Below are 115,343 nucleotides of genomic sequence, written 5' to 3' on the forward strand. Positions count from 1 at the left end.
GCTTTATCACGTTCAAATACTGATGCGGGCTCCGCATTCGCGCTCATGCCTACCGCCTGGCCATTAATCAATACGGCATTACGACCCAAGGCATCTTTCACCGGCTTACCAGAAGGCGCCATACCTGCATCCACAAGTATGTTGATCAGACTCTGCTCACCAAAATCTTTTGGAAGTGCAGATGAGGGTAAGCCATCGAGGCGAAGTTGTTCCAAATCACTGGCGGATAAATCTGCAATATCCCCTGAGAAGAGCGCCCGAGAAATACGCTCAGCTGCAGCCAACCCCTCTTCACCATGTACCAGACGGGTTACTTCTCGAGCCAAAATACTCTGAGCCTCGGGCTTACCTGCTCGCTCACCATCAGCCTGTTCAATGGCTTCAATTTCATCGACACTCAAAAAGGTGAAGTAACGCAGGAATTTATAGACATCCGCATCGGCGGTATTCAGCCAGAATTGGTAAAAGGCATAGGGGCTAGTACGTTTGGGGTCAAGCCAGATAGTACCGCTTTCCGTTTTACCAAACTTGGTACCATCCGCCTTGGTCACTAATGGCAAGGTCAAACCATAAACTTTACCGCGGTGCTGGCGACGGGTCAGATCAACACCGCCTGTAATATTACCCCACTGGTCGGAACCGCCGATCTGCAAAGTGCAACTATTGCGTTTGTACAGTTCGGAAAAATCCATGGACTGCAGCAACATATAGGAAAATTCAGTAAAGGAGATACCTTCTCCCTCTCTCTGAATGCGCTGCTTAACCGACTCTTTATTCACCATATTATTGACTGAGAAATGTTTTCCCACGTCACGTAGAAAGTCGAGCACGTTCAACTCACGTGTCCAGTCCAGATTATTCGCTACCAGTGCGCTGTTTTCACCACAGTCAAAATCGATAAACTGAGAAACTTGGTTCTTCAACTTCTCAACCCAGCCGGCAACCACATCCGGGGTATTTAGACTGCGCTCTTGGGCTTTAAAAGACGGATCCCCGATTAAACCGGTAGCACCGCCTACCAAAGCAATCGGTTGATGACCTGCCGCCTGAAACCTCTTCAAAGTCAACAACGGTACTAGACTGCCTATATGAAGGGAGTCTGCGGTGGGATCAAAGCCACAATAAAGGGTTCGGCTCTCAGACAAATGCTGCGTAAGTTCGCCGTCACCAGTCGCCTGATTGATTAATCCGCGACGGTCCAAGTCTTCAAGCAGTGTCATGTCGACCCCAGCCATGCTTTCCCCTCATATTTAGGCTTGAAAATAGCGCCACCGGGCGGCGGCAAAATGCGCTGCAACATTACCGAACTTTTTGGCAAATACAAGCGGGCCTTATAGCCCCACTGAAATGATGAAATAAGTGCTGAGGAACTAATTCATGGAGATATGGGTCAATTACCCAGTGAACCCAGGCGGCTTTTTTGCTATAAAGTCTCTTCAATGCCTGTTTTTTAAACACTCATTACTCCAAGCGCAGATAACAACCACAGCCGGCGCCGCCCGTTAATACCATGCAGAATCATCGCAAACCGACATCCCGTGTCCGTATAGGCGCCTTGCCCAAACATTTTCCCCGCGTACATGCACTCACGGCTAGTGCCGCGGCCTGTGTACTGGTGTTGGCAGTTTTTATTCCAACGCCGGAAGTGGAAGCCAAGCGTATGCCGCTTCCCGTCAATTTATCTTCAACTGAAGAGAGCGTGACCGATCAGCAACCCGTGCATGTTGAAAAAGTTACTCCCGAGCAAGGTATTGCATTAGCAACAGCAGCTGTGGCTAAAGTACAGTCATTAAGCTTGACCGTACGTAATGGTGACACTCTATCCGATCTGTTTAAGCGCGCCAAAGTAAGCGCCGGGGAGATGTATCAGCTACTGGGTAGTGGCAAAGAAGCGAAAAAATTAGCGCGACTTAATCCTGGCGAAGAATTGACCTTTACAGTCAATCCGGATGGAAAATTGCAGGGTTTAGCGCTGCAAAAAGACCAACTCCGTCAGGTCAGATTTACCCGCGACGCGGAAAGCAGGTTCCAACACGATTTAGTCCAGCGTGAACCCGACAGCCATCCCGCTTACCGCCAGGGACAAATTGATAGCTCATTATTTGTTGCCGGTAGTGATGCCGGTTTGAGCGATAGCCTGATCATGGAAATGGCCGATGTCTTCAGCTCGGATATCGATTTCGCACTGGATATTCGCAAAGGCGACAGTTTCAGTGTGATGTTTGAAGAAAAATTCCTCGACGGAGAGAAAATCGGCAATGGTCCTATTCTCGCCGTCAGCTTTACCAATCAGGGAAATACTTACAGCGCAGTTCGCTATGTCGATAGTAGTGGCGATGCCAATTACTTCACACCTGAAGGTAAAAGCATGCGCAAGGCGTTTATTCGCACGCCATTGGATATAGTGCGTATCAGCTCACACTTTAATCCTCGCCGTCTACATCCAGTGTTCAAGTCGCGTCGTCCTCACAACGGTACCGATTATGCTGCTCCGCGCGGCACTCCAGTTTACTCAACGGGCGACGGCCGAGTCATTGCATCCGGCTACAGTAAGCCCAATGGCAACTATGTATTTATTCAGCATGGCGAACGCTACGTTACCCGCTATTTACACCTAACAAAGCGCAAAGTGAAGAGAGGCCAGCGAGTAAAACAGCGCCAGGTTATTGGCACTGTCGGCTCTACTGGCTATGCCACCGGCCCTCATTTGCACTATGAATTCCTGGTAGACGGCAGACACCGCAACCCGGCCACAATCGTGCGTAAACTGCCCAAGGCCAAGTCTGTGCCCTCAGCGGAAATGACGCGCTTTAAAAACCAAACCCAACCTCTGCTGGCTAAGCTGGAAAATTATCAGGGCCCCGCCCTGGCAAAACTCGAAGACGACAACTAAACAAGCACTATTTTTATGTCCGATCTTTTTATCGGCCTGATGTCCGGTACCAGCGTCGATGCTATCGACGCGGTACTGGTCGACTTTGGCGGCGAAGAGAAAATCAAGCCGCGCATCCTGGCAGCTCTAAGCCACCCTATCCACCCTTCATTGCGCAGTGCCATCCTCGCTCTATGCTCTCCAGGTCCCTCAGAATTAGACCGTGCGGGACAGCTGGATCGACAGCTCGGCCAAGTATTTGCCGAGGCTACGAATACCCTATTAGCTCGTGCCGGTATAGAACCGAGGGATGTCACCGCAGTCGGCAGCCACGGACAAACTGTCAGGCACCGGCCACCCGGCACCGTTAGCTCCCCCTTTACCCTACAGTTGGGCGACCCCAACACCATTGCGGCACTGACGGGTATCAGCACTATCGCAGATTTTCGTCGACGCGATATGGCCCTGGGAGGCCAAGGAGCACCATTGATGCCCGCCTTCCACCGCGCCGCATTCAAAACCGAAGGCAACCGTGCCGTTGTTAATATTGGCGGCATGGCCAATATCACCGAGCTGAAAGCCGATGGCAGCATTTGTGGTTACGATACTGGCCCCGGCAATGCCCTGCTGGATTACTGGGTAGGTCTACACAAAAAACAGCCTTTCGATCGGGACGGCGGCTGGGCAGCCAGCGGACGCGTAAGTCCCGAGTTGCTCAATCGTTTAATGTCAGCCCCCTACTTTTCCGCTGAGCCTCCCAAGAGCACTGGGCGTGAAACTTTCAATGCCAACTGGCTAGAACAGGCCCTGGCTGGGCTAGAGCTAGCTCCCGCAGACGTACAGGCAACTCTATCGGAAGTTACCGCTGCAAGTATTGCTGAAGCCGTGCATTCATTCGCTGATGGTGGAGAGTTGCTAATATGCGGTGGCGGGGCCAGGAATAAAGATTTGTTATCCAGGTTGCAGAGGCGATTGCCCACTTGGTCGATTGCCGATACCGGCACCTATGGTATTGATGCCGATTGGCTTGAGGCAGTGGGCTTTGCCTGGCTGGCAAGGCAGACATTACTCGGTCTGCCCGGTAATTGCCCCGGTGTGACCGGAGCAAAAAAAGAAGCCGTGCTAGGGGCTATCTATCCCCCTTAAGCGGCTAGCTGACGAGCGGCTCAGATTGAGAAAGATGAGCCGCATCCACAGGTCGAAGAGGCATTGGGGTTTTGCACCACAAAGCGGGAACCAGCCAGTCCCTCCTCGTAGTCCACATTGGCACCCACTAAATAGGGGTAGCTCATCGCATCAACCAGCACCTGGATACCATCCTTTTCGATAATGGCATCGTCTTCGGCAACCAGTTCATCGAAGGTAAAACCGTACTGGAATCCAGAGCAGCCGCCACCGGTTACAAAGACCCTGAGCTTTAATTCCGGGTTGCCCTCCTCTTCCAACAGGCTCTTGACCTTAGCCACCGCTTTATCGGTGACCACTAGTGGTGCAGGAGAAAAGGATACAGCTTCTGACATAAGTCTCTCTCAACTCATCGGGACGTTCGCAGCTCGTATAAAAACCATACTGAGCACAGCCTCGGGGGCGTCATCTTGCTTAAACCCAGCAAATCAGTCAAGTATTTGGCACAACAGACCCCAGCATCAGTGAGATTTGGGGCAGTAATTTAAGGTTTAGTTTATGAGGCTTCTATCACCGTCTCGTCTTCGGAATACCCAATCATAGGGGGCTCACCCGCAGAACTGAGGTCGGCATTGGAAACCAAGGCGCCATTGACCTGGGCACCTTTCATCATCTCAATCAACTTGTAGTGTACATTGCCCTCAACCATCGCTTTGGACGCCAATTCCAAATGACGGGCAGCGAATACATCTCCACTCACATTACCATTGATGACCACCTGGGGCACACGGATTTCTCCCTCTATAACGCCACCCTCGACAATCTGTAAGCGGGCATCGCTGTCGCTATGAGCGGAAACATTGCCCTTTACTTTGCCCTCGATTACCAGGTTACCGCGAAAGTGTATATCGCCGGTGACTTCCGTCTGGCGCGCGATCAGAGTGGTATGGTTACTACCAGTGCTGGCCATAGTTACGTGCTTCTCTTTTTTTCTTAACATAATCCCTAAAACCTCATGCCTTTGGCATCAATGCTAGCTTTTCTGTACCAACCAGCCGTAGCGCTGTTCAATATTGAAACCCGTGCGCCCACTGGATTTGAGCGACAGCTCCACACCCTCTGGAATAAATCCTTCCGGTAGGCTCAACTCACCCTCAATGTTCTGAAAATATTTAAAACGCAGCGGTATAGACTCTGTATCCACCTGCTCCGATAAGTCTTTGAGGGCGTAGCGCATTGGCTCACCATCTTGACGACCCACAACTGTAAAAGTGGCAGCCCCTTTGATTACATTGCGGCGCGCTGCCGACTGCTGCACTTGCAGCTTGTACTGATAGCTGCGCGCATCAGCAGTCTGGGAGAGAATAAAACGTCCAATTGAAACCCCTTCCCCTCCTTCTGCTGGCGCCATGACCCCTCGATAAAAAGAGATTTCCTGCTTCAGCTCGGCAATCTGACTCTCTTTCTGTACCAACTCAGTTCGCACCGCTTCACTGGCCTGCTCACCGATTACCAAAGACTGCTCGGCGGTAGCTGCACGCAGGCGCAACGCTTCATTCTCGCTATTAAGCGCCTCGAGTTTCTCCAGCACCCGGGTGTACTCCAGAGTCTTTTCATCGAGGTTTTTACGTAGATGGTATTGGCCCGCAAAATAAGAGCCAGCAGCGGTGACCAAAACCAACAAGGTGACTCCACCTACGGCAATCACGCCGGAGAAGGGGCGATGAGGCACCACTTTCATACGGTACTGCTTGCTGCCTTTCACTTTGAGCTCCATAAAATTCGCTGGGGCCAAACCGGAATTGCCGGTTGTCGTAATTGTTTGATTTTAAGGCAGCAGCGCAGGGCTCTCCAAGCCCAACGCCTCAGTTAAGCCAAACATAATGTTCATATTTTGGACCGCCTGAGCCGAGGCGCCCTTGGCAAGATTGTCGATCACCGACATTACCACCAGGGTATCCCGATCCTGGGGCTGCATCACGGAAATCCTGCACATATTTGTTCCGCGCACACTACGGGTTTGAGGGTGACTTCCAGCCGGCAATACATCCACAAAGGGCTCATCTTTGTAGCGCTGCTCAAATAGCATCTGCAATTCACTTGCCGACAGGCTCGCTGAGGAGCTGGTTTTAGCAAAAAGTGTGGCGTGGATGCCCCTGACCATAGGAAGTAGGTGCGGCACAAATGTCACCTTTACTGGGTTGGCACCGAGTGGTTGTATATTCCGCAGCCCCTGCTCAATCTCTGGTAAATGGCGATGGCCCGCAGCGGAGTAGGCACGGAAGTTATCGCTATTTTCCGCCAGAATTAGATCGGTCTTGGCCTGACGCCCGGCACCACTAGCACCACTGGCCGCACTGGCAATCAGTTCTGATGGTTCCACTACCCCCGCTTCCACTAGAGGGATCCAACCCAACTGAATCGCAGTGGGATAGCAACCGGGACAAGCCACCAGTTGCGCAGCTGCAATATCGGCGCGGTTGACTTCGGGTAACCCGTAAACCGCCTCCTTGGCCAAGGCCGGAGCTGCGTGCTGCTGACCGTACCAGGCTTCCCAGGAGGGAATGTCCTTGAGACGAAAATCAGCGGATAGGTCGACCACCCGCACGCCGCGTTCAATCAGCGCCGGCACCTGCGCTTGTGCAACTCCATGGGGAGTCGCAAAAAATACAAGATCACAGCTAGCCAGCTGCTCAACATTCGGTTCACAAAAAGCCAGGTCATAATGACCACGCAGACTGGGAAATAATTCAGCGACAGGTGTGCCCTTCAGGGATCGTGAGGTGATTGCGGTTACCTTTACCTGAGGATGTGTCGCCAAAATCCGCAGCAGTTCCACTCCCGTGTAGCCGGTGCCTCCGACAATTGCTACCTTAATCACCTTGCAAAACTCTCCCGATAAATTCGTCAATTGAGACGATAATCATAAAATCAGCCAAGCACTCTAACACAAGCCCCGGACCTTGAAGGATGTGCGGTGTCACAGCGCCCCAGGATTTCACTTAAAAGCACCCTGAGCCGTTACTTACCAAAGACAAACGGCCTGGAACAGATCCGCCTGCAACTCTCTGCCCGGGAAGCCCTGGCGCCACTGCTTGGCATGGCTTTGATTACCGGAGCACTCGCCGGTGGAGTCACAGTGTTATTCCGTTTTGCTATGGAGTGGCCGACAACTTTTTTTCTTTCAGTCCCCCAAAATTATGAGTCGTTGCCCCCACAGTGGCGGTTTGCCCTACCGATAATCGGCTCTCTACTCATCGGGGTTATTTACCTGGCGCTCAGTCCCAAGCGCTACGACGTCGGTGTAGTGCATGTGCTCGACCGTCTCTATAACCACCAGGGCAATATGCCGATATCCAACGCAATACTGCAATTTTTCGCCGGTGCCATCGCCCTAATTAGCGGGCATTCGGTCGGGCGAGAAGGCCCAGCTGTACATCTGGGTGCCGCCAGCGGTAGCTGGTTAGCCCGTACACTGCGACTACCCAATAATTCTGCGCGCAACCTGCTCGGTTGTGGTGTTGCCGCCGCGATTGCCGCTTCTTTCAACACCCCCCTGGCCGGTGTGGTATTCGCTATGGAAGTGGTAATGCTGGAATATTCCGTGGCCGGTTTTTTACCGGTTATGTTGGCGGCGGTAACTGGGAGCGCAATCACCCAGCTCACTTTTGGGCGCGAACCAGACTTTAATGTGCCGGCAATCCATCTCAACTCCCTGGCCGAACTGCCAATTTTATTTTTGTGTGCACTGGCTATCGGCTTTCTGGCTGCACTTTTCATACTGGCCCACCGCAAACTCACCAAGCAGAATAATCGATCTCCACTATTGCGTTTTTTAGTGGTCGGACTGGTGACAGGCACCATCGGAATCTGGGTCCCAGAAATTCTCGGTGGGGGCTACGACACATTGCAAATGGCCATGCTGGGAGAGTTGGGCGTAAACACTTTGGTGGTTATTGTTGCGGCCAAGCTGGTTGCCACCGCTCTGGGGTCCGGGTTGGGTATTCCCGGAGGCGTAATTGGACCCAGCCTGATCCTCGGTGCCTGTCTCGGTGGCATCGCCGGCGGCCTTGCCAATATGTGGCTGGGTGAGCACACCGCGAGCCCTGGCTTTTACGCCATGGTGGGTATGGCAGCAATGATGGCTGCCATGCTCAACGCACCCCTCGCCGCCCTACTCGCTATTCTCGAATTGACCTACAACCCCAATGTGCTGTTCCCCGGCATGATGATGATCGTGGTGGCCACCTTGATCAGTCGACAATTTTTCGGCACCCAGGGAATTTACCTGGAGACACTGCGTGCATTAGACAAGGCCGGTACCCCAACCTGGCGTCAGCAGATGCTCAGTGGTGTGGGTGTTGCAAGTCAAATGGATCGGCGTTTTATTGTTGCCCAACAGGAAATTACTGTAGAGCAGGCACAGAGTTACATCGCACAACACCCCCAATGGATATTGATCGACCTATCTAATGAAAAACCGCCTGAACTCTTACGCGCCGCTGACTTGGCTACATTCCTCCAGGGCAGTGGAGAGGAGGGAAGTGAAGAGTCTCTTGTTGAACACGAACAAAAAATCGGGGAAAAAGCAGCAACCATTGATTTGTTAAAAATTCCCGGTGAGCGCAAACAAATGGCGGAATTAAATTGGCGGGCAACTATGTTGGAGGCCCAGCAGGAACTGAAAAAAACCGGTGCCGACGCTCTCTACATCAGCCGCCATCAGAGCGGTTCTCTGGACAATCGCATCGCGGGCATTATTCTGCCGCTACAGATCGATAACTTTTACCGGAAATAATCGTTTCCGTTTTTATTTTTGAGGGGATATTCCATGTTGTGGATCAAGGCTTTTCACATTATTGCCATGGTATGTTGGTTTGCCGCGCTGTTTTATTTACCGCGTCTTTTCGTCTACCACGTAGATGCTACCGACGCCCTTAGCCGCGATCGTTTCTGCATCATGGAACGGCGACTGTATCGGGGGATCGCCATTCCAGCCATGCTCGCCACCGTCGGCCTGGGTATTTGGCTGTACAGCTTGAATCCCAGCTACTACACCTCAGCCGGCTGGATGCACGCGAAACTCACCTTCGTTGTATTGCTCCTGGCCTATCATCATATGTGTGGCGCCTACGTTCGTAAGTTCGCCCAGGGCACCAATACCCGCAGCGGGCGTTACTTCCGTATCTTTAATGAGGTTCCAACAGTGGCTCTATTCGCCATTGTAATTTTGGCCGTCGTGAAGCCATTTTAATTTGGCGCAAAATCATTCTTTATGTGGGGCTTACAGGAACTAAAATTAGGCGCACAGCAATTGGCAGTCATGTAGATCTTTTATGGATACACCGCAGCCCATTATTTTGACCGTCACCCACCACGACCCCAGTGGCAGCGCAGGAATAGGCGCAGATACAGAAACGGCCGTCAGTTTGGGCTGCCATGCAGCCTCCGTCGTCTCCGCCATCAGCGTCTGCAATACCGGGGAACTGCTCGGCGTAGCGCCAGTGGATGACAGCCTTTTAATTGAACAGGCCCGCACGGTCCTTGAAGATATGCCGATAGCGGCTATCAAGGTTGGCTATCTCGGTTCGGTGGAAAATGTGCGGGCATTGCACAGCGTGCTGCGCGACTACCCGGACGTTCCAGTCATTATCGACCCAGATGCCACCCTGGCCGATAAAGAGAGTGTACTGGCCCCGCCTCTTTGGGAGGCCATGACCTCTCTGTTATTGCCATATGCCACCATGGTCTGCCCCAACCGCCGTGAGGCGCGCGCCATGGCAGTAGAGGCCGACACCCATGATGCTATGGCCCAGGAATTGTTGGAAAGCGGTTGTCGCTACCTGCTACTCACCGGAGTACCGCATGAGCAACAACTGCAGAATCGCCTCTACGATGAACGCGGCCTGATCCGTGAATTCCACTGGGAGCGGTTGCCACCTGCAGCCTATGGGGTCTGCGGCACCCTCGCCACTGCCATCGCCTGTCATATCGCCCACGGCCTGACCATCACCGAGACAGTGAGCCGCAGCCAGCAATATGCTTGGAGCGCCATCCGCGACAGCCGTCGTCTGGGGATGGGACGGCCGATTCCCAACCGCTTATTCTGGTGTGAACGCTAGGGCACTTCCCTCCTCATTGCACAATAGGATCCGCACCGACATTAAGGTCGGTGCGACTTACCAGCCAGCCTCCCCTACTGCGCCCTGACTCTTCACGCATTGTCCTTAGAGCCTCACACCCTGATAATGGCCGCTGATTCTTGGCCTTTTTCGTAATTTCTGAATGAATTCTATGAGTAAATCCGAGCAGCTCTTTGCTGAAGCCCAGCAATTCATCCCCGGCGGCGTTAACTCACCGGTGCGCGCTTTCCGCGCTGTGGGCGGCACCCCTCTGTTTATCCGTCGCGCCGAAGGCGCCTACCTCTTCGATGCGGACGATAAGCGTTATATCGACTATGTACAGTCCTGGGGCCCGATGGTGTTGGGTCATGCACACCCGGAAGTGATTGAAGCGGTTGTGGAGCAGGCCCAGTCAGGCCTCAGCTTCGGTGCCCCCACCGAGCTGGAAACCGAGCTTGCCGAAGAGCTCTGCCGCCTGTGGCCCAATATGGACCTGGTGCGCTTCGTAAACTCCGGTACCGAAGCCACCATGAGCGCTATCCGCCTCGCTCGCGGCTTCACCGGGCGCGATAAAATTGTGAAGTTTGAGGGCTGCTACCACGGCCATTCCGACTCACTACTGGTCAAAGCCGGCTCCGGAGCCCTAACCATGGGCGTGCCCTCCTCTCCCGGTGTTCCTGCCGCCCTGGCCGACCACACGATTACCCTGAGCTATAACGATGCTGACGGCGTGCGCGCCTGCTTCGATGAAATTGGCGACCAAATTGCCTGTATTATCGTGGAACCCGTTGCCGGCAATATGAACTGTATTCCTCCAGTCCCCGGTTTCCTCGAGACATTGCGCGAAGTCTGCGACCAGCACGGTGCCCTGCTGATTCTCGACGAAGTAATGACGGGCTTCCGTGTAAGCCTTACCGGAGCCCAGGGCCACTTCGGTATCGAGGCGGACCTGACCACCCTAGGTAAGGTTATCGGCGGAGGCATGCCGGTAGGCGCCTTCGGTGGAAAACGCGAAATTATGGAGCAAATCGCCCCCCTGGGACCGGTTTATCAGGCCGGCACTTTATCCGGCAATCCCGTGGCCATGGTTGCGGGCCTAGAAACTTTACGTTTAGTGGAGGAAGCCGGCTTCTATGAGCCTTTAGTAGCCAGAACAGATCGTCTGGTAGAAGGTATCTTGGCCGCAGGTAAAAAGGCCGGTATTCCCATCACCGCCAATAAAGCCGGCAGTATGTTCGGATTCTTCTTTACCGAAGACCCCCAAGTCACCAATTACCAGCAGGTAATGGCCTGTAATAACGAGCGCTTTAATCAATTCTTCCACGGAATGCTTGAGGAAGGCGTATACCTGGCACCCGCTTCCTATGAGGCCGGGTTTATGTCCGCCGCCCATAGCGACGAGGATATCGAAGAGACTATCGCTGCCGCAGAACGCGTCTTCGCCCGGCTCGACTAGCCCTTCTCTCTCAGGCATCCATCGCAGGGTGGGTGCCTGTACGCTCTCCCAGTATCACAACGGCCCCCAAGCACTGTAGATCAACGCTTTGTCGCAGAAACGTTGTTCTTTTGTTATTAGTGATCAAAAATGTATACAAAATGAAAAAGGTATACATTTTGAGAAGCTTGCTTTCCGATACTAGCCTGTCCACGATCAGCGCTGGCTTTATCGCCGTGCTAGTCGCCGTAACTAGCTCCGCAGCCATTGTGTTTGAAGCAGCCCGTACAGCCGGCGCAGACGAAGCGATGATTGCTTCCTGGATCGGCGCTTTGGGGTTGGGGATGGGGCTCTCAGGTATCATCTTCTCCTGGTATTATCGCGCACCGATTGTTACCGCATGGTCGACTCCCGGCGCAGCATTACTAGCAACCAGTCTCAGCGGTATCCCAATTGCCGAGGCCATCGGTGCATTTTTTTTCAGCGCTATGCTGACCCTTGTAGTAGGCCTCTCCGGAGCCTTCGAACGAGTAGCCAGGCTAGTACCCGGCCCAATTGCCGGCGCCATGCTGGCGGGCATATTGCTCCAGTTCGGCCTCGCTACTTTCACCTCATTGCAATCCCAGCCTGTACTAGTGGGTGCCATGTTGTTGGCCTATTTCATCGGGCGGCGCTGGATACCCCGTTACGCCATTATTTTGGTACTCGCTTGTGGGGTGGCTGTCTGCTGGAAACTGCAATTGTTCGCACCTGACCAGATTCACTGGCAGGCTGCGAAGCCCATTTGGGTTACACCGGAATTCAAACTCTCAACTCTAATCAGCGTCGGCATCCCGTTGTTTATCGTCACAATGACTTCTCAATATCTCCCAGGGGCTGCAACCCTGGCTGCCAGTGGTTACCAACGAGTACCAGTTTCTCCACTGATCAGCGGAACAGGATTAACCAACCTGCTTCTCACTCCTTTCGGCGGCTTCACCCTGACCCTGGCGTCGATTACCGGGGCAATTTGTACCGGACCCGAAGCACACCCCAACCCAGACAAACGCTATACGGCCGGGATTGCCGCGGGCTTCTTCTATCTTCTGGTAGGATTATCCGGCGCCACCGTAGTGGCATTATTCAGTAATTTCCCCAAGGCACTCATAGCCGGCCTGGCTGGCCTGGCGCTGCTTGGGACGCTAGGCAACTGCCTAGCGAGTGCTACCGCAGATACAGAAAACCGTGAGGCGGCGCTAATCACCTTTCTTGTCAGCGCTTCAGGCATCAGCTTCTTGGGCATAGGCGCTGCTTTTTGGGGCCTGGTCGGCGGACTGGGCTGTTATTGGTTTTTCAAACAGGATAATAAATAAAGGGCCAATGAACCTTTACGAGAAAATCAAAGCCGATTTACAGCAGGGACGTTTTCCCGCAGGCCAAGCATTGAAGCAGGCTGAATTGGCCGAGTTCTACGAGGTCAGTCGTATTCCCATAAGGGACGCCTTGCAGCGGTTGAAAAATGAAGGCTGGCTATCGCCCCACGGCAAGCGGGGTGTCGCTGTACCCGAGTTCGATCCGTTGGAAGTAGAAGATCTGTACCTGATGCGTATGCGTCTGGAACCTCTAATACAGACCCTTGCACAAAAAAAACTCACCGGGGAAATTCTCGGTCGGGCACGAGACATTCTCGATACCATGGAGGGGAACCCCAACCTCTCAGCCGAGCAGATCGGCAGTCTTAACTGGCAATTTCACGCCACTATCTACCTCGCCGCAGAGCGCCCCACCCTTTTCGCTACTGTGGAGCAGCTGCACAGACAATGTGAGCGCTATATTGGTTACCAATCTCGCAGCCTGGACTACCAAAACACCAGCCAGAAAGAGCATTACGCAATTCTCGAGGCCCTACAACAAAAGAAGGAACAGGAAGCGGCAGCCCTGCTAGCCACGCATATCGAAACCGCCGGCAAGCAATTGGTGTCCTTTCTTCACACCACGCCAAACAGCCTCTAAAGCAAGTTGAGGGAAATCACCGGTGGCGGCAATTTGATATGATGGCCGCCAATTGCGGTCGCGGGATTGCTGCGGCCTTATCGATAGCCGGAGTAATTCCCTATGAGTCAAAATCTCGGCCGCGGAGCCTACCCCAACACCCGCTTGCGCCGCCTGCGCGCGCAGGATTTTTCCCGTCGACTGGTGAGGGAGAATCAGCTCAGCTGCGACGACCTGATCCTGCCCCTGTTTGTCATCGAGGGGCGCAGCGAAACTCAGAGGGTGGCTTCGATGCCCGGTGTCGAGCGCCTCAGTGTGGACCTGTTGGCCAATAAGGCCAAGTCTCTGCAACAGCTCGGTATTCCCGCCGTCGCGCTGTTTCCCGTAGTGGACCCCTCGGTAAAATCCGACTGCGCCAGCGCTGCCCACGATGCCAATGGCCTGGCCCAACGTGCCGTTCGGGAATTGAAGAATGCCGTGCCGGAGTTAGGGGTTATTACCGATGTGGCCCTGGACCCGTTCACCAGCCACGGTCAGGATGGCTTGATGGATCACAGCGGCTATATCGTCAATGATGAGACGGTTGAGGTACTGGTACAGCAGGCCCTCTCCCATGCCGCAGCCGGCGCAGATATGGTGGCGCCGTCAGACATGATGGACGGCCGTATCGGCGCTATTCGTACAGCACTTGAAGGCGCCGGGCACAGCAATACCCTGATCATGTCCTATGCTGCCAAATACGCCTCCGCCTACTACGGCCCCTTCCGCGATGCTGTCGGCTCCGCCAGTAACCTCAAGGGGGGCAGCAAAGCCAGTTACCAGATGGACCCCGCCAATTCCGATGAAGCCTTACACGAGTGCGCCCTAGACCTGCAAGAGGGTGCGGATATGGTGATGGTGAAGCCCGGTATGCCCTATTTGGATATCGTGCGCCGGGTGAAAGAAGAGCTGCGAGTACCCACTTTTGCCTACCAGGTAAGCGGCGAGTACGCCATGCATTGCGCCGCGTTTGAAAATGGCTGGCTGCAGCGCGAGGCGGTGATTCTCGAATCCCTATTGGCGTTTAAGCGCGCCGGCGCAGACGGAATCCTCACCTATTTTGCCGAGGAGGCCGCACAGCTACTGCAGGGCTGAACCCTTGTAAATTTTGCGCGGCCTGCGCCGCGCCACCGGTTCAGGGCCATTGGTCTTCCAGCGCGGGGCCCACCGGCTGGGCCTCCTCAACGGGGACACCTCGGTAGTCCACCTCTGTGGACTGTCCGCGAGGGAGCTCCAAAGGCTCCAGACTGGAATCCCCACCCAATGTCTCCGCATCATCACGGCGCAACTGCTCTCGCATTTGATGGCGGCGCTCACTTTCATATTGGCGCCGCTCTGTATCACTGCCCCAACCCGGTGTCATCTGTTCCCTTGGAGCCGCCTCGGAGCGCTCATTGCCAAACAGGTTGCGGAACCAGCGCCAGCGGTCGCGCCCGCGACACTCAGGCGCAGGCTGCAAGTGAGTTTCGTAGGAGAAGGGAATCTCATAGCCGCCCCGACAGTAATCCGGGTCCATAAACTGCCCGCGCGCATTCACCTCTTTGAACTCAACACCCCGCGGTGCCTCAACAGGACCGTGCTGATGGGGCAACTTGCGCATGATTTCAGTCCAGATCGGCAGAGCTCCGGTAGAACCGGTTAGGCGGGTGCGTACGTTGTCATCGCGCCCGAGCCACACCACGGCGGTAACCTCAGGGGAAAACCCTGCAAACCAGCTGTCGCGGTTATTGTTGGTAGTACCCGTCTTACCGGCAAAGGGCACACTACTGGGCAGACGCTTGGCCGACCTGCGCCCGGTGCCTTCGCGCATCGCCTGCTCCAGCCCCCAGCGCAACAAGTAGGCGGGCACCGGATCAACACCGCGATTAGTGCGCGGGCGGAAGTGCTGTACCCGCCCTCCCTGTGCATCGGATACAGCCATCAAGGTGCGCGGTTGCACCGTCTCGCCATTATTGGCGATGGTCTGATACATGCCAGCTACCTCAAATGGCGTCATCTCCACTGCGCCTAACAGCATTGCAGGCACATGCGGCAGACTGGTATCTACACCCAGGCGTCGAATTGTCTGACGCACATTCTGCAGTCCCAGATCGAGCCCCAGATGGGCAGTAGCCAGATTGTAAGACTTGGCCAAGGCGACATATAGAGGTACCTGACCGTGGGCGAGCTTATCGAAGTTCTGCGGCATCCATACATCGTCATCGGCTTCCTCAATTCGCACTGGCGCATCGTCGATCAAGGTTGCCAGGTTGTACTCTTCGGGACGCTCCAAGGCAGTTAAGAAGACTGCCGGTTTGATCAGAGAACCCACCTGGCGGCGCGCCTCCAGGGCTCGATTGAAGCCGGGATAATCCGGATCGCGGTCTCCCACCATGGCCAACACATTACCCGTGTTGTTATCTAGCAATACCGTGGCAGCCTGAAGAGTATTCGCCTTAATTTTGCGATCTTTCTCCAATTTCTGTACGCCTTGACTGATGGACTCTTCCGCGAGTTTCTGCACCGACGGCGCAAGGGTTGTATAAACCCGCAAACCGGTGGTGCGCAGCTCCTCGTAGGAGTAATAAGGACGCAGCTCTGAGAGCAGGCGCTCGGTAAAGGCCGGGTAGGGATTCTGTGCGGTTACACCGCCTTTCACCACACCCAGTGGTTTGGCGGAGTAGTGCTCGAACTCTGCCTGGGTAATCAGGCCCTGCTCGCGCATCAGTTCCAGAACGGTGTTGCGACGCTTCAATGCGCGCTGGGGATGGCGCCAAGGGTTGTAGTAGGAGGCACCCTTGGCCAGCCCCACTAGCAGGGCGACCTGATGGGGCTCTAGAGTATCCAGCGGCTGTTGGAAATAGAACTCCGATGCCAGGCCAAAGCCATAAATACCTCTGGCTCCCTGCTGGCCCAACCACACCTCATTGATGTACTCCTGCAGGATATAACCCTTGTCGTAGTGAATCTCCATCAATACCGCCATCAAGGCTTCATTGATCTTGCGCTGCAGGCTCGGCTTATGGTCGAAAAAGATATTCTTAACCAGCTGCTGAGTAATGGTTGAGCCGCCCTGCACCAGGCGCCCTGCCTTGATATTCGCCACCATTGCGCGGGCAATACCTCGCGGAGAGATGCCGAAGTGGTTGAGGAAGTCTTGGTCTTCCACCGCTATCAGGGTATTCGCCACCAACGGCGGGATATCCTTGAAACGCACCGGGTTGCGATCGTCTCCGCCCCCCAGCAATGAACCGATATTAGCGGCATCCAGGCGGAACTCGGCGATGCGCTGCCCATCTTCATCGCGCAGGTTGTCAATTTCATCGTTACGCAGGCGGAAAGTAACCATAGCCGCCGGCTCACGGCCATCGGCATGAATAAAGTCCCGGCGCCAGACCCGGTAATTCATCCCCTCGTGTGTCCAGGCGCCAGGTTCCGTCAGAGTCTTTTGTTTGCGGTAGTTGAGGGCGGCAAACTCGCTTTCCAGCTCATCCGGGTGCATTGCCATGCCTTCCCGCAGTACCAGAGGGCGCGCAAAAACCCGCGCCGGCAACTGGTACTGGCGGCTATCGAGACGCTCCCGCAGCTGTACGTCGAGGTATGCCATATAGCCGGCAAGGGCCATTGCCCCCACCAGGGCCAGCAGGAATAAGAACTTTAACCAGCGGTAGCGTCTTTTCGGTTTTGACGCTTTACTGCGCCGGCGTTTCGTCGAGGCCATATAAGAGTTTTCCAGCTGCCATCTCGGTACATCTCTAGACAGTGGGGATCTTCAGGAGTCTCATCACTATCACAGGCAGGACACCAGTAGGTGGCAGCTCCGCTGGTATCTTGCCGTAGACGCCTGAACCGGCGCCTTGGGGAACATCCGTGAACCGCCAGAATCCGGGCTGAGTATCCCGGAAGTCATACCACAAGCACACAAAGTACCTGTTCGAGGATTGACCGCAATTGCCTCCTATAAGTTCATATTGAGGCTTATGACGCCTTTATAAACGCTGACCGCTTTAAGTCAAACCAACCACCTTGCACTTGCCATAATCACAGCCATAATGCGGCGGAAATCTATACAAATCGCCCGAAAAGGATGGATATGCAGCAATATGATCTCTACGGCATCGGCGCCGCCCTCTTGGACACGGAAATTGAGGTATCCGACAAGGATCTTGCGGAGCTCGGTGTTGAAAAGGGGATTATGACCCTAGTCGACGATGCCCGCCAGAAACAGCTGGTAGACGACCTTCGAGACCACATGATCACCGCCAAACGCGCCTGTGGTGGTTCTGGTGCCAATACAGTAATCGCCGCCAGCTATTTTGGCCTGAACACTTTCTATTCCTGCAAAGTTGCCGCCGACGATAACGGAGATTTCTATCGCAGCAACCTCAGCGCCGCTGGCGTTGACTATCCAACCACTTTGCAGCAAGCAGATGGCGGCACTACCGGTAAGTGCCTGGTAATGATTACCCCTGATGCCGAGCGCAGTATGAATACATACCTGGGTATCAGCGAGCAACTCTCAGTAGCCGAACTAGATAGCGAAGCCCTGAAAGCCTCCAAGTGGGCCTATATCGAAGGTTATCTGGTCTCCTCCGAAACTGGGCGCCGCGCCGCTATCACTCTGCGTGAACAGGCCCAGCAAGCAGGTGTGAAAACCGCGCTGAGCCTTTCAGACCCGGCAATGGTGCAATTCTTTGGCGAGGGCTTGCGAGAAATGATTGGCGGCGGCGTAGATATGCTGTTCTGCAATCGCGATGAGGCCCTGGGCTTCACCGGCACCGACTCACTGGATGCCGCGGCAGAAGCAATGAGCGATTACTGCCGCAGCTTTGCCATCACTCTGGGCGCCGATGGTGCGCTACTGTGGGATGGCACCAAGCAATACCGAGTTGCCAGTCCGCAGGTGCGCGCAATAGACACCAACGGTGCCGGCGATATGTTCGCAGGCGCATTTCTGTATGCACTCAACCGGGAGATGGGCTTTGCCGAGGCCGGCGAACTCGCCTGCCGCGCCGCCGCCCAGGTGGTCAGCCAATACGGTCCACGACTACAAGCAGAGCAACATCCAGAATTATTGGCAGCGGTTATCTGAAGTCAGCGGTAGAGATTGGGAGCGGCCTTTACCGGCCGCTCAGCTATAAACCCTTAGGGCTCACCAATATCGGGCAATCCCGAAGCGGCAGCAATACCGAAGCCCTGGGCGTAATCCACCCCCATACGACAGAGTTTATCCATCAGTTCGGGGCTCTCGACATACTCGGCGATAGTGCTGATCCCCATACGCTTTGCCAGGTGATCAATGGTACTGACCATCGCGCTGTCGATCTCATCCTCAAGCATATTGCGTACAAAGCTCCCGTCGATTTTGAGGAAGTCCACCGGTAACTGGCGCAGGTAAGCCAGCGAAGAAACTCCGCGGCCAAAGTCGTCCAGGGCAAAACTACAACCCGCAGCGCGCAGCTTGTGGATAAAAATCAGAGCCCTTTCAAGGTTGTTGATGGCACTGGTCTCGGTAATCTCAAACTGTACCCTTGAAGGCGTTACCCCCTCCTCACTCATTGATGCGAGTACAAAGTCTGCAAACGTATCATCGCCCAGGCTGATACCGGAAATATTGATGGCATAGCTGGCCGTAGCAATACCGATCAGTTGCTCCTGGGCCATATAACGGAACACGCGCTGAATAACCCAACGATCTACCTCCTCAATTAGGCCATAGCGCTCCGCCGCGGGTAGGAACAAGCCCGGCGAGATCACCCCTCCATCCCGCCCGCGCATGCGTACCAGAATTTCATAGTGATGAATCTGGCGCTCCCCTTTCAGGGAGACCACCGGCTGCCGATAGAGGATCAAGCGATCCTCTCGCAGGGCAGCGTGAATTTCTGCAACCCAGGTGGACTCACGACGCTTTTCCAACGCCTTACGCGAATCTCCAAACAACTTTATCCGGTTGCGCCCCTGATCCCTGGCTGAGCAGCAGGCATCATTGGCGGTTGCCAACAGTTGGCTGGCACTGGGGGTGAATCGGTCCACACCCACCACCCCAATTGATATCGCTACACGGCTATCATTACCCTGCCAGTGGAAGCTGAATTCCTGAACAGATTCGCGCAGACGCGCAACCACCCGCCCGCCCTCTTCGAGCGTACAATCCCGTAGCAAAATAGCGAACTCATCACTGCCCACACGCGCGAACAAATCGGCCCCAGATAAACCCTTCTGTAGCAATGCAACCAGTTGCACCAACAACTGGTCACCGGCGACAAAGCCCAGCGTGTCGTTGATTACTTTGAATTGATAGACATCCAAGTAAAGGAGTACATGATGCTGACGCTTATCGACGCACTGCGATAGGAGCTTTTGCAACTCGCTCTCGAAATACTGTCGATTGGGTAAGCGGGTTAACGCATCGTGGCTGGTCTGCCAGCTTAGGCGAGTAGACACTCGTCGGGCAGCAGAGGTATCCCGTAAAACCAACACATAATTTTTTAATGTGCCGGCATCCCACAAAGCCATCACCTGCACAGAGACTTCCAGCGGTGGACGGTTTTCCCCGAGTCGCCAAATAAAGGCGCGGACCTCCCGCACGCTGGGTACTTCGTGAGAAGGGGAATCTGGTATCAGCGCAGGCAATAGGGTGCCCTGACTATCGCGAAGCCGCAGGCCCTCATTGACAGGCTGACCAGGCAGGAGTCCAACCAGGTCACCACTCATCTCACTGACCAACGGATTGGCATATTGCACAATACCGCGGGGATCGGTGACGATCACTCCATCGGCAATCTCCCCCAGCGCCGCCTCAGCGGCCTGTAGGCTGATCTGCTCACAGGGTTTGAGTTGAGCCTCCAGCTCCCCCAACAAACCGAGGTATTCGGCGGATTGAGTGTCAAATAAGGCCACAGCCACACTCCCAGTGGAAATAGAAATATCCCTGGAAAAGGGTGGCTGGCGCAGCCCTTGTAGGCATCTCACCGCAAGAAATGGCTAAAAATAGCCTTATCATCGCCCAAAATCGCCGATTGTATTCAATTATCCAGCCTCCAGCCGGCTCACTTCAGTAGATCCCTAAATTGCACATTCAAAGATTTGCGCGCAAGAATTTTTTCAGTTTCTCATCTTCGAATACCCGCTGCATAGTCGCACTCAGCAGGCCATTTACCCGGCTTTCCACCTCTTCGCGGCTGGGCTTAATCAGATTGCGGTCTTTGCCAGAGGAACTGTAAGTTCCAAAATAGGTGGCATGGCCCACTTTAACCTCCAAGTGAATCTCAGCAGAGGTATCAACCTGGGTGGTGTAAACCTGACTGGGGCTGTTATACGTCAGCTTCACCAACTTCGCCGTCACCTGCACCTCAGGTGCCGAGTCGGTGATACGGAATGACCAATTGGCAAAACCCTGGCTCAACCCTGCGGCGATAGCACTACCTGCATCGTTGGCAATACTCACCTGAGATGTGTCTGCATAGACCCCGCCAAGAGAACCGAGCCCCCCACCGGATAGTTCATTAACACCGCGAACATTGAGGCTATAGCCCGAACCAATGGATTCGGGAGCCACCTGAACCTGCGGATACAATTGGATTTGCAATGGGCTGTGAGCACACCCAGCCACGACCAGAGCCCCCACCAATAACAATAACTTCTTCATTTTTCTTACCTTTACTTCAACAGGATTTTTTTATCCAGCACCGCCATGATGATGGTGGTGCTCTTTTTCAAGTCCGTCTCGCCCCATGATCGGAACCACGACCTCCAAACTGCTTCCGTCGTCAAAAAGCAGACGTAGTGGCAGTGTATCTCCAGCCTGAAGGCGCACCCCGTGAATCATCAAGTGGATACCACCTGGCATCATCTGTAGTTTCTCTCCAGCAGCAATCGACAGTTTCTCCAGTGGACGCATACGGTTGACGCCCCGCTCACGCTCAGTGGTATGCAAATTGACAGCCCCGTCCTCCCCTCCGGGCAACTCCACCGCCGTCAACTGCAGCGGTTGTTTGCCGGTGTTGTGCAGGGAGAGGTACGCCGCGCTCATAGGTGCTCCCGGCGGAGTCTCTCTGGCATAGCCCTCAATCATAAGGGACTGGGTGAGGGCCAAAGCCCCCAAGGTGTACAAAAGGCTGCTGGAAAGCAGAATCCACACAAATACATTTGGCTTTTTCACTGGACCCCTCCACTGGGTTTAATAAGAAGTAAACGCGCGGGGCTGCCAATCTTTATATCCCCCCGCACCCGATAACCGGGCACCGCTTCACGCAGCTGCTGGTAAACCCAGCGACCTTCCGCGTCATTGCCGGTGACAATTATGACGCGTAGTTGTTCTCTGCGAATACGCTGGGCCACTTGGCGCAGCTGTGTGACCAAATTTTCCGATCTCGCCCGCAGCCCAGCCGCAGGCAGGCCAATAGCCTCTCCCTGTGGTAGATCCAGCTGTGCGCGGCCGCGCTCATGGACTAGCTGTGTACGCACCTCAGCCACCAAAGGATTCCCCGGAGCCAGCATTTCTGCGCGCTGTAGTAGGCCGCCCACTTCGGTAAAAGCACGCCTGCGCAGCGCTTCCCGGGCACGCTCAACGTAGGTGACCACAATTGTTTGAATTCCGGTCTGAGCCTTACGATTTCCAGGGTCCAACTTCTGCACGTTTAGGTAGTAGTCATAGGCACTGGCGCCGGCAGGCTTGGTAAGATGGCCTTTGCGTAACGCCTGTTCAGCACGCTTTAAGAAGTAAGCCACATTGTTACGCCGCACCTTATTAACGGATGGTTTGGCTTTCTGCGGAGGTGGACTGGGCGCCGGGGGAGGCGGTTGTTGCGAAGCACAGGCACCAAGTAACGCCGCCATCAAGAGGCAGATAGCAAAGCTGTGAAGGCGTTCAAGTGACGGCAAAGCAATTCTCCGCTGTTGTTTTTTTGTACCACTAGCATCGCTATACTGCTGACGCGACTGAACCCCCGTCCGGCGCAGCAGTCAGAACCATGCGCCCGACTATAATGAATTTTTTCATCTATGGCTGTGATGACCAAAAGTTTCAGAAATAATTTCCTCGCACTGCTGGCAATATTGCTATGCCTATCCACAACCAACGCTTTTGCGCAGGCGGAAAGTAACCCTTTTGCGTCTTCTATCGGCCAGCAGCAAAATACCTTCCTGCCAGTGGACGAAGCCTACCGGCAGGACCTGCTGCTGAGTGGCAACCAGCTCAGTGCGCTGTTTGAAATAGCTCCAGAATACTATCTCTATCGCGACAAACTTGCCCTTTACCTTGTAGAAAACGGACAAAAGACCGCAGTTCCACTGAATCTCCCCAGCGGTGAAGTTATCTGGGATGAGTATTTCGAGAAGGAAACCGAGGTCTATCGCGGCCAGCTGGAATTCCCCATTCCCCTCAACGACAGCGCCAATAACTTACAATTAGAACTGCACTATCAGGGCTGCGCCGATGCGGGGCTCTGCTACCCGCCAGAGGTACGCCACTATCGCGTGGATATTGGCTCGGGAAGCATCCAGCCTATTGAGGGAGGCCCGCAAAATTCTTCTCCCCAAAGTACAGGTGGCAGCTCCTCACCTCAGGGGAGTAACGCTAGCGCCATCACGCTCCCCTTTGCACTGCTTTTCGCCTTTGCCGGCGGCCTGCTACTCAATCTAATGCCCTGTGTTTTTCCAGTGCTTTCAATTAAGCTGCTGGCAGTTAGCCAGACAGCACAGAATGCTAATCAACGTCACCATCACGGCTGGGCCTACTCCACCGGCGTTGTACTCAGCTTTGTCGCCATTGCCGCCACCATGCTGGCATTGCGCGCCGGCGGTGAGGCGATAGGTTGGGGGTTCCAGCTACAGTCTCCCTGGTTGGTCGCCGCATTGGCCTATCTGTTCTTTATCATGGGACTCAGCTTGTCCGGTGTCACAGAGATCGGCAGCAGCCTGATGGGCGTTGGTAACAATTTAAGTAACAGTCAGGGTTTGCGCGGCTCCTTTACCTCCGGCGCCCTGGCCACACTCGTGGCCAGCCCGTGCACCGCGCCCCTGATGGGCTCGGCGCTGGGCTTTGCAGTCACACAATCTCCAGCCGTGGCGCTCAGTGTTTTTGCCGCCCTTGGCGCCGGTATGGCCACCCCCTTCCTGCTGCTCACCTATATTCCCGCTCTAGTGGACAAGCTGCCACGCCCCGGCCCCTGGATGGACCGCTTGAAGCAACTACTGGCCTTCCCCATGTACTTGACCGCAGTGTGGCTGCTGTGGGTATTGGGACGTCAGACTGGTGGCGATGGTATCGCTCTGGTTCTCAGCGGCGCTGTGGCAATCGCCTTTGCGCTATGGCTTTGGCCCAGCCCTCAGTGGCACTGGCTGCGGGGCTCGCTGGCGGTTGTGGCCCTGAGCTTTGCGCTAATGCTACTGCCACGCCTCAGTACTGCCCCCCAAGCACTTCAACAGACCAGTGACTACTGGCAGCCCTACTCCGCCGAACGGCTCGAGACAGCGCGAAGGGAGGGGCGCCCAGTGCTAACCAATATGACCGCAGCCTGGTGTATTACTTGCTTGGCCAATGAGAAAGTGGTGCTGTCGAGTGATGCTGTGAGCGACGCCATTGAGAGACTAGGGGTAGTAGCTCTTAAAGGGGACTGGACCAATCAGGACCCACATATCAGCGAGCTCCTGGCGAAATACGGCCGTACCAGCGTGCCGCTTTACTTGCTTTACCCCGCCAGTGGTGGCGAGGCCAAAATCCTGCCGCAAATCCTCTCCCGCGAGGAGCTATTGATGGAGCTGGAAGCCGCTGCCGGGAGCGAACTCAGTAGATCCTCTGCCCCTTAAAGGAAACTGCCGCCTTTGTAGCCAATCCCAAGGGTAAAAAGGCCACATTGCGGATATTTTGCGCTAATTTTTAGGCAAATATCGCCGAACTGCCGCTAACTTCGATAAACTGCCCAGCAGGCATGGACAGGGAGTCACTTTTGCGGCACACTCGCCTAAAGCACTCGGGCAAATAGGCCAAAAATTCGAGTTTGCCCGCAAGATAGCCAACTTTAGACCATTTTTTTGGGTTTTTCGGCAACTTTCCCCAGGGCATACTATGGCTAAAATTCTTCTCCTGCACGGCCCCAACCTCAACCTGCTCGGCAGTCGCGAGCCGCATATCTACGGCGCCGCCACCCTTGCGGAAATCAATCAGGCCGCCGAGCGCCAATGTGATGCTGCAGGCCACCAGCTGGAAACCCTCCAGAGCAATAGCGAGTCTGCCTTGGTGGAACGCATCCACTTAGCCGCCAATACCAGCGTGGATTTCATCGTAATCAATCCCGCCGCCTACACACACACCAGCGTGGCTTTACGAGATGCTTTAGCGGGCGTTGCCATACCGTTTATCGAGTTACACCTTTCCAATCCTCATGCCCGCGAGGCATTTAGGCACCATTCCTATCTATCCGATTTAGCCCGTGGTGTGGTGTATGGCTTCGGGCCACACAGCTACACCCTGGCACTTCAGGCGGCCATACACCAACTGGGTATGGCGTCTCAAAATCAATGAATCAAACCTGCGAGTGAAAGAACTATGGATATCCGCAAAATTAAAAAACTAATTGAGCTGCTCGAAGAATCGGATATCGGCGAGCTGGAAATTAAAGAGGGCGAGGAATCGGTGCGTATCAGCCGCGGGGTCAGCGGTGCAAATCAACCGGTTGCTCCAATTTACACGGCTCCAATGGCACCGGCACCGGCTCCTGTTGCACCTGCCCAAGCTGCACCAGCCCCGGCGGCGGTAGAAAAAGAATCCAAACCAACGATCAGCGGCCATGCGGTGAAATCCCCGATGGTGGGCACTTTTTACGCAGCTCCCAGCCCCGGCGCCGAGCCCTTCGTCAAAGTTGGTCAGCAGGTTAAGGTCGGCGACGTAGTGTGCATCGTTGAAGCCATGAAAATGATGAACCAGATCGAAGCCGACAAGGCCGGTACCATCGATTCCGTTCTGCTCGAAGATGGCCAGCCGGTAGAGTTCGATCAGCCGCTCGTGACCATCGTCTGAGTGGGGTAAGTCACTATGTTCGACAAAATCCTGATCGCCAACCGCGGTGAAATCGCCCTGCGGATTTTGCGCGCCTGCAAAGAAATGGGCATCGCCACAGTTGCGGTTCACTCTTTGGTGGACCGCAATCTCAAGCATGTACGCCTGGCCGATGAATCTGTCTGTATTGGTCCCAACCCCTCGCCGCAGAGCTACCTGAATATTCCTGCCCTGATTTCCGCTATGGAGATCACCGATGCAGTAGCCGTGCACCCAGGCTACGGCTTCCTCGCAGAAAACGCGGACTTCGCCGAGCAAGTACAAAAAAGCGGCTTCACTTTTATCGGCCCAGACCCGGATGTCATTCGCCTGATGGGTGACAAGGTATCCGCCATCGCCGCCATGAAAAAGGCAGGCGTCCCCACCGTACCCGGCTCCGATGGTCCCCTACCCGAAAATAGCGAGCGCTGCCTAGAAATAGGCGAAAAAGTCGGCTATCCAGTCATTATCAAGGCCGCCGCCGGTGGCGGTGGTCGCGGTATGCGTGTCGTGGAGCGCGCCGAAGACCTGATCAACGCTATCGCTGTTACCAAGTCTGAGGCTCAAGCTGCCTTCGGTGATGGCACCGTATACCTCGAGAAATTTCTGCAGAACCCACGCCACGTCGAAGTCCAGGTAATGTCCGACGGACAGGGTAATGCCATTCACCTAGGGGATCGCGACTGCTCCCTCCAGCGCCGTCACCAAAAGGTACTAGAAGAAGCTCCAGCTCCCGGAATCCCCGATGCCGTGCGTGAACAGGTACACCAATCCTGCGTGCAAGCTTGTATCGATATCGGCTACCGCGGCGCCGGCACTTTCGAGTTCCTCTACGAGAATGAACGCTTCTACTTTATCGAGATGAACACACGTATTCAGGTTGAGCACCCTGTTACTGAAATGGTGACTGGCGTAGACCTGATCAAGGAACAGATTCGTGTCTGTGCTGGAGAGAAGCTCTCTCTCAAGCAAGAGGATATTGTCGTTCGCGGGCACGCCTTTGAGTGCCGTATCAATGCGGAAGATCCCCAGACTTTCTTCCCCAGTCCCGGCAAGGTCAACAACTTTCATATGCCCGGCGGCCTGGGTGTGCGGGTCGATTCGCACCTCTACTCGGGTTATACGGTTCCCCCCAACTACGACTCGATGATCGCCAAGTTGATCACCTACGCCGAGGACCGCGAAACCGCACTGGCACGCATGCGCGTAGCCCTATCTGAGCTGGTTATTGATGGCATCAAGACCAATATCCCCCTGCAGGAGGATCTGGTACGCGATGAGGCCTTTGCCAAGGGTGGCGTCAATATTCACTACCTTGAGAAGAAGTTGGGACTCTAACCCTCGCCAGCCAGAGCAAAGTTGGAGAGAATTGCGGCCACAATACGATGATGCCGAACGCCAGGGATGGCGGCGGACATCGCAAAAGTAGGGTGGCCACTCCACCCAATAGCAGTTACTCACCACGGAATCCCTATGCCCTGGCTACAACTCCGCGTCGACACCGATCGTGCCCAAGCGGACAAAATTGAAAATGCACTGCTTTTTGCCGGTGCCGTATCCGTTACCCTGCAAGACAACGCAGACCAACCCATTCTCGAACCCGGACTCGGCGAAGTACCCCTATGGGATCAAACACGGGTTACCGGTCTATTCGATGCCGAGGTCGACACTGCTGTCACTGAGGCCAAAGCAGCTTCCTACCTTTGCGAACTCCTACCCAATGCCCGCTGGGACCAACTTGAGGATAAAGACTGGGAACGCGAGTGGATGTCTCACTATAAACCCATTCAGTGCGGCGACAACTTGTGGATCTGCCCCAGCTGGTGCGAGCCGCCTCAACCGGAGGCGGTCAACCTGCTACTGGACCCTGGACTCGCCTTCGGCACCGGCACCCACCCCACGACCTACCTGTGCTTGCGTTGGCTGGCACAAGAGCCCTTGCAGGATAAGAGCGCCATCGACTTTGGCTGTGGTTCCGGCATCCTTGGCATCGGCGCCTTGCTACTCGGAGCCAAATGCGCCATGGGGACCGATATCGATCCACAGGCTCTGATTGCCAGTCGCGACAACGCGGTGCGCAACGGCATAGACCCGCAGCGCTTCCCAGTCTATTTGCCAGAACAGATGCCTCAGGAAGCCGCCGATCTCATGCTAGCCAATATCCTTGCCGGCCCATTGGTAGAGCTCTCCAATCAGCTGATTGCGCTGACCAAAATCGGCGGGCGTATCTGCCTGTCCGGTATCCTCGCCTCCCAGGCCGAACAAGTAAAAACTGCCTACTCAGACCAGATCGATTTCGATGAGGATGCGGAGCACGAGGGTTGGGTACGCCTGAGTGGTACCCGTATTCGCTAAATACGCTAGCCAGTACTACGCGGGGACCGGGCAGACTGATAAACTTGAGCGCAAAATAAACTGCGCCATAGTCGAATGTCTCAACTGGTAACCCGCTGCCCCCATTGCAGCACCTCATTTCACGTTAATGACCAGCAGCTGCGTGCTGCCCGTGGCGCTGTGCGCTGTGGTTCCTGCCTGCAAGTTTTCCGTGCAGATGAGAACATTGTCTTTAATGACAATGGCCCCGACACACGCAGTGATTTGGAAACTCTTCTGGAAGACGATGACTTCCTGATTCATGACGATATCGAGCTGGAAGACGACGATCCGGCGGATGCGGATAAGGCAGCCTCCAACAGCGCCAATGCAAAGCAGCCTCCCATCGATTTTGAAGCCGGGGAACCCGCAGAAGACACCCAGCCCGAAGCACCACCAGCGAATTCCGAGAGCCTCATTGGTGACGCATTTGGCGATAACGAGTGGCAGGAGCTACAAGAAGAAAACCACCACGAGGAAGCCCAGGAGGAAGACCTAGAGTCGGTACTCAAACCGGATTGGGACGATTTACCCGACTTCGATAACAGTACTACAGGCAATAGGGTTGACACCGATTATGACAATCGGGACACCACCCATAAAAACGATAGCCTCAATGACCTGGATCCCTGGGAACAGCCCCTGGAGGCGCAAACAACTGCCACAGAGCCCAGCGATCTAAAATCAACATCCGAGACGCCCCCTAGCTCCGAAGAGATATTCCCTACATCCCAGCCTGAGGCAAGTGGTCAACGCAGGGAGCCTTACTTTGCCACAGAAGCTGAGGACACTCCTGAGCCGCAGGCCGAGCCCGCTCGTGAACAGCTGATCTCCGCCATTCAACCTGCCCCGCTGGAAATGAGCTGGGGTGCGACACCATCGAAGAAAGCGGTGAGTCCCTGGCTGTGGCGACTTCTCCTGCCAGCTTTGGTCATTTTACTGCTGCTTCAAGTGGGCTACTTTCAGTTCGACCGTCTCAGCAAGCAGCAACCATGGCGCAAAATTTACGCTGTGGCCTGCCCACTATTCGGCTGTACTCTCCCCCCATTACGCGATGCCAGAGCGATCCAGGCCTCCAACCTGATGGTGCGCAGCCATCCCCAGTTGGAGGGCGCCCTGATTGTGGACGCTGTGCTTCTAAATACAGCGCCCTACCCCCAGGCGTTTCCCAATTTGCTGTTAAATTTCAGCGATCTGAAAAATAAAGCGGTAGCGAGTCGCCGCTTTAGTCCCCAAGAGTATTTACAAGGGGAGTTGGCTGGGCGCAAGCTAATGCCCCAGGGCAGCCCTATTCACATTGCCATTGAGGTAGTCGATCCAGGGGCCGAGGCGGTGAACTACGAGATGAAAATCGCTCCTTGAGGAAGGTTTGAGCGCCAAGACATTGGTCACTCTGTCGTGCAAAGCCACTAAAATTGACCACTCTGCAAGCTAAACGCACAGGGATCGATCAATTTGCCCGCTTTTTCGCTTTGCCAACGCCGGGGCAGTCGTTATCATAGGCGGCCTTTTTGCCTGGGCCCAGAACGCCCTTCCAAAGCCCAAACGGAGCTACCGTGTCTATTGCTATAGGCCCCTACATTATCGACAACCCGGTAATCTTGGCGCCAATGGCCGGAGTTACTGATCGCCCCTTCCGTCAACTGTGTCGCCAACTCGGCGCCGGGCTGGTGGTATCGGAGATGGTGACCTCAGACACGCGTCTGTGGAATAGCCGCAAGTCACGACTGCGTCTGGACCACGGTGGTGAGGCAGCTCCCATATCGGTACAAATTGCCGGTGGTGATCCCGAGATGATGGCTCAGGCCGCTCGGGAGAACGTGCGTCGCGGCGCGCAAATCATTGATATAAATATGGGCTGCCCGGCAAAAAAAGTGTGTAAGAAAGCGGCGGGCTCCGCCCTGCTGCGGGATGAAAAGCTGGTTGCGGATATATTGCAGGCCGTGGTCCAGTCTGTCTCCGTCCCGGTGACGCTTAAGATCCGCACCGGCTGGTGTACGGATTCCCGTAATGGCGTCACCGTTGCTCAAATGGCCGAGGATGCTGGTATCGCTGCTTTGGCGGTTCACGGTCGCACTCGTGCCTGCGGCTACCACGGACAGGCTGAATTCGATACCATTGCCGATATTGTATCCAGGGTAGCAATCCCAGTTTTTGCCAACGGCGACATAACCAGTGCCGATAGAGCCCGCGAGGTGCTCAATTACACTGGTGCTGCGGCGGTCATGATTGGCCGTGCCGCACAGGGACGACCTTGGATTTTTCGGGAGATAGCCCACTACCTCGCCACCGGCGAGCGGCTGCCCGAACCAACATTGGACGAAGTAAGAAAAATACTGCTCACCCACTTGGGTGAACTGCACCGATTCTACGGTGAGGTGATGGGGGTCCGTATCGCCCGCAAACACGTGGGCTGGTACTTGAAGACACTCGCGGACAGCGAGTCCTTCCGCAAGACCTTTTTCCAAATAGAGAGCGCAGAAGTACAACATGCCAGCGTTCACGAGTGGTTTGAACGCCGAATAACGAGAGGGGCACAAGCGGCATGAATAATGAAGTATTGATTCCGGATACTGGCAGCGAAGAAGTATCCTCCAGGGGGCAGACGCAGCTGGCACAGCCGCAACAACAGTCCCTGCGCGATGCCGTTGAGCACGCGATGGAGAACTATTTCCGCCACCTGGATGGCCAGATGGTTACCGATGTCTATGACATGGTGCTGTCGGAGATCGAAGCGCCCATGCTCGAAGTGGTGATGAAATATACTCGCCACAACCAGACCCGCGCCGCGCAATTACTGGGTCTCAACCGTGGTACTCTGCGCAAGAAGCTGAAGCGCTACGGCCTGTTGTAAGCTTCCCACCAAGAGAAATTCTGAAGGGGGATGAGGTAACTCATCCCCCTTCGCTATTTTCCCGGCAGCAATTTTATTCGTTGCCGCAGAGAACAACCCGCATAAACCCTTTAAACATCTTTTCCGAAAACCAGTTGGATCTAGTGCAATGACAGACAAGGTTTCCATCAGCCGCGCTTTAATTAGTGTCTCTGACAAGAGTGGCATCGTAGAGTTCGCCCAACAGCTCTCCGCAATGGGCGTAGAAATCCTCTCCACCGGCGGCACCCACCGCCAGCTCAAAGAAGCCGGAATTCCAGTCGTAGAAGTTTCCGACTATACCGGCTTCCCCGAGATGATGGACGGTCGCGTCAAGACCCTGCATCCGAAGGTACACGGCGGTATTTTGGGGCGCCGAGGCACCGATGACGCCATCATGGGCGAGCACGGTATCACCCCCATCGATATGGTTGTGGTCAACCTCTACCCTTTCGCTCAAACCGTAGCCAAGCCTGACTGTTCCCTTGAGGACGCTATCGAGAATATCGATATCGGTGGCCCCACCATGGTTCGCGCAGCGGCCAAGAACCACAAAGATGTCACTATCGTGGTCAGTGCCAGCGATTACGGCAGCATCATCGAGGAAATGAAAGCTAACGACGGTGCCCTGAGCCACGCCAGCCGCTTTGACCTGGCGGTAAAAGCCTTCGAGCACACGGCGGGCTATGACGGCGCTATCGCCAACTACCTGGGTGCCATTAAAGGCGAGGAAAAGCAGCTGTTCCCGCGCACCTACAACAGCCAATTTATCAAGAAACTGGATCTGCGCTACGGTGAGAACCCGCACCAGAAATCCGCTTTCTACACCGAAGCCAACCCAGCTGAGGCCAGCATTTCCACTGCCACCCAGCTGCAGGGTAAAGAGCTGTCCTACAACAATATCGCCGATACCGATGCCGCGTTGGAGTGTGTTAAGTCCTTCGAGCAACCCGCTTGCGTAATCGTTAAACACGCCAACCCCTGTGGTGTGGCAATCGCTGAAGATATTCACAAGGCCTACGACCTGGCTTTCGCTACCGACAGCGAATCCGCCTTTGGCGGTATCATCGCCTTCAACCGCGAACTAGATGGCGCCACTGCCCGCGCGATCGTCGAGCGACAGTTTGTTGAAGTCATCATCGCACCCTCAGTCTCTGAAGAGGCAAAACAGGCCGTTGCCGAGAAGAAGAATCTGCGCTTGCTGGTATGCGGCCAGTGGAGCAACGAGCGCACCCCGGCACTGGATTACAAGCGCGTTAATGGCGGCCTGCTGGTTCAGGACCGCGACGACGGCCTGATCACCGCTGCCGACCTGAAAGTAGTCTCCAAACGCCAGCCCACTGAAGAAGAAATCCGCGATCTGTTGTTTACCTGGAAAGTGGCCAAGTTTGTAAAATCCAATGCCATCGTATACGGCAAAGACGGTCGCACTGTCGGTGTAGGCGCAGGCCAAATGAGCCGCGTAAACTCCGCGCGTATCGCCGCGATCAAGGCCGAGCATGCCGGCCTCGCCGTTGCAGGATCCATGATGGCCTCCGACGCTTTCTTCCCCTTCCGCGATGGTATTGATAACGCCGCCGCTGTCGGTATCCAGGCGGTTATCCAGCCCGGTGGCTCCATGCGCGATGAGGAAGTGATCGCGGCAGCGGACGAGCACAATATGGCCATGGTCTTTACTGGCATGCGCCACTTCCGCCACTAAACCGGCACTCTTCACGAAGCCCTCTCTCGCTTCAAGGAGATTCGTGACAGTGACGCAGAGGATGCGTCACTGTTATCGAGTAGTTCCCAGCGCCCACTATCAAAGAGGCGCCTATTGTAGGCGTGTAACACCACCTGCAACGATTCCGCGCTAAACTAGCGCACCTGATACCTGTCCAATGGACCCAAGTGGTCAACTTAGGGGGATTTAAGAATGAATGTATTAATCATCGGCTTAGGTGGCCGCGAGCACGCCCTAGCGTGGAAAGCCGCGCAAAACCCCAAAGTGGGTACTGTGTTTGTAGCACCAGGCAATGCCGGCACCGCCCGCGAAGGCAAAGTGCAGAATCTGGCCATCGGTGTCGACAACTTCCCTGCTTTGGCGGACTTCGCCGAGGAAAACGGCGTGGAACTCACTATCGTCGGCCCCGAAGCGCCACTAGTTGACGGCATTGTAGATTTCTTTAACGGGCGTGGCCTCGCCATCTTTGGCCCCAGCAAAGGCGCTGCACAGCTGGAAGGCTCCAAGGCCTTCACCAAGGATTTCCTTGAGCGCCACAAAATCCCCACCGCCGCTTATCGCAATTTCACCGAAGTTGAACCAGCCATCGAATATATTCGTGAGCGCGGAGCACCCATCGTAGTCAAAGCCGATGGCCTCGCCGCTGGTAAAGGCGTCATCGTCGCCGAGACCGAGCAACAGGCCGAGCTGGCTGTGCGCGATATGCTCTCCGGCAACGCCTTTGGCGACGCTGGCTGCCGAGTAGTGATCGAGGAATTCCTGCAGGGTGAAGAAGCGAGCTTTATCGTTATGGTAGATGGGGAGAATATCCTGCCCATGGCCACCAGCCAGGACCACAAACGCGTCGGTGACGGCGATACTGGCCCCAATACCGGCGGCATGGGTGCCTACTCCCCGGCACCGGTAGTGACCGACAGTGTTTATCAGCGCATTATGCAAGAAGTGATTGAACCCACAGTAACAGGCCTCGCCGCTGAGGGTACGCCATATACCGGGTTTCTCTACGCTGGCCTGATGATCGATCCGCAGGGTGCTCCCAGAGTGATCGAGTACAACTGCCGCTTCGGCGACCCCGAAACCCAGCCTATTATGATGCGTCTGAAATCCGACCTGGTAGACCTGTGCCTGGCCGCACTGGATAAAAAACTCGATAGCGTGACGGCTGAATGGGACCCGCGCCCATCACTTGGGGTGGTACTGGCCGCACACGGCTATCCCGGAAGTTACCGCAAAGGCGATGCTATTAGTGGGCTTGAGAAAGCTGACAGCGATAATGCCAAAGTCTTCCACGCTGGTACTGCCCTGGACGGCGAACGTGTGGTCACAAATGGCGGCCGCGTACTCTGCGCCACCGCATTGGGCGACACTGTCGCCGAAGCTCAGGCCAATGCCTATGAAGCTGCCCGCGCCATCTATTGGGAAGGTGTCTTTTACCGGAAAGATATCGGTTATCGCGCGGTCGAAAGAGAACAGACTAGTAGCGATAAGTAGTTTTACCCAGCATGGCGGTAGGGCTGACTACCGCCATACAGAGGAAGTCATAAACATGAGTGAACGCAATTTAAGTGGCCTCGATCACCTGCTGATTCAGGCTGACCGCGCCCTGCGCACTCTGAGTCCCGGCGAGCCCTGTCACGGGCGCCCATCTCCGGCCAAAGGCGAAGCGGAGGCCGAGCTCAGCGATACCGAGCGCAAGCACGCCGCCGGTCTGATGCGGGTCAACCACAGCGGCGAAGTCTGTGCTCAAGCCCTCTACCAAGGCCAGGCACTCACAGCAAAACTGCCCGAGGTACGCGGTGAAATGGAGCGCGCTGCGGATGAGGAGATCGACCACCTGGCTTGGTGTGAGCAGCGCCTCAAAGAACTGGACAGCCGCCCAAGCCTGCTCAATCCACTCTGGTATGGATTGTCATTTGGACTGGGCGCCGCCGCCGGCAAAATCAGCGATCGCATCAGCCTGGGATTTGTCGCAGCGACAGAAGAAAGGGTCTGCGAACACCTGGAGAGTCATCTGCAGAAGCTTCCAGCCCAGGACAAACGCAGTCGCGCCGTAGTGGAGCAAATGTTGGTCGATGAGAGTGAACACGCTCATGCCGCGCTAGCCGCCGGAGGCAAACGTTTCCCAGCACCGGTGAAAGGCGCTATGTCTCTGGTAGCCAAGGTGATGACCTCAGCCAGTTACAAAATTTAAAATATTAATAACCGGTTCGTAAAAATTGGCTGGCCCGCTAAAAGCAACCGCTTTTGAGCAGGCCTTTTCTTTATCTGAGTATTGCTTAGACTTCTTCTACTCGATAGCGATGCACAATCTCCACTCCCGCATTGCGCAACATAATTGAAGCAGAGCAATATTTCTCTGCAGATAGCTCCACAGCGCGGGCTACATGGGATTCTTTTATTCCCCGGCCTCGCACAACAAATTCCATTTCAATTCGCTCAAAAGGTGATGGGGTGGTATCCGGGCGAACGCCATTCAATTCGCAATGACAGGAAATAATATCCTGGCGCGCCTTCTGTAAAATGGAAACCACATCATAGGCTGCACAGCCACCAACTCCGAGGAGAATCATCTCCATCGGGCGCACACCGTTATTAGTGCGCCCCCCTTCCATCACTACCGAATTACCACTGCCGGCTTCGCCGACGAAGGTCAAATCATTAACCCAGGTTACCTTGCCCTGCATTGCCATTCTCCCGCTGAAATTCAAGCCGCGAAGCTTAGCACAGAGTACAAGATTATCCTGACAGGCAGAGTATTTCCGGTATAGTGTCCGTAACACCTCCGCGCGAAATGTTCACTACTGAAGTTTCTCCCCTTCGCCAGTGAACGCAATAGCCCGCTTGCAGTCCAATCGCACCCGCGCCAGAGTGTCACAGGTCACACTGCGGAACTTTGCCGCGACCAACCTCTGTTGGGGACTGTTTTTTCGCGCGATAATTCAATAGTGCTCAGCTGCTAAAGCCGGGATAGAGCACGAGACAAAAAATGAGGAATAAATCCGTGACGGTTGCTATCGAAGACCCCATGACTATCGGCAATATTGAAGACTTTCTGGCCCACTGCCACCGGCGACGCTATCCGGCCAAGAGCACGATTATCTATGCCGGCGACCGCTGTGAGTCCCTCTATTTCATTATGCGCGGTTCAGTCACCGTCTTAATCGAAGATGACGAGGGCCGCGAAATGATCGTAGCCTATCTAAACGACGGGGACTTTTTCGGTGAAATGGGGCTATTTGATCAGGACACCCGCAGCGCCTGGGTGCGCACCAAAACCGAGTGTGAGGTTGCGGAAATCTCCTACACCAAATTCCAGGAACTGACTCGTCAGCACCCAGAATTCCTGTTCGCTCTAGCCACACAAATGGCCGGGCGCCTACGCAATACCACTCGAAAAGTTGGCGATCTAGCCTTCCTTGATGTTACCGGTCGTGTGGCTCGCACCCTTTTGGACCTGTGTAATGAGCCCGATGCGATGACCCATCCAGAAGGCATGCAAATCAAGATCACTCGCCAGGAAATTGGCCGTATTGTCGGATGTTCCCGTGAGATGGTTGGGCGCGTGCTGAAAACCCTGGAAGAGCAGGGCTTGGTATCGGTCAAAGGTAAAACTATGGTGGTTTACGGCACCCGTTAAATACCTGTCCCAGAGTCAAATACCACAGACACAAAAAAGGGCGATGTAATCAATCGCCCTTTTTTGTGTCTGTGATTTTATCTAGCTAACTTTCTAAAAACCCCACTAGCATCAGTTAAACATCTCCATCAATTTTCGTCCCGGCTCTTCCTCGCGCATAAAAGCCTCGCCAACCAAAAATGCATCGACACTGTGCCCGCGCATGGCCGCGACATCATCCGTCGTGTGGATACCGCTTTCTGTTACAACAATGCGGTCCTTGGGAATCAGATTGAGCAGTTTAAAAGTGTTCTCCAGCTGTACCTCAAAGGTGTGCAGATTACGATTGTTAATTCCAATTAGACGGTTGGGGAGAGCCAACGCCCTCTCCAGCTCTGCGCGATTGTGCACTTCCACCAGCACATCCAATCCCAATTCCAGGGCCAAACCATTGAGTTCCTGCATTTGCTGATCTTCCAGGCAGGCGGCAATGAGCAGGATGCAATCAGCTCCAATAGCGCGCGCCTCAAACACCTGGTAAGGGTCCACGGTAAAGTCCTTACGCAAAACCGGTAAACGAACCGCGTTGCGCGCCTGCTGCAAATAACTGTCATCGCCCTGGAAAAAATCCCTATCGGTGAGTACCGACAAGCATGCCGCGCCACCTCTCTCATAACTGGTCGCAATTTCTGCGGGAAGAAAGTCCTCGCGAATCACCCCCTTGCTGGGGGAAGCCTTTTTGATTTCCGCAATCACTGCGGCCTCACCCTCGGCGATTTTGTATTCCAATGCCGCGACAAATCCCCTCGCCGGTGGTTGGTCCTCCGCGCTCAGACGTATCTCTTCCAGACTGCATTGAGATTTGCGCTCCGCCACTTCCTGCCACTTGCGCTCGATAATAGTTTTTAAAATGGTCGGTGTGCTCACGATTTCACTTCCTCGGGGCGAAAGGCGCTGGTAAAGGCAGCCAGGTCATTGATTTTTTCTGCGGCCAAACCGCTATCGATGGCGTCCTGCGCCATGGCGACACCCTGCTCTGCCGTGCTCGCAGTGCCGCTGACATAAATGGCCAGGCCGGCATTCAGGGCGATAATATCTGCAGCTTTTTTCCCTGCCTCAGTTTCACGTTTACCCAATGCGTCGCGAATCAAGGATAGAGACTCTGCGGCACCCGCAACAATCAAGCCATCCAGGCTTTGGCGGGGCAGACCAAAGGCTTCGGGGCAGAGAGTAAACTCACTAATAACACCATCTTTCAATTCCACCGCAAAAGTATCTGCGGCGATACTGGCTTCGTCGAGGCCGTCATCGCTGTGCAGGACCAGCACGTGCTCAGAACCAAGTCGTTGCAGGACTTCAGCCAACAAACGACAGTAGCGTTTCTCATAAACACCAATAACCTTGCGCTTAACTCCGGCGGGGTTGGTCATGGGGCCGAGCAGATTAAAAATAGTGCGCAGCCCCAGTGCTTTGCGCGCTGGGCCTACATGACGAACGGCGCTATGGAAACTGGGCGCAAACATAAAGCCGATACCGAGCGTTTCCACACAGCGGGCCATTTGCTCCGCGCTTAAATCCAGATAAACCCCGGCGCGTTCGAGCAAATCGGCGGAGCCACTACTAGAAGACACCGAGCGGTTGCCGTGTTTGGCCACCCTGGCCCCAGCTGCAGCTGCAACAAAACTACTGGCACTGGATACATTAAATAGATTTGCGCCATCTCCGCCGGTGCCGACGATGTCTACGGTATTCTCAAGGTCGAGTTCAACCTTAGTGGCCAGTGCGCGCATGGTTTCCACCGCACCGACGATCTCGTCGACAGTTTCACCGCGAATGCGCAACGCGATCAGCAAGGCCCCTATCTGCGCTTCCAGGGCTTCACCGCGCATGATTTGGCCCACAGTCTCACGCATCTCCTCACGGCTCAAATGCTCTCCATCCACCAGCTTGGCGATAGCATTTTGTATATTCATTGTGCCCCCTTGTCCCGCTCAGTATTGATTGGTGCGAAGCGTAATTAACTGCCCCGCGTTTTGCCCTTCGCATCAGGACTCGAGAAAATTCTTCAACATATCGTGGCCATGCATGGTGAGAATGGACTCTGGATGAAACTGCACGCCCTCTATCGGTAATTCTCGGTGGCGCAGCCCCATAATTTCATCAATCTCGCCGTCAGGCGTCTCCGTCCAGGCGGTAATTTCCAGGCATTCAGGCAAGCTGCCCTTTTCCACCACCAGGGAGTGATAACGGGTGGCCTCGAAAGGATTGGATAGGCCGTGAAACACTCCCAGGTTGTTGTGCACTATAGGCGATGTTTTACCGTGCATAACCTGGCCGGCACGTACGACGCGACCACCAAAAACCTGGCCGATACTCTGGTGACCAAGGCAAATACCCAAAATAGGGATACGCCCGGCGAAATGGCGGATCGTCTCCAGGGAAATGCCTGCCTCATTGGGTGTGCAGGGCCCTGGTGAAATCACAATTTTCGCCGGGGCCAACTGCTCTATGTCCTCAAGGGTAATTTCGTCATTGCGCTTGACCACAACCTCTGCGCCCAGCTCCTCAAGGTACTGCACCACATTCCAGGTAAAGGAATCGTAGTTATCGATCATCAAAATCATTACTTGGCCCCCATAGCCTGTGCAGTATCGGTAGTTGCTTCCATACGCTTTTGCAGTCGTGCGAGCGCCGCCTGGGTTGAGCGCAATTCGCGCAGAATTTCGGTTTGACTGGGTGGCAGACACATTTCATCCATTCGACGCAACTTGGCTTCCTCCAGGTTATTGAGCACCACGCCAATAAACAGGTTAATCATGACAAAGGCGCCCATGACCACGAAGCTGACAAAGTAGAGCCAGGCCCAGGGCATTGCATCCATGGCGGTATACATAATGTCGGTCCAATCCTCGAAGGTCACAATACGGAACAGACTCAACAGAGCTATCGGCAGGTTGCGCCAATGGGTTGGGTCTATCTCATGGAAGAGAAAGTAGCCCGCCACACCATAGATATAAAAGATAATTCCCATCAAGATTGCGATGTGCATCATGCTCGGCAAGCTGCGCAACAGTGTATCCACCAGAGTACGCAGTTCAGGGAAAGCAGAAACCAGGCGCAACACCCGCAGGATCCGTACCAGGCGCGCGAGTGTTGCCAGGGGCCCTGTGGCGGGAATCAAGCTTAAGGCGATGATGGTGAAATCGAAGCAGTTCCAGCCGCTGGCAAAATAACGCCAGGGGCGCGATCCGTGCGAAGTTATTTTTATCGCTGCCTCTAAAATAAAAGCAGTCAGTACCAATTGGTTAACAACCCCCAATGCAGTACCAAAACGCTCCATCACCCATATTGAAGTCTCTAGCCCCACCGCCAGTGCATTAACCAGGATCATGCCAATGATCATCTGATTAAACAGGGGAGCTTCGACTATCTGTTGACAACGGGCGGCAAGAGATACTTTTTGAGAAATACTAGCTTCGCTCATTTTGTTCGATCTTTACTTCTACTTCTTTACAACTACTCGCCAGAGCCATGCCCGCTGCACGGAACAACGCCCTAGCCTTATTCATGGTCTCATCCCACTCGGATTGGGGGTCTGAATCGGCCACCAGGCCGGCACCGGCCTGGATAAATAACTGTCCGTCCTTAATGACTGCGGTGCGAATTGCGATGGCTGTATCCATATTGCCATTCCAAGCCAAGTAACCCACCGCACCACCATAGATACCACGCTTCTCTGGTTCGAGTTCATCGATAATTTCCATAGCGCGGATCTTCGGCGCCCCGGATAAAGTACCGGCTGGAAGCGCCGCGCGTAAGGCGTCCATACCGGTGAGTCCCTCCCGCAACTGACCGGTGACATTGGAGGTGATATGCATCACATGGGAGTAGCGTTCCACCACCATCTGCTCAGTGACCCGCACGCTGCCAGTCGCCGCTACACGGCCCACATCATTGCGCCCCAGATCGATCAACATCAGGTGCTCAGCACACTCTTTTGGGTCTGCCAATAGCTCCTGCTCCAGGGCTTTATCCTCCTCCTCGGAAGTACCGCGACGACGGGTGCCTGCTAGCGGACGCACAGTCATCTCACCCTCTTCCAGGCGTACCAGAATCTCTGGACTAGAGCCCACAACCTGGTGATCCCCCAGGTCGAGGAAATACATATAGGGCGAGGGGTTCAGGCTGCGCAGGGCGCGATAAAAATTCAGTGGCGGAGCATCGAAAGGAGCCGACAAGCGCTGAGATGGCACCACCTGCATAACATCACCGGCGAGGACATATTCCTTTACCCTATCAACGGCCTTCTTGAAATTTTTCTCCCCAAAGTGGGAGTGAAAAGCACCCTCCTCGATTCCCTTGCCATCCAGGTCCAGAGGCACTGTATCCGGTAAAGGCCGGGCCAACCTTTCCACCAGTTGATCCAGACGCTGTTGGGCCCGCTCATAGGCATCGGCCTGGGAAGGGTCCGCATGCACAATAAAGATAACCGCACCGGCAAGGTTGTCGAACACCACCAGCTCATCACTGACCATCAACAAGATATCCGGATTACCCAGGCTATCCTGCGGCATACTGTGCGCTAAGCGCGGTTCAATATAGCGCACACAGTCATAGCCAAAATACCCAACCAAGCCACCATTAAAACGCGGCAAATTGGCAAGTTCCGGTACCCGATAGCGCTGTTGGAACTGCTCGACAAATGCCAGCGGGTCGCGCTCGTTATAGCTCTCTATCACCGCCCCGTCACACTCCACCGTAACCTCGTTGCCACGCACCCGAAGCAGGGTTCTGGCGGGCAATCCAATAATGGAGTAGCGCCCCCATTTCTCCCCGCCCTGTACCGACTCCAGTAGGTAACTGTAGCGGCCTTCGGCAAGCTTCAGATAAGTGGACAGGGGGGTTTCAATATCCGCCAGCACACGGCGTACTAGCGGTATACGGTTATAGCCCGCAGATACAAGTTGGGCGTATTCACTAGGGGTCATAGAGACTCCGATCTATTGGGTATTTTTCTTGTTGGCGCCAAAGTATAGGCGGCGCCCACGGGAGAGGTGGCCGAACGGTATTGTTGACCAGTTGGCCTCAGCGGATCAGTGGCGCCATCGCCAACTGCTGGATGTGGGGATAGTGTGATTCACGGAAATTCCCTCTGTGCAGGCGCACAAGTTTACAAATCCCGTTTGCGGCGGGCAAGGGGCTGCCCGCCAAGTTTTTCTCAGGACAGGCTTTCGCGCATAGCACCGATCACTTCAGCGTAGTCGGGGGCATTGAAGATTGCAGAGCCTGCAACAAAAGTATCCGCGCCGGCTGCGGCAATCTCCGCAATATTGTCACGGTTGACCCCGCCATCGATCTCAAGGCGAATATCGTAACCAGAAGCGTCGATCAGCTGGCGCGCCTCGCGCAGTTTTTCCAGAGTGCCCGGAATAAATTTTTGCCCGCCAAAGCCAGGGTTGACTGACATCAACAAAATCATATCCAGCTTGTCCATCACATACTTGGCCGCATCCAGTCCTGTGGCCGGGTTAAACACCAGACCGGCCTTACAGCCAAGACTGCGGATCAACTGTAGGGAGCGGTCCGGGTGACGCGAAGCCTCGGGGTGGAAAGTAATATAACTTGCGCCCGCATCGGCAAACATGCGAATCATATCGTCTACCGGCTCCACCATCAGGTGCACATCAATGGGCGCCTCGACACCATGCTTGCGCAACGCCTGGCACACCATTGGGCCGATGGTGAGGTTGGGCACATAGTGGTTGTCCATCACATCGAAGTGCACCCAGTCAGCACCAGCGGCTAACACATTGTCCACCTCTTCGCCAAGGCGGGCAAAGTCGGCGGAAAGAATCGAGGGGGCAATCTTGTAATCTGACATCATTATTTCCTTCAGTAACTCAATTTTCCGCGCTCAGGCGGCAATGCAGGTTTTCCAGGCGCTCGGGGGTGCCCACATCACACCAGTCCCCAGGGTATAAGTCCGCCTGTAGTTTGTCCTCATTGAAAGTAAAGACCTCGCCAAGGCCGAAGCATTCACGCACTTTGGGGTAGCGGGTTAACACCTCGGGGCGCAGCCAACTGATACCGGCAAAGGTATAGCGGGGCTTGGCAGTCCCAGACAACAGGCCATTATCAATTCCGAAGTCTCCCTCAGGGTTATGTGGAGGATTTGGCACCATAAGAAGTCGGCCGGGGCAACCCTCAGGTAGGGGACGATTCACCCACTGCGAAAGGTCAAAGTCACACCAGACATCCCCATTAACCACAAAGAATGGGGCCTCTCCCAGCAGCGGCATCGCGTTGAGAATACCCCCTGCGGTCTCAAGGGGGCGGTCCTCTTGCTCCACAGAATACTGGATATCGAGCCCCCAGCGATCACCACTCCCCAGGTAATCACGAATCATATGGCCCAAATGGCCCAGGTTGATCACTACCCGTTGAACTCCCACAGCCTGTAGCCGCTCAAGCACATGCTCAATGAGCGGCTTGCCCGCCACAGACAACAAAGGCTTGGGGGTTTGGTCAGTTAGGGGGCGCATTCTACGCCCAAAGCCCGCAGCCAAGACCATAGCGGTTGTCGGGGCTATCTCAGTGAGCTGAGTCATTCAATTCATCTATCAGTTTTTATACAGCTTATTAGTGCTATTCACCGGCATAGCGATAATCACTGTACCAAGGCTGCTGCTCTATAAGCGGAAGTAGCTGTTGCTCAAACCACTGCGCAAACGGCTGGAGCTCCTCATAGCGCCCAGCAGTTTCCAGTACATAGCGTATCACCAGCGGCAAATCCCCCAGGTAGTTCTGCTTGCCATCGCGCAATGATAGACGTGGAAAAAGGCCCAGCACTTTAATATGACGCTGGAGCCCCATCCAGTCGAACCAAGTTAAGAACTCTTTAGGCTCGACAGGTTCCAGCACCCCGGCAGCTTCTGCAGTAGCGGCATAGGCTAAAGCCCAGCGCTCGACCCGCTGGCGTGGCCAGCGGATATAGCAGTCTCGCAACAGAGAGACCAAATCGTAGGTAATCGGTCCCCACACGGCATCCTGGAAGTCCACGATTCCAGGGCGCTCACCTCCACGGATCATTAAATTACGGCTGTGGTAGTCTCTGTGTACCAGAGCTTGCGGTTGGCCTGCAGCACTCTCCAGCAACCGCTGAAAGGTCTCTTGTAGCAGGCGGTTTTCCACTTCACTCAGGGAGTAGCCGAGTAACTTGCCTACCAGCCACTCGGGCATAATACGCATCTCTGTCAGCAATAGTTCCCGGTTGTAATCTGGAAACAGATCCTCTGTACGGGGTATCTGCTGGAGACTCAGCAGCTCACTCATTACCTCCGCATAGAGCCCCTCAACACTGTCATTACTCAGCACATCGAATAATTGGGTATCACCCAAGTCTTCCAATAGCAGGTACCCATTGGCTGTATCAGCTGCTATTACCATGGGGGTGTGCACACCATTGCGCCGCAGATAATCGGCAACTGCCACAAATTGGGCTGGGTTAGTACACTCAGGTGGAGAATCAACAGCGATTAACCTGGGCTCAGTAGAAGTGCGGAAATAGCGCCGAAAGCCCGCATCCCCAGCAAGGTTGGCCAAGTCTGCTGGAAATTCAATATCCAGAGCCTTACCCACCCAAAGAGCCAAAGCCTCTTGTCGCAGGTCATCACTCACAGTACACCCTTCATTTATTGTTCGGCCCATCAATGATTCTTTCTATCGCGGCAGTTTCCCATTAAGCAGCTCGTATTGAAACCCTGCCCCAGGGAGCTTGAAGCGACTATAACATTCTCGCCTCTTACATCCGTACCATCTGTGCGGCTATTAACCACTTCTACATTCAAGTAGAATCTGGCGATAATTTTTTGCGCGCCCCGGCTGGATAGCTGTCGCACGCATCTGCCGATACAAGAAACACCAAAGAATAGCCGGAACCTATCGATTGATGCTTGAAGTCTCCCGGTGGCGTCGCCTCGCTCTAGCAATAGCTCAGAATCCACGAGCCCACTCTCTAGCCCTCGGTTTGTTGGCCGCGCACCCTATATGGACTCATGCGGACCAAACCGCCGTAGATCCCGAATACAACCCCTACCTGTACTTAGACTGGTTACCACGTTCTGAATTGACCCCTGAGGAAAGCGCCAGAGTACCGGCGATTTGCTCCGGAGCCTTTATCGAACCGCCTAGGGATTACCCCGATGCCAACTTGCCCCCTGAAGACGCGCCACTACGTGCCACAGCCGAGCAGTCTCGCATCCTCGATGACGGATCTGCCGAATTAATTGGCAACGTCCATATCACCCAAGGCTATCGCCAATTATTTGCCGATGAAGTGACCCTCAACCGCCAGACCAACACCGCTTTCCTAAGTGGCGCTATCGAACTGCGCGAACCCAATTTACTCGTTCGAGGGGACTCGGCAGAGGTTCACACCGATACCGAAGCGGCCTCCATTGAGGACGCAACATATGTTGTCCACGACGAATTTATTCATGGTGACGCCGCCCAAGTCGCACGTCAGACCAGTGGTGAATTGACCCTTACCGATGGCACCTATACCCGCTGTGAGCCGGGCCGGGCTTTCTGGCGCTTGAGTGGCGGAGAAATCAATATCGATCAAGTGGAGAGCCAGGGAACCGCAAGGGATGTACGCCTGGAGATACTGGATGTTCCCGTACTCTACTTCCCTTATTTTCGCTTCCCGGTGGGCGATGCGCGCATGTCGGGCTTCCTTTTTCCTTCTCTAAGCAACAGCGATAAGAATGGCTGGGACTTATCTGTTCCGTATTACTGGAACATCGCCCCAGAGATGGATGCGACCATCACTCCACGCTACATCCAGTATCGCGGCACTGGTCTGGAAGTAGAATTCCGCCACCTAAGCCCTGTGTTCAACACCGAAATACGCCTAGCCGACCTCCCCAATGATAAGGGCGGCAATAGTGATCTCGCCCAGGAATTGATTGACCGGGGCTTCCCTGAGGATCTGGTTCTACCTTACAAAGGGGACGATCGCTGGTTAGTGAACCTGGAACAACAGGGTGGTTATAGCGGCAGTATCTGGCGTACCGACATCGACTACACCAAGGTGAGCGATCCCGACTATTTTCGCGATTTAAGTACCGCCAACCTTGATATCAACGCGGAAACCCAGGTTAGCCAAAAAGCCCAGGGTAGACTCACTTTTGAAAACTGGGCAATCAGCCTTCGTGCCCAGGATTACCAAGTATTGGAAAATGATCGTTTCGATACTTTCGCCCAGCTGCCTCGGCTAGATGTGGATGGCAATTACCGCTGGGGTGACTGGCAACTAGCCTTGCAAAATGAAGCCACTGTATGGCGGCACCAGGACACTCAGACGATCAGGTTTATTAGAGATATTGATGACCCCGACAGTGTCACTGAGCTAACAAGAGACTTTATCACCGCAGACCGCCTGCGCCTGGACTATGAGCTTTTTTGGGATAAAGAATGGCTGTGGGGCTACTTTAAGCCGGGTTTGGCAGGTCGCTATCTGGGTTATCAGGTCAGCGACACCTTCTTGCCAGAAGGTGCCAACGACACGCCAAGCGCTTCCGCCGCCCAGCTTACCCTGGACACCGGCCTCTACTTCGAACGTGATGGCTTTGCCTTTAATCGCGAATATATCCAGACTCTGGAGCCACGCCTATACGGACTACTCAGTAGTAACGCCAACCAGGAAGGTTTCTTCGATATTACTGGGGATGACATAAACGATATAGGCCCCATCGACCCCCAAAGTAATAACTTACTCTATGACACCTCGCTATTCACCTTCAGCTACGATCAGCTATTTCGCCATAGCCGTTTTACCGGCAATGATCGTATTGACGATGCAAGTAGGGTTGCTCTAGGGCTAACCACCCGCTTTATTGAGCCTATTAGTGGCCGTGACTTGCTGTCTGCAAGTGTCGGCCAGGTTTTCTACTCCAGCGATACCCAGATTGGTCTGCGCGAGCTTATCGAAGAAACTCCTCGCTCTGAGCTTGCCGCCAGACTGGAAAGCCGCCCAATTCAATCCCTACGAATTGGCAGTGAGCTGGTCTACGATGACACAGAGCACAATGTCAACCGCGGCAACTTCAGCTTGCGCTACTTTGATGATGAAGCGCGTATTTTTAACCTCAGTTACTACTATAAGCGTGACAATGTCACATTTATCAATAAGGACGGTGTGGAGCAGGTCGGCCCTACGCGCCAGCTGAACAGCTCCACTGTACTGCCTATCAACACGCACACTTCTATAATGGCTGGCGCAGCTTACGATTTGTCATTGAACCGGGAACTGGAATACCTGGCAGGTATCGAATATGACGACTGCTGCTATCGTGCGCGCCTTTTATGGCGCCGAACCCTGGACAATGACCTAGCCGGTGTTGTTAGAGCTGAAGACCTCCAATACGATGAAGGTATCTACCTCGAAATACAACTGAAGGGTCTAGCAGGATTTGGCGCAACGGTCACTCAAATGCTAAGCCAAGGAATTGCCAATTTTGATCAGAGAGAAAAGCTGAAACCGTGATGAAAATAATGCAGAAATTGATGCCGAAATTAGGCTTGTCATCCGTTCTGGCTGCTTACGCCCTGATCGCCGGCACGGTCACAGCGCAAGTACAAACCCTGGACAGGGTAGTCGCCGTTGTTGATGAAGATGTGGTTATGGCCAGTGAACTTGCCCAGCGCATGAATACCATCGCCAGCCAAATTCAAGCCCAACAGGTCCAGGCACCGCCTGTGGATGTTTTGCGTCGTCAGGTACTGGAACAACTGATTATCGAACGATTACAGCTACAGATGGCCTCCCGGGCGGGCGTTACAATATCTGAATCCGAGCTTGATCAAGCCATCGCTCGCGTTCAACAAAATGCGAGTGTCAGTCCGGAAGAATTTCGTCAGCGCCTGCGTTCCGATGGCATGACCATGAAAAGCTTTCGCCAGCAGATCCGTCAGGAACTGATGATCCGCCGGGTAGAACAAGGCAGCGTCAACCGCCGAATCCAGATCACCGACCAAGACATCGACAATTTCCTTCGCTCTAAAGAGGGCGAGTTCTGGAAGTCCCCTCAGTATGAGCTGGGACATATCTTGATCCCCATCAGCTCCAGTGCTCCAGCCAGCGAAGTTACCCAGGCTCGCGAGAAAGCCGAGGAGCTGGTTCAGCAGGTGCGCGGCGGCACTGACTTTCGTCGCCTGGCGATCGCCAACTCTGCTGGGCAGAATGCCCTCGCCGGTGGCGACCTGGGTTGGCGCAAAACAGTGGAACTCCCCACCCTATTTGCTGATGCGTTAAGCGGCCTCAAGGTAGGTGATATCACCGAACCATTCCGCAGTGATGCCGGCTTCCACCTGCTCAAGATTCATGCACAAAAAGGTGCCAGCGAGCAATTAGTGGAGCAGACTAAAGTTCGCCATATCCTGCTCAAACCCTCAGCCATCCTCACGGATGATGAAGCCTACAACAAGCTGGTAGCCATGCGAGAAGAGGCGATGGCTAGCGATAACTTTACCGAGCTCGCTCGCGAGAATTCCGAAGATATTGGCTCCATGCTGTCCGGCGGTGATCTCGGCTGGTCTATGCCAGGACAATTTGTGCCTGAATTTACCCAGGCCATGAACACCACCGGCATCGGCGAAATCAGCCTGCCATTTCGCAGCCAATTCGGCTGGCATATCCTGATGGTCGAGGGGCGACGCAAACAAGATATGACCGATCAATATATTCGCAACCAGGCTGCCAACCTCTTACGCAACCGCCGCTATGAAGAAGAACTGCAAAATTGGCGCAGGGAAATCCGCGACCAGGCTTATGTAGAAATTAAATTAAAAGATGAAAAGCAAGAAGGCCCTGAACAGGAAGCGCAATAAAAGCGCTTTTTAAGACCTCGAAGACCGGGCCAAAGCGCCCGGTTTTTTATTCGTATAAAGTGTGGCTCCTCTATGATACCCAGAATCGCGCTGACCCCTGGAGAACCCGCCGGTATTGGCCCAGAGATATGTGTAAAATTGTCTCAGCATGGCAGCCCTGCACAACTGATTACCATTGCGGACCCAAGCCTGCTGGAACGGGCTGCTAAAAAGCTAGAACTTCCCCTTCAGCTTATATCTTTCTCTGAAGATACCCCGCTATCGGAAACAGCACCAGGTAGCCTCTATATTTTAGAAAGTCCTTTAAAGCAGCCATCCCTACCTGGAAAGCTAAACACCGCCAACGCCCTCTATGTATTGAGGACATTGGAGATAGCCGCAGATGGATGTCAAAATGGTCAATTTGATGCGCTAGTGACGGGCCCGGTACATAAGGGGGTAATCAATGAAGCTGGATTTCCCTTCAGTGGCCATACCGAGTTTTTTGCGGAGCGAGCAGGCGTAGCACAAGTAGTCATGATGCTGGCTGCGCAGGAGCTTCGAGTAGCCCTTGTCACTACACATCTTCCACTTAAAGATGTGAGTACAGCAATAACCGGCGAACGTCTGGAGCTCATCACGGAGATTCTACACAGTGGTCTGCGCGATCAGTTCCGTATCCATTCACCTCACATTGGGGTTTGTGGATTGAACCCTCATGCTGGAGAGGGGGGCCACTTGGGCCGGGAAGAAATCGAAGTGATTCAGCCAGCACTGGAAAGGCTGCGTCAACGTGGCCTTCATCTGACCGGGCCACTACCAGCAGACACACTGTTTACCCCGCCCCAGTTAGAGCATTTCGATGCAGTACTTGCTATGTATCACGATCAGGGCCTGCCAGTGTTAAAATTTCATGGCTTCGGCAAGGCGGTTAATATCACCCTGGGTTTACCTTATATTCGCACCTCGGTCGATCATGGCACCGCCCTGGACTTGGCGGGCACTGGCAAAGCCAGTTGTGGCAGTCTCGAAGCTGCCCTCACTCAGGCAATAGAACTGGCACAACTTCGGAAACAGCAGGTGATATAACATCCTGTTTGCCTAATACCACTATTTGAATTGCAGATTAATTAATGGACAATTTTTTCCTACATAAGGCACGCAAGCGTTTTGGCCAGAACTTTTTGGTCGATGGGAATATCATCGAGCGTATAGTTCGTTCAATAGCCCCTAAAGAAACCGATAAATTGGTCGAAATAGGCCCTGGACAAGGGGCTATTACCGAATTGCTAATACAACGTTGTCCCTCACTCACAGCCGTGGAACTGGACCGGGACCTGATTCCTCTGTTGGAATTTAAATTCAGGGACTACCCTGATTTCAAGATTATTGAGCGAGACGCATTGAAATTCGATTTTGGAGAATTTGCCGGTGAGAGCCCTCTGCGTATTGTTGGCAATCTCCCCTACAATATTTCCACGCCTCTTTTATTTCATTTGCTCAGTTTCAAAAGCAAAGTGCAGGACATGCACTTTATGCTGCAAAAGGAGGTAGTCGATCGCCTCGGAGCCAGCCCTGGTACCAAGTCCTATGGCCGTCTCACAGTAATGGTACAGTATTACTGCCGTGTTCAAGGGCTATTTCCAGTACCACCTCAGTCCTTCAGGCCAGCCCCTAAAGTGGAGTCTGCTATTGTCCGTCTAATACCCCATAGCAAGATCCCCTATATTGCTGAAGATGAAAAACTATTGGAAAGAATCGTCAATGTCGCTTTTCAGCAACGCCGTAAAACACTGCGCAATGCACTAAAGCCCCTGTTCCCAGACCTCGATCCAGATCAACTGCCAGTGGATGCCAGCCGTCGCCCAGAAACTCTGAGTGTGCAAGAGTTTGTACAGCTATCAAATTACTGCACAAAACTTGGACAACACTGAGCAAGCTAAGCTTCGGGAGATAAGAGTTTGGCTACCTATGCTATTGGCGATATTCAGGGTTGTTTCGAATCTTTAAAGCGCCTATTAAAGAAAATCCATTTTAGTTTTGACAGTGACAAACTATGGATCGCCGGAGATTTAGTGCACCGTGGCGAAGACAGTCTGGGGACTTTACGCTTTCTCTATGAACACCGTTATCAAGTTACCGCTGTTCTCGGCAATCACGATCTGCATCTCTTGGCCTTGGCACATGGGGCCAAGCATCTTGCAGAGAAAGAGCAAGATCTCGCAAAGATTCTAAGGGCAAAAGATTCAGATCGTCTGTTAAGCTGGCTACAGACCCTTCCCTTACTAGTACATAAAAAGGGATACACTATGGTCCACGCCGGTATCCCCCCTATCTGGAGTATTACCAAAGCCCAAAAGCTATCTCGCGAGGTAGAGCATGCTCTCTCGAATGAAGCCATGGCAAAGGCCTTTTTTTACGGCATGTATGGTAATGAACCCCACTGCTGGGATGATCACCTAATCGGTATTGAGCGACTTCGCTCAATTACCAATTATTTCACGCGTATGCGCCTCTGCAAGGAGGATGGCACCCTCGACCTTGTTACCAAGCGTGGGCCTCAGGCATCCCATGGTGATTACAAGCCCTGGTTTAGTTTTTCTAATAGAAAGACCAAAAATGACAAAATAATTTTTGGCCACTGGGCCGCCCTTGAAGGTAGAGCCGATACCGAAAATATCTATGCTTTGGATACCGGCTGTGTATGGGGGGGATATCTAACAGCTATGCGCCTGGGAGACGAAGAGTTTTTTTGTACAGACTGCAGCCTCTGAGCCTCCACAAAACTATAAAAAATCTCAGGGGTCAATGAAGGCTACTAGAAATTTAGTTTTGTCCTTAGAGCTGTATACCTGACTTGAGGGTTTATACGCTCAACAATATCACCCCGGAGACAGCTAATAAAGGAGCTAAAATAACTCGCCCCCACTTATAAAGTGAAAGTAAAGGGAACCCCGTTATAGCAAGCATATAAATCAAAAAATGTGCCGCTGACTCCAGCCCACTTATAAAGAGAACTGCCATAATCCCAGGTATGGATATTAGGATACCTTTGAAGTACTCCTGAATAACAATTTCACCCTTTCCACGAGATTTCATCATCATCCAGAAATTGACTTCAGCTTCATCCTCCAAAATGGAATTTATTGCGTAGGTAAAAATTATTGAAGAGCAACCTACCAATAAAATACGCAAGGCAATCAAAACCTCATTAGCCGCAAACACATAACAGTAAATAGTAATTGCAAACGCGATTAGCAATCTGATGACTATACGCGATTTTTTTAATAAAACTGCCCTTGATTGTGAAAACAGAATTTGTCTATATTTGAGCCCCATTAAAGACAAAAAAGAAAGCAATTGGATGGTACAGAATAAGAAAAACCAAGTCAGGTACCCTAAGATACTAAATGGCTCCCCCAAGTACACCAACACTAAGAGCGGAAGCAACCATAACGACCAAAAAAGTGGATTGCATTTAAGCTGAACTATACATAGAGATTTAATCAAATCTAGAGGGTGAAAGCAGCTCAAATACCATTTTAACTCCGCAGGTTCAGGAGACAATAGAATTCCACAAACCGCAAAAACAATATGCGCCACTAGAAGAATAGAGAGAGAAGTCCTTATATCTCCACCCTCTCCTGTCAAGAGCAAGCTTACAGGAAGATGAATCATCATCAATACAGGGGTTATTATTGAGGCCAGCCCAATTAAAATCCATTGATTTGCCTCAACCCAAATTCTCAGCCTAAAAGCAACCCCTGCAAACAAAAAGTTATTCAAAGGCACGCTCACAACATTACCTCCGTTTCTTTTTCTGAAAAAGAAACGGAATTATGACTCGCGTAAATAAGCATTCCAGAATAACCTGATAAGTACTCGCTCAAAGCTCTGCTAGAGTTCTCATCCAACGCATTGAAAGGCTCATCCAATAAAAGAACTCCATTTTCTTTAAATAAGGCACAAACTATAGCCACTTTTCTTCGCTGCCCTTCCGATAAATCGGAAACTTTTGCACAAGAATGAATATCGCACAAAAACTCTTCTTTAAATTCTTTTAAATAGTCAGTTTTTTGTATATGGCAAACAGATAGGACTTCCTCAACAGATAAATAACTTGGAAGGGTGATCGCATCAGAAAACACTCCACACCTTTCTCTTCGGATTGACCTTTTTATTTCCCCAAGTAAATTAATAGTACCTGAGGATATAGGAATTAGACCTGATATCCCGAGCAAAAGACTCGTCTTTCCCGAGCCATTCTTTCCCAATATTTTTATTATTCTGGCAGAGGCAGAGAAGGACAGATTTTCAATAACACTGTTTATTCCTCGATGAACATATAGAGCATCAACAACCAATTGATTCAAAACTTCTTCACTCCATAAAGAATAAGCTATCCTAAATAACAAAGAGTAGTGACTCCTTGTGGAGTTAATAGTTCCAGAGTTCTTAGAGAATTGGCAGTAAGTAGTGGACTCCCTCCCACTACATAGCATTACAATCAGAGAAGATAGTTACTTAAGCTTCATAACCATTTGGGTTTTGAGACTGCCAACGCCAGGTATCCTCTACCATCCGTTCCAGGCCATGCTCAGCCTTCCAGCCAAGCTCACTCTCCGCCAGGGTTGGATCTGCATAACATTCAGCAATATCTCCCGCTCGACGGGGTACAATTTTATAGGGTATAGACTTCCCGCTAGCCGCCTCAAAAGCCCTTACTACCTCTAATACTGAATTTCCCTTGCCTGTACCAAGATTATGGGTATAGCAACCTACGGGGGTTGAGGGTTTACACAACATATTTAACGCTGCAAGATGACCTCGAGCCAAGTCCACCACGTGGATATAATCTCTGACACCAGTACCATCTACCGTAGTGTAGTCATCCCCAAAAACCTGTAGGAATGGGCGCCGACCAACAGCGACCTGGGCAACATAAGGCAGTAAATTATTAGGTATACCGCGAGGATCTTCACCAATTAAACCACTCTTATGTGCACCAATTGGATTAAAGTACCTTAAAAGACTTACCTTCCAACCGTTACCTGGCGCTGAGCAAATATCCCTCATTATATTCTCTACCATCAGCTTACTAGCACCATATGGGTTTGTAGCGCCAGTGGGAAAGCTTTCATGTATAGGTACCGTTTCTGGATCTCCATAGACCGTGGCTGAGGAACTGAAGATAATTTGTTTAGTGTCAAACTCCTCCATCACCTCCATAAGTGCCAAGGTACCAGCCACATTATTTTGGTAATAGCGCAAAGGTTGAGCCACGGATTCACCCACTGCTTTAAGGCCTGCAAAATGAATTACTGCCTTTATCTTGTGATCAGTAAATACTTGGCGAAGCCTAGGCTTATCAGCAATATCCAGATCAAAAAAAGGTATATCCTCACCTGTGATCAAATTTACCCTGTTTAAGGCCTCACGACTGCTATTGGAGAGGTTATCCACCACTACTGGCTGTAACCCAGCCAAAAGCATCTCAACACAGGTGTGACTACCAATATAACCAGCGCCGCCAGTCACTAAAATCGTCATTTCAGTTCCTTATTAATCCACTTACTTCTTCTGGGTCGTAAGTAAAGACCAAAACTGCCATTAAATTCAACCTCTCTGAATGACAATCCAGTGCCGTAGTGAACCAAAAAGCTATGCTGGAAAAGCCGGAACCGTTTCATCGAATACGGGGAAGGACAAGGTTAGCAACGGCGATAATGAATAGCGCTTTATGCCGGGCAACACTCAAACAAGGTAATGACTGGATAACCGCCAATCAAACACTTTGCGGAAGCCACAGAAACAACTAGTCAGTGCTCTGATTCAAAATGATAAGCAGGACGCTGGACTCTGCCCACCAGGCTACAGGGAGGTAAATTCCATGACAATTTTTAATCACTACCTGGAACGATACGAGTCAATCCAGGATGAAGAGCTCAGTATTCAAGAATACCTGGAACTCTGTAAGACAGACCGCAGTGCCTATGCGTCACCCGCTGAGAGAATGCTGATGGCCATTGGAGAGGCAGAGCTGATAGATACCTCTCGCGATCCTCGCTTATCACGTATTTTCTGTAATAAAGTCATCAAACGCTATAAGGCTTTCGGCGAGTTCTATGGTATGGAAGAGGCAATTGAGCAAATCGTCTCCTTCTTCCGACATGCCGCTCAAGGGCTGGAAGAGAAAAAACAAATACTCTATTTATTAGGGCCTGTTGGGGGCGGTAAATCCTCACTGGCAGAACGTCTTAAAGCACTTATGGAGCAGGTGCCGATCTACGCAATCAAAGGGTCTCCGGTTTTTGAATCTCCTTTGAGTTTGTTCTCCCCCAATGAGGATGGGCGTATCCTTGAAGAAGACTACGGTATTGCTAGACGCTATGTAAATACTATCATGTCCCCTTGGGCTGTTAAGCGCCTTCATGAATTCAAAGGTGATATCAGTAAGTTTCGGGTAGTTAAGATCCGCCCATCGATTCTTGATCAAGTTGCCATCTCCAAAACTGAACCTGGCGACGAGAACAATCAGGACATCTCCTCCCTGGTTGGCAAAATTGATATCAGAAAACTAGAGGATTTTCCTCAGAATGATCCAGATGCCTACAGCTTTTCAGGCAGTCTCTGTCGTGCCAACCAAGGGCTGATGGAATTTGTTGAGATGTTTAAGGCCCCGATCAAGGTGCTTCACCCCCTACTTACCGCAACCCAAGAGGGCAACTACAATAGCACCGAAGGACTCGGGTCTATACCATTTAATGGGACCATTCTGGCACATTCTAATGAGTCTGAATGGCAGTCTTTCCGAAATAATCGCAACAACGAGGCCTTCCTTGACAGAATTTATATTGTCAAAGTCCCCTACTGTGTTCGAGTTCAGGAAGAAATCAGAATCTATCAGAAGTTACTGGAAAATAGCTCCCTTTCAAAAGCTCCATGTGCGCCTGACACCTTACGTATGCTGGCTCAATTTTCGGTGCTCTCACGCATTAAAAACCCGGAAAATTCAAGCCTCTACTCGAAAATGCGCATTTATGATGGAGAAAATCTGAAAGACACAGATCCCAAAGCCAAAACTATACAAGAGTATCGAGATAATGCCGGCGTCGATGAAGGAATGAATGGGCTGTCCACTCGCTTTGCCTTCAAAATACTCTCCAAAGTTTTTAATTTTGATGCTACAGAAGTAGCAGCCAATCCAGTGCATTTACTCTATGTCCTGGAACAACAAATAGAACAAGAACAATTCCCTCCAGAAATACAAGAAAACTATCTTGGATTCATCAAGGAATATCTCGCCCCAAGATATGTAGAATTTATTGGCAAGGAAATCCAAACCGCATATCTCGAGTCGTATGCCGAGTATGGACAAAATTTATTTGATAGATACGTTACTTATGCGGACTTCTGGATCCAGGATCAGGAATATCGAGATCCAGAGACTGGGGAAATCCTAGACCGTGGCGCACTAAATGAAGAATTAGAGAAAACAGAAAAACCTGCAGGCATCTCTAATCCAAAAGACTTTCGCAATGAAATTGTCAACTTTGTTTTACGTGCTCGCGCCAACAATCAGGGGAAAAATCCAGATTGGCGATCCTATGAGAAATTGCGCGCTGTTATTGAGAAAAAGATGTTCTCAAACACCGAGGATCTCCTGCCAGTTATTTCCTTTAATACCAAAGCTTCTGCGGATGATAAGCGTAAGCATGCAGACTTTGTTGCCCGCATGGTAGAACGCGGCTATACAGAAAAACAGGTTCGTCTGTTATCAGAATGGTATCTCCGAGTACGTAAATCTCAGTAGCTGGATTAATTGCAATGACGGATAGAAACTTTCAAGTATCTATTCCTATTTTCCTAGAGCTGAAAAATTTCGTCTATTAGGCCCCCTATAGGGGGCCTAATAGAGGACAAAAGCATTTCTGAATAGATTGTATGGTGGCCTTGCCAGATGGTTTTATTCAGACTAAAGGCAGAACTATGAGCTATATCATCGACCGCCGCCTAAATGGAAAAAAGAAAAGTACTGTAAATCGCCAACGCTTTTTAAGGCGCTATAAAGCCCATATCAAGAAGGCCGTAGGTGACGCTATGAACAGCCGGTCCATAATGGACATGGACAAGGGCGAACGTATCAGCATTCCTACCCGAGATATCAGCGAACCCCTTTTTTCACATGGCTCAGGGGGGCATGTCGAGCGTGTTTTACCCGGCAACAAAGAATTTACCACAGGGGATCGTATCCCACGCCAGCAACCTAAAGGTGGTGATGGCAGTGGCGGAGGAGCCAGTGATAGTGGCGAGGGAGTGGATGACTTTGTCTTTCAAATTTCACAGGAAGAATTTCTCGACTTTATGTTTGAAGGGCTACAGCTACCCAACATGGTTAAACAGCGGCTCGCTGGTAACGAGTCCTTTCAAGTTGTCCGCGCTGGAATCAGTAACGAAGGCACCCCTGGTCGGCTAAATGTCATTCGCTCCTTAAGAGCAGCTCACGCTCGTCGTATCGCACTCACTAGTAGTAAAAGACGAAATATCCGTGAACTGGAGAAATCCCTAGAGTTAGAGGAACAAAAAGATACTGCTCTGCGCGATCAGCGCAAGATAGAGGCTCTGAAAGGCGAAATCGCTGAGTTGCGCCGCCGTGTTGGGCGGGTGCCATTTTTGGATGATTTTGATCTGAAATACAATCTATTAATCAAACAACCAAAACCTCGTTCGCGTGCGGTTATGTTCTGCCTTATGGACGTATCCGGCTCGATGAATCAAGCCACTAAAGACATGGCTAAGCGCTTTTTCCTGCTGCTTTATCTATTCCTGCAACGCAGTTATGAATACACAGAAGTCGTTTTTATCCGCCACCACACTAGCGCCAAGGAAGTGGATGAAGAGGAATTTTTCTACTCTCGTGAGACAGGGGGAACCATCGTATCCAGCGCTCTGAAGTTAATGAGACGGATTATGCGCGATCGATACCCGGAGAGTGAATGGAATATTTACGGCGCCCAAGCTTCAGATGGCGACAACTGGAATGATGACTCCAGCACCTGCCATCGTATCCTAATTGACGACATCATGCCCCATGTACAGTACTACTCCTACGTGGAAATAACCCCCAGAGACCACCAAGCCTTGTGGGAAGAATACGAAAGTGTGCGTACCCTATTCCCAAATCACTTCGCCATGGAGCAAATTGTGGATGTGCAGGACATTTACCCTGTGTTCCGTCAACTGTTCAGCCAGAAGGTGACCGCTCGATGCTAGATACATTTGCCAGCGGCAGCGACTCGCAAAAACCAGAATCAGCAAACCCTATCTCTACCACCTCAGAGTGGACATTTGAGCTGATCCAGGAATATGACCTCGCCATTGGCGCGTTGGCAGACGAATTTGGCCTGGATACCTACCCGAATCAAATTGAGGTTATCAGTTCAGAACAAATGATGGATGCCTACTCTTCGGTGGGTATGCCAGTGGGCTACAACCATTGGTCGTTTGGCAAGCAATTTATAAGTGTTGAGAATAATTATCAGCGCGGCTTAATGGGGCTCGCCTACGAAATTGTTATCAACTCCAACCCCTGCATCGCTTACCTCATGGAGGAAAACACCATGACAATGCAGGCCTTGGTGATCGCTCATGCATCCTATGGACACAATTCTTTTTTCAAGGGCAATTACCTTTTCCGCTCCTGGACGGATGCCAGTAGTATTATCGACTACCTAATCTTTGCCAAAAATTATATTTCCCGCTGTGAAGAACGCCACGGGCTTGATGAAGTCGAGGCCATTCTCGACTCCTGCCATGCCTTAATGAACTACGGCGTGGATCGCTATAAACGCCCTTACCCCATCTCAGCTATTGAAGAAGAGCGCCAGCAACAGGAGCGTGAAGAATATCGGCAACGTCAACTCAACGATCTATGGCGAACGATCCCAAAACTTGGAGAAGGCACCGAGGAAACCAATGAGAAACGTTTTCCGGAGGAACCCCAGGAGAACCTCCTTTACTTTATCGAAAAAAATGCCCCCTTACTTGAAGGTTGGCAAAGAGAATTAGTACGTATCGTGCGCAAGCTCGCACAGTATTTTTATCCACAGCGCCAAACTCAAGTCATGAACGAGGGTTGGGCCACTTTTTGGCACTACACACTGCTAACAGAACTCTACCGACGAGGACGAGTGACTGAAGGCTTTATGATGGAGTTCTTACAAAGTCATACGAACGTGATCTATCAGCCCAGTTTTGACAGTCCTTATTACAATGGCATCAATCCATACACCTTGGGCTTCAGTATATTCAGTGATCTCAGGCGTATCTGTGAAGAACCGACTGATGAAGATCGCCGCTGGTTCCCAGATATCGCTGGGAGCAATTGGCGAGAAACACTCCAATTTGCCATGCGTGACTTCAAGGATGAGAGTTTTATCCTACAGTTTCTCTCACCAAAAGTGATGCGCGATATGAAACTCTTTTGTGTCAGCGACAACGATCAGGAAAATGAAATTGTTGTCAGTGCAATCCATGACGAAAGTGGTTATCGACAACTTCGGGAGAATCTCGCCGGCCAGTACAACTTGGGTAATCGAGAACCCAACATACAGGTTTACTCTGTAGATACACGGGGAGATCGTTCACTCACCTTAAATCACACCCAGCATCGCCGCCGGCCACTTGGCAAAGATACTCCGGAAGTTTTAAGGCATCTACACAGACTCTGGGGTTTTGATATACATCTAAACAGCCTCAACGGCGATGAAATTACGGCTAGCTTCCACTGCCCTGAACAGGGCCGTGATCGGCAGGAAGGAGAAGAGGAGTCAATGCTGATTCCGAAACCTATCTGAATCTTTGCACGGGAGCTTTTTGTTAAAACTCCCGTGCAAACGGGGCGAATGGCCAGGAATAAATCCAGGCAGAAAACTTGGCTTAGTGATCAGCCTCTAGCAGCAACCTGGCTTTAGCAGCCAGTTCACCGCGTTCTTCACGATGTGCCAGAAGGGCATCGGCCCCCGCATCCAGCCAGCGGGCTTTATCCAGATCTTCCTCAGCAGCCACAACCAGGATACGTAGGCTGCTATACTCGCTGCGCGACCTCAAGTAATCCAGTACCTGAAAGCCCCCGTCACCAACCAATGCGGCATCGACAACCAACAGCGCCGGCTTGGCATTAGCTAATAAAACACCCGCAGAGAAACTGTCACCAGCCACTTCAATTTCACAGCCGATATTTTTCAAGGCCTGGAGGCCTGAAGAAGTCAGTTCCGGATCTGTTGTCAGCAACAGAACTTTGCGACTGGGTATCGCCAGGTCATTCGGCACTGGCATAGAGTTATCCCGCAGGAAACCCACGAAGTCCTCTACACAAATCCGATGGTCGCCACGCCCAGGAAGCTTGTAAGCCTTGAGCTGCCCCCGCTCAATCCAGCGAATCACCGTTCGGAAGTTGACCCCACAATACCGAGCCGCTTCCCCGGTGGTTAGCACATGTAGTTCGCTCATATTTATTCTCCCCAACAACTGCAATCCTTGACGACCAGGTCAATTTCAAAAGCCCCAACTCCATCCCCCGAAGCCAGGCGCGAAATTATCCTGCCCAACAGGATCGCCCCTATAAATTATGCTGTTCAATGCTGCAAAACCAGCCCGAAATTCGGTCCATGTATTTAGTTAACGAACAGAGATACAACCCCCTCAAAAAATACTAAAAGATATAGTTGACAGGTATGACAGGTCACATAGAATGACTTCAGATTTAGCGGTACCAGTGTGTCGCCAGATCCTCTCCAGCGGGTATGGCCGGTAAGTCAGCGATCCCGCTATTGGCAATTAGATGTTTGCTAAGCGAATACCCTAAGACCCTGGGCCCCCTTGTTTTTTCGGGGCCTTTTTTTTATCTTGCCAAAACCTCTGACTCTCCTTCCCTGCTTTCTTACTTATCCAGCAGCACCCCTGCGGACATTGCCGGAACTAATGGACTTATGGCAGTACAATCACCTACCGAATTAATGATATCTCCAGCTCTGGAGAACAATTTTTGAAGATCTACCTCGTTGGCGGCGCAGTGCGCGACAAACTTTTGAATCGTCCAGTCACCGAGCGTGACTGGGTAGTGGTTGGAGCAGATGCAGATAGAATGCAGGACCTCGGATACAGCCCAGTCGGCAAAGATTTTCCAGTATTCCTACACCCTGAGACCGGTGAAGAATACGCGCTCGCTCGCACCGAAAGAAAGAGCGGACACGGCTATGGCGGTTTTACCGTTAACGCCGATGCCAATATCACCCTGGAAGAGGATCTCCTGCGGCGAGATCTCACTATTAATGCCATTGCAGAAGACAGCGACGGCAAGCTAATTGACCCCTACGGTGGGCAGGAAGATCTTGGAGCTCGGCTTTTGCGCCATGTTTCCCCTGCTTTTGCAGAAGACCCGCTAAGAGTACTGCGAGTGGCCCGCTTTGCCGCCCGCTACCATCACCTTGGCTTTAGCGTTGCCCCTGAGACCATGATACTCATGCGCCAGATGGTAGAAGCGGGTGAAGTGGAATATCTGGTGGCCGAGAGAGTCTGGAAAGAGGTAAGCCGGGCGCTTACCGAGCCAGACCCCGATATTTTTATTCGAGTACTGCGAGACTGCGGCGCCCTATCAGTACTTTTACCAGAGTTAGAAAGTTTGTTTGGTGTTCCCCAGCCGCCCAAACACCACCCCGAAGTGGACACTGGAGAACACGTACTACTAGCCCTGCGCGCCGCACCGGCAGAGCTCCCCTTGCGTTTTGCAGTACTGCTACACGACCTGGGCAAAGGACTGACTCCCGAGGAAATTCTTCCCAGCCACCACGGCCACGAGGCCGCAGGCGTACCTCTTGTAAAAGCCGTCTGTGAGCGCTGGCGTACCCCAAAAGACCTGACTGCACTAGCTGTCGGGGTCTGCGAATATCACCTGCATTGCCACAGAGCCTTCGAATTGCGCCCACAAACCATTATGAAAATGATCCGCAGTCTGGATGCCTTGCGACGTCCCGAGCGATTTGAAGACTTTCTTCGCGCCTGTGAGGCAGATGCCCGAGGTCGGGAGGGGCTGGAGAATCGAGATTATCCACAGGTGAACTTTTTACGCGCCGCTCGAGATGGGGCAGCGGCAGTAACTGCCGAGGAGTTGATTAAACAGGGCTACCAGGGTGCGAAACTTGGGCAAGCACTGGACCGGGAGCGCATCAAGGCAATCGCCAAAGTAAAGGATGACTACATTGCGTAATGTGTTGATTACCGGTGCCGCCGCACGCCTGGGCCGTGCTATTGCTGAGGAGCTACATAGAGATCACAGGGTTGTTATTCACTATCGCAACTCGGCTGATGCAGCCAAGGCCCTGGCAAACGAGCTGAACCGACTTCGCCCCAACTCTGCCATAGCGTTGCACAGTGAATTGAATAGCGCCGATGCCTGTTCCAATCTGGCCCAGCGTGCACAAGAGGCCTGGGACGGTATTGATGTTCTGGTCAACAATGCCTCAGCATTTCACCCCACACCTGTGGGAAAGGCGACCGAGGAGGACTGGGATCGGCTGGTAGGCAGCAACCTCAAAGCCCCCTTCTTTCTCACTCAGGCCCTGAAAGAAACACTCAGCCAGCAGCAGGGTTGCGTTGTTAATATGGCGGATATTCACGCCGAGCGCCCGATGCCCAAGCATACTATTTACTGCGCCGCCAAGGCTGGGCTGGTAATGCTGACAAAAAGCCTCGCTCTGGAGCTATCGCCCCAGGTCCGGGTCAATGCAGTCGCCCCCGGTGCCATTCTTTGGCCAGAACAAGAGGCAACTAACGAAGCCAAGAAAGCAAAAATCACCCAGCGCATTCCTTTGGCTCGAACCGGTGCCCCCAGCGATATCGCCAAGACCGTGCGCTTCCTTGCCTGTGATGCCCCCTATATCAACGGTCAGGTTATTGCCGTTGACGGCGGCCGCAACCTCAATATCTAGAGCGGTCCAACCAATATCTAAAACAGTCCAACAACGGGGCTTCACTTCAATTTCACCGGCACTCTGTCAGAATGTTTTGTAACTTCCTCTGCCAAAAGAGATTTGCCGGTGCGCTCACTGAAGATATTGTTGATTGAAGATAACCCCACTATCGCCCGCCAGCTTGCCGAATTCCTACATGCTGAGGGCTGGCAGATAGATTATGCCCACCGGGGTCGCCAGGGCTTGCAGCTGGCCCTGGAACAAATCTTCGACCTGATTATTCTCGACCTGGGTCTGCCGGATATGGATGGCTTGGAGGTCTGCGAAAAGATCAAGGCACAAGCGCCAGTTAACATGCCAATTCTGATGTTAACTGCCCGAGATGCTCTCGCAGATAAAGAACGCGGATTTGGTATCGGTGCCGATGACTACTTATGTAAGCCCTTCGAACCAAGGGAACTGATACTGAGATGCCGCGCCCTGGCACGTAGACACCAGCTGCATACCAGTGAAGAAATTAAGGTCGGTGATTTACACATAAACCAGCGCCAGCAAACGGCCTACCGGGATAAACAACCTCTGCCCCTGACAACTATCGGTTTTCGCATTCTCACTATGCTCGCCCAGGCGTCGCCAGCACCAGTAAGCCGCTCGGCAATAATCCACCATATTTGGGGTGATGAACCCCCAGAAACAGACGCCTTAAAATCCCACATTTATAGTCTTCGCCAAACACTGGATAAGCCTTTCCAGGCCCCTATGTTGAAAACCATCACCAATCTCGGTTATCAGTTGGAAACTCCCAATGCGCGAAACCAGTAATTTACAGAGGAAGGTCTTCGCTATTTTTGGCAGTTTTACCCTGCTGCTATGCTTGGTGTTTTTTGCCATTTGTATGATGGTGGCCTATGTAGTTGAAGATCATTTACTCGATAACTTATTGGCCGGAGAAGTCCGCTACCTCGAACAGCAGGCAAGACTGACTAATACGACCCCAGAGCCACGCCTACCCTATTTAACGCTATACACTGAAAGCAAAATAATTCCGGCCGAACTGCGCACTGCCCTACCAAGCTATGCAGAAAAGGCTGAGTGGTTTAGTGATACTGAACATCACTTCCATTTACGCAGAGTACATTTTCCGGACAACCATTCCGCCGTTCTCGTAGCTGAAGTCAGTGAATTGCTCACTGTTACGCGACAATCTTCAAAACTTCTTTGGCTCTTTGCCAGCGCCTGTATCTTGACCCTACTCTTAGCCCTCTATTGTGCTTTTCGTATTTCCCGTAAAACCATCGCGCCTGTAGTAACCCTTGCTAAAGCAGTTCAGCAGCAGAGAAACTGCGATTCTCAAATTTCCCTGCCCTATAACAATGAACAAGATGAAATCGGTTATCTCGCAAGTACGTTGCAAGATACACTTAACCAGCTCAAGCTAACATTGCGCAGGGAAACTGAGTTTACCCGGGATACGAGCCATGAGTTGCGCACCGGGCTAACCATTCTGAAAAGCACACTGGCTCTCAGTCAAAATCGGGAAATGACTTTAGCTGAGAAAAATGAGCTATTAGAAACTGTTACCGGTATGGAAAAAACCGTTAAGACACTATTAGCCCTCGCCCGCTCTGAGTCTCTACAGTCGGAAGATATCCCATTGTGCGCTTTACTAGAGGAACGTCTTTTAGCTCAACACCAGTTAATTGTACAAAAGCATTTTAATGTTGATTTAAAGTTAGGGCACAAAGTCGGAGTCCTGGCCAATCGACACCTGGTAAGTCTGCTCTTCGACAACTTGATCAGCAATGCATTACAGCACGCTACCAGCCCTGAATTGGTTATTACCTATAAGGGGGACACACTCTTTTTTGAGAACGCCACAGACAACCAATTAGATCTAGAAACCTCCCTCTTACCCGGCCAAAAGAGGGAAGGCAGTGACGGCATTGGTCAAGGCCTTTTCCTGGCCAAGAGAATCTGTGAAGCCTTAAATTGGACCATTTCTATCCAGTGTAAAAAAAATATTTATCAGTGCTCTCTATCTTTTACACAGTAGCGCTCTAAGATTCAAATTTTTACCGTATGCGCTCGAGATGCACAGTGAATCGGCATCCATACCTTATACGATCTCGAGCGCAGCTTTTTCTTTCTTCCTAAATAGCAACTACAATCTCACCTGAATTTCACCTTCCATCCCTTATTCTCCTACGAACTCACTAGAAGATTTTCCGTCTACTACTGCAATTTTGGAGATTAATATGTTGAAGAAAATTGTTATTTCCCTGGCACTGACTTTGTCCGTATTTTTTGGTTTTATTATTTGGATTAAGGGCCTAATTCCACCCCAAGAGCAGGACTTTTCCACTACGACAGTAAGTGACCTGCCGTATTTACAACAATTACCCAGGGAAAGCCGAGGAAAAATCTTAGCTGTTGTCACCAGTACTGAAACGATGGGAGATAGTGGCAAGGCGACTGGTTATGAATTAACTGAACTGGCACGCCCCTATTACATCTTTTCAGCCAACGGATTTATTGTCGATATTGCCAGTCCCAAAGGCGGCAAACCGCCTGCGGTGATCGATAAAGATGATCTGGGGCCTTTCGACTATGCCTTTCTCAATGACCCGGAGGCACAACAAAAGGTCAACAACAGTATTCCTATCGATCAAGTATCAGCAGAGGATTACCAGGCCGTATTTTTTGTCGGCGGTAAAGGCACCATGTTCGATTTCCCCGGCAATCCCCATATCCAGTCCCTGGTGCGGGAAATCTATAACAGCGGCAAAATTATCGGAGCGGTATGCCACGGGCCAGCAGCCCTTGCCAATGTCACCCTGGATAATGGCGAGCCCTTAATCGCCGATCGGCAGATCAGTGCTTTTACTAACGAAGAGGAGCTTTTTCTTATTCCTGACGCCGAGCAACGATTTCCATTCCTGCTTGAGGATCGATTACGTGAGCAAGGCGCGTTTTTTCAGGCTGGGCCCACTTACCTGGAACAAGTCAGTGTGGATGGCCAGCTTATTACCGGGCAAAACCCCTGGTCCACCTGGCTAGCGGCTGAGAGTATGGTAAGCGCGATGGGGTATACCCCTGTTCCACGCCAAATCACTCCGGCGGAGCAGACCGTCAAATTACTACTCACTTATGAGCAGCGCGGCTTTACCGAGGCCACAGAGAAATTACACAAGCTTCAGGAGAAAGGGGAAATAGACCAGCGCCTACTGGCCATGCACGGCGTTGTCTCTGTTATGCGCTGGGAGCCGGGCAGGGCTCTGGACATAATCAGACTGCTGTCCAAGAGCCAGGATTGATAGAGCCCCTCAAAAAGCCAGCTAGCCAGCCTGCTCTAGGGGCTGGCCATTTTCATCCACAAATAATACATCGCGAATACTGAGTTTTTGTCCCTGGGCATTCTGCACAGCCACTTCGGAGATAGGCTCACCACTGTTTTTATCGACCAGGTGCATCCCATCTTTATTGCCGTTCCAGCGCAGATTCCACTGGCGCAGGGCGATTACCACCGTAAACAGGTCCCGGCCTTTTTCCGTTAAGCGGTACTCGTAGCGAGTACCGTGTTCACCCGCATCAAAGCGTACCAGCACCTCGTTATCCACCAGACGTGATAACCGATCCACAAGGATATTTTTGGCAATTCCCAGGTTTCTTTGGAAATCCACAAAACGGCGGGTACCCAGCATCGCTTGCTTAATTATCAGCAGGGACCACCAGTCCCCTACCTCATTCAGGGCGCAAGCCAGGGAGCAATCAAGATCATCAAAGCGTTTACGTGACATATCCCTAGTATACCGACAAAAGAGTTGCAATACGAAACCAGATATTGAACTCAACCTTAAAATAAGGTCTTATAACGCAACTGTTTTAATTGTGACCTAGTGGGACCAGTGAGTCCCAGTGTTGAATCGAGACATTCAGGAGAGAAATATGAGTGGTTCCCTGGACAACCTACTGCGTCCTTTCGAGCATAAATCCCTAAAGCTGCGCAACCGGGTCGCAATGGCCCCCATGACCCGCACTATGTCGCCGGGCTATTCTGCCAATGACCAAGTGGCCGGCTATTACCGCCGCCGAGCTGAAGGTGAAGTGGGACTGATTATTACCGAAGGCACCTTCGTTAATCATAAAGCCGCAAACGGCTACGAGAATGTACCGGCAATCTACGGTGAGGCCGCTCTCGCCGGCTGGAAAAAGGTGGTAGACGAAGTACACGCTGCCGGTGGCCAGATTATCCCGCAGTTATGGCACGTAGGCTCCGTGCGCAAAGAGGGCATAGGCCCGGATAAATCAGTGCCCGGCTACTCCCCCTCAGGCCTGTTCAAACCCGGCAAGCCCAATGGCCAGGCGATGAGCAAAGAGGACATCCAGGAAGTTGTACAAGCTTTTGCAGACGCGGCGAAAGCAGCCAAGGAAATTGGGTTTGACGGCGTAGAGATTCACGGCGCCCACGGCTACCTGATCGACCAGTTTTTCTGGGAAGGTACCAACCAACGTGATGACGAGTACGGTGGCTCCATCGAAAATCGCACCCGCTTTGCAGTGGAAATTATCAAAGCGGTACGTGAGGCCGTAGGCGAAGATTTCGCCATAGTGCTGCGCTACTCTCAATGGAAGCAGCAGGATTACGAAGCCAAGTTGGCGCAAAACCCGGAAGAACTGAAACGCTTCCTGACTCCGCTAGTTGAAGCCGGCGTTGATATTTTCCACGCTTCTACAAGACGCTTCTGGGTGCCAGAATTTGAGGGTTCTGATCTCAACCTGGCAGGCTGGACCAAGGAGCTGACTGGAAAACCAGTAATTTCTGTCGGCAGTGTCGGCCTTGACGATGATTTTATCGGCGGCAATAACCAGGGCATGGGCGGTACTGCCAACCCTACCGATCTAGGCGAACTAACTCGTCGTATGGACAACCAGGAGTTCGACCTGATTGCCGTTGGCCGCGCACTATTACAAGACTCACACTGGTTCGCTAAGGTACGTGAAGATCGCGCGGAGGAAATCACTCCGTTCACCAAAGAGGCGCTAATGAGCCTGAGTTAATTTTTACTGACAAAAAAAGCAGCCTGTAAAGGCTGCTTTTTTATCTACATTTTTTAAAAAATTATTGGAATCACGGCCAAATAAATTCTACCGGCCACAATTTTTGTGAAGCCTGGTCGTACTCATTCCACAGCTGACGGTAAGTTTTCTGCTCGATCGGATGCAATACTTCTGGAGCAATCTCTGCCAGAGGCTGTAAAACAAAGGCATTTTTTACAATCTCACCTCTAGGCAATTTTACCCCGTCGATAGTCCCAGTAAGTTGATCATAGGTAAGAATATCAATATCCAGGGTGCGCGCACTGAATTTAGGTCCAGAGCGCAGGCGGCCGTTGGCATCTTCGATACCACGCAGACACAGGGCCAGCTGCCCTACTGGCAGGTCAGTTTGTAGCCCCACCACCAGGTTGTAAAAATTATCCCCAGGGAATCCTACCGCTTCGCTCTCGAAAACCTGAGACACCTCCAAGTCGCCAAACTGTCCTGCAAGGGCATCCAGCGCTGCGCGGATATATTGCGCGCGATTGATATTACTGCCGAGGCTGAGATACACCTGAGCCACGTTTACACTCCCGCAGACATCGCTGCTGCACCTTTTGCTGGCCTTTCGCCACGCTCAATAATGACACCCACATCCCTGGACCCTCTGACCGCACCCGGCTTGGACAAACGCAGTCGCAGCCAGCTTACGGAAAACTCTTCCCTGACAATTGCCGCAGCCTGTTCCGCCATAGTTTCCACCAGCAGGAACTCGCTGCTTTCAATAAAAGCGATCAAGCGCTTGGCCACCGCCTTATAGTTAAGTGTGTGCTCGATATTGTCTGTACGCGCCGCCTCGCTGATATCGAAAGCCATTTCTATATCAAGGCTGACAGTCTGGCGTACTTCCCGCTCCCACTCGTAAATACCGATAATGGTATTCACCTTTAAATCCCGTATATAAACAATATCCATTTATCGGCTCTTTTCTTTTTACTGCCAGGATGCCCCTGGGATTTCTTAAAGTTCGGTCTTGGGCAATTCTGTCATTGGCCAACGTGGACGCACATCAACTGCAAGGCTCGTCTGTTCTCCGGCTTGCAAACGCAAACTACCGGCATAGGCGATCATAGCGCCGTTATCGGTGCAAAACTCATGACGGGGGTAGTAGACGCGGGCGCTATCCTTGCGCAGGCTCGTTTCCAAACGTGCACGCAACAATTTATTCGCGGAAACCCCACCGGCAATGACCAGAGTTTTATAACCAGAGGCTTTAATTGCACGGCGACATTTAATCACTAGAGTATCCACGACCGCCTCTTGGAAGGCTGCCGCAATATCCGCACAGGTCTGTTCATCCGGCAGGCCATCTTCGAGGGCGTGCTGACGCACAGTGGTCAGGGTGAAGGTTTTTAAGCCCGAAAAGCTGAAATCCAGCCCCGGTCGATCCGTCATAGGGCGAGGGAATGTAAAGCGCTTGGGATCACCTTTCTCAGCCAAGGCTGCCAATCGCGGACCACCGGGGTAGTCCAGATCGAGCATCTTGGCGGCCTTGTCAAAAGCTTCGCCAGCGGCATCGTCCAAGGATTCCCCCATCAGTTCGTAGTCGCCAAGACCGCGCACTTCTACTAATTGGGTATGACCACCAGAGACCAGCAAGGCCACAAAAGGAAAAGCTGGTGGATTGTCCTCCAGCATCGGAGCTAATAAATGCCCCTCCATATGGTGCACCGCCACAGCGGGCACCCCCCAGCCATACGCCAGGGCGCGGCCGGCACAGGCGCCCACCATCAGGGCGCCAACCAAGCCTGGACCGGCGGTATAAGCTACTCCCTCCAAATCGGAAGGCTTGGTATTGGTCTTCGCCATTACCTGCCGTACCAACGGCAACAGCTTGCGCACATGGTCGCGGCTTGCCAGTTCAGGGACTACACCGCCGTAATCGGCGTGCAGGTCAACCTGACTAAATAGAGCATGGCCGAGCAGACCGGACTCAGAATCGTAGATAGCGACGCCAGTTTCATCGCAGGAAGTTTCTATACCGAGGACGCGCACTTGATTTCATTCTCGTGACTACTTCGAGGGGCGGTTATCATACTGGAAAATGGGGTTGCGATCCCGTATAGGAGTGTTTAGAATTTGCGCCCTCGCTGTGAACCGGCCACCGGATGCAACTGCGAGAGCATTGCCGGAATGGCCGAGAGAAACGAATTTTAACAGGTATCCTAATGCCCTCTGTACGAATCAAAGACAACGAACCTTTCGATATCGCTCTGCGTCGCTTCAAGCGCTCCTGTGAAAAAGCAGGCGTACTGTCTGAAGTACGTCGTCGCGAGTTCTACGAGAAGCCCACCGCTGTTCGTAAGCGCAAAGCTGCTGCCGCTGTTAAGCGTCACGCTAAAAAGCTTCAGCGCGAAAACCGCAAGTTCCAGCGTCTCTACTAAGAGCCGCAGGCTGAATAAGCCTGTCGCAGCGAGGCGGCCGGACGGGCTTAGCCCGTAGCGGAGCTATAAAGAACGGCGTGCGAGCCCTACTCGCGCGCCGTTTTTCGTTCTGCCAACCGCATTCTCCATGCTCGGCGGACGCGCTATCCTTAGCGCTCAACCCAATAAACCACAATCAATGCCAATCCCGGAACACTCACTATGAGCACTCTCAAGGACACCCTGACTCAAGCGACCAAAGACGCAATGAAAGCACGCGACAAAGAGCGTCTTGCCACCCTGCGTTTAATCAATGCTGAGATCAAACGAGTTGAAGTGGATGAGCGCATCGATCTGGATGACGCGCGTATCCTCGCTCTGCTGGACAAGATGACCAAACAGCGCCGCGACTCCATCACCCAGTATGAAAAGGCCGGCCGCGCCGAGCTGGCTGCAGTGGAACAGGCGGAGATCGAAGTCATCCAAGAGTTCCTGCCCAAACAGTTGACCGAAGCGGAGATTAGCGAAATTGTCGCTTCCGCCGTGCAGAGCACCGGGGCCAGCGGCATGGCCGACATGGGTAAAGTGATTGCCCAGGTGAAGCCTCAGGTTCAAGGCCGTGCAGATATGGGCGCAGTCAGCAAATTGGTTAAGGCCCGACTGGCCTAACGCCCAGCCGGATTACAGAAAAGTATGCCCAGCAAGATTCCCCAGCACTTTATCGACGACCTGCTCGCCCGCGCAGATATCGTCGAGCTGGTGGACAGTAGGGTAAAACTGCGTAAGACCGGAAAAAACTACTCCGCCTGCTGCCCCTTCCACGACGAAAAAACCCCCTCTTTTACCGTGAGCCCAGACAAGCAGTTCTACTACTGCTTCGGCTGCGGCGCCAACGGCAATGCCATCGGCTTCCTGATGGAATACGATCGCCTGCCATTTCCCGAAGCCGTGGAAAAACTGGCGGCCACCCGCGGCTTGGAAGTACCCAGAGAGGCATTGGCTCCCGGGCAGGAAAAGCGCCAGAGGGAAAGCCAATCCCTCTATCAACTGACGGAAAAAGCTGCAGAATTCTACCGAGAACAACTACGCAACCACCCTGCGGCAGGTAACGCAGTGGCCTACTTGCGCAATCGCGGATTATCCGGGGAAATCGCCCGAGATTTCGACATCGGCTTGGCACCACCGGGCTGGGACAACCTGCTCAATGCCCTGGCCGACACTCCCGAAAAGGCCGACCAGCTTGAACTGGCAGGACTCGCCATTCGTCGCCAGGACAGTGACGGCAACAGCAAACCAGGCGGGCGTCACCACTACGACCGCTTCCGTAACCGTATCATCTTCCCCATTCGCGACCAGCGCGGCCGCACCATCGCCTTTGGCGGCCGGGTATTGGGGGACGAAAAGCCCAAGTACCTCAACTCCCCGGAAACCCCGATTTTCCACAAGAGCCGTGAACTCTACGGCCTGTGGGAGGCGCGCCAGGCCAATCGCAACTTAGAGCGCTTGATCGTGGTGGAGGGCTATATGGATGTAGTGGCCCTGGCGCAGTTCGATATCCGCTACGCCGTCGCCACCCTTGGCACCGCCTGCGGCGAAGAGCACATTCAGCTGGCCTTTCGCCACACTAGTGAATTGCTATTCTGTTTTGATGGTGACCGCGCCGGCCGCGCCGCCGCCCGCCGCGCACTGGAATCTGCCCTGCCCCATATGCAGGACGGCCGCAGCCTACGCTTTTTGTTGCTGCCGGAAGGCGAAGACCCCGACACTCTGGTGCGGCAACTGGGTGGAGAACGTTTCCAGCAACTGATAGAAGAGCAGGCCCACCCCCTGGAGGACTTTCTCTTCGACCTGCTCAGCGAAGACATCAACCTCCAGACCATGGACGGCCGCGCGCGCCTGTCCAAGCTGGCCGCCCCACTGCTGGATTTGCTGCCAGGAGGCGTATATCGCCAACTGATGTTCCAGCAGCTGGCCTCGCGTACCGGACTAGACAAAGACACTCTGCAGGAGGTGATTCACGCGGAGAAGGCTCGCAACACCCAGTTACAGCAAGCACAGGCACAGCCAACTGTCAACGGCGCACCCCTCTCTACCGAGCAGGATGTGGAACTCCAACACCGCACCCCGCCGGAACCCTGGCCCCGCGAAGACGAATCTGAATATTCCCCCACACTCGGGGACAGCCCACGCCGCACCGGCCAGTATCGCCTACCTCCTGAACGTATGCTAGTAGCGCTGATCCTCCACCACCCCGAGCTGGCCTCGCAGATTGAGGATTTGCAACAGTTCCTCGGCGCCGACAACCCAGACCTGCTGCTATTTGCCCAGCTGGTGGAGCTTTTCAAGAGCCGCCCACAACTTAACTTTCGCCAATTGATCGGCCACTGGCGCGCCCATCACGGCGCCGAATCCAGCGATATTCTGGCTAAGCTGGCGATATCTCCTCTAGTTTCCGGGGTTCGTCACCTAGCCCAAGGCGATAGCAACCTAGAATACGATCCCCAGGCTGAATTTAACGACTGTCTACGTCACCTAGAAAAATCCGATGCCAAGCAGCGCAATCGCGATCTCTTGGCCCAGTTAAAAGCCGGTGCCCAGCTCAGTCAGGAAGAACAACTGGCTTTATTGGCCAACTGGCGCAGAAAAGACAATTAATCTGCAATAACCCCTTGAAAACTGCGGCCTCAACACTATATTCACTCACCCCGCCGGGCGGGAACGGGAACCTCAGCACCCTAAAATTCACACCAGAGCCGTTGCTTGACAGCTAGAGTGGTTATTGCTAGTGCATATACGCTATAATCCCGCGTCTTTGTCCCGTATTTTCATCCCCAGAATTCAGGGTTGTGCATGACCGACAAAACCCAGCAACAAACCTCCCGTATCAAGGAGTTGATCGCCCGCGGTAAAGAGCAGGGCTATCTCACTTATGCCGAGGTAAATGACCACCTCCCGGAAGATATTTCCGATCCCGATCAGGTGGAAGACATTATTGGCATGATCAACGACATGGGTATCAAGGTGTTCGAAAGCGCACCAGATGCCGAAGAGTTGTTGATGGCCGAGGGTGACAGTTCCGCCGACGAAATCGCCGCAGCCGAAGCCGCCGCCGCACTGGCCGCAGTTGAGTCTGATGTAGGCCGCACCACCGATCCGGTACGCATGTATATGCGCGAAATGGGCACCGTAGAGCTGCTCACGCGCGAGGGCGAAATCGCCATTGCCAAGCGTATCGAAGAGGGCCTACGCGAGCTGATGGCCGCCCTCGCCTACTGGCCTGGCGCAGTACAGCAAATCATCGATGAATACGCGCTAATCGAGAAAGAAGAGCGCCGTATCCCCGATGTCATCGCCGGCTGGCTCGACCCAGCAGAAGATGTGCCCCCCGGAGCCCAGGCTGGCCAAGCCGCTGTAGTAAGCGACAACAGCAGCGAGTCCTCTGAAAACGAAGGCGAAGAGGACGATGACTCGGACGACGCCGACGATTCCTCCAGCGAGGAAGAAGAGGAAAACGCCGGCGGTCTCGACCCAGAGGAGCTGGCCGAGCGTATGAATGCGCTGATCGTCGCACAGAAAGCCGCCGATGAGGCCATCGCCGCCCACGGTCGTGACTCCAAGGAAGCCGGTACTGCTTTGGAAGCCGTCGCCGAGGTATTCCGCTACTTCAAACTGGCACCACGCCAGTTCGATCCTCTCTACGGCGAAGTTCGCGATATTCTCGATAGTGTGCGCAGGCAAGAGCGCATCACTATGAATTTGTGCATTAAGCGTGCACGTATGCCGCGCAAGACCTTTATCAAGGAATTTCCCGGTAACGAAACCAATGAAGAGTGGATCCCCGCGATCATCAAAAAGAAGCGCGACTACTCTGACGCCCTGCGTCATGTCGTAGACGATATCGTTCGCGCGCAACGCAAGCTGGCCCAGTGCCAAGAGCGCTCCGGTCTAGACGTAGGCCAGATCAAAGAGATCAACCGCCGTATGTCCATTGGCGAGGCCCGCTCCCGCCGCGCTAAAAAGGAAATGGTTGAAGCCAACCTACGCCTGGTTATCTCTATCGCCAAGAAGTACACCAATCGCGGCCTACAGTTCCTGGACCTGATTCAGGAGGGCAATATCGGCCTAATGAAGGCCGTGGATAAGTTCGAATACCGCCGTGGCTATAAGTTCTCCACCTACGCCACCTGGTGGATTCGCCAGGCTATTACCCGCTCTATCGCAGACCAGGCGCGCACCATTCGTATCCCGGTACATATGATTGAGACCATCAACAAGCTCAACCGTATCAGCCGCCAGATGTTGCAGGAAATGGGGCGCGAACCCACTCCGGAAGAGCTGGGCGAGCGTATGGATATGCCGGAAGACAAGGTGCGTAAAGTTCTCAAGATCGCCAAGGAGCCCATTTCTATGGAGACTCCTATCGGTGACGATGAAGACTCGCACCTGGGTGACTTTATTGAGGACCAGAACCAGTCCTCCCCGGTGGACACCGCCACCCAGACCGGCCTGCACGACGCCACCCGCTCCGTGCTCTCCGGTCTGACCGCGCGTGAAGCCAAGGTATTGCGTATGCGCTTCGGTATCGACATGAACACCGACCACACCTTGGAAGAGGTGGGTAAGCAGTTCGATGTAACCCGTGAACGTATCCGCCAGATCGAGGCTAAGGCCCTGCGTAAGCTGAGGCACCCATCCCGATCAGAGCACCTGCGGAGCTTCCTCGACGAGTAAGCCCCCACGAAAAAGCCCGGTTCGACCGGGCTTTTTTATGTGACACAATCATGACCGCCCGCAAGGGTCTACGGATGGCAGGAGAGTAGCATGCAAAAAGAAGTCGCCAATAAACCGGAAGAGTCTGAAGAAGTCGCCAACAAGCCAGGCAAAAAAGGCATTGCCCGCCTGATTGCCGCCGCCAAATATTCAAGCGAAGGTCTCAGCGCCGCCTGGCGTAATGAGGAAGCCTTTCGTATTGAAGTTATCCTCGCTATCTTCTTTGTCCCTTTTGCCCTATGGGTAGGAGACACCCCGACTGAACGCGCCGTATTGATAGCTGTTAGCCTGGTGGTATTGCCTTTGGAGCTTATCAATAGCGCTATTGAAGCCACTGTGGACCGCATAGGAGCTGAGAAGCACCCACTAGCCAAGATCGCCAAAGACACCGGCTCTGCCGCAGTAGCGGTGGCCCTGCTAATGTGGTTTATCGTCTGGGGTTGTATTGTGATTCCCAAGTTGCCGATTTAACCGCACTACTTGAAAATCGTTAATTATAAAAAAGGGAGGCTACGTCTCCCTTTCCATAATCTGAACAATGGTACTAACTAACACCAACAAGCTGAACAGCCGTACCAACAAGCTCAAAATGGGATATCCATCCCTTACTTTCTAGACTGGGAAGTTAAAATTTAAAGACCGCTTAAATAATAGCTACTGAGATTGACGTTGTTCTGCAAACACCGCAAGAAGAAATTTCTGCCACAAAGGCATTGATTTGAAAGGAAAAATCTTGTACTTTTCCCAACCGCTTGCAACGATACCCGCAAGCAAAGTGTGGGCCCTTAGCTCAGTTGGTTAGAGCATCCGACTCATAATCGGCAGGTCCTGGGTTCAAGTCCCGGAGGGCCCACCATTTTAATCCCCAATTAATCCCCAATTAATCCCTTCTCATGTGACTCATTGGGTTTCTAGGCGCCTAGTAAAAGCGCGCACTCCCAACGTTGAAGTAGCTAACGATATATCACACCTTTTCTAGAGCTACTAAATTCAAACATCAAACTATTAATCCGCCATCACCACCAAAATCTCCAAGAAACATAGAAGGTCATAAAAACTTTTACAGCGGATGATACTCTCCACTGGTAGAGAGCGATTAGAAGCCTGAACTATTATGAATAGATCTATATCAAGACTACTCCTAACAACTAGTCGAAGTGTTTTAATTTCAAATAGGGTGCTCAATCATCTCAGTAAACCATTAAAAATAGTGTTCAGTTATTTGAAACAGTAGTATCTCTAAATAAATTTTGATCATTCATCCAAGGTATTTTTTCGGCGACATGACATGTCATACATGCAGAGCGGGCATTGGAAAATCCTTGCCAGGCTTTTTTTATATCCCTGGTCTCAAATGCACTAAGTACAGCTTCATATGTTGAGTTTATAAAAATTGCATCCGAATTTGACCTCCGGGCAGGACGTTTTAGATAACCATTTTCAATGACAGCTTTAATTTTTTTCCAATGATATATAGCTAGGTCAAAGTTCTCATTCTGAAGTGCCGAGTATATGGTTTTGTAACGATCTCCTACTTCCCACATGGAAACAGAAAAACCACCAAGATAGTTTTGCAGTAAAATAAAGCGATCTTTATCATTTTCTGCATTCAACAGCCAATCACGCTCATCGCCCGTATCGTAACTCTCAGAATACGCAAAATTTTCTACAGATAAATATACAACCAGAGCAATTAAAAATTTACTCCCATTCAAAGTCTTCATCATGAGCGATAACCAGTTAACCAGAGGTGTATGCCAGCTAAATACTTATAGCAGCTTGAAGCAGACAAGAGCGCCAAATACTCTTTAACTGATCAAATAGTTGTTGGTTTATGTAACTTTAGCCCTATGATCAAATTTATTATGAAAATTCAACACTTCAACAAGGTATAACAATTATTTATATAAAAAATTCCAAATTAAACTAATGTTTCTCCGCCATTATGATCTTATGAACTCTCTGAATTAGACCTATAAGATTGAATGAGATACCGGTAAACCCCCAGGGAATAAGTAAATGGCCGGTGACAAAATCGAGGAAATCACAATGAGCGAAATCATTTGGCCTCAGGGCTTTGTTCCAGAATTTACCGATAACTATTGCTCTAATGAGCTAATTGTCGCAGGATTATCTACTTTGGATATATGGCCATTACTCAACACCCCATCGCTATGGCCCCGCTACTATACAAACTCTGCCAATATCCAATTCCAGGATGGGTTGGGGCCTGAATTGAGAGAGGGAACCCGGTTTTCATTTGAAACTTTCGGCTTTCCGGTTGAAGCGCGCTGTGTAGAATACGTTGCCCCGGTCAAAGGGCAGCCCGCGCGAGTAGCTTGGCATGGATGGGCTGGTGAGGGAGGTGCTCGCCTAGATGTTCACCACGCCTGGTTGATAGAAGATCTATCCGGCGACCGAGTACGTATCCTCACCCAGGAAACACAGAATGGTTTACCTGCCATTGAATTAGCGAAAACGCGACCTAACCCTATGATTAATGGCCATCAAGATTGGCTAGAGGGCCTGAGAACAGAGGCACTTAAGATTAAAGGAAGAAAATAATGAAAGCACTGACACTAAAAGCACCTGGCGGTCTTGAAAACATCTCCCTGAGTGAAATTGATGACCCCGGCAAACCGGGGCCTGGGCAGATCCGTGTTGCCATTGGCGCATCTTCGCTCAACTTCCATGATTTGCTGGTTGCCGACGGCAGTATATCTACCGAAGATGGCCGTATTTTAATGTCTGATGGTGCAGGAACAGTTGAGGCCGTTGGTGAGGGTGTCACCGAATTTAAGATCGGTGATTCCGTGGTTTCCTGCTTTTTTCCCCAATGGCAGGCAGGGCCGGCATGTCACAATGTTTGGGGCTTCGCCAATACACCCGGAGATGGCATTGATGGAATGGCAGCCCAGCATGTAGTACGTGATGCCACTGCATTTACCCTGGCACCCAAGGGCTGGAGTCATACTGAATCTGCCACTATTACCACAGCGGGCCTCACGGCCTGGAGGGCCTTGGTCAGCGATGGCAAGGTTAAACCAGGAGATATAATTTTAACCCTTGGTACTGGCGGCGTATCTATTGCCGTAATTCAAATTGCCAATATGTTGGGCGCCCAAGTAATTGTGACCTCATCCTCCGATGAGAAACTAGAACGCGCCAAGAAGCTGGGGGCAACTCACGGGATTAATTATAAGACCCATACACAGTGGTCAGAAAAAGTACTGGAGTTAACCCATGGCAAAGGGGCCGATCATATTATCGAGGTGGGTGGGCCCGCCACTTTGGAACAATCCATTCAGTCGGTTAGGGTGGGGGGGCACATTTCCCTCATTGGGGTGCTAACTGGCAGAGAGGGAGAAGTCCCAACAGCATTACTGATGGGAAAACAGGCACGCCTACAAGGGCTGGTTGTGGGAAATCGCCGTGAACAGCAGAATTATGTTGCGGCATTGGAAAGTAATACAGTACATCCAGTTATCGATAAGACATTTCCATTTGCCAATCTTGAGGAGGCTTTTGAGTACCAAACCAGCGGTTCACATTTCGGTAAGATTTGTGTGGAGTGGTAATCGTTTATTTTAAAGAGCTATTCTCTAGAAAACGATTAATACACTGCTATCAGCATTTATTATGAATAAACTCATGAATGCGCTCAATGAGTATTGAAACCTAATAAGATTTCGAGTGCAGTGTATTATTTTTTCAGTACAATAAAAGTCAATATTTCCTATGACTTTACCTGATTTTCACGATCCTTTTCTTGAATATGATTTAGTAACTGTAATAGTGCTCCGTCCCTACCCTGCTTATAGTCACGCCAGCTTGTCGTCATCGGAAAATCAGGGTAGAGCGCATCGGTAGGAGATTGAATAAAGCGATAATAGCGCTTGGCAATACTTATCTCTCTCTTCGAGTTTTTAAGCTTAAAACGGTTAGTTTCAGAGGCTATATTAGGATCGGCGCCTGTCGGAGTACCCACCAAGTTGGCATTGAGAATTTGCTGATACTGGGCCGCATTACTCATCGCTGCTGATTGAGTACCTTCATCAATCATTACATATATACCATTGCGCCAATCGAATTGATCCAAATTTTGAATACAGGAGGAGAGAGCCAAGCCTACGTAAAAATCCCCACCATGATTATCTCGAAAATCGATAACAAGATTCTGAACTCTACTACCACGTATGATATCAACAATATTCTCACACTGCTCTTGAAGATCACTGAAATCCGGATAACTATCAAAGTCCACGTAAACTGCGTCGTACTTTCCTAGTAAAGCCAGGCGGATACCAGACAGGTCGATATTAAAATAATTAATATCAGGAACCAAAACCGGATACTGTGTATTCAGCCCACCAAATTTTTCCATAGGCACAGAGTGCACTTTCATTGAGATAGATCTACCATCTTTTAAAAACTGGTAAGTCACCTCATCTTGTCCATCACTAATGCCAGTTCCATAAAGAAACTTTGCCAAAGTGATATGAAGACTGAAGGAAAACCTAAAGCTATAGGGGTTATCTACATAATTTACAAAAGGAGCAAGCTGCTGCTCTAATTTAGGTATGCTATAACCATTAACAGCTGTAAGCTCCGCTCCCTGCAAGAAACTGTATTTTGCTATTGAATCTACAACCTTAAGTTTATCAACGAAGTATTTAAATCGAAATGGGTAATGCCTATGGGGCCCAGACATCATATTGTAGAAGGTGTGACCATCTCCAATACTACGCATTAAACGCATTATTCCCACCTCTACTTCTGCTTCATTCATATCTGGCAGAGATTTAAGTAGATTATGGATTTGCTCATAGAATTCATATTTATCAATATTAACAAACGGATCTATATGATGTGTCTCAATTAATTTCTGTAATTGCTGTATATCTTCCTTCCACAAACTAACCTCCTCAGTTTCAAGCGTGTAGGCTTTATATGAAAAAAATAACAAGTAGATAATTAAAAATAATCTTTGTTTCATGCTTGATTCCGACTGAAATATGAGGGGGAGACTCCAAACTGAAGGTGAAAGGCCCGGCGAAAACTATCGTAACTGGAAAAGCCCACTCTTAGAGCCACTTGCTCCAAGCTCAAGGACTCGCAGGTAATCAGGTCCCGCGCCCGGTTGAGGCGAATTTGATTTAAATACTGGCTAGGCGTGCTGTGTAAATGACGCTTGAACAAGCGTGTTAACTGGCGCTCACTGATAGATATTCTCTCGGCCATATCGGAGACATTGATAGGTTTTTGGTAATCTTGAGCTAACCACTCCAGCAATGGGTTGAGACGCATGCTATCGCCAGATTGTACTTGTAATAAGTCTGAGTACTGCGCCTGGCCACCACGGCGCTGTAGATAGACCACCAGCTCTTTGGCAACACTCGCAGCAATAGTATTGCCGTGGTCTCTGCGGATGATCTCTAAGGCTAGGTCGACGCCAGATAAAACACCGGCGGAAGACCAAATTCCTTCACTTTCAATAAACAGCGGGTCTTCTTCTACTTGATAATTAACCGCCTGTTGTGCCAATTGTCGGCAGTGTCGCCAATGTGTAGTAACTCTATGACTCTGTTCAGGAAAAATCTTTGCCAGTATAAAAGCACCGGTACAGATACTCATTACCCTATGGGCATTTTCAGCTATCAGTCTCAAAGCATTGAGTTGCTTCGAGTTCAGTTCCAATTGCCGCATTCCAACACCGCCACAAATGACCAAGTAATCGACTTGTGGTAATTCAAAGATATCGCAGTCTACAGAAAGGGATTGTCCATATGCTGTTTCAACAACCCCTGAAGACAAACCTAATAAATAGCAAGAATAGGCCTCACTGATAAAACTGTTAGTCTCCATAAATGCATCCAAGGGGCCAAATAAGTCCAGGGCCTGAAAACCATCGGCAATGAAAAAACCAATCTTTCTGCTCATAGTAATTCCTCCTTGTACCTATTCTACTCCTCTAGAAATGTCACAAAAGACGCAATTACGACAAAAACAGACATGCCGATTGCAACGCAAAATACGCTGTGGTTAACAGCTTCATTTTCCATGCCATCTTATGTACTCGTGTCGCAAGCCACAGATTTTCGCTATTCATAAGTACTCATTCCTTCAAATTTCTCCTTTTATAGTTTCAACTGAGAACCGTCGAAGCGGATAATCAAATGAAGATATTGCAAAGCAAAGAAATCCGTATGGGGATAATTGAGAATTCATGAGGGAAAATAGGTTTAGCAGAGTGACCGGTATAGACCTGCCACTCTGCTGTGAGAGAGTATAGATGGACAAAACTCTGGTATAGATCACTACAGCTCTGTAGCCGACTTAGTTATACTTCCCGAGTGACAGCTTAGTGCCTCGATTACCCCGACTTCGGCCAAAGAACAAGATTTATGCTCTTTTCATCTGCCCTACTAGCCATGGTTATGGCCACCACCACACCAAATAATTGTACCGATGGTATTGCCCTGGCAAGGGGGGTAGCCGCCATTGCAAACGAATACCCTTGGTTAAGCGCAAACAAGAAAGACTACGTATTACGTAACTACCATCGTATGTACATCATTGTGCCCAAAAAGCCCGATACTAATATCAAAGGCGGTGGTATGCCAACGGCTACAGTAAGCAAGGAGAACTGTGAGGTAATTAATGTTCACTTAGCTCGTTAATTTATTATCGAACACTAATAAGATGTATTTTTAACCCTGCTTTTTATAAACCAGCATATTATTAGTTTCATCGCATTCCTCCACGATGTTTTTATAGTCTGCGGTCACTTCCAGCAACGCATCAGGATCAAATACCCAATAATTCAGGGTAAAGATGAGGGTTATCGTCGCACCAACGGCTAAGGCTGGGATTGCTTGAACATCATTGGCAAAAGTATCGGGATCGATCAGGTGAGCAAAACTTGCGGCAGCTGCCATTTGCCCGATATTGGTGATATCTACAGCAATCAGGGATTGCCCTGAACCAGAGTCCCAGATTGGATCATGAATTTTGCTCACGATCAGGTCTGGTTTGTCACATACACATAAGCACATGTAGTGATCATCTTCAATTACTCCAAAGGGTGTACCCGCATAACAATTAGCTTTGTCGTCAAATTGATTACCATATAACCAATGGGCCAATGGATCATCATATGGCTTTTCAATAATCTCTGGATTGCGAGTGATTTTACAAACATTGGTTCGTTCAAACTCCTCTGTCATCTCCTTTGTCAGTTCAGATTCTGGTATAGCACCGACCCAAATTGCACAAGTTCTACGGCAGGTCAATGGACCCTGACCTTGATAGAAGTTAGGGTACCAACCAGCATTATAGTTCTGCATACTTATATCCTGAATCGGATCTGCATAACTGATTATCGCCAAAATCAAAGTCAGCAAACTAGCTAAAAAACTGATTATTATTCTCAACATGTTACCCTCCATAAAGTAATCTTTTACTAACTATTTTACCCTTCAGCCATATATCAAATAAAAACTACATTCTATTGGCTGGAGAGATTGTAAAGCGACCTTATGGAATATCTGTATGTAGCCGGAAAATATTGGCGGGATTTAATCTTAAACAGTTGTAGCTCTCCTATTTATCATGATTTTTTAATTTTAAATTCAGTTTTATAATTAAGACACCTCAGCGCTAGAGAAATTTCAAATATAACCAAGATGCAATGCATATATCCTCATCCATCCACATTAACTTATCCTCTTATAATAAAGGGTATTAAACGTGTATTTTTAATACCCTAGCACCCTAATTACTACTGAGTGAGAACATCCGAAAATAAACAGAAAATACTAAAATTCTGCGACGCTGTATAAAACTGCTAATGTAGCTCCAATTGAAAGCATTAGCGGATACACAACAGCTAAGAAAGAATACTTAATCAAAGTCATAATCCAACCTTGCCTATATAAACGCTTTTGCATGATTAAAAGATATACAGGTACCCAAAAGACAAGGATAGATATTAAACTCCACGTGATCTGCTCAACCCATGGATAACCGCCAAACCAACCCTGAACATTAAGTAGAAGAGTCGTCAGCAATAGTGCCAAACTAATAAATGCATGGCTATGTAATGCAACAATTAAGTGTTCCATATATAACCTTCGCTTGAACAGATAAAGCAGCCATAACATGAATGCAAAAATAGGCAGCATAATAAATAGTGTGGAAGGTAAAGAACCAAGGAAAATCTTCTTGAAACGATTGGGATCAGCTTCAACTAGATCACTATTTTTTTCGATCTTTAGCAAGAATTCAGCCACGCTATCCATCAGGGATTGTGGTACACCTGAAAATCTTGGGCGTTCAGCTTTGTTATCCCAGCAAGCTCCACCAATCTTTACACTGCAATGTTCATCCTCTTCACTATCAAAAATATCAACTACCAATTTTGGCTCAGCCCTCTGAAATTCATCGATTATTTCACCAACTTTTTTTGGAGCCTCATTCGGCAAAAACTCAGTCTCGTCATCCTGATTTGGTGTGTCTGATATAGTATTTCTCCCTTCATCAAGGGGCTGCTTTATATCAGATACTTCCTCAACCACAGTCTCATCATTCTCAGATGAATAATCCTTCCAATCAGTGCTAAGCTGAATTGTAAAAAAGGTTGTTATACATAAGAAAATAAACAAACGTACTGGGCTGACATAACGTACCCGCCGTCCAGCAAAATACTCGACTGTTAGAAAACCAGGACGAAACAGCAAAGGCGCCAGAGTGCGTACTATACGCGAATCAAGCGCTAGTAATGTGTCAAAAAAATCCCCGATTATGTTAGAAAATTGGCGCACCATTCCTTTTACAGGCTGACCACAAGAATAACAGTGTGGCCCCAAAAGTTCGGTCTTGCAGTTTGCACATTCAGCAACACTTCCTTTTATATGTTCCACTGTTTCTGAACAACTCATTACCTCTTTCCTTTTTTCTACTTCTAGGTATCAACCATAAAAACGTTCTATTTCTTTGCATCTTATTATGTGAAGAACGTTCAAAAAATACTAACCACTGATCAATTTCTTTTATTTCAAGAATAGCTAAAAACTAGCACTAAAGCTCTGCCAAGCTCCAGAGAACAGTCAAAGCCGCACCCAAGGCCAGCAAAATCAAATAAGCCCCTCCCAGAAAAGAGTATTTACATAAGGTAATAAGCCACCCCTGCTGATATATACGCTTTTGCATCCAAAATAGATAAATGGGGACCCAAATAATTAGCAGAAAAAACAGATTATCAAAAAGTGAAGAGATTACATTGTAATCAGAAAACTTTTCGCTTGCGCTGTAAAACAGATTGGCAGTTAAAATACTTAAACAAATAAAAGCGTGACTGTGCAGTGCAACAATCAAATGCTCCATATAAAGTCGACGTTTGAAGATATAAGCTACCCATAACATCATGGCGAAAATTGGCAACATGATTATTAAAGTAGAAGGCAAGGCTCCCAGAAATGCTTTCTTAAATCGATTTGGATCTTCAGTGACTCGTTCTACATTTTTATGGGCACTGTCTACTTTTTTATTAACCCAATCTTCCAAAGAATCAGGAATCCAGCCAACTTGAAAAAACTCTTCATCTATTTCGGTAATAGTTTCATTTAGCCCCGAAGCAATAGCATCCTTAGTGAAATATTCGGATTGCTTTGATGCCCCTGCAACACCGTTCAGATTGACATTAACTTTATCTAGATCCGTATTCAGTTCGTCTAAACCCGTCTTAATTTCAATGCGTTCTTCAACAAGGTCAGATTCTACCTCCTCTAAATTGATGACCACCAAATTGTCTTCAGCATGTTTTTTTTGGAGGTCTTTTAAATTCTCAACAGCCTGATCAAGACCTCTTTCGGCAGACTCAGTATCCACAACTACAGATTTATTGCCACCAAAGTTAATAGCCCAGTTACTATTAATCTGAGTAACAAAAAAACTGGTGATACAAAGAAAAATAAACAACCTTACAGGACTTACATAGCGGACTCTACGACCTGAAAAATATTCAGTAGTTAAAAATCCAGGTCGAAAGAATAAGGATGGCACTGTTTTCCATGTACGCGAGTCAAATGCCAGTAGAGTGTCAAAAAAGTCTCCAATTATGGAGGAGAAATGACGCACCATCCCCTTGACCGGCTGACCACATTTGTAACAGTGAGGTCCCAAAAGTTCAGTTTCGCAGTTAGCACAACGATTTGATTTTTGAGAAGAATGATTTGCGGATGCCGTAGTACTCATTACCTATTACCCCTCGACATTTAAAATAAATTTCCGAATTACACAAAACGTATTTATGAGCCCAAGTCCCAATTAACGAGCCAAATTAAAAAAACCTAAACTAGTGAAAGTTCACTGATTAAAGCTTTCAAAAGGAATATAATTTCGTGAAAATTTACAGGCGCTGGTCAGGAAAAAATAGAAACGCGCCAATTTTAGGCGCGTTTTGCAAGGCTTTTGGCAGTAATTGCTGGGTATTAATTATCCAGTAGGAAACGAGCAATAGTTCGCAAGCCATGTCCCTTGGCACCAGCGGCCCAAAGGTCATTGGCACTTGGCTGGTAAGAGCCAGAGAGATCTATATGTACCCAGTTGCGGCCCTCCTCCGATACAAAACGAGCAAGGAAGGCCGCCGCAGTTGAAGCCCCAGGGCTACCGTCAGCGCCTATATTAGAAATATCGGCAAAGTTAGAGGGGGTCTGCTCCAGATGGAAGGGCTCCAGTGGCAAGCGCCAGGCCTTCTCATTTTCATGTGCTGCAGCATTCAGTACCTTCTGTGCCATTTCATCTTCAAAGCTGAAGACTGAATTAAAGTCGCGGCCTACAGCCATTTTGGCAGCACCCGTCAGGGTAGCGGCATCCAAAACAAAGCGAGGCTTATCTTCCCCTGCGGCGAGTAGGCCATCCGCTAATACCAGACGCCCTTCCGCATCGGTATTCAGCACTTCGACGGTGACACCATTCTTGTATTCAATAATATCGCCCAACTTAAATGCGTGGCCGGAAACCAGGTTCTCCGCACAGCAAAGGTACAGCTTCACTCTTTTTTCCAGACCACGCGCAATGGCCAGCGCGAGGCCTCCAGTCACCATAGCGGCACCGCCCATATCAGATTTCATGGTGGCCATGTTGCTTGAGGGCTTAATGCTGTAGCCACCGGAATCGAAGGTGATCCCCTTGCCCACCAGACAGATATCCACCTCAGCATCCGCATTGCCTGTAGGGTTGTAGTCGAGCTGTAACATGACCGGCTCGCGCACGCTACCACGGCCCACATTGTGGATACCAACAAAGCCATCGCGCAGCAAGTCATCCCCGGCCACTATGCGATAGTTAACTGCGCTCGGGGCAAGCTTCTGTAGCATTTCCGCCGCGCTCTCCGCCAGCACCCTGGGAGAAACATCATCCGGCGTGCCATTGGTAATCTCGCGGACCCAACACGCAGCATTTTCACGTGCTGCCAGTTCTTTTAGCTCGCCAGCATCCTCGCTGCCCCAGTGGATTTTATTATTGATACGTGGATTAAAATAACCGCCCCAGAAAGCCCAGCGACTTTCGATATCCCAACCCTCACCGCTGAGTATCACCTCATTGATTCCCATGCCATCGAGGCGCCGAGCCGCGCGTTGCGCCGCCACCAGTGCAGCACCTTTGGCCGCACCAATATGGATATGGGCTTCGCTGCCATTAAAACTGAGTAACGCCGCCTCGCCCCAGGGTTCTCCTGCAGTGCCTTCCACCAAATGAACGCGCATAGCTTTTGTCATACAACACCTTTTTTGAAACTTGTGTGCCAATTTTATTGGGATTCACGCTGCATTCTAACAGTACATCAAAAATACTCGACGATTGCGCCGCCACGATGACGGCGGATAAGCTGTTAGAAAGAAACACAATAAACCTTCAGGAAGAAAAGTTTTTAGGGAAAATTCATGGCTGAATCCTGCCGCTACCATTCTAGTGCCGATGCATCCTGGCAGTGCCAACCCTGTCAGCGCAAATACTGTAGCGAATGTATCCCAGGCTCCAGTGCCAACTATCAGGGCCTTGGACCCGAGTGTCCGTTGTGTCGCGATCCAGTGGAGTATATCGGTGCCAGCAACAGTGCTAAGCCCTTTTGGCAGGTGGGAATTTTTTATTTTCTCTACGCCTTAAAACCAGGCCCCCTGGCGATCATAGCACTGGCAGCTGCAGCCAGTTTACTAATCTCAGGCCTGGGTCTTTTAGCAATCGTGGCCCTGGTGGGCATCGTTGCCCTGGTGAGCCGCTACAACTTGCTGGTTATCGAGCGGCTTGCCAGTGGCCAGTTGGAAGCTCCCGGAATTGGCGATGCCCTGGACGGTAATAGTGCACCGCTGTTCTTGAAAGTCATCGCTATGACCTTGATTGCCGGTTTTGTTGGTTACAAACTCTTCTTTTTCGGTATGGGTGCCGTGCAGCTTTATGCTTTTGCCCTCTTCCTATTTGCGCCGGCAGCGATGATTGTACTGGCCCTTGAACACAGCCTGCGTGCGGCGATCAATCCACTTAAGTTACTACAATTCACTTTGATTATCGGCTGGCCCTACTGGCTGTTGTGGATTACCACCACTGCGGTTTCCGCTGCACCCAATCTGCTGATGGCCATTGCCATTGAAAAGCTACCCCCCTGGTCCCTGGGCCCGGTGATTGCAGCCACAACTACCTATTTCTATATCGTAACTAGCGCCATGATGGGTTACATCTGCCTGTCGCGGCAGCAAAAACTGGGTATTCAGGCCGAACTGGATGATGAAAGTACCTTTCTGGAAGAGGATGAATTCAACCGCGCACGCGCTTTGGCCGATGCACAGATTTTAATGCGCGAATCGAATCTTCCAGCCGCACGTCAGGCGCTGGTAGATGGCTTGCGCCGCTACCCCAATGATGAAGCCCTCAACGAACGCTACTACCGCTTGCTACTGGCAACCCAGGACCAAAAAGCCCTGCGGGAACTTGGCCCCCATTTACTGGATAAGTTCATACAACTCAACCGGCCACACAAAGCGGCGGAACTTTACCTGGCCACCGAGCCGGCCCCCCCTATTGTAAAACCCGAGCTTCGCCACACCCTAGCCAAGGTGCTCTATCAACAGCACAAATACCAGCTGGCGGCGCAATTATTGAACAATCTACACAAGGAAAGTTATCTACAGCTGGATGCGGCTTACCTGCTGCTGGCACAGGTATATATGGATGGGCTGAACCGCGAAGATCTGGCCAGGAAATTACTGCAATTCATTAGACAGAAATTCCCCAACAGCACTCTACGCAATCAAATCGATACTCTGTGGAAAGTACTAAATAGTTCAGAGAACACACACCAATAAATTCACAGGGTCAAAGAGTCAGCAGCCCTTACCGATAGCACGTTTCCAGGAGAGGGTTGCGTGCTTTCTCTATCCGTTTATTCCACCCGGTAGAAAATCAGAAGCAATCTCACCAGTGCTTTAAAGCCCTATTCCATAGATAGAGGCAGCGGGCAAAGCCATTATAGATTTTGTTAAGACACCATCGCAGACCCGGTGTTTTTGACAACCTTGCTTTCCACTGTTCACTGGGAGAGTTCTCCCAAATCGCTATAAATGCTTCGTAACCCACTCGCAGGTGCCCCTGTGTATCAATCACGTGCAAGCGCTCTCGCACAAATTCCAGGTCCACATCGAGCTGCTGTGCTTTGGCATTATCAAGGTGAACATCTTCCCACTCCACACCGCAAGTGGTGTTTTTCTTCTTCTGAGCACGGATACCCGCATCGCATACCGGACAGGCAGAATTGTAGAAAACACGTACTTTTGTGGCCATACAGAATCTCTGTCTGTGGAGTTAACGAGGGTGCTCGATATCTTTATGATCCACTAGTTCCCACGGTAACCCCTTATTACGGTAAATCCTCTTATTCTTATTGGGGTAGTCTGCTACATCATGATCCAGGCGCTGGCCCACTACGATACAGCGCAGAATATCGTTTCCGGTATTTTTCATCACATGGGGAAGGCCATTAGCCGGATATCCGATAAAGTCCCCTTCACCCACTATATAGTTTTCTTCGCCGATGAATACTGAAGCCTGCCCCTGCAGGATATAGACACATTCATCTTCAAATTTGTGGCAGTGATACTCTGTGGATTCGTACCCAGGCTCTATTTCAATAATGTGAAAGCCAAAGCCACTTATCCCGGTCATGTCTCCCAAGGATTTATTGCGGCGCACTGCATTCGGGTTGAGGAAGTGCACCTTGTGCTCCCCCTCCATATCCAGGATTTGTTCTTTTTTAAGAATATATTTATTCATATGGCTCCCCTGCCAATTTGATCTTATGGATGCTTACTGGGATCTGTCTAACTGCCAATGTATTTTAATAAACAGGTTTTTATCCTCTAGGGCTGTCCAGATATTTCCATCCCCTGGGTTAACGCCTTCATTTCCCGCGCACGCCCCTCCTCGCCCAGACGTCGGTAATAATTCACCAGAGTCATACCTAATTTGGGTATCAATGGGTGCTGTACTCTTTGCGCAATAAGCTTGTTCAAGAGTTCATCGAGCCAGGGCCAGTTTTTGGCTTCAGCAGCGCGGCGCGCCATCAGCAGGCAAGTTTTGGCAGTTAGGGCTCGAGGCTTCTGCGTAGTTTGCAGGTAACTGTAATAACCGGAGGAAATAATACGAGCATCAACTGTTGGGTTGGCCGCCTGGGTAAATAGCGCCAAATTGGCTCGGTGATACGCCTCACTATCGGGATTAATCGCGGTCAACTCGATAAAGCGCTGTATCAGCGGTAGGTGGTCGGGATACTGACGTACTGCGGAGGCCGCAGCCTCTGCGGCTTCGAGCAGCTTACCCTCTTCCTGGAATCGATCGATGCGCGCCAGCGCGCTCTTTTGCGGGGATGGTAGTTCCTCTTCTTCCTGCGGCATCGCCTTTAACGGTGGTCGCCAGTAAATCAGCAGTAAGGCCAGAACAAATCCAGCCAGCAAGCCGCCGGTATGGGCCCAATAGGCGATCCCGGCATCACCATATAGGTAGCCAAACACTTCCTTACCCAGCCACAGGGGCAACACCATCAGAGCCGGCGCACTGAACTCGCCAAACATAAATCCGATGGTGTAAAAAAAGCGCAAGCGCCGCACTCCGTATATAGCAACGAACATCCCCATAATCGCCGATACAGCGCCAGAAGCACCGACCATAGGTACATAACTGTCCGATTCAACCAACATATGCAGGCTAGCTGCAGCCAAGCCACCGAGAAGATAGAGGGTGATAAACCAAAGCCCCCCCAGCGCCAGCTCAACCGATAAGCCAAACAGCAGCAAAAACACCATATTGCCAATCAGGTGATCCCAGCTGCCGTGTAAAAACATATGACCAAAAAGTCCAGCCGCGCTGGGCTCCGCCGGCGTCAGACCCAGGGCCATGCTGCTAATCTTGTCGCGCAGCCCGGCAAAATGCTGGCGCTGCTGTAACCACTGGGTTTGCCCCTCCTGTTCTAGCCGGGGTAGTAACCACTGGTGAAATTCCGTATTCCACAGTAGTTCCCGATAGACAAATTCCTCGCCCTCCACATCCATCTGCAGGCGCCACTCGGGATGCTCCTCATTGACATAAATCAGGAAGCGCTGCTCCTCCAGATCCGGTAAGTCACTGTCGAAGTAATATTCCTCAGCCTGCTGCCAGCGGGCATCGTCACCGCCCTGGTAGAACATAAATACCAGTAAGTTGGCGAGGATTAGCACAAAGCACATCAGAGGAGGTCGGCGCCAGTCTGGTTTATTCTGGATCGGGATTATCAGCACGGGCAGTTCCTTGTAGATATTGCACGAACGCCCAATAGCAAAACGCTGCAATAAAAATAACAGGGATGGGGCCGACATCACCGTCGGCCGTTTGGAAAATACTACGCCTGTTCACCGCAACTCAAGCCCGATTCTCTCCCTGGGTTACTACTTTCTCCCTGCGCGAGTAATCATTGCCGGTGCATCCCAACTGCGCAGGTGCAGATCCCGCTGTGGGAAAGGCACCTCGATACCCTTTTCACGAAATTCCCGTAACAGTTCTAAATTGTAAAGCGCATAGGAGTCACCCAGAGATGTGACCATGTTACTATTCACCCATACCACCAGCTTAAAATTCAGCGCGCTATCGCCAAATTCCATCAGCCAGACTTCAGTTTTACGCTTCCAGTCGGTATGAGTGATATTGACCCGCGAGGCGGCCTCCAGTGCAGCTTCCCGCACCAAGTCTGGATCGGAGGCATAGGAAACACCAAAGGACACATGAATACGACGCACCGGGTCATCGAGGGTATGGTTAATCACCCGCCCAGCGACAAACTCGGTATTCGGTACCAGGATATCCACATTGTCGCGGGTGGTGATACGGGTTGAACGCACATTGATATCGCGGATTCGGCCAAAAACACCGGACTCCAGCTCTACCAAGTCCCCAACCTTCAAGGGCCTTTCGAACAGTAAAATAAGCCCGGAAATGAAATTGGAAAAAATAGCCTGCAAGCCAAAACCAATACCTACAGATAGGGCTCCAGCCACCAGTGCCAGCTTGGAGGTATCCAGGCCGAGCATACTCAACACCACAATCAGGGCGACGCCGATATAGGTGTAGTGCAATACGCGACTCAGGTTATACATGGAGGATTCGCTGGCGTGTTCCCTGCGTACCAGCCGGCGTAGGAAGGCGCGAGTCAGCACCGACAGCAACCAGGCGCAGACCAACACAAATGCCATCCTGGCAATCAGGCGCAACGTGATCGGGTTTTGCGCGATAGTAAACAGCTGGTAATCCGCCAGAGTGCGCCAGCGTTTGTATACCTGGCGGCCGGTTAGCGCCAAACGTTCGCGAACCGTGGCCCACCAGCCCTGGCGCTCACGGTAAACTTCAAGTTGGGCCTTCTCGTAACGCTGGATATCCTGCTCCAAGTCGTTGGCCCGCGCCAGACCACTGCCGATCCGTTCAAAGTAGGCCCACCAACGGCTCAGATCGGCACTTTCCTCCTCATCGCGCCAAGCCACCACCTGCCGCTGTCGGATCGCCAGCTCCCGCGAAGTGCTATCGATCACCGCATTGGCATTCTCCAGCAGCTCGCGACTGACAACCAATGTCTCCTCGCCAGTTTCTGGATTCAATACGCGGTTGATGGATTGCAGTAACTCACTCTTGCGCTTACCCAGGTGTTCCTCTAAAAGGTCCACCTCCAGCTGCATCAGGGTGAGGTCCTTTTTCATATTGACGTCGGGGTCAGTGGAGGGCTCGGTAGTGCTCTGGATACTGGTGCGGGTAGCGGCGATACGCTCAATTTTCTTATCGCTGTCGGTGATGGATTTCTCCAGCTTTTCGGCATCCTTCTCACTGAACTGCAGGTCGTCGAGCATACCGCGCAGCTTGGTTTCCGACAGTTCGATTTTTTCCTGCCAGGTGCCGAGAAACTCATTCACCGTATCCAGCTGCTCAATAATATTCAGGTGATTGATCTGCGCCAATAACAGCGCTTGTGCCGCCTGATCTTCTTCCTCACCTTTGGCATCACGCAGCACAATTACCTGCTTGCGCAACTGCGCCAAGGATTGCGATCGGCTAGCGCGCAGCTGCCGCGCCTCTAGCTGCACACCACTCAGGCGGCGTTGACCGCGGCTAATGGCCGCATCGGCGCGGGCCCAGTCGAGTACACTAGGGTTTTCCGGAAACTTCACCTCCGGCATTAACTCAACTTTTAAATACTCCTGCCGCTTCTTCCAGGTGACCTCCACCCCCTCCAGGCTCTGGGTAATTTTTTTCGCCCCTTTTTGCAGCGCCTCATCCTCTTCAGGTAATTCTTGCTGCCACTCTTGCCAACCCTTTTTAATGGCCTGTAGCCACTCTCGTCGCTGCTCCGGCGATGCATTGGTCCAGCCGGTCCACCAATCTGCAGAAGGATCGGCAAACTCAGGCACCACCGCCTTGAATTCCTTGGGCTTGGAACCGGGTAACTGGGCACTAGCGGCCAGAGAGCAAAGGGCGAAAAAAATCAGGCAGAAGGCGATCGGAAAAAAGTGGGAAAGTCGTTGCCCGGTGCGAGTCTTAGGCTTATCAGTAAAGAAGTAACCACCAACACCCAGCATAAAATACACATCTGTCCGTGAAGCAGTATCAGCAAGGGGAAGACCTTGCCCTTAGGGGCTTATTTCTTGAGTGTAGCCGAGAGCGGCCAGGCTCTCGGCTCTTCAACTTAAAGGGGCTCAGTAGCGTCTGCGCCCATAGCTGCGCATACAATTGAGGTATTGTCTGCGATAGGCGCGAGTACTAACCACAGATACTCTTCCAGGTCTATGCACACTTCTCACCAGATTGGCTGCTCTGGCCTTGCAAAACACTTCCCTACGGCCGAGATTTCTGTCAGGGCGGCGGACATTTCTCGAATGACGTAGCTGGCTGACATTGCGGGAGGATTCGTATTTAGGAGGATAGGCTCGGGTAGATTCGTAATTGGGCGGATAGGCACGCGGGTAAATTCTTACTTCGGGTGCTAGGGGATTGCGATTGTAATTGCGCCAATTGGCCGGAGGGGTAACCACCACAAATTGGTTGTCTTTAGGGTCAAACTCGAAGAAAGTGCCATTCCCCGCTCGCCGGTAATCCTTGCCACCGAGGTAAAAGGATGTGCCTGTTGGTACTTCCGGCACTCTAGCCCCGAGTGGTGGCTCCACACGGGTGTAACCATCTGGTCCCTGCCGGTAGAAATATCCATCTGCATAGAAATAAATTTCATTGTTGGCTTCGATAAGGCGCGCCCCGTCCAGAAGGGGCACCACCTGCGTCTCCGCGAGAGGTGCTGAGGCAATCGTCAGTAACAGCAGCGCAAGCAGGAAACGCATAAGACACCTCTACGAGCAAGTAAATGTCGCAGAAGTGTATTGTCATGGAACTCTGTTCCCCAACTTAATTGAAAGAGACTGGTATCAATATTTCAGTCAGCCACCGCCAGAACACTGCTGTCATCTTTATCGCGCACCACCTCTGATAATATCTTCACCTCCTGCCCCGGCTGCAGGCGCTCGGCACCGCGCACAATAACCCGATCGCCATCAGCGAGTTCACCGTAAACGGCTATCCACTCTCCATCACCGCTGCCAACACGAACCGACAAACGCTCCGCTTTATCCTCTTTATCCACACGGTAAACAAAGGTTTCGCCATTGCGTAACACCAAGGCGTCACGCGGAACTGCCATGGTGTCGCGGGCCTCAGACAGGGGGACTGCCACCTGTACCGGCATGCCCACTACCCAGTCCCACTGCTGTGAAGCCTTGCCGGGCAGCTGCACCATCAGCTTAACTCTGCGAGAGTTTTCGCTGGCCACAGGTACATACTGGCGCACATGACCGCTGATAATCCGTGCTTTGGCGCGCTCACTCTCGGAGAGGGACAAGGCATCGCTTCGCACCGAAATACTGTCGCCGGCACCAATCAGGGGCAGAGCAGCCAACGGAATATCTGCCTCCACCTCCAGCTGGGACATATCCAGCGCGCGTAACAGCTCGGAGCCGGTGCGGACATATTCCCCCGCCTGCAACTCGCGACTCACCACCAGGGTATCGAAGGGGGCGTCAATGTTGGTCTTACCAAGTTCATAGGCGCGCCTGTCCCGCTCAATCTGTGCGGCTAACAGATCCTGGGCCATCGCCTCGCGCTCGGCCTGCTGTTCCTCCAGCGCTGCACGGGAGGTGCTGTTGGTTTCCGCCAGTTTACTCAGTCGATGCAGCTGCGCGTCCAGGTAGGTGAGACGCGCCTTCAGCTGGGCAATACGACTTTCACTATTGCGCAACTGCAGGCGCCAATGGGTTCCATCCAACTGCGCCAGGCGCTCACCTTTTTTTACCAAGCTACCAGGCTCAGCAACAAACTCCAACACGCCATCCAGTTCAGAGGAAATACGTATATCGCGACGGCTCACCACCTCCCCGGCGGACCACTGGCTAGCTGCCATCTGGCGGGTCTCAGCCCGATCCACAGTGACCGCCACGGCGCCACTCTGGGCCAAAACCTGTCCCACAGAGGTGAGGGACAGGACAACTCCGGCAAGTAACTTTTTCATTGGGAACTCCTCAGGGCCAGTCTTTGACGCAAGCCGGTAAATTGCGGCACAGGCAGGCGACCGGTCTGTAACAGCGCCGGTAATAAAATCAAGGTAAACAGAGTACTGACCGCCATTCCACCGACAATCACGGCAGCCAGACCGCGGTAGATCACACTTCCTTCGCCCGGAGCTACCAACAGGGGCAACATGCCGAATACGCTGGTCAAGGTACTCATAAAGATCGGCCGCAGGCGCAGGCGCAACGCCTGTTCCACCGCCTCTATCCGACTAGCGCCCGCGCCTTCCGCTGAGCGGGTCTGGTGTACTAACAAGATGGCGTTATTCACTACCAACCCCAGCAGAATAACGAAACCAATCATGGTGAGAAGATCGAGGGGCTGGAAGCTGATCAAATTCAGCAACTGCAGTGCCAAGACCCCGCCGACAGTAGCCAGCGGTACGGTTAACAGCACCAGCCCAGCATCGCGCAGTGAACGAAACAAAGCGCTCATCAGCAGGAACAGAATCAACAGCGCCAACAGGAAGTTCTGTGAAAGGGATACCAGAGCTTTATCCAAATCACTAGCGTTCCCCCCCACCAGAATACTGCCATCCTCGGGCAGAGCCTCGCGAATTTTCGGCAGCACCTCTTCCTCAAGCTGGGCACGTACTTCCTCTAGAGAGATGTCATCCGGTGGCACAATATTCAGGGTAATAGTGCGACGACCATCTACTCTACGCAGATTGCCCGGGCCCACGGTGCGCTCCACACTCGCCAACTGGCTCAGCGATACCACCTCTCCACGGGGAGTGACCAACGGCGTATTCTGCAACTGTTCCGGTGTACTCCAAGGCTTGGCCTTGAAAATCATATCCAGGCGTTTTTCCCCGTCAAAGTATTCACCCACATAGAGGCCATTGCCGAGGGTGCGAATCAGCCCCCCCATATCCTGGCGGTTCCAGCCTTGCTCCAGCATGGCGCGGTCGTTAGGGCGCACCGTCAGCTCTGGTTCAGACAGAGACAGACCCGGGTTAGTCTGCACTGGGGTGCCCGGCATCACCTCTTCCACCACTTCAACACCGCGGGCAGCCGCGCGCATTAATCCATCAGCATCACGGGATTGCAGGTGTAGGGCGATATTGCGATCTCCACCAAAGCGGCTAAACAGGTTGCCCCTTGCGGCGAAGCCTTGAAAGTCGGGAATATCTACCAGGATCTCCTCACGCAACAGCGTCTCCATCTCCTTAGCCTGATCCATATCCTTAACACGCACGCCCATATTGCCGCCGCTGGGCCAGGTAATGATGTAGTAGTTTTTGAGAGCCGGCTCCCGCTCACCACTCATAAAGGGTGCCATGCGCCGGTCAAGTTCGTTGACGATATCCTTTTCGATAGTTTTGGTATTTGTAGCCGCGGGGAAATTCATCCATACATCCACCGCATCCCTTTTTACCGGCGGTAAATAATCGAGATTGGGTAATAGGAAATAAGTTGCGGCAATAGGCACCAGCAGAAAGCCACCGATCACCTGCCAGCGACGCGCACGGGTACCGGTCAGTGCCATAACCCGAGTGGCGATTTTCTCCCACACATGAGCCAGGCGATCCTCACTGGAAATCGAGGGCAGCCACAGTTTTGCCGCCAGTGGCACTATGGCAATAGCCGCCAACAGGGAAAATACCACTGCCACTGCAATCGTCAGAGCCAGATCACCAAAGACCTGTCCCTCGACACTGTTGAGGAAAAATACCGGCAGGAAGATCGCTACGGTAGTGGCAGTACTCGCCAGCAATGCACCCCAAACCTGACCGGCGCCCTGTTCCGAGGCCTCCTCTGGATTGCTGCCTTTTTCCCGCAGACGCACAATATTCTCCAACACCACAATTGCCGCATCGAGCACCATACCGGTAGCGAAAGCAAGGCCAGCAAGGGAAATCACATTGACACTGCGCCCAGCGGCGGACATGACAACGAAGGTGGATAAAAGGGAAATGGGAATAGCGGCTGCCACAATCAAAGTAGCGCGCATACGCCGCATAAACCACCAGAGCACCCCCACCGCCAGCAATATGCCCAAAATCATATTACCGCCAAGTAAATTGAGGGCGCGGTAAACGAATACCGAGGCATCGAAGGACTGCACCAGTACCAGCTGTTCGTTTTTCAGCTTGGTCTCATTCAGTTCCTCAACCTTCTGTTTTACCAGCTCCAGAGTGGCAAGCATATTGGCATCGTTTGCGCGGTTGATGCGCATAGAGACAGCCGGATTGCCATTTTGTGTGGCCACTCCGCGGGGCTCAGAGGGCCCTACACGCACCTCGGCAATATCACCGAGGCGCACCGGCTGGCCATCGCGCCACTCTAGCACCAGCTCGGATAAATCCGTCGGCTTGTACTCACCGACAAAACGCAGTGTGTAACGGCGACGCCCGACATCGGTAAAACCACCAGAAACATCTCTTGCCGACGCCAACTGACGGCTGATCGCCGGCAACTGAATACCTAAATCGGCCGCTTTCCAAGGGTCGAAAATAACCTGCAGTTCCTCTTGCGCGGCACGACCGGATTGGGCCTCCACACTTGCCACACCCGGCACAGACTCCAGCTCCGGCCGCAAAACATCCTCAATCAGGCCGGTAAAGTCGTCGAGGTGGTTGGGATTTTCAGGCAGCTTCTGCAAAAAGAAATAAGTAAGTGCATTGGTACCACCGCCCCAACCACCTAGCATTACCCGCGGCGGTTCCGCATCTCGCGGCAGAGGCGGCAAGCTGCTCATACGGCTGATCACATCGATCAGCACCTTGTCCATGTCGGTGCCCATACTGAATTCGAGATTTACCCAAGCACCGCCACGGCCAGCATTGACCTCCATGGTTTCCAGGCCGGTGAGGCCCTGCAGAACCGATTCAATCGGCTCAACAATTTCTGCCTCCACCTCTTTCGGTGCGGCAGCACGCCAGCCCGCCTGGATAACAATACGCGGGCTTTCGATATCGGGGAAAAGCTGTACTGGTAAGCGGCTGGCAAGAAAAGCCCCCAGCAAGACGGCGAACACCACTACCACGCCGGCGGCAGCAGGATTTTTCAGTGCGGCTTTTGTCAGTGCCATTCCATAGGCCCTTAATTATATATTTACGGTTAGTGTGGCAGTGACCCAGACAAGTCCTGATCTATTTCACTGTCTCTGAAAAAACACTGGTGCAGAGATCGTAAACCTGCAGTTAGTATGTTGGTTCGCACCCGGTTTATTTTCTTGGAAAAAATACCATTTTTCTGGGAGTCATAGGCATTATTCCAGACACTCTAGCTCTGGGCCAATAACCGCACTTCCTGTGCCGTGCGATATGCCCGCGGCTGGAGAACAGCGGGCTAGGGAAAGGAAGATTAATGCAATAGGAGTTGCAAACAAGGCCGTTGCGACAAAGTGTCGGGAATATTCGATCAGGTTACTGAGTGAATTTTTATTTCCGCTAGGCGCAAAAATACCTCAAAGAAAATGCTGCACTTTACTCTTATAGCTGCGGCTCATTTTCAGGCACTCACCACTGTCCAACACCAGGTGATATTCACCATTAATATGCGCGCGAATTTCCCGCACACGGCTTAAATTTACGATGGTGGAGCGGTGAATACGCTGAAATAATTTTGGATCCAGCTGTTGCTCCAATTCCTTCATGGTAATACGCATCACATGGGTTTCGCCCTGGGCGTGTACACACATATAGTCCCCGGCAGCGTCAATCCAGTCGATTTCCCGTGCCGGCACTAGGGTGATCTTGCCAGAGTCCTTCACAGCAATTTTATCCGGGTAGGCGCTGCCGGCAAACTGGCCGCTGACCAGTTTCTGCTCCAGCGCCTCCGGGGATTCCTTGGTCAAATCCGCCACTGCCTCCAGCAGCTGCTCGCGCTGTATGGCAATATCCGCCGTGGCCATTTTTTCCCGTGCGCGAGCCAGAGCCAGTTTCAGTCGCTCCTCTTCGATGGGTTTCAATACGTAATCTACCGCGTTGACCTCGAAGGCCTCCACCGCATACTGATCATAAGCCGTTACGAACACCACCTGGGGCAGTTTTTCCAGGGGTATTTGCTGCACCAGCTGCAGACCATTGACGCCAGGCATCTGAATATCCACAAACGCCACATCCGGGTTTAGCTGCAGAATAATTTCCAGAGCCTCGCGGCCGTTGCCGCACTCAGCGACTACATCGACACCGGACATATGCTCCAGGCGCAGGCGCAGGCCGCGACGTGCCAGGGGTTCATCATCGACAATTACTGCGGTCAGGTTTTCAACTGCACTCATCTCGTTATTCCTGTTCATAGGGAATGCGGATATTCACCGACAGCCCACCCTGTGGACGGTTGTGGAAACGCACTCTCTGATCATCGCCATACAGAGCACGCAAGCGCTCACAGGTATTGCGAATACCAACACCGTAACCTTTGCCTATCAGGCGCAACTCCTCTTCCGGCATACCTGGACCATTGTCGCTCACTTCGAGCAGTAACTCCCCTGCGAACACTCGCGCCTTGATATTGATCTCGCCACCGCTCTCCAGTTGAGAGATACCGTATTTAATTGCATTTTCCACCAGAGGTTGCAGTAGTAGGCTGGGCACCAATGCCTGGGGCGAATCGCCCTGCAGATCCAGCCGTACCCCAAGGCGATCGGCAAAGCGTACTTTCTCGATATCCAAATACAACATCAGGGCCTCCACTTCCTTGGCCAGGGTAACCTTTTGCATGGGGTCATTATCGAGAGAATGACGCAAAAACTGAGACAAGCGTGTGACCATATTGTTGGCGGTGCGCCCATCGTTATCCAAGATCAGAGTGGAGATAGCGTTTAGCGTATTGAAGAGAAAGTGGGGATTCAGCTGGTAGCGCAGCATCTTTAACTGGGCCTGATGCGCCATGGATTCCGCACGCAGAGCCTTGGCCCGCTGAGTCTGTGAAGACCGATAATACTTGATGCCGTAATACAGCGCCGCCCAGGTGGTAAGGATCATAAACGAATAGGAGAACCAATACGTAGCCTGCCATACCGGGTGCTCATCGCTCGCCTTACCGTACAACCACAGGGAGCCACCAAACTTGATTGCCGCCCACACAGCGGCTGCGCCAATCACCAGTAGCTGTGAACCAAAGAATCGAGTCACCGGAGGCTTGTTCCATAGGCGCTGAAAGCCGAAACGCATGACTTCACTAAGAAATATCCCGGCGACGGTGGCCACCGCAATATAACCCGAGTGGATCCAATGGTCCTTCACCCAGAAAAAGCTGCCGATAAAAGTCAGCAGCGTGTAGCCGGCCCAACCACTGAGTTGCAGGGCCCAGTACTGGGACCTGTGGCTCGACAGGCGCTCTGAAAGCCACTGAAATGCTTTGTTTCCCATAATCTCCCGCTAGAGGCGTAAAAAGATAACGCCGATTTGACACTTTTGTATGGCTTCATACTAAATGGCACCGATCGCCGGCGAAACACCAACCGGCGCAGCACAGGGACAAACTGCCGCATGACACACTGGTTATTCAAATCCGAACCCGATGAGTACAGCCTGCAAGACCTCGCCGCCGAAGCCAATGGCAGCGGCCGCTGGGATGGTATTCGAAATTACCAGGCGCGCAACTTCTTGCGCGATCAGGTCGCCGTGGGCGATGGGGTGCTGTTCTATCACAGCGCCTGTAAGCTGCCGGCAGTGGTGGGCACCGCCGAGGTAGTGCGCGCCGCCTATGCGGACCCGGCGCAATTCGACCCCGAGAGCAAGTACTTCGACCCCAAGGCCAGCGCCGATAGTCCTCGTTGGTTCTGCGTTGACCTGGCATGGCGCAGCGAATTCAAACGCCCGGTCCCCCTGGCAGAAATCAAGAAGGATCCACAGCTGGTGGAAATGGTACTGGTCAAGCAGGGGCGGTTGTCGATACAGCCTGTGCGCCAGGAAGAGTGGGATTACATCGTGAAATTGGGCCGGCAATAAAACCGGAAGCGAAAACTAGAACGGGGCGGTTACATACCACCCCGAAGTGATTTATCCCAGCTTACGGTTGTTCGTCTCCACCGGGCTCGCCGCCCCTCGGGTAGGGCTGTGCCCGACGTTGTACCAGTCCAGTTGACGAGTCAGTACCATAGTGCAGCCAAGCACCCCGAACACTAACAGCGAGCCCATCAACAGAGCGTAGTCCTCAGCGCTGAGCAGACCATACAAGAGTGCATATAGGGCGGCCAACAACCCGGCGAAACCCAGACCGCGCTGCCAACTGCGCAACACCGCGCTGGCATAAAAACCAATTAGGCCCACGCAGGCTGCGGCGGAAATTATGTAGGCTTTGACGAAAGCGATATGCTCCGACAGAGACAACAGCAGCAGGTAAAACAACGCCAATGCCAAGCCCACCAAGGCATACTGCACCGGATGCACTGCCAGGCGCTTGAGTATTTCAAATAGGAAGAAGGTGGCAAAGGTCAGGGTGATAAACAGCAACGCATATTTAATCGCGCGATCTGTTTTTAGATATTGATCCACCGGGTCGAGGAAGCTCACACCAAAGCGGCTGTTAATCAAGTTATTACAATGATCACTGCCCATACAGCGCCGCAGTATCTCCTCCAAGTTGGTGGCGAAAAAGCTGGTCTGCCATTCCGCAGTAAATCCTTGATCGTTTAAATCTCTACTACTGGGCAGGAAGTTGCCAAAGAAGCTCGGATGCGGCCAATCGGCCCTCATCATTACACGACTGTCACGACCCACCGGTACCAGGCTGAAGTGCTCGGTACCCTGTAGTTTGAGATCGAAGGAAAACGCCAGGGTTTGACCGCCTTCCGAATCCAACATTGGCAGCATAGCGTGCACACCATCACCGAGAATCGGTGCGCGACTGCCCGGAGCAAATTCCAATGTCTGGTTGTTCAAGCGCAATTTCAGATCGTTGCGGATACCGCGAATATCGTTGATACCTACCGATAAGTAAGGCGTGCTAAAGCGGTACTGATCCAAATTCGCTCCCAAGCCCAGTTTCTCCGGCACTCGGAACAAACCACTGACCTTACTATCGCTGTGGTACAGAAGCGCCTCATAGATACCCCGAGCACGCCGCTCGGTTGTCAGGTCGGCATCGAAGACAAAGCGCTCGGGAAGGAAATACAAGTGGCCGCGCTCTTCCCGCTGCTCCTTGTGCCTCTCACCGGTTTTTTCATTGGTTATCCACTTCCAGTATTTCTTGACGTAGGGCACCACTAAAATAGGGCCGGTAATTTGCTGGTTAAAGCTGGAACTGCGGGCAATATCCTTTAACACATCACTCTGGTAACGCTTTCGCTCACTGATCAGGCCATCGATCATGGTCAGTGGAATAAGAAGCAACAAAATCAAAACAGCAATAGCGCCCAATTTAAAAGCCAGGGCTCGGTTCATGGTTCAGACCTCGGTATCCAATTTCGATAACCTCAGTCTGAGCTGCGAGTATGGATTGCCGATGGAGGCAATATGGAGAGTCTGGGGAGATTGTGTGGGGGCCAGTGGAAAATAACCTTACCCATCAGGCAGCGGGCAAATTTAGACTGACCTCAACGCCACCAGGCACATTGCGGATCGACAGAGTACCGCCGTGTAACTCCGCCACCTCCTCAACAAAATTGAGTCCCAGCCCAGTACTCTTACGCCCACCCCCAGGACGCGGCAGCGAATAGAAGCGCTCAGTAAGGCGCCCTAGGGCATATTCCGGGATTGCCTCGCCCCGATTGAACAAGCACACCTTGACCCATTCTCCACAGCATTCGGCTTTGACGCGAATCAGGCCGCCATCCAGGGTAAAATCCAGCGCGTTGTCCAGTAGGTTGGCCAGGGCCTGCCACAGCAGAAAACGCTCACCGTACAGCTGCAGTGCCGGTGCCAGCTCTTGCTCCACATGCAGTTGGGCGGCACTGATACGAACTCGCTGAGCCTCGATTAGCTCCTCAACGAGCGGCGCCAGCGGTATCGCCACTCGCTCCTCTAGCCCCTGACGCTGCTCCACCTGGGCCAGATGCAGCAGCCGTTCGCTTAACTGCTGCAATCGCTCGGCCTCCCGCTGGATGTTGCCCACAAAACGCTGGTGCTGTTCGGTCGGCATATCACTATCGAGCAGTTCGGCGGCACCGCGAATGGCCGCCAATGGGCTCTTCAGTTCATGAGTCAGGGTGTGTACATAGCGCTCCACATAGTCCCTGCCCTCTAGTTCACTGCGCATCTGCTCTACCGCCACAGCCAACTGCCCCAACTCTCCACTAGGTAACTGCGGCGGTTTTACCCTGTGGCCCGCACTGGCAGCCTGGGCATAATCGGTGAGTTTCCCCAGAGCACGACTGAGCCACCAGGACAGAAGGGCGCCTACCAACAAACCGAGCACAACCAGCCCCGCACCCTGCCAGATCAAACGATGCTGCGAACGCTCGATATAGGGCTGCAAGGTTTGATTGGGCTTGGCTACCGAAACCACGCCGATAATCTGTTCGCCATCGCGGATTGGCGCCGCCACATACATGACGGAAGAATCTGGATTATTGGGGTCTTCGCGGGTGGATCGGGCACCGTAATCGCCACGCAAGGTCAGATAAACATCGTTCCAACGGGAGTAGTCCCGCCCCACCGCGAGGCCACTGGAGTCAAGTAATACTGTACCGCTGGCATCGGTGACATAGATGCGGTGATTGACCTGGCTCTTGGTATACCCCCAGATACTCGCCTCCGGGCGGCGGCGACCATAGGCTTTAAGCACTTCGGGTAAATGACTTTGAGCCAAGTTACCGGCGATCACCGGGTCGCGCAGGATTTCCGCCAATAGATTAGCGGTATCCACCAGGGTTTCCTCAGTGGACTGGCGCACGCCGGGGCGAATCTCATCCATCACCGTGCCCAATACAAACCAGCCGGCCAATCCTACAAACAGGAAATAGACGGCAAAAATGCGTATCCCGAGCGGCATATTATTGCTCCGGGCAACAACTATATCCGAGGCCGCGATGGGTTTGGATTGGCTTGGAGTCTGGCGCTATCTCACGAATTTTTGCCCGCAGCCCTTTGATATGGCTGTCGACATTGCGCTCATACCCCACTTCCAAAGCCACCCCCAAAGCATCGAGCAATTGTGCACGGGAAAACACCCTTCCGGGCTGGGCCAGCAGGGTTTCCAACAGGCGGTACTCGTGGCGGGTCAGGGGCAATAACTGTTCGTGGAAGAGGATTTGGTAACTCACCGAATCGATACGGAAAGGGCCTTTAGCCTCAGATAGCTCTACTCTCTTTGAGCGTGGCGCTACCCTTTTGAGGATGGCCTTGACCCGCGCTGCCACCTCGCGCGGGCTGAAAGGTTTCACTACATAATCGTCTGCGCCAATTTCAAGCCCTACAACCCGGTCTATTTCCCCGTTGCGCGCAGTGAGAAAAATCACCGGCACTTCGGAGAAGCGTCGCAGTTGTTTACAGGCTTCGAAGCCACTGATATCCGGCAGCCCCACATCCAGAATCACCAAGTCGAAAGACTCACTCTTCAGCAGTGCTAAAGCCTCGCCGGCAAGCGCCAGCCAGTGAGTGGTAAAACCCTCGGCCTGCAGCGCGTAAATCAGGGTATCGGCTATTGCGCCTTCGTCCTCGACGATCAATATTCTTGGCATGGAACCCTAAGCTCAAATTCCACCAGTGTATCTATTTTTGCCGCGCGGAAAGCGGTAACTCAAATAAAATCAGCAATTTCATCCAAGGGTTTTCTGCCGATAGCTGGCACCTGAGCACCTTCAGCGGGCAGCCCAGCCACCAGAATCATATAGGGTTTTTCCTGCACAGGGCGGCCAAGAATTTCATTTAGAAATTTCATCGGACTGGGGGTGTGGGTCAGGGTCGCCACACCGGCATTATGCAGGGCGGCAATCAATATGCCTGTGGCGATACCTACCGATTCCGCGGTGTAATAGTTTTTTAATCGCTCACCATTTTCCGCACTGGAAAACTTCTTCAGAAAAATTGCAATCAGGTAGGGCGCCGTTTCAAGAAAAGGCTTATGCGCATCTGTGCCCAGGGGTTCCAATGCGTTGAGCCATTCCTCTGAGGCACGGCGCTGGTAAAACTCGCGCTCCTCCTCTTCCGCCGCCAGGCGAATACGGCGTTTTACCTCGGCATTTTCAACGACGACAAAATGCCACGGCTGCATATTGGCCCCGCTGGGAGCGCTACCGGCGGCACGCACGGCGTCTTCGATAACCTCGCGGGGCACGGGTTTAACCGAGAAATCCCGCACTGAGCGACGCCGGCGCATCAAGCGGAAGAAGTCACTGGAGCGACGACGCATCTCATCATCGTCAAGGTAGGTAAAATTCAGTGGTTGAAAGTTTTTATCGGGCGTCATAGCAAGCCCTCACACCACGCCTTTAGTCTGCGCGATCAACACGCTGATCAACGACAGTAGGGTCAGCACCACCAGAAGCATGACAAACAACAACCAGGGGCGGAAGGGCTTGCGCTCCACTTGGTTGACCGCGCTTTGCAGATACTGATCGACCCGGGCCTGGTCTTCCTCGGAGAGTCTCTTCTGGGAGATATTGGTCATTGGCTGTTTCGCTCTTTATTGTTTTCTCCCGAGTGTAGGAGAAAGCGAAAAGCGACTCCATAAAAAAAGCCCCGCAATGCGAGGCTTTTTTAGAATCTGCCGAGAGGGCTGTTAGAACAGTTCCTCTTCCAGATCCATCAGGGAGGCGCTACCGGCATTGACGCTGCTGGCGAGTGCCTGGGTGCGCGGCAGTAAACGCGCGAAGTAGAAGCGTGCAGTTTTCACTTGGCCCTTGTAGAAGCTGTCCGCCTCCTGCTTGTCCAACGCAACTGCAACCACCTTGGCCCACATAAAGGCGTAAGCCACATAGCCAAACAGATGCAGGTATTCCACCGAAGCTGCACCCGGCGCGTGGGGGTCTTCCTTGGTTGCGGCGATCATTTTCTCTGTGGCTTCGCGCAGGCGCTGCAACTCAGTTGCCAGCGGCTGTACAAACTCAGCCATCGCCTCGCGGTCAACCTGGCTAGCGATAAAACGCTGTACATCCGCAGCAAATAGCTCGAACAGGGCGCCACCGCTGGCGACGGTCTTGCGACCCACCAAGTCCAATGCCTGAATACCGTTGGTGCCCTCGTAAATCTGGGTAATACGCACATCGCGCACCAGCTGCTCCTGGCCCCATTCACGAATATAACCATGACCGCCGAAAACCTGCTGGCCGATTACGGTGCAATCGAGGCCCATATCGGTGGTGAAGGCCTTGGCCACAGGGGTCAGCAAGGCCACCATAGCCTCGGCGTTCTTTTTCTCTTCACCCTCGCCGAACTTGGAGATATCCAGCCATTGAGCCACGTAAGTGGACAGGGCGCGGCCACCGCCCACCAGTGCTTTCTGGGTGAGCAGCATACGGCGCACATCGGGGTGCACGATAATCGGGTCGGCAGCTTTTTCCGGCTGCTGGGCACCGGCAGGAGAGCGGCTCTGGATACGATCGCGGGCGTATTCCAGGGCATTTTGGTAGGAGCGATCAGAGGCGCCGAGGCCCTGGATACCCACACCCAGCCGCTCATAGTTCATCATGGTAAACATAGCGGCGAGGCCCTTGTTCTCCTCACCCACCAGCCAACCCTGAGCACCGTCGAAATTCATCGCACAAGTAGCGGAGGCTTTAATGCCCATCTTGTGTTCAATGGAACCACAATTAACGTTATTGCTCTCGCCGACGCTGCCGTCTTCGTTCACCTTGTACTTCGGCACCAGGAACAGGGAAATGCCTTTAGGGCCCTTGGGTGCGTCCGGCAACTTGGCCAGTACCAGGTGAATAATATTTTCGGACAAGTCCTGGTCACCGCCGGTGATAAAGATCTTGCTGCCGCTAATGCTGTAACTGCCGTCTTCGCGGGGCTCGGCCTTGGTGCGGATAATACCCAGGTCGGTGCCGGCGTGGGGCTCGGTCAGGTCCATGGCACCGGCCCAGGTGCCCTCGTACATCTTGGGCAGGAATTTCTGTTTCAGCACTTCACTGGCATGAGCATCGATCGCCAGACAGGCACCGTTTGTCAGTACCGGGTAGAGAGCGAAGGAGATATTGGAGGCGTTGATCATTTCCTCGACCTGAGCGCCCAGCATCTTCGGCATACCCATGCCGCCGTACTCTGGGTTGCCCAACAGCGCGCCCCAGCCACCCTCACAGAATGTGGCGTAGGCTTCTTTGAAGCCCGCAGGGGTGGTCACAACACCATCGTTCCAATCACAGCCCTCTTCGTCACCGCTGCGATTGATCGGATCCAGGGTGTTGGAAGCCAACTTGGCCATCTCTTCGAGAATCGCATCTGCGGTCTCGCGATCCACAGCTCCGGCCAACCCGGGCAGTTCCGCCCAGAGTTTTTCCGCAGCAAATACTTCGTGCAGCAGGAAGTTCATCTCCCGCAGTGGCGCCTTGTAGTCGGCCATGCTCCCGGTCCTCATTCAGGTGTTTCAAACGCTTGTTTGAATCTAGGGCCGAAGGCGTACAAAGTCAACCGATTTGGGCCCTCTCGGGCCCGACTGAGAATGCTTTGATGAGGTGCTTTAGCTGGGTATTAGCGGGCGGATATCCAGGTGTTGCGCCGCTTCGCGGTAATCCCGCGTCTCGCTGTGGGGCAGCACACCGAGCAACGGGGCCGGCAGCAGGGCCTCAAGGGTGGCCAGGTTTTCCTCGGCCCGCGCCATGCCCGGACGGACGAAGTTGGCCACCCAACCCGCCAGAGGCAGCCCATCGTGGCGGATCGCCTCGGCGGTCAGCAGTGCGTGGTTGATACAGCCGAGCTGCATACCCACCACCAGAATCACCGGGGTATTCAACTCCCGCGGCAGTTGCGAAAGAAAGGCTCTGGGACCCAGGGGTGTGCGCCAGCCGCCGGCCCCCTCGATTAACACCAGATCAGCGCCGGCACACATCACACCGCGGCAGACTCCAGCCATGCGCGATACGTTGAGCTGCTTACCCGCCTCTATGGCGGCGATATGGGGGGCGATTGCCGGTTCCAGTGCAAAAGGATTCACCTGCTGGTAAGGCAGATGCAAAGTCACGGCCTCCTGTAACAGCAAGGCATCCTCATTGCGCAGTCCATATTCAGTTTGCTCACAACCGGAGGCCACCGGTTTTACCGCTGCGGTTTGCAATCCCACATTCGCGGCCGCTGTGAGTAGAGCCGCACTGACAAAGGTCTTGCCCACTTCGGTATCGGTACCGGCTACAAAATAACTTCTGCCCAAGACCAAGGCCTCCCCTATTCAAAAGTTCAAATTTTTTCTTGTGGTGACTTTTCACGCCAGCCACTTGATGATAATTTAGTCGTGTAGCGCAGATTTTGAACAAATCAAGCCAAGCACTGATAACAAAGGCACGGGGCCGCGCTCACAAAATAATTCCCTCAAAAGGGGAAACTGCTCTGCAGGGACGCGGGAAATCTCGAAATAACTGAAAACATTCAAGCAGCTTAGAGACCATGCGATACCTGACTCTTGCCCTGTTGCTGGCGATGCCTCTGTTCGCCTCAGCAAAAGTAACTCCTGTCGATCATGTTGTTGTGTACAAGTCGAAGAAGCTGATGCAGCTGATTCGCGACGGCCGGGTAGTGAAAAGCTACACCGTCTCCTTCGGCGATAATCCCAGAGGACACAAGGTCCGCGAGGGAGATGAACGCACCCCCGAAGGGCGCTATACCCTCGACTGGAAAAACCCTAAAAGTCGCTTCTACCGCTCCATTCATGTGTCCTATCCAAATAAACAGGACCGTGCGCGGGCAGCCAAAATGGGGGTCAGCCCTGGCGGCGATATCATGATCCACGGCATCAAGCCCGAGTGGTCCTATATGGAGAGACACCTGCGTCGCAATAACTGGACCGATGGCTGTATCGCGGTGGCTTCCAACCGGGAAATGGACGAGATTTGGGCGCTGGTGAAAACCCCGATCCCTATCGATATCTACCCCTGATCGAGTCCACAGGCCAGTTTCATATAGATGACCTCGTAGCTTACCGGCAGCCCTCTGGGCTGCCTGAGGCCTTCATAGGCTTCGGCCAGTTGCTGTAACCTGGCACGCCCAGTCATCCCCCGCTTAGCGGCACGATTAATATTATGTGCTCCCACACCTTTTAATTCCTTCATCAGCTGGCGCAGGCTATCGAAATACAACAGGCGCTGCTCATCGAGCACTTCACCATTCAGTTGCGATTGCACCGCCGCTTCACGCCACTTTGCCAGAGGAAGGAAACGATTGACGTGTATATCGCCATCCACCTGGGCCCAGCTATTACGCAACTCTGCCAGCGTGCCCGGCCCCAGTGTCGCCACCAGGCAGAATCCCTCTGGAGAGAGTACCCGACGCAACTCGGTAAACAGCTGTGGCAAGCGATAGCACCACTGCAGCGCCATACTGGAAAACACCAGATCCACACTGTCATCTGCTAGGGGCAACTGTTCCGCATCCGCAACAATATAATCATCAGCCTGGGGGCGCTCTATGCGGGCGTAGCGCAACATATCTTCCGCCAGATCCAAGGCGATAATTCTCGCCTCGGGAAAATGTCGACGCAGCAACTCACTACCAAAGCCGGTGCCGCTACCAAGGTCGACTATCGTGCGTGGCCTCCAGTGGCGATCCGCCATTTTCATCAACTGCCGGCACACCGCTCTCTGTATATGGGCGCAGTCGTCATAACTGGCGGCGGCGCGACCAAAAGAGCGCGCCACTGCAGATTTATCGAAGGGCTCGGAAGTACCGCTATCAGAGGGAGACAGGCTCTCGACAAAATGCCGCAATCGCTCTGCCACTTGACGCGGCTGAGATAAATGCGGTTTATGACCACACCCCTCAATCACCTCTACCGCTGCACCACAGCCCTGGATCTCCTCTACGGCAGCTTGGGGCACCAGGGCATCCCGCTTGCCAAACAGGTGCAGAGTGGGGACTTTGAGTGTCTGCAGTAAATGGCGATTATCCAAACCCGCCAGGCAGTCCAGGGCCCGCTTCCAGGCTTCGGCATTGATATTGGGACGGCGCTCTTTCAGCTGCTTGAGCAGGTCGCGCATGACACTGTCACCATGGGACTGCAGGGCACAAAAGCGCTCCCAGATTGCGTAGGGGTCCTGCACAAAGGCCCTGCGAAATCTCTCAAAAACGCGCCGCGGCATACCCGGCCAGTTGTCCCGCTCCACAAAACAGGCATTGGCAGAGATGGTGACAACACCGAGGATTTTTTTCTGTCCCGGTCTGGCCGCCAACTGCAGGGCCAACATACCTCCGAGAGAGTGCCCAACCAAAACACAGTTATTAGGCAGTTCGTTATACAGCCGTTGTAAAAGTGTCTCTAATTGTGGCCAGGGCTCGCCGCTACACTCCCCACACCCCGGTAATTCGATACAAGTCAAAGGTTGTGCCAATTGTTCACGCACCGCTTCGAGTAGGGGCCGCCAGGGCCCTTTATCTCCCCCCCAACCGTGCAGGAATACCAGGTTCTCTATCTCAATCACAAAGGCACCGCTATTTTTTCCTGAAGCACAGCTACGAGGGCATCTACCAAAGCATCAATTTGGCTGTGGTTATGGGAGGCACTCAGGGTGATTCTCAGGCGAGCGGTACCTCTGGGCACGGTAGGTGGGCGAATAGCGCCCACTAGAAAGCCACGTTGCTCCAACTTTTTGGACACAGTCATCACAGTTTCTTCACAGCCCAACAGGAGTGGTTGAATCGCACTGGATGAATCCGTCAGAGGTAAATTCGCTTGCGCCGCACGCCGGCGGAAGTAAGCGATATTCGCCTGCAGGCGCTGGTTCAACTCGGGCGCATTGCGCATCAGTTCAATTGCGGCAATACAACCTGCCGCCACTGCCGGCGGCATACCGGTGGTATAAATATAAGGCCGTGCAAACTGCACCAAAAAATCGATCAACATACGCGAGCCGGCCACAAAGGCACCTGCATTGCCGGCGGCCTTTCCCAGCGTACCCATCAGTACCGGCACTTCATCCTGGCCGAGACCGGCGGCCGCGCAGCTGCCGGCAAGGGGCAGCTGTTCACTCCCCATCACTCCAAAGCCGTGGGCTTCATCCACCATCAGCCAGGCATCAAATTCCCAACACAGGGCAGCAATCTCCGCCAATTGAGCCCTGTCGCCGTCCATACTGTAGACCCCATCTACCGCCACCAGAGTATTGCCACCGCGTGCGGCCGCCCTTTGCAGCTGACGGCGCAGGGCTACTGGATCGTTGTGGGCAAAACGCAAACTGTTCGCGCCACACAAGCGCGCGCCGTCTATCAGGGAGGCGTGGTTGAGCTTGTCGGAAATAACATTGTCCGCGCGGCCCAGCAACGCACAGAGTGTCCCCACATTGGCCATATAACCACTGGAAAAAACCAGTGCGGCCTCGCGTCCGGTGACTTCGGCAAGGCTCTGTTGCAATTGTTGATGGACTTGAAGGTGGCCGTTAACCAAATGGGAAGCGGTGGCACCGGCGCCCAGCTCAGCACCGGCCTGCTGGGCACGGATAACTTCTGAGTGGCTTGCGAGTCCCAGGTAATCGTTACTACTAAAGGTCAGCAGCTTTCGCCCATCCACTACAGCGATAGGGCTGGGCGCCGCTTCCAGAGTTTTAATCTGGCGATAAAGATTGTCCCGATACCGCTCATCGAGACGCTGGCGCAGGGTTTTATCCAGGGTCATTTGGCCGCATCGTAAAAGAAAGCGTCGTTTTGCTGCTCGGTAATCTGTGCATTCAACTCCGCTTCCACTGCGCTCTCATCGGCGTATTGTTGATACTCCTCCGGCTGGATACCCAGGCGGGAGAACAATTGCATATCCTTGTTGGCCTCGGGATTGGCGGTGGTCAGCAGCTTCTCGCCATAGAAGATGGAGTTGGCACCAGCGAGGAAAGCCATAGACTGCATCTCATCACTCATCTGTTCACGCCCGGCGGACAGGCGCACATGGGACTTGGGCATCATAATGCGCGCTACGGCGATGCAGCGGATAAATTCGAAGGGGTCTAGGTCCTTCTCCTGCTCCAGCGGCGTACCAGCTACTTTTACCAACATATTAATGGGCACCGACTCGGGGTGTTCAGGCAGGTTGGCCAGTTGCATCAGCAGGCCGGCACGATCTTTGTCGCCCTCGCCCATGCCAACAATACCGCCGGCGCAGACTTTCATACCGGCGGCACGCACGCGCCCCAATGTCTGCAACCTATCCTGGTAGGTGCGGGTGGTAATAATCTCGCCGTAATACTCCGGTGAGGTATCCAGATTGTGGTTGTAGTAATCGAGCCCGGCATCAGCTAATTCCTGCGCCTGGTCATCATTCAACATCCCCAAGGTCATACAGGTTTCCATACCCAGTGCTTTCACTTCGCGCACCATCTGGGTGACGTAGGGCATATCTTTTTTCTTGGGTGAGCGCCAGGCAGCTCCCATACAGAAGCGAGTGGCGCCGCCAGCCTTGGCCGCGCGAGCTTCTTCCAACACCTTCTCCACTTTCATCAATTTTTCCCGCTCCAGCCCAGTATCGTAACGGGCGCTCTGCGGGCAGTAGGCGCAATCTTCCGGGCAGGCGCCGGTCTTGATGGAACAGAGGGTGCTGACCTGGACCCGATTGGGATCGAAGTGTGTCCGGTGAACCTGCTGCGCGGTAAACATCAGATCGCTAAATGGCATAGCGAAGAGATCCAGAACCTGCTGACGGGTCCAGTCGTGGCGGATATCGGCGGCGGGCATAGTCTGGGCTGCAGTCACAAGCTTACTCTCTCTGTTACTGGAGTTGGGGTGCTGTTTTTATGTATTCGGGCGGGGTGACTGCAGAAGACAGCAGTGGCAAACTCGACCAAACAGACTGGCCAGTTTAGCCAGGCCCCACCTGCTGTCAACTCAGAAGCTCTCTTATGGTTTACAGCCTGATTTCAGCTCGACTCTCTCGCTACCTGACGCAGTGCCTGCTGTGCGGCGATAGAGCCGGTGACTTTGGTATCTGTGCCAGCTGTATCCGGGACCTGCCCTATCTGGGCCAGGCTTGTGAAAGCTGTGCGCTGCCGTTGGCCTCCAGCGCACGCCTGTGCCCCAGTTGTTTGCGCCAGCCGCCGCACTGCCAGAGGGTTCAGGCCGCCTGGCAGTATGCCTTTCCGGTGAACCAGCTAATCCAGCGCTTCAAGTACCAACGCGACCTGGCCGCCGGCCATAGCCTGGCGCAACTTGCCGCCACTTCAATAGCCCCACACAACGAGCCCCCCGACCTGCTCGCCCCCATTCCTCTCCACTGGCAGCGCTACTGGCAACGCGGTTACAACCAGGCACAATTGATCGCGAGCGAGTTGGGAAAGCAATGGCATTTGCCTGTGCAAGCGCGGCTGTTGCGCAAAACTGGCGCCACCCGCACCCAGTCGCAGCTGCGCCGGCAACAACGCCTACGCAACCTACTGCAAAGTTTTGCCCTGCGTGAATCCGTTGAAGGAATGCATATCGGGCTGGTGGACGATGTCCTGACTACCGGAGCCACCCTGGAGGCGGCGGCACAGATACTCCTGAAAGCTGGTGCACACAAGGTCAGTGCGTTCGTTTTGGCCAGAACGCCATGACTCTTCGGCGCGACCGCAGATAGACCGGCAGTCACAGAGACGTCACAATAACTTGCCTTGCCGTTCTGGCAGATAAATCCCAAACAAGCCGGCACCGCTAAAGGCTAAGGTTTTAATCAGTGACTAATTGCTCGCAGGTGTTTTGCTGCGAGCCAGGGATTCAGCGATGAGTGAACACAAGTTGCCACGGGGCATTGTCATCAGCGGCACCGGCCTGTGGACCCCACCGGAAGCGATCAGCAACGAAGAGCTGGTAGACGCCTACAATAGCTACGCCAAGCAGTACAACCTGGAGCACGCTCAAGCAATTGAATCCGGCGAACTGCAGCCCAAGCCACAGTCCTCTGCGGAATTTATCGAAAAGGCCTCCGGTATCAAGAGCCGCTATGTGGTGACCCGTGAAGGAATTCTCGATCCCGCGCGCATGCGCCCCTTTATTCCCGAGCGCAATGACGACGACCTGTGTGTTCAGGCGGAGATGGGGCTAAAAGCCGCCAAACTGGCGCTTGAGAAAGCCAATAAACAGGCCTCCGATGTCGACATGGTGATTGTTGGCGCCTCCTATATGCAACGCGCCTATCCCGCCATTGCCATCGAAATTCAGGGCGCCCTCGGCATCGATGGATTCGCTTTCGATATGGAAGTCGCCTGCTCCTCGGCAACATTTTCTCTACAGCGCGCGGTAGATGCCATCTGTTCCGGCGCCGCACGCACCGTACTGGTGATCAATTCTGAATTGGCCTCACCGCAAGTGGACTTTACCGATCGCGACAGTCATTTCATCTTCGGAGATGTGGCGGTCGCCAGTGTGATCGAGCGCCGCGAAACCTGCAGCGTAGACACTGCCTGGGAAATCCTCGGCACCAAGGCCAAGACCGTCTACTCCAACAATATCCGCTCCAACTTCGGCTATGCCGCACGCGCTGCCGATGTGGACCCTTTCGGCCCCGGCAAGTTGTTCCGCCAGAACGGCCGCAAGGTATTCAAGGAAGTCTGCCCCATGGCCGCCGCCCATATTGAGGAGCACCTAGGGGAGAGCGGCACCGATCCCCGTGAAGTGAGCCGCTACTGGCTACACCAGGCCAACATCAACATGAATAATCTGATCGCCAAGAAACTGATGGGGGATGAAGCCAGCGCAGAACGCGCCCCGGTGGTGCTGGACCGCTACGCGAATACCGCTAGCGCCGGTTCTGTCATCGCCTTCAATCTGCACAGCGATGACCTGCAAGTAGGTGAGCGCGGAATTATCTGTTCCTTTGGCGCAGGCTACTCTATCGGCAGCCTGGTAGTGGAGAAAGTCGCTTTATAAACTAGCGCTCGACTCATTTCCGCACCAATGACACAAAAAACCGGGCACCGCCCGGTTTTTTTAACTGCTCTCTTCACACTTTTGTTCCAGTTGCTGCAGCATATTTTCCGCCCAGTTGATCCAGGTCTTCTCCGCCTCTATGCCTAACAGCAGCGTCTGGTGGGCCAGCCAATAGCGCTCCTGCAGGGCGGGGTCACTCTTAAGCACCCGCTCATTTTGCTCCCGATAATTCTCCAACAGCCCTCGGTGCCTGTGCAGCTGATCATTGAGAGCCGAACGCAACTCCTCTTGGCTCAAATGGTGGCCGGCAAACATACGCACTAAAAAGGGTTCGCGAATCTTCTGTGGTGCCGCTGGCTGAATTACCCAGTCGCGCAGCTCCGCACGCCCCTTGTCGGTGAGGCTGTAGACCTTTTTGTCCGGTTTGCCCTCCTGCGGTTGCTCCTCGCAATCCAGCAATCCTTCGTCGTGCAACTTGTGCAGCTCCCGATACATCTGCTGGTGGCTGGCGCTCCAGAAATGGGAAACACTGCGCTCGAAGCGGCGCTTTAGGTCGTAGCCACTGCCGGGCTCTATATCCAGCAGGGTGAGTACGGCATAGCGCAGGGACATGGCGGCTCCGATTCGTCTTATGCAAAGAGTTGCATATTAACCTCTGCGACGCCATCGTGACCAGGAGGCGCGTTAAGCCAATAAGATAATTAGATTAATTTTCTAATAATTAGTAGGACGTTTATCTCGGCAGACCTCACCAGTCGAGATGCAAGGCTAGCATTTACGCAATTTGGAGATATAATCGCCGGCCTGCCGCCATCTTGATATGGCGGCTCGAGGTTCAAGAGGTTGTCTGCTCCATGTCCGCGCCCGCATTAACACCATCCGGCCCCGACGCCGAACCAGCCGCACCCAACTCGCGACGCTGGGATTTCCTGCTCGATATCTTCGCCATGAACAGTTTTTCCTGGGCCGTGGCGATCCCCATCGAGCTGGTGTTGGCAGGTATGAGCTGGAGTGAGCACCTGAAAGTGCGTCTGATGGCGCTGGTGTTCAATACATTGATCGCTCGCCCTTTCAG

Annotated in this window: 104 protein-coding genes and 1 tRNA gene (2 of these 105 running past the window's edge); 51 read left to right on the forward strand and 54 right to left on the reverse strand. The window is 52.5% G+C overall.

What is annotated here, in order from left to right; translation table 11 throughout:
* Positions 1 to 1,235: the 5' portion of a tyrosine--tRNA ligase gene (tyrS, locus tag ACJJIV_RS08650; protein ID WP_444891426.1), read on the reverse strand. 70 nt of this gene lie to the left of the window's left edge; the window shows 1,235 of its 1,305 coding nt (coding positions 1-1,235); the start codon lies at positions 1,233 to 1,235; its stop codon lies off the left edge, out of view.
* Positions 1,236 to 1,510: 275 nt separating this feature from the next.
* Here tyrS and ACJJIV_RS08655 point away from each other — a divergent pair, with 275 nt between their 5' ends.
* Both ACJJIV_RS08655 and ACJJIV_RS08660 read left to right on the forward strand, forming a co-directional pair.
* On the forward strand, positions 1,511 to 2,893 hold the full coding sequence (locus ACJJIV_RS08655; RefSeq protein ID WP_444891427.1) for a peptidoglycan DD-metalloendopeptidase family protein: 1,383 nt from the start codon (positions 1,511 to 1,513) through the stop codon (positions 2,891 to 2,893).
* 15 nt (positions 2,894 to 2,908) lie between these two features.
* Complete coding sequence (locus ACJJIV_RS08660; protein ID WP_444891428.1) at positions 2,909 to 4,018, forward strand: anhydro-N-acetylmuramic acid kinase; 1,110 nt, start codon at positions 2,909 to 2,911, stop codon at positions 4,016 to 4,018.
* 20 nt (positions 4,019 to 4,038) lie between these two features.
* Here the strand turns inward: ACJJIV_RS08660 and erpA are convergent, their stop codons facing one another.
* The 4 genes from erpA to argC form a co-directional block, all read right to left on the reverse strand.
* The gene (gene erpA, locus ACJJIV_RS08665; RefSeq protein ID WP_020411471.1) at positions 4,039 to 4,392 is read right to left on the reverse strand and encodes an iron-sulfur cluster insertion protein ErpA; all 354 of its coding nucleotides are present in this window, start codon (positions 4,390 to 4,392) and stop codon (positions 4,039 to 4,041) included.
* A gap of 161 nt (positions 4,393 to 4,553) precedes the next feature.
* Positions 4,554 to 4,997 (reverse strand): bactofilin family protein, encoded by a 444-nt coding sequence (locus ACJJIV_RS08670; protein WP_252084393.1) that lies wholly within the window; start codon positions 4,995 to 4,997, stop codon positions 4,554 to 4,556.
* A gap of 33 nt (positions 4,998 to 5,030) precedes the next feature.
* Complete coding sequence (locus ACJJIV_RS08675; protein ID WP_252084392.1) at positions 5,031 to 5,762, reverse strand: DUF6776 family protein; 732 nt, start codon at positions 5,760 to 5,762, stop codon at positions 5,031 to 5,033.
* Between the two features lie 63 nt (positions 5,763 to 5,825).
* The gene (gene argC / locus ACJJIV_RS08680) at positions 5,826 to 6,878 is read right to left on the reverse strand and encodes an N-acetyl-gamma-glutamyl-phosphate reductase (RefSeq protein WP_444891429.1); all 1,053 of its coding nucleotides are present in this window, start codon (positions 6,876 to 6,878) and stop codon (positions 5,826 to 5,828) included.
* Between the two features lie 96 nt (positions 6,879 to 6,974).
* Here argC and ACJJIV_RS08685 point away from each other — a divergent pair, with 96 nt between their 5' ends.
* From ACJJIV_RS08685 to hemB, 7 genes are all read left to right on the forward strand, one after another.
* The gene (locus tag ACJJIV_RS08685; RefSeq protein ID WP_252084390.1) at positions 6,975 to 8,795 is read left to right on the forward strand and encodes a chloride channel protein; all 1,821 of its coding nucleotides are present in this window, start codon (positions 6,975 to 6,977) and stop codon (positions 8,793 to 8,795) included.
* Positions 8,796 to 8,828: 33 nt separating this feature from the next.
* Positions 8,829 to 9,251: a protoporphyrinogen oxidase HemJ gene (gene hemJ, locus ACJJIV_RS08690; RefSeq protein WP_252084389.1), complete on the forward strand. Its 423-nt coding sequence runs from the start codon at positions 8,829 to 8,831 to the stop codon at positions 9,249 to 9,251.
* An 82-nt stretch (positions 9,252 to 9,333) separates the two neighbouring features.
* Positions 9,334 to 10,119 (forward strand): bifunctional hydroxymethylpyrimidine kinase/phosphomethylpyrimidine kinase, encoded by a 786-nt coding sequence (gene thiD, locus ACJJIV_RS08695; protein ID WP_252084388.1) that lies wholly within the window; start codon positions 9,334 to 9,336, stop codon positions 10,117 to 10,119.
* Between the two features lie 172 nt (positions 10,120 to 10,291).
* Positions 10,292 to 11,575, forward strand: a complete 1,284-nt coding sequence (gene hemL, locus ACJJIV_RS08700; RefSeq protein WP_444891430.1) for a glutamate-1-semialdehyde 2,1-aminomutase — start codon at positions 10,292 to 10,294, stop codon at positions 11,573 to 11,575.
* A gap of 140 nt (positions 11,576 to 11,715) precedes the next feature.
* Positions 11,716 to 12,906 carry a benzoate/H(+) symporter BenE family transporter gene (locus ACJJIV_RS08705; RefSeq protein WP_444891431.1) on the forward strand — a complete coding sequence of 397 codons (1,191 nt, stop codon included), beginning with the start codon at positions 11,716 to 11,718 and terminating at the stop codon, positions 12,904 to 12,906.
* Positions 12,907 to 12,913: 7 nt separating this feature from the next.
* Positions 12,914 to 13,546, forward strand: a complete 633-nt coding sequence (locus ACJJIV_RS08710) for a GntR family transcriptional regulator (protein WP_444891432.1) — start codon at positions 12,914 to 12,916, stop codon at positions 13,544 to 13,546.
* Between the two features lie 102 nt (positions 13,547 to 13,648).
* Entirely contained in the window at positions 13,649 to 14,659 is a 1,011-nt protein-coding gene (hemB, locus tag ACJJIV_RS08715) for a porphobilinogen synthase (RefSeq protein ID WP_444891433.1), read from the forward strand.
* 40 nt (positions 14,660 to 14,699) lie between these two features.
* Here hemB and mrcB read toward each other — a convergent pair whose 3' ends face one another.
* The gene (mrcB, locus tag ACJJIV_RS08720) at positions 14,700 to 17,264 is read right to left on the reverse strand and encodes a penicillin-binding protein 1B (RefSeq protein WP_444891434.1); all 2,565 of its coding nucleotides are present in this window, start codon (positions 17,262 to 17,264) and stop codon (positions 14,700 to 14,702) included.
* A 372-nt stretch (positions 17,265 to 17,636) separates the two neighbouring features.
* Between mrcB and ACJJIV_RS08725 the strand changes: the two genes are divergently transcribed.
* Positions 17,637 to 18,635, forward strand: coding sequence for an adenosine kinase (locus tag ACJJIV_RS08725; protein ID WP_252084382.1), 999 nt, complete (start codon positions 17,637 to 17,639; stop codon positions 18,633 to 18,635).
* Positions 18,636 to 18,688: 53 nt separating this feature from the next.
* On the opposite strand, the gene ACJJIV_RS08730 is transcribed toward ACJJIV_RS08725, so the two are convergent.
* From ACJJIV_RS08730 to ACJJIV_RS08745, 4 genes are all read right to left on the reverse strand, one after another.
* Positions 18,689 to 20,443: an EAL domain-containing protein gene (locus ACJJIV_RS08730; RefSeq protein ID WP_252084381.1), complete on the reverse strand. Its 1,755-nt coding sequence runs from the start codon at positions 20,441 to 20,443 to the stop codon at positions 18,689 to 18,691.
* 178 nt (positions 20,444 to 20,621) lie between these two features.
* Complete coding sequence (locus tag ACJJIV_RS08735; RefSeq protein WP_252084380.1) at positions 20,622 to 21,191, reverse strand: YajG family lipoprotein; 570 nt, start codon at positions 21,189 to 21,191, stop codon at positions 20,622 to 20,624.
* Positions 21,192 to 21,221: 30 nt separating this feature from the next.
* The gene (locus ACJJIV_RS08740; RefSeq protein WP_252084379.1) at positions 21,222 to 21,704 is read right to left on the reverse strand and encodes a copper chaperone PCu(A)C; all 483 of its coding nucleotides are present in this window, start codon (positions 21,702 to 21,704) and stop codon (positions 21,222 to 21,224) included.
* Positions 21,701 to 22,426, reverse strand: coding sequence for an N-acetylglucosaminyltransferase (locus tag ACJJIV_RS08745; RefSeq protein ID WP_252084378.1), 726 nt, complete (start codon positions 22,424 to 22,426; stop codon positions 21,701 to 21,703). The genes ACJJIV_RS08740 and ACJJIV_RS08745 overlap by 4 nt, the downstream gene beginning before the upstream one ends.
* Before the next feature lie 120 nt (positions 22,427 to 22,546).
* Here ACJJIV_RS08745 and ACJJIV_RS08750 point away from each other — a divergent pair, with 120 nt between their 5' ends.
* The 11 genes from ACJJIV_RS08750 (at position 22,547) to coq7 (ending at position 34,739) form a co-directional block, all read left to right on the forward strand.
* Positions 22,547 to 24,352 (forward strand): protein-disulfide reductase DsbD family protein, encoded by a 1,806-nt coding sequence (locus tag ACJJIV_RS08750; protein WP_444891435.1) that lies wholly within the window; start codon positions 22,547 to 22,549, stop codon positions 24,350 to 24,352.
* A gap of 259 nt (positions 24,353 to 24,611) precedes the next feature.
* Complete coding sequence (gene aroQ / locus ACJJIV_RS08755; protein ID WP_252084376.1) at positions 24,612 to 25,067, forward strand: type II 3-dehydroquinate dehydratase; 456 nt, start codon at positions 24,612 to 24,614, stop codon at positions 25,065 to 25,067.
* Between the two features lie 24 nt (positions 25,068 to 25,091).
* Positions 25,092 to 25,562 carry an acetyl-CoA carboxylase biotin carboxyl carrier protein gene (accB, locus tag ACJJIV_RS08760; protein ID WP_252084375.1) on the forward strand — a complete coding sequence of 157 codons (471 nt, stop codon included), beginning with the start codon at positions 25,092 to 25,094 and terminating at the stop codon, positions 25,560 to 25,562.
* 15 nt (positions 25,563 to 25,577) lie between these two features.
* Positions 25,578 to 26,918 (forward strand): acetyl-CoA carboxylase biotin carboxylase subunit, encoded by a 1,341-nt coding sequence (gene accC / locus ACJJIV_RS08765; RefSeq protein ID WP_252084374.1) that lies wholly within the window; start codon positions 25,578 to 25,580, stop codon positions 26,916 to 26,918.
* A 135-nt stretch (positions 26,919 to 27,053) separates the two neighbouring features.
* A complete protein-coding gene (gene prmA, locus ACJJIV_RS08770) occupies positions 27,054 to 27,935 on the forward strand; it encodes a 50S ribosomal protein L11 methyltransferase (protein ID WP_444891436.1) in 882 nt (293 codons plus the stop codon).
* 75 nt (positions 27,936 to 28,010) lie between these two features.
* Complete coding sequence (locus ACJJIV_RS08775) at positions 28,011 to 29,315, forward strand: DUF3426 domain-containing protein (RefSeq protein WP_444891437.1); 1,305 nt, start codon at positions 28,011 to 28,013, stop codon at positions 29,313 to 29,315.
* Between the two features lie 248 nt (positions 29,316 to 29,563).
* Positions 29,564 to 30,502 carry a tRNA dihydrouridine synthase DusB gene (gene dusB / locus ACJJIV_RS08780; protein WP_252085953.1) on the forward strand — a complete coding sequence of 313 codons (939 nt, stop codon included), beginning with the start codon at positions 29,564 to 29,566 and terminating at the stop codon, positions 30,500 to 30,502.
* Positions 30,499 to 30,807 carry a DNA-binding transcriptional regulator Fis gene (fis, locus tag ACJJIV_RS08785; protein ID WP_152451046.1) on the forward strand — a complete coding sequence of 103 codons (309 nt, stop codon included), beginning with the start codon at positions 30,499 to 30,501 and terminating at the stop codon, positions 30,805 to 30,807. The genes dusB and fis overlap by 4 nt, the downstream gene beginning before the upstream one ends.
* Before the next feature lie 148 nt (positions 30,808 to 30,955).
* A complete protein-coding gene (gene purH / locus ACJJIV_RS08790) occupies positions 30,956 to 32,527 on the forward strand; it encodes a bifunctional phosphoribosylaminoimidazolecarboxamide formyltransferase/IMP cyclohydrolase (protein ID WP_444891438.1) in 1,572 nt (523 codons plus the stop codon).
* Between the two features lie 213 nt (positions 32,528 to 32,740).
* A complete protein-coding gene (purD, locus tag ACJJIV_RS08795; RefSeq protein WP_444891439.1) occupies positions 32,741 to 34,039 on the forward strand; it encodes a phosphoribosylamine--glycine ligase in 1,299 nt (432 codons plus the stop codon).
* A 55-nt stretch (positions 34,040 to 34,094) separates the two neighbouring features.
* The gene (gene coq7, locus ACJJIV_RS08800; protein ID WP_444883649.1) at positions 34,095 to 34,739 is read left to right on the forward strand and encodes a 2-polyprenyl-3-methyl-6-methoxy-1,4-benzoquinone monooxygenase; all 645 of its coding nucleotides are present in this window, start codon (positions 34,095 to 34,097) and stop codon (positions 34,737 to 34,739) included.
* Positions 34,740 to 34,824: 85 nt separating this feature from the next.
* Here the strand turns inward: coq7 and ACJJIV_RS08805 are convergent, their stop codons facing one another.
* On the reverse strand, positions 34,825 to 35,232 hold the full coding sequence (locus tag ACJJIV_RS08805) for an OsmC family protein (protein ID WP_252084368.1): 408 nt from the start codon (positions 35,230 to 35,232) through the stop codon (positions 34,825 to 34,827).
* 302 nt (positions 35,233 to 35,534) lie between these two features.
* Between ACJJIV_RS08805 and crp the strand changes: the two genes are divergently transcribed.
* Positions 35,535 to 36,185 carry a cAMP-activated global transcriptional regulator CRP gene (crp, locus tag ACJJIV_RS08810; RefSeq protein ID WP_051089460.1) on the forward strand — a complete coding sequence of 217 codons (651 nt, stop codon included), beginning with the start codon at positions 35,535 to 35,537 and terminating at the stop codon, positions 36,183 to 36,185.
* A gap of 111 nt (positions 36,186 to 36,296) precedes the next feature.
* Here crp and trpC read toward each other — a convergent pair whose 3' ends face one another.
* The 8 genes from trpC to ACJJIV_RS08850 form a co-directional block, all read right to left on the reverse strand.
* Entirely contained in the window at positions 36,297 to 37,094 is a 798-nt protein-coding gene (gene trpC / locus ACJJIV_RS08815; protein WP_252085952.1) for an indole-3-glycerol phosphate synthase TrpC, read from the reverse strand.
* Positions 37,088 to 38,137 carry an anthranilate phosphoribosyltransferase gene (gene trpD / locus ACJJIV_RS08820; RefSeq protein WP_444891440.1) on the reverse strand — a complete coding sequence of 350 codons (1,050 nt, stop codon included), beginning with the start codon at positions 38,135 to 38,137 and terminating at the stop codon, positions 37,088 to 37,090. Before trpD ends, trpC begins: the two co-directional genes overlap by 7 nt.
* Positions 38,138 to 38,209: 72 nt before the next feature.
* The gene (locus tag ACJJIV_RS08825) at positions 38,210 to 38,788 is read right to left on the reverse strand and encodes an anthranilate synthase component II (protein ID WP_444887925.1); all 579 of its coding nucleotides are present in this window, start codon (positions 38,786 to 38,788) and stop codon (positions 38,210 to 38,212) included.
* A complete protein-coding gene (locus ACJJIV_RS08830) occupies positions 38,788 to 39,648 on the reverse strand; it encodes an ion transporter (RefSeq protein ID WP_444891441.1) in 861 nt (286 codons plus the stop codon). Before ACJJIV_RS08830 ends, ACJJIV_RS08825 begins: the two co-directional genes overlap by 1 nt.
* The gene (gene trpE / locus ACJJIV_RS08835) at positions 39,635 to 41,152 is read right to left on the reverse strand and encodes an anthranilate synthase component I (RefSeq protein WP_444891442.1); all 1,518 of its coding nucleotides are present in this window, start codon (positions 41,150 to 41,152) and stop codon (positions 39,635 to 39,637) included. The genes ACJJIV_RS08830 and trpE overlap by 14 nt, the downstream gene beginning before the upstream one ends.
* 230 nt (positions 41,153 to 41,382) lie before the next feature.
* Positions 41,383 to 42,045 carry a ribulose-phosphate 3-epimerase gene (rpe, locus tag ACJJIV_RS08840; protein WP_252084363.1) on the reverse strand — a complete coding sequence of 221 codons (663 nt, stop codon included), beginning with the start codon at positions 42,043 to 42,045 and terminating at the stop codon, positions 41,383 to 41,385.
* A gap of 19 nt (positions 42,046 to 42,064) precedes the next feature.
* Positions 42,065 to 42,772 (reverse strand): nucleotidyltransferase family protein, encoded by a 708-nt coding sequence (locus ACJJIV_RS08845; RefSeq protein WP_444891443.1) that lies wholly within the window; start codon positions 42,770 to 42,772, stop codon positions 42,065 to 42,067.
* Between the two features lie 37 nt (positions 42,773 to 42,809).
* The gene (locus tag ACJJIV_RS08850) at positions 42,810 to 43,841 is read right to left on the reverse strand and encodes an aminoglycoside phosphotransferase family protein (RefSeq protein ID WP_444891444.1); all 1,032 of its coding nucleotides are present in this window, start codon (positions 43,839 to 43,841) and stop codon (positions 42,810 to 42,812) included.
* A 271-nt stretch (positions 43,842 to 44,112) separates the two neighbouring features.
* Here ACJJIV_RS08850 and ACJJIV_RS08855 point away from each other — a divergent pair, with 271 nt between their 5' ends.
* From ACJJIV_RS08855 to ACJJIV_RS08875, 5 genes are all read left to right on the forward strand, one after another.
* Complete coding sequence (locus ACJJIV_RS08855; protein WP_444891445.1) at positions 44,113 to 46,710, forward strand: LPS-assembly protein LptD; 2,598 nt, start codon at positions 44,113 to 44,115, stop codon at positions 46,708 to 46,710.
* A gap of 20 nt (positions 46,711 to 46,730) precedes the next feature.
* Positions 46,731 to 48,053 carry a peptidylprolyl isomerase gene (locus ACJJIV_RS08860; RefSeq protein WP_444891446.1) on the forward strand — a complete coding sequence of 441 codons (1,323 nt, stop codon included), beginning with the start codon at positions 46,731 to 46,733 and terminating at the stop codon, positions 48,051 to 48,053.
* Positions 48,054 to 48,125: 72 nt separating this feature from the next.
* Positions 48,126 to 49,121, forward strand: coding sequence for a 4-hydroxythreonine-4-phosphate dehydrogenase PdxA (gene pdxA / locus ACJJIV_RS08865; protein WP_444891447.1), 996 nt, complete (start codon positions 48,126 to 48,128; stop codon positions 49,119 to 49,121).
* Positions 49,122 to 49,165: 44 nt separating this feature from the next.
* Positions 49,166 to 49,966 (forward strand): 16S rRNA (adenine(1518)-N(6)/adenine(1519)-N(6))-dimethyltransferase RsmA, encoded by an 801-nt coding sequence (gene rsmA, locus ACJJIV_RS08870; RefSeq protein ID WP_444891448.1) that lies wholly within the window; start codon positions 49,166 to 49,168, stop codon positions 49,964 to 49,966.
* 27 nt (positions 49,967 to 49,993) lie between these two features.
* Positions 49,994 to 50,806, forward strand: a complete 813-nt coding sequence (locus ACJJIV_RS08875) for a symmetrical bis(5'-nucleosyl)-tetraphosphatase (RefSeq protein WP_444891449.1) — start codon at positions 49,994 to 49,996, stop codon at positions 50,804 to 50,806.
* Positions 50,807 to 50,897: 91 nt separating this feature from the next.
* Here ACJJIV_RS08875 and ACJJIV_RS08880 read toward each other — a convergent pair whose 3' ends face one another.
* The 3 genes from ACJJIV_RS08880 to galE form a co-directional block, all read right to left on the reverse strand.
* Entirely contained in the window at positions 50,898 to 51,830 is a 933-nt protein-coding gene (locus ACJJIV_RS08880) for a hypothetical protein (RefSeq protein WP_444891450.1), read from the reverse strand.
* Complete coding sequence (locus tag ACJJIV_RS08885) at positions 51,827 to 52,405, reverse strand: ABC transporter ATP-binding protein (protein WP_444891451.1); 579 nt, start codon at positions 52,403 to 52,405, stop codon at positions 51,827 to 51,829. Before ACJJIV_RS08885 ends, ACJJIV_RS08880 begins: the two co-directional genes overlap by 4 nt.
* A 151-nt stretch (positions 52,406 to 52,556) precedes the next feature.
* Complete coding sequence (gene galE, locus ACJJIV_RS08890; RefSeq protein ID WP_444891452.1) at positions 52,557 to 53,582, reverse strand: UDP-glucose 4-epimerase GalE; 1,026 nt, start codon at positions 53,580 to 53,582, stop codon at positions 52,557 to 52,559.
* A 340-nt stretch (positions 53,583 to 53,922) separates the two neighbouring features.
* On the opposite strand from galE, the gene ACJJIV_RS08895 reads away from it, so the two are divergent.
* From ACJJIV_RS08895 to ACJJIV_RS08905, 3 genes are all read left to right on the forward strand, one after another.
* Positions 53,923 to 55,845 (forward strand): PrkA family serine protein kinase, encoded by a 1,923-nt coding sequence (locus ACJJIV_RS08895; protein ID WP_252084352.1) that lies wholly within the window; start codon positions 53,923 to 53,925, stop codon positions 55,843 to 55,845.
* Between the two features lie 176 nt (positions 55,846 to 56,021).
* Positions 56,022 to 57,305: a YeaH/YhbH family protein gene (locus ACJJIV_RS08900; protein ID WP_444891453.1), complete on the forward strand. Its 1,284-nt coding sequence runs from the start codon at positions 56,022 to 56,024 to the stop codon at positions 57,303 to 57,305.
* Positions 57,299 to 58,888: a SpoVR family protein gene (locus ACJJIV_RS08905; RefSeq protein WP_252084350.1), complete on the forward strand. Its 1,590-nt coding sequence runs from the start codon at positions 57,299 to 57,301 to the stop codon at positions 58,886 to 58,888. Before ACJJIV_RS08900 ends, ACJJIV_RS08905 begins: the two co-directional genes overlap by 7 nt.
* An 82-nt stretch (positions 58,889 to 58,970) precedes the next feature.
* Here the strand turns inward: ACJJIV_RS08905 and ACJJIV_RS08910 are convergent, their stop codons facing one another.
* Complete coding sequence (locus tag ACJJIV_RS08910; RefSeq protein WP_252084349.1) at positions 58,971 to 59,543, reverse strand: helix-turn-helix domain-containing protein; 573 nt, start codon at positions 59,541 to 59,543, stop codon at positions 58,971 to 58,973.
* A gap of 535 nt (positions 59,544 to 60,078) precedes the next feature.
* Here ACJJIV_RS08910 and ACJJIV_RS08915 point away from each other — a divergent pair.
* The 5 genes from ACJJIV_RS08915 to ACJJIV_RS08935 all read left to right on the forward strand — a co-directional run bounded on the left by ACJJIV_RS08915 (position 60,079) and on the right by ACJJIV_RS08935 (position 65,316).
* Positions 60,079 to 61,299: a multifunctional CCA addition/repair protein gene (locus ACJJIV_RS08915; RefSeq protein WP_444891454.1), complete on the forward strand. Its 1,221-nt coding sequence runs from the start codon at positions 60,079 to 60,081 to the stop codon at positions 61,297 to 61,299.
* On the forward strand, positions 61,292 to 62,020 hold the full coding sequence (locus ACJJIV_RS08920; RefSeq protein ID WP_444891455.1) for a pteridine reductase: 729 nt from the start codon (positions 61,292 to 61,294) through the stop codon (positions 62,018 to 62,020). The genes ACJJIV_RS08915 and ACJJIV_RS08920 overlap by 8 nt, the downstream gene beginning before the upstream one ends.
* Before the next feature lie 108 nt (positions 62,021 to 62,128).
* Positions 62,129 to 62,824, forward strand: coding sequence for a response regulator transcription factor (locus ACJJIV_RS08925; RefSeq protein WP_444891456.1), 696 nt, complete (start codon positions 62,129 to 62,131; stop codon positions 62,822 to 62,824).
* The gene (locus ACJJIV_RS08930) at positions 62,808 to 64,055 is read left to right on the forward strand and encodes a sensor histidine kinase (RefSeq protein ID WP_444891457.1); all 1,248 of its coding nucleotides are present in this window, start codon (positions 62,808 to 62,810) and stop codon (positions 64,053 to 64,055) included. The genes ACJJIV_RS08925 and ACJJIV_RS08930 overlap by 17 nt, the downstream gene beginning before the upstream one ends.
* Positions 64,056 to 64,257: 202 nt before the next feature.
* Entirely contained in the window at positions 64,258 to 65,316 is a 1,059-nt protein-coding gene (locus ACJJIV_RS08935) for a type 1 glutamine amidotransferase domain-containing protein (protein ID WP_444891458.1), read from the forward strand.
* Positions 65,317 to 65,337: 21 nt separating this feature from the next.
* On the opposite strand, the gene ACJJIV_RS08940 is transcribed toward ACJJIV_RS08935, so the two are convergent.
* Complete coding sequence (locus ACJJIV_RS08940) at positions 65,338 to 65,799, reverse strand: winged helix-turn-helix transcriptional regulator (RefSeq protein WP_282934464.1); 462 nt, start codon at positions 65,797 to 65,799, stop codon at positions 65,338 to 65,340.
* A gap of 148 nt (positions 65,800 to 65,947) precedes the next feature.
* Between ACJJIV_RS08940 and ACJJIV_RS08945 the strand changes: the two genes are divergently transcribed.
* A complete protein-coding gene (locus ACJJIV_RS08945) occupies positions 65,948 to 67,060 on the forward strand; it encodes an NADH:flavin oxidoreductase (protein ID WP_444891459.1) in 1,113 nt (370 codons plus the stop codon).
* 70 nt (positions 67,061 to 67,130) lie between these two features.
* Here ACJJIV_RS08945 and folK read toward each other — a convergent pair whose 3' ends face one another.
* From folK to tsaD, 3 genes are read right to left on the reverse strand one after another with little or no spacing between them, the layout of a single operon-like run.
* The gene (gene folK / locus ACJJIV_RS08950; RefSeq protein ID WP_444891460.1) at positions 67,131 to 67,622 is read right to left on the reverse strand and encodes a 2-amino-4-hydroxy-6-hydroxymethyldihydropteridine diphosphokinase; all 492 of its coding nucleotides are present in this window, start codon (positions 67,620 to 67,622) and stop codon (positions 67,131 to 67,133) included.
* 2 nt (positions 67,623 to 67,624) lie between these two features.
* Positions 67,625 to 68,014 carry a dihydroneopterin aldolase gene (gene folB / locus ACJJIV_RS08955; protein ID WP_444887906.1) on the reverse strand — a complete coding sequence of 130 codons (390 nt, stop codon included), beginning with the start codon at positions 68,012 to 68,014 and terminating at the stop codon, positions 67,625 to 67,627.
* A 45-nt stretch (positions 68,015 to 68,059) separates the two neighbouring features.
* Positions 68,060 to 69,094: a tRNA (adenosine(37)-N6)-threonylcarbamoyltransferase complex transferase subunit TsaD gene (gene tsaD, locus ACJJIV_RS08960; protein WP_444891461.1), complete on the reverse strand. Its 1,035-nt coding sequence runs from the start codon at positions 69,092 to 69,094 to the stop codon at positions 68,060 to 68,062.
* A gap of 173 nt (positions 69,095 to 69,267) precedes the next feature.
* Here tsaD and rpsU point away from each other — a divergent pair, with 173 nt between their 5' ends.
* The 6 genes from rpsU to ACJJIV_RS08990 all read left to right on the forward strand — a co-directional run bounded on the left by rpsU (position 69,268) and on the right by ACJJIV_RS08990 (position 75,088).
* Complete coding sequence (rpsU, locus tag ACJJIV_RS08965) at positions 69,268 to 69,483, forward strand: 30S ribosomal protein S21 (protein ID WP_020411530.1); 216 nt, start codon at positions 69,268 to 69,270, stop codon at positions 69,481 to 69,483.
* Positions 69,484 to 69,684: 201 nt separating this feature from the next.
* Positions 69,685 to 70,131 carry a GatB/YqeY domain-containing protein gene (locus ACJJIV_RS08970; RefSeq protein ID WP_444883624.1) on the forward strand — a complete coding sequence of 149 codons (447 nt, stop codon included), beginning with the start codon at positions 69,685 to 69,687 and terminating at the stop codon, positions 70,129 to 70,131.
* A 24-nt stretch (positions 70,132 to 70,155) separates the two neighbouring features.
* Positions 70,156 to 72,117, forward strand: coding sequence for a DNA primase (dnaG, locus tag ACJJIV_RS08975; RefSeq protein ID WP_444891462.1), 1,962 nt, complete (start codon positions 70,156 to 70,158; stop codon positions 72,115 to 72,117).
* A 195-nt stretch (positions 72,118 to 72,312) separates the two neighbouring features.
* On the forward strand, positions 72,313 to 74,193 hold the full coding sequence (gene rpoD / locus ACJJIV_RS08980; RefSeq protein WP_444891463.1) for an RNA polymerase sigma factor RpoD: 1,881 nt from the start codon (positions 72,313 to 72,315) through the stop codon (positions 74,191 to 74,193).
* Between the two features lie 90 nt (positions 74,194 to 74,283).
* Complete coding sequence (locus ACJJIV_RS08985) at positions 74,284 to 74,703, forward strand: diacylglycerol kinase (protein WP_444891464.1); 420 nt, start codon at positions 74,284 to 74,286, stop codon at positions 74,701 to 74,703.
* A 308-nt stretch (positions 74,704 to 75,011) separates the two neighbouring features.
* Positions 75,012 to 75,088, forward strand: a tRNA-Ile gene (locus ACJJIV_RS08990).
* 358 nt (positions 75,089 to 75,446) lie between these two features.
* Here the strand turns inward: ACJJIV_RS08990 and ACJJIV_RS08995 are convergent.
* Positions 75,447 to 75,959 carry a hypothetical protein gene (locus tag ACJJIV_RS08995; RefSeq protein ID WP_444891465.1) on the reverse strand — a complete coding sequence of 171 codons (513 nt, stop codon included), beginning with the start codon at positions 75,957 to 75,959 and terminating at the stop codon, positions 75,447 to 75,449.
* 322 nt (positions 75,960 to 76,281) lie between these two features.
* Between ACJJIV_RS08995 and ACJJIV_RS09000 the strand changes: the two genes are divergently transcribed.
* A complete protein-coding gene (locus ACJJIV_RS09000; RefSeq protein ID WP_444891466.1) occupies positions 76,282 to 76,797 on the forward strand; it encodes an SRPBCC family protein in 516 nt (171 codons plus the stop codon).
* Positions 76,797 to 77,810 (forward strand): zinc-dependent alcohol dehydrogenase family protein, encoded by a 1,014-nt coding sequence (locus ACJJIV_RS09005; protein WP_444891467.1) that lies wholly within the window; start codon positions 76,797 to 76,799, stop codon positions 77,808 to 77,810. Before ACJJIV_RS09000 ends, ACJJIV_RS09005 begins: the two co-directional genes overlap by 1 nt.
* A 158-nt stretch (positions 77,811 to 77,968) precedes the next feature.
* Here ACJJIV_RS09005 and ACJJIV_RS09010 read toward each other — a convergent pair whose 3' ends face one another.
* Both ACJJIV_RS09010 and ACJJIV_RS09015 read right to left on the reverse strand, forming a co-directional pair.
* Entirely contained in the window at positions 77,969 to 79,228 is a 1,260-nt protein-coding gene (locus tag ACJJIV_RS09010) for a hypothetical protein (protein ID WP_444891468.1), read from the reverse strand.
* Positions 79,225 to 80,172 (reverse strand): GlxA family transcriptional regulator, encoded by a 948-nt coding sequence (locus tag ACJJIV_RS09015; RefSeq protein WP_444891469.1) that lies wholly within the window; start codon positions 80,170 to 80,172, stop codon positions 79,225 to 79,227. The genes ACJJIV_RS09010 and ACJJIV_RS09015 overlap by 4 nt, the downstream gene beginning before the upstream one ends.
* 464 nt (positions 80,173 to 80,636) lie before the next feature.
* Here ACJJIV_RS09015 and ACJJIV_RS09020 point away from each other — a divergent pair, with 464 nt between their 5' ends.
* Positions 80,637 to 80,912: a hypothetical protein gene (locus ACJJIV_RS09020; protein WP_252084332.1), complete on the forward strand. Its 276-nt coding sequence runs from the start codon at positions 80,637 to 80,639 to the stop codon at positions 80,910 to 80,912.
* 30 nt (positions 80,913 to 80,942) lie between these two features.
* Here the strand turns inward: ACJJIV_RS09020 and ACJJIV_RS09025 are convergent, their stop codons facing one another.
* The 4 genes from ACJJIV_RS09025 to pepB all read right to left on the reverse strand — a co-directional run bounded on the left by ACJJIV_RS09025 (position 80,943) and on the right by pepB (position 86,012).
* Positions 80,943 to 81,668, reverse strand: a complete 726-nt coding sequence (locus tag ACJJIV_RS09025; RefSeq protein ID WP_444891470.1) for a CARDB domain-containing protein — start codon at positions 81,666 to 81,668, stop codon at positions 80,943 to 80,945.
* Between the two features lie 381 nt (positions 81,669 to 82,049).
* The gene (locus ACJJIV_RS09030; RefSeq protein WP_444891471.1) at positions 82,050 to 83,171 is read right to left on the reverse strand and encodes a DUF3667 domain-containing protein; all 1,122 of its coding nucleotides are present in this window, start codon (positions 83,169 to 83,171) and stop codon (positions 82,050 to 82,052) included.
* Positions 83,172 to 83,310: 139 nt separating this feature from the next.
* Positions 83,311 to 84,486: a DUF3667 domain-containing protein gene (locus tag ACJJIV_RS09035; RefSeq protein ID WP_444891472.1), complete on the reverse strand. Its 1,176-nt coding sequence runs from the start codon at positions 84,484 to 84,486 to the stop codon at positions 83,311 to 83,313.
* Positions 84,487 to 84,722: 236 nt separating this feature from the next.
* Positions 84,723 to 86,012 carry an aminopeptidase PepB gene (pepB, locus tag ACJJIV_RS09040; RefSeq protein ID WP_444891473.1) on the reverse strand — a complete coding sequence of 430 codons (1,290 nt, stop codon included), beginning with the start codon at positions 86,010 to 86,012 and terminating at the stop codon, positions 84,723 to 84,725.
* A 165-nt stretch (positions 86,013 to 86,177) separates the two neighbouring features.
* Here pepB and ACJJIV_RS09045 point away from each other — a divergent pair, with 165 nt between their 5' ends.
* A complete protein-coding gene (locus ACJJIV_RS09045) occupies positions 86,178 to 87,593 on the forward strand; it encodes a hypothetical protein (protein WP_444891474.1) in 1,416 nt (471 codons plus the stop codon).
* A gap of 109 nt (positions 87,594 to 87,702) precedes the next feature.
* On the opposite strand, the gene ACJJIV_RS09050 is transcribed toward ACJJIV_RS09045, so the two are convergent.
* The 9 genes from ACJJIV_RS09050 to ACJJIV_RS09090 all read right to left on the reverse strand — a co-directional run bounded on the left by ACJJIV_RS09050 (position 87,703) and on the right by ACJJIV_RS09090 (position 99,727).
* On the reverse strand, positions 87,703 to 88,068 hold the full coding sequence (locus ACJJIV_RS09050) for a thiol-disulfide oxidoreductase DCC family protein (protein ID WP_444883609.1): 366 nt from the start codon (positions 88,066 to 88,068) through the stop codon (positions 87,703 to 87,705).
* A 21-nt stretch (positions 88,069 to 88,089) separates the two neighbouring features.
* On the reverse strand, positions 88,090 to 88,557 hold the full coding sequence (locus tag ACJJIV_RS09055; RefSeq protein WP_444883608.1) for a cupin domain-containing protein: 468 nt from the start codon (positions 88,555 to 88,557) through the stop codon (positions 88,090 to 88,092).
* Positions 88,558 to 88,643: 86 nt separating this feature from the next.
* Positions 88,644 to 90,134: a rhomboid family intramembrane serine protease gene (locus ACJJIV_RS09060; RefSeq protein ID WP_444891475.1), complete on the reverse strand. Its 1,491-nt coding sequence runs from the start codon at positions 90,132 to 90,134 to the stop codon at positions 88,644 to 88,646.
* 69 nt (positions 90,135 to 90,203) lie between these two features.
* The gene (locus tag ACJJIV_RS09065; RefSeq protein ID WP_444891708.1) at positions 90,204 to 92,375 is read right to left on the reverse strand and encodes a mechanosensitive ion channel family protein; all 2,172 of its coding nucleotides are present in this window, start codon (positions 92,373 to 92,375) and stop codon (positions 90,204 to 90,206) included.
* A gap of 117 nt (positions 92,376 to 92,492) precedes the next feature.
* Positions 92,493 to 93,128, reverse strand: coding sequence for a DUF6515 family protein (locus ACJJIV_RS09070; protein WP_444887887.1), 636 nt, complete (start codon positions 93,126 to 93,128; stop codon positions 92,493 to 92,495).
* Positions 93,129 to 93,220: 92 nt separating this feature from the next.
* Positions 93,221 to 94,348: an efflux RND transporter periplasmic adaptor subunit gene (locus ACJJIV_RS09075; RefSeq protein WP_444883605.1), complete on the reverse strand. Its 1,128-nt coding sequence runs from the start codon at positions 94,346 to 94,348 to the stop codon at positions 93,221 to 93,223.
* Positions 94,345 to 97,440 (reverse strand): efflux RND transporter permease subunit, encoded by a 3,096-nt coding sequence (locus ACJJIV_RS09080; protein ID WP_444891476.1) that lies wholly within the window; start codon positions 97,438 to 97,440, stop codon positions 94,345 to 94,347. Before ACJJIV_RS09080 ends, ACJJIV_RS09075 begins: the two co-directional genes overlap by 4 nt.
* 378 nt (positions 97,441 to 97,818) lie before the next feature.
* The gene (locus ACJJIV_RS09085) at positions 97,819 to 98,634 is read right to left on the reverse strand and encodes a LytR/AlgR family response regulator transcription factor (RefSeq protein ID WP_444891477.1); all 816 of its coding nucleotides are present in this window, start codon (positions 98,632 to 98,634) and stop codon (positions 97,819 to 97,821) included.
* A gap of 4 nt (positions 98,635 to 98,638) precedes the next feature.
* Positions 98,639 to 99,727: a sensor histidine kinase gene (locus tag ACJJIV_RS09090; RefSeq protein WP_252084318.1), complete on the reverse strand. Its 1,089-nt coding sequence runs from the start codon at positions 99,725 to 99,727 to the stop codon at positions 98,639 to 98,641.
* Positions 99,728 to 99,847: 120 nt separating this feature from the next.
* Here ACJJIV_RS09090 and ACJJIV_RS09095 point away from each other — a divergent pair, with 120 nt between their 5' ends.
* Positions 99,848 to 100,309 carry an EVE domain-containing protein gene (locus ACJJIV_RS09095; RefSeq protein WP_444891478.1) on the forward strand — a complete coding sequence of 154 codons (462 nt, stop codon included), beginning with the start codon at positions 99,848 to 99,850 and terminating at the stop codon, positions 100,307 to 100,309.
* Between the two features lie 51 nt (positions 100,310 to 100,360).
* On the opposite strand, the gene creD is transcribed toward ACJJIV_RS09095, so the two are convergent.
* The 7 genes from creD to bioD all read right to left on the reverse strand — a co-directional run bounded on the left by creD (position 100,361) and on the right by bioD (position 107,612).
* Positions 100,361 to 101,743, reverse strand: a complete 1,383-nt coding sequence (gene creD, locus ACJJIV_RS09100) for a cell envelope integrity protein CreD (protein WP_444891479.1) — start codon at positions 101,741 to 101,743, stop codon at positions 100,361 to 100,363.
* Between the two features lie 124 nt (positions 101,744 to 101,867).
* Positions 101,868 to 103,292, reverse strand: coding sequence for a two-component system sensor histidine kinase CreC (gene creC / locus ACJJIV_RS09105; protein WP_444891480.1), 1,425 nt, complete (start codon positions 103,290 to 103,292; stop codon positions 101,868 to 101,870).
* Position 103,293: 1 nt separating this feature from the next.
* Entirely contained in the window at positions 103,294 to 103,980 is a 687-nt protein-coding gene (gene creB, locus ACJJIV_RS09110) for a two-component system response regulator CreB (RefSeq protein ID WP_252084314.1), read from the reverse strand.
* 59 nt (positions 103,981 to 104,039) lie between these two features.
* A complete protein-coding gene (locus ACJJIV_RS09115; protein WP_444891481.1) occupies positions 104,040 to 104,708 on the reverse strand; it encodes a nitroreductase family protein in 669 nt (222 codons plus the stop codon).
* Positions 104,709 to 104,717: 9 nt separating this feature from the next.
* Entirely contained in the window at positions 104,718 to 104,909 is a 192-nt protein-coding gene (locus ACJJIV_RS09120) for a DUF3094 family protein (RefSeq protein ID WP_252084312.1), read from the reverse strand.
* A 111-nt stretch (positions 104,910 to 105,020) separates the two neighbouring features.
* Complete coding sequence (locus ACJJIV_RS09125; RefSeq protein ID WP_444891482.1) at positions 105,021 to 106,802, reverse strand: acyl-CoA dehydrogenase C-terminal domain-containing protein; 1,782 nt, start codon at positions 106,800 to 106,802, stop codon at positions 105,021 to 105,023.
* Between the two features lie 117 nt (positions 106,803 to 106,919).
* Positions 106,920 to 107,612, reverse strand: coding sequence for a dethiobiotin synthase (gene bioD, locus ACJJIV_RS09130; protein WP_444891483.1), 693 nt, complete (start codon positions 107,610 to 107,612; stop codon positions 106,920 to 106,922).
* A gap of 227 nt (positions 107,613 to 107,839) precedes the next feature.
* On the opposite strand from bioD, the gene ACJJIV_RS09135 reads away from it, so the two are divergent.
* Complete coding sequence (locus ACJJIV_RS09135; RefSeq protein ID WP_444887876.1) at positions 107,840 to 108,328, forward strand: L,D-transpeptidase family protein; 489 nt, start codon at positions 107,840 to 107,842, stop codon at positions 108,326 to 108,328.
* Here the strand turns inward: ACJJIV_RS09135 and bioC are convergent.
* From bioC to bioB, 3 genes are read right to left on the reverse strand one after another with little or no spacing between them, the layout of a single operon-like run.
* Positions 108,319 to 109,866, reverse strand: a complete 1,548-nt coding sequence (gene bioC, locus ACJJIV_RS09140; protein ID WP_444891484.1) for a malonyl-ACP O-methyltransferase BioC — start codon at positions 109,864 to 109,866, stop codon at positions 108,319 to 108,321. The two genes, ACJJIV_RS09135 and bioC, sit on opposite strands and share 10 nt — an antisense overlap.
* The gene (bioF, locus tag ACJJIV_RS09145) at positions 109,863 to 111,056 is read right to left on the reverse strand and encodes an 8-amino-7-oxononanoate synthase (RefSeq protein WP_444891485.1); all 1,194 of its coding nucleotides are present in this window, start codon (positions 111,054 to 111,056) and stop codon (positions 109,863 to 109,865) included. The genes bioC and bioF overlap by 4 nt, the downstream gene beginning before the upstream one ends.
* Positions 111,053 to 112,102 carry a biotin synthase BioB gene (gene bioB / locus ACJJIV_RS09150; protein ID WP_444888898.1) on the reverse strand — a complete coding sequence of 350 codons (1,050 nt, stop codon included), beginning with the start codon at positions 112,100 to 112,102 and terminating at the stop codon, positions 111,053 to 111,055. The genes bioF and bioB overlap by 4 nt, the downstream gene beginning before the upstream one ends.
* Before the next feature lie 164 nt (positions 112,103 to 112,266).
* Here bioB and ACJJIV_RS09155 point away from each other — a divergent pair, with 164 nt between their 5' ends.
* Positions 112,267 to 112,956, forward strand: a complete 690-nt coding sequence (locus tag ACJJIV_RS09155; RefSeq protein WP_444883596.1) for a ComF family protein — start codon at positions 112,267 to 112,269, stop codon at positions 112,954 to 112,956.
* Between the two features lie 166 nt (positions 112,957 to 113,122).
* Positions 113,123 to 114,268, forward strand: a complete 1,146-nt coding sequence (locus ACJJIV_RS09160) for a beta-ketoacyl-ACP synthase III (protein ID WP_444891486.1) — start codon at positions 113,123 to 113,125, stop codon at positions 114,266 to 114,268.
* 60 nt (positions 114,269 to 114,328) lie between these two features.
* Here ACJJIV_RS09160 and ACJJIV_RS09165 read toward each other — a convergent pair whose 3' ends face one another.
* Positions 114,329 to 114,880 carry a PadR family transcriptional regulator gene (locus ACJJIV_RS09165; protein ID WP_444887871.1) on the reverse strand — a complete coding sequence of 184 codons (552 nt, stop codon included), beginning with the start codon at positions 114,878 to 114,880 and terminating at the stop codon, positions 114,329 to 114,331.
* Between the two features lie 242 nt (positions 114,881 to 115,122).
* Between ACJJIV_RS09165 and alaE the strand changes: the two genes are divergently transcribed.
* On the forward strand, positions 115,123 to 115,343 hold the 5' end (the start) of the coding sequence (gene alaE / locus ACJJIV_RS09170; protein WP_252084304.1) for an L-alanine exporter AlaE. 274 nt of this gene lie beyond the right edge of the window; 221 of the gene's 495 nt are visible here — the first part of the coding sequence; it begins with the start codon at positions 115,123 to 115,125; its stop codon lies off the right edge, out of view.

Source organism: Microbulbifer mixtoriginis (SeqCode), assembly GCF_052466765.1.

Bases quoted from the DNA above. Each gene is read 5' to 3' on its own strand.
- rpsU (WP_020411530.1), top strand. From the start codon at position 69,268: ATGCCCTCTGTACGAATCAAAGACAACGAACCTTTCGATATCGCTCTG.
- trpD (WP_444891440.1), bottom strand. From the start codon at position 38,137: ATGAATATACAAAATGCTATCGCCAAGCTGGTGGATGGAGAGCATTTG.
- aroQ (WP_252084376.1), top strand. From the start codon at position 24,612: ATGGCTAAAATTCTTCTCCTGCACGGCCCCAACCTCAACCTGCTCGGC.
- ACJJIV_RS08930 (WP_444891457.1), top strand. From the start codon at position 62,808: ATGCGCGAAACCAGTAATTTACAGAGGAAGGTCTTCGCTATTTTTGGC.
- ACJJIV_RS09115 (WP_444891481.1), bottom strand. From the start codon at position 104,708: ATGACGCCCGATAAAAACTTTCAACCACTGAATTTTACCTACCTTGAC.
- dnaG (WP_444891462.1), top strand. From the start codon at position 70,156: ATGCCCAGCAAGATTCCCCAGCACTTTATCGACGACCTGCTCGCCCGC.
- hemB (WP_444891433.1), top strand. From the start codon at position 13,649: ATGAGTCAAAATCTCGGCCGCGGAGCCTACCCCAACACCCGCTTGCGC.
- ACJJIV_RS08940 (WP_282934464.1), bottom strand. From the start codon at position 65,799: ATGTCACGTAAACGCTTTGATGATCTTGATTGCTCCCTGGCTTGCGCC.
- ACJJIV_RS08825 (WP_444887925.1), bottom strand. From the start codon at position 38,788: ATGATTTTGATGATCGATAACTACGATTCCTTTACCTGGAATGTGGTG.
- bioF (WP_444891485.1), bottom strand. From the start codon at position 111,056: ATGACCCTGGATAAAACCCTGCGCCAGCGTCTCGATGAGCGGTATCGG.
- ACJJIV_RS08970 (WP_444883624.1), top strand. From the start codon at position 69,685: ATGAGCACTCTCAAGGACACCCTGACTCAAGCGACCAAAGACGCAATG.
- ACJJIV_RS08805 (WP_252084368.1), bottom strand. From the start codon at position 35,232: ATGCAGGGCAAGGTAACCTGGGTTAATGATTTGACCTTCGTCGGCGAA.
- hemJ (WP_252084389.1), top strand. From the start codon at position 8,829: ATGTTGTGGATCAAGGCTTTTCACATTATTGCCATGGTATGTTGGTTT.
- erpA (WP_020411471.1), bottom strand. From the start codon at position 4,392: ATGTCAGAAGCTGTATCCTTTTCTCCTGCACCACTAGTGGTCACCGAT.
- ACJJIV_RS09160 (WP_444891486.1), top strand. From the start codon at position 113,123: ATGAGTGAACACAAGTTGCCACGGGGCATTGTCATCAGCGGCACCGGC.
- ACJJIV_RS09035 (WP_444891472.1), bottom strand. From the start codon at position 84,486: ATGAGTACTACGGCATCCGCAAATCATTCTTCTCAAAAATCAAATCGT.
- ACJJIV_RS09045 (WP_444891474.1), top strand. From the start codon at position 86,178: ATGGCTGAATCCTGCCGCTACCATTCTAGTGCCGATGCATCCTGGCAG.
- ACJJIV_RS08705 (WP_444891431.1), top strand. From the start codon at position 11,716: ATGAAAAAGGTATACATTTTGAGAAGCTTGCTTTCCGATACTAGCCTG.
- ACJJIV_RS08855 (WP_444891445.1), top strand. From the start codon at position 44,113: ATGCTTGAAGTCTCCCGGTGGCGTCGCCTCGCTCTAGCAATAGCTCAG.
- ACJJIV_RS08775 (WP_444891437.1), top strand. From the start codon at position 28,011: ATGTCTCAACTGGTAACCCGCTGCCCCCATTGCAGCACCTCATTTCAC.
- pdxA (WP_444891447.1), top strand. From the start codon at position 48,126: ATGATACCCAGAATCGCGCTGACCCCTGGAGAACCCGCCGGTATTGGC.
- ACJJIV_RS09015 (WP_444891469.1), bottom strand. From the start codon at position 80,172: ATGAGCAGAAAGATTGGTTTTTTCATTGCCGATGGTTTTCAGGCCCTG.
- ACJJIV_RS08895 (WP_252084352.1), top strand. From the start codon at position 53,923: ATGACAATTTTTAATCACTACCTGGAACGATACGAGTCAATCCAGGAT.
- ACJJIV_RS09010 (WP_444891468.1), bottom strand. From the start codon at position 79,228: ATGAAACAAAGATTATTTTTAATTATCTACTTGTTATTTTTTTCATAT.
- ACJJIV_RS09165 (WP_444887871.1), bottom strand. From the start codon at position 114,880: ATGTCCCTGCGCTATGCCGTACTCACCCTGCTGGATATAGAGCCCGGC.
- ACJJIV_RS08845 (WP_444891443.1), bottom strand. From the start codon at position 42,772: ATGACTCAGCTCACTGAGATAGCCCCGACAACCGCTATGGTCTTGGCT.
- thiD (WP_252084388.1), top strand. From the start codon at position 9,334: ATGGATACACCGCAGCCCATTATTTTGACCGTCACCCACCACGACCCC.
- galE (WP_444891452.1), bottom strand. From the start codon at position 53,582: ATGACGATTTTAGTGACTGGCGGCGCTGGTTATATTGGTAGTCACACC.
- ACJJIV_RS09025 (WP_444891470.1), bottom strand. From the start codon at position 81,668: ATGTTGAGAATAATAATCAGTTTTTTAGCTAGTTTGCTGACTTTGATT.
- rsmA (WP_444891448.1), top strand. From the start codon at position 49,166: ATGGACAATTTTTTCCTACATAAGGCACGCAAGCGTTTTGGCCAGAAC.
- accB (WP_252084375.1), top strand. From the start codon at position 25,092: ATGGATATCCGCAAAATTAAAAAACTAATTGAGCTGCTCGAAGAATCG.
- ACJJIV_RS09135 (WP_444887876.1), top strand. From the start codon at position 107,840: ATGCGATACCTGACTCTTGCCCTGTTGCTGGCGATGCCTCTGTTCGCC.
- hemL (WP_444891430.1), top strand. From the start codon at position 10,292: ATGAGTAAATCCGAGCAGCTCTTTGCTGAAGCCCAGCAATTCATCCCC.
- purH (WP_444891438.1), top strand. From the start codon at position 30,956: ATGACAGACAAGGTTTCCATCAGCCGCGCTTTAATTAGTGTCTCTGAC.
- creC (WP_444891480.1), bottom strand. From the start codon at position 103,292: ATGCCGCTCGGGATACGCATTTTTGCCGTCTATTTCCTGTTTGTAGGA.
- ACJJIV_RS09070 (WP_444887887.1), bottom strand. From the start codon at position 93,128: ATGCGTTTCCTGCTTGCGCTGCTGTTACTGACGATTGCCTCAGCACCT.
- folB (WP_444887906.1), bottom strand. From the start codon at position 68,014: ATGGATATTGTTTATATACGGGATTTAAAGGTGAATACCATTATCGGT.
- ACJJIV_RS09090 (WP_252084318.1), bottom strand. From the start codon at position 99,727: ATGGGAAACAAAGCATTTCAGTGGCTTTCAGAGCGCCTGTCGAGCCAC.
- ACJJIV_RS08995 (WP_444891465.1), bottom strand. From the start codon at position 75,959: ATGATGAAGACTTTGAATGGGAGTAAATTTTTAATTGCTCTGGTTGTA.
- mrcB (WP_444891434.1), bottom strand. From the start codon at position 17,264: ATGGCCTCGACGAAACGCCGGCGCAGTAAAGCGTCAAAACCGAAAAGA.
- ACJJIV_RS09000 (WP_444891466.1), top strand. From the start codon at position 76,282: ATGAGCGAAATCATTTGGCCTCAGGGCTTTGTTCCAGAATTTACCGAT.
- creB (WP_252084314.1), bottom strand. From the start codon at position 103,980: ATGCCAAGAATATTGATCGTCGAGGACGAAGGCGCAATAGCCGATACC.
- ACJJIV_RS08910 (WP_252084349.1), bottom strand. From the start codon at position 59,543: ATGAGCGAACTACATGTGCTAACCACCGGGGAAGCGGCTCGGTATTGT.
- ACJJIV_RS09005 (WP_444891467.1), top strand. From the start codon at position 76,797: ATGAAAGCACTGACACTAAAAGCACCTGGCGGTCTTGAAAACATCTCC.
- pepB (WP_444891473.1), bottom strand. From the start codon at position 86,012: ATGACAAAAGCTATGCGCGTTCATTTGGTGGAAGGCACTGCAGGAGAA.
- purD (WP_444891439.1), top strand. From the start codon at position 32,741: ATGAATGTATTAATCATCGGCTTAGGTGGCCGCGAGCACGCCCTAGCG.
- ACJJIV_RS08670 (WP_252084393.1), bottom strand. From the start codon at position 4,997: ATGTTAAGAAAAAAAGAGAAGCACGTAACTATGGCCAGCACTGGTAGT.
- ACJJIV_RS09065 (WP_444891708.1), bottom strand. From the start codon at position 92,375: ATGCTGGGTGTTGGTGGTTACTTCTTTACTGATAAGCCTAAGACTCGC.
- ACJJIV_RS08735 (WP_252084380.1), bottom strand. From the start codon at position 21,191: ATGAAGAAGTTATTGTTATTGGTGGGGGCTCTGGTCGTGGCTGGGTGT.
- rpe (WP_252084363.1), bottom strand. From the start codon at position 42,045: ATGTCAGATTACAAGATTGCCCCCTCGATTCTTTCCGCCGACTTTGCC.
- accC (WP_252084374.1), top strand. From the start codon at position 25,578: ATGTTCGACAAAATCCTGATCGCCAACCGCGGTGAAATCGCCCTGCGG.
- coq7 (WP_444883649.1), top strand. From the start codon at position 34,095: ATGAGTGAACGCAATTTAAGTGGCCTCGATCACCTGCTGATTCAGGCT.
- ACJJIV_RS09055 (WP_444883608.1), bottom strand. From the start codon at position 88,557: ATGAATAAATATATTCTTAAAAAAGAACAAATCCTGGATATGGAGGGG.
- ACJJIV_RS08985 (WP_444891464.1), top strand. From the start codon at position 74,284: ATGCAAAAAGAAGTCGCCAATAAACCGGAAGAGTCTGAAGAAGTCGCC.
- ACJJIV_RS08830 (WP_444891441.1), bottom strand. From the start codon at position 39,648: ATGAGCGAAGCTAGTATTTCTCAAAAAGTATCTCTTGCCGCCCGTTGT.
- ACJJIV_RS08725 (WP_252084382.1), top strand. From the start codon at position 17,637: ATGCAGCAATATGATCTCTACGGCATCGGCGCCGCCCTCTTGGACACG.
- ACJJIV_RS09075 (WP_444883605.1), bottom strand. From the start codon at position 94,348: ATGAAAAAGTTACTTGCCGGAGTTGTCCTGTCCCTCACCTCTGTGGGA.
- ACJJIV_RS09085 (WP_444891477.1), bottom strand. From the start codon at position 98,634: ATGAGTGCAGTTGAAAACCTGACCGCAGTAATTGTCGATGATGAACCC.
- ACJJIV_RS09120 (WP_252084312.1), bottom strand. From the start codon at position 104,909: ATGACCAATATCTCCCAGAAGAGACTCTCCGAGGAAGACCAGGCCCGG.
- ACJJIV_RS09050 (WP_444883609.1), bottom strand. From the start codon at position 88,068: ATGGCCACAAAAGTACGTGTTTTCTACAATTCTGCCTGTCCGGTATGC.
- ACJJIV_RS09020 (WP_252084332.1), top strand. From the start codon at position 80,637: ATGCTCTTTTCATCTGCCCTACTAGCCATGGTTATGGCCACCACCACA.
- ACJJIV_RS09125 (WP_444891482.1), bottom strand. From the start codon at position 106,802: ATGGCCGACTACAAGGCGCCACTGCGGGAGATGAACTTCCTGCTGCAC.
- dusB (WP_252085953.1), top strand. From the start codon at position 29,564: ATGGCCGGAGTTACTGATCGCCCCTTCCGTCAACTGTGTCGCCAACTC.
- ACJJIV_RS08860 (WP_444891446.1), top strand. From the start codon at position 46,731: ATGCCGAAATTAGGCTTGTCATCCGTTCTGGCTGCTTACGCCCTGATC.
- ACJJIV_RS08750 (WP_444891435.1), top strand. From the start codon at position 22,547: ATGGCTGTGATGACCAAAAGTTTCAGAAATAATTTCCTCGCACTGCTG.
- trpE (WP_444891442.1), bottom strand. From the start codon at position 41,152: ATGACCCCTAGTGAATACGCCCAACTTGTATCTGCGGGCTATAACCGT.
- ACJJIV_RS08905 (WP_252084350.1), top strand. From the start codon at position 57,299: ATGCTAGATACATTTGCCAGCGGCAGCGACTCGCAAAAACCAGAATCA.
- ACJJIV_RS09060 (WP_444891475.1), bottom strand. From the start codon at position 90,134: ATGTCGGCCCCATCCCTGTTATTTTTATTGCAGCGTTTTGCTATTGGG.
- rpoD (WP_444891463.1), top strand. From the start codon at position 72,313: ATGACCGACAAAACCCAGCAACAAACCTCCCGTATCAAGGAGTTGATC.
- bioB (WP_444888898.1), bottom strand. From the start codon at position 112,102: ATGCCCGCCGCCGATATCCGCCACGACTGGACCCGTCAGCAGGTTCTG.
- ACJJIV_RS08935 (WP_444891458.1), top strand. From the start codon at position 64,258: ATGTTGAAGAAAATTGTTATTTCCCTGGCACTGACTTTGTCCGTATTT.
- ACJJIV_RS09080 (WP_444891476.1), bottom strand. From the start codon at position 97,440: ATGGCACTGACAAAAGCCGCACTGAAAAATCCTGCTGCCGCCGGCGTG.
- ACJJIV_RS08900 (WP_444891453.1), top strand. From the start codon at position 56,022: ATGAGCTATATCATCGACCGCCGCCTAAATGGAAAAAAGAAAAGTACT.
- ACJJIV_RS08945 (WP_444891459.1), top strand. From the start codon at position 65,948: ATGAGTGGTTCCCTGGACAACCTACTGCGTCCTTTCGAGCATAAATCC.
- ACJJIV_RS08710 (WP_444891432.1), top strand. From the start codon at position 12,914: ATGAACCTTTACGAGAAAATCAAAGCCGATTTACAGCAGGGACGTTTT.
- ACJJIV_RS08660 (WP_444891428.1), top strand. From the start codon at position 2,909: ATGTCCGATCTTTTTATCGGCCTGATGTCCGGTACCAGCGTCGATGCT.
- fis (WP_152451046.1), top strand. From the start codon at position 30,499: ATGAATAATGAAGTATTGATTCCGGATACTGGCAGCGAAGAAGTATCC.
- crp (WP_051089460.1), top strand. From the start codon at position 35,535: ATGAGGAATAAATCCGTGACGGTTGCTATCGAAGACCCCATGACTATC.
- ACJJIV_RS09095 (WP_444891478.1), top strand. From the start codon at position 99,848: ATGACACACTGGTTATTCAAATCCGAACCCGATGAGTACAGCCTGCAA.
- creD (WP_444891479.1), bottom strand. From the start codon at position 101,743: ATGAACCGAGCCCTGGCTTTTAAATTGGGCGCTATTGCTGTTTTGATT.
- ACJJIV_RS09155 (WP_444883596.1), top strand. From the start codon at position 112,267: ATGGTTTACAGCCTGATTTCAGCTCGACTCTCTCGCTACCTGACGCAG.
- ACJJIV_RS09030 (WP_444891471.1), bottom strand. From the start codon at position 83,171: ATGAGTTGTTCAGAAACAGTGGAACATATAAAAGGAAGTGTTGCTGAA.
- prmA (WP_444891436.1), top strand. From the start codon at position 27,054: ATGCCCTGGCTACAACTCCGCGTCGACACCGATCGTGCCCAAGCGGAC.
- ACJJIV_RS08655 (WP_444891427.1), top strand. From the start codon at position 1,511: ATGCAGAATCATCGCAAACCGACATCCCGTGTCCGTATAGGCGCCTTG.